Below are 115,343 nucleotides of genomic sequence, written 5' to 3'. Positions count from 1 at the left end.
TCGGCACCGATGAACTCCTCGACGAAGTCGTTGGCCGGGTCGTGGAGGATCTCCTGTGGCGTCCCGTACTGGACGAGTTCGCCCACGTCGAAGATGGCGATCTTGTCGCCCATCTTCAGCGCCTCGTTGATGTCGTGAGTGACGAAGAGGATCGTCGTGTCGATCCGGTCTTGGATCTCCAGGAACTCGTTCTGCAGCTCCTCGCGGGTGATGGGGTCCAACGCGCCGAACGGTTCGTCCATCAGGATGACGTCGGGGTCCGCGGCGAGTGCGCGAGCGACACCGACGCGCTGCTGTTGGCCGCCGGAGAGCTCGGTGGGGTACTGGTCGCGATACTGCGCCGGCGGGAGGTCCATCAGTTCGAGCAGTTCGTCGACGCGGTCGTCGATACGCGAGCGGTCCCACCCCTTCAGTTCGGGTACCGTCGCGATGTTCTCGCCGACGCTCATGTGATCGAACAGCCCGATCTCCTGGATGACGTAGCCGATGTCTCTCCGGAGGTCGACCTTGTCGAGCTCCTGGACGTCGGTGCCGTCGTAGTAGACGGTTCCTTCCGTGGGGTCTTGCATCCGGTTGACGAGCGTCATCGTCGTCGTCTTCCCGCAGCCGGAGGGGCCGACGAACACCGTCGTCGTCCCGCGTTCGACTGCGAAACTGATCTCCTCGACGGCGACAGTCTGATCCGAGTAGATCTTCGTGACGTCGTCGAACTCGATCATCGTCTCCGGTTCCGATGCGACTGCCGTATCTGCCGTGTCTGTGGGGTGGTGAGTCATGCTATCGACCTCTGGACGAGCTGCGTACCGAGCGTCGGTTCGACGTCCTCGCCGTTCTTGAGCCGGAACAGCTCTTCGAGGACGCGGAAGCTGTAGTCGAAGGCCAGTGCCAACAGCGAGACGACGACCGTCGAGACGATGATGGCCGCCGGGTAGGCCTCGCTGATGCCGTTGAAGATGGGGTCTCCGAGGTTGTTCGCGCCGATGAACGCGCCGATGGCGGCGATGCCGACGAGGATGACGACCGCGTTGCGCACGCCCGCCATGATGACCGGGATCGCCTGCGGGAGTTGGAGTCGCCACAGCCGTTGGGTCTTCGTCATCCCCATCCCGCGGCCGGCCTCGATGGTCGCCTCGTCGACCTGCGTGAGTCCGAGGTAGGTGTTCCTGACGATGGGTAACTGCGCGTAGAGCACGAGCGCGATGACGACGGGGATCTGACCGATGCCGACGAGCGGGATCAACAGCCCGAACAGCGCGATGCTCGGCACCGTCATCATCATGCTCGCCCCCCAGAGGATCCCCTTCCCGAGGCGGTCGTCGTAGGTGCAGAGCACGCCGAGCGGGACGCCGACGACTAACGCGAGCCACACCGAGTCCAGGACGACGATGATGTGGTTGACGAGCAGCTCCCACAGCAGCGACTGGTTCTTCAGGAAGTATTCGACGGAGGCGTCCACGAACAGGGGCAGCGAGTCGACGGGAGCCGTCATCAGAGCACCCCCGCCCGCTGCAGGTACTCTTTCGCGACCGTCTGTGGGTTCACTTTGTCGAGTGCGACCCGCTTGTTGAGCTTCCGCATCTGGTCGGTGGTGAGCCCTTTGCTGATCGCGTTCAACGGTTCTCGAATCGACGGGTTGGCTTCGAGCGTCGGCATCCGAACCATCGGAGCCGCGTTGTACACCGGGAAGAACTTCTTGTCGTCTTTGAGTACCTGCAGGTCGAACTGGATGATCCGGGGATCGGTGTTGAAGCCGACGCCGATGTCGGCCTCGCCGCCGCCGACGACCTGATAGAGGAGTCCGGAGCCGATGTTCTTGACCTGGATCTTCTGTGTGTGGTCGTCGAACCCGTAGTGTTCGATCAGCCCTGGCCATCCATCCGACCGACTCTGGAACTCCGCGTTCAGCGCGATCGTGACCGTCTCGTCGGTCTCCTTGAGATGGGTTGCGAGCCCCGACAGCGACTTCACGCCGGTCTCGTTCGCCCACTCGGGGTTCGCCATCAGCACGTAAGTGTTGTTGAGCGGTGCCCGTCGGAGGAACGTGAGCTCGTGTCTCTTCTCGAACTCCTGTTTCACTCGCTCGTAGAGCTTCGCGGGGTCGGTGATGACCTCGTCGTGCTTCGGCGGAAGGGTCTGCCAAGCCGTGCCCGTGTACTCCCAGTACAGCTGTATCTCCCCGGAGTCGACCGCCCGGAAGTTGGTCGTCGTGCCGCCGAGACCGACCTGGTCGCCGACGGTGAGGTCGGTGTTCGCCGAGAGCGCCTCGTAGGCGAGATAGCCGAGAATCTCCTGTTCGGTGAACCGCTTGGAGCCGACCTTGATCGAATCACTTCGCAGCTGCGTCGCGAGGGTGAGACAGCCGGAGGTTCCTCCGACAGCCGCCGTCGCGGCGAGCCCACCCCCCTTCCTGAGCAGCCCACGCCGTGTGTCTTGACTTGGCATACCATCTCTTTCTGGAATGAGCACCCTAAGAGTTGACCCACATTAGTTCATCATTTATATGCCGAGACGCTCGTAGGAGCGGTGACGACGACGCCGTCACGCAGGCAAACGTGTCAGATGTACCGGCAGAAGGTGTGAGACGGCTGTCACCGTCGGGAGGCGTCGGCCCCCTCGCGACGGGACTGTCGGACCGGGTTCCGCTCGCGGGCGACGTCGAGCGCTTCGGGGACGACCGCTGCCGACGCGGTCGGGACGCCGTCGGTGGTCTTCGCGACGACGTCGCCGCGTGGCCCCGCGATCAGGCTCTCGCCGGCGTGGTGACGCCCCGACTGCGACCCGAGGTGGTTCGACCCGACGACGTAACAGGTCTGGTCCAGCGCACGGGCGCGGCAGAGCAGTCGCCAGTCGCGGTCGAACGAGCGACGCCACGCCGCGCTGACCGCCAGCAGGTCGCAGTCGGCCTCGCCGTAGTCGACGGCGAGTTCGGGGAAGTTCAGGTCGTAACAGAGAAGCAGTCCGAGGCGACCGAGGGGCGTGTCGACGGTCGTCGCCTCCGACCCCGCCGTGAACTGCGTCGCCTCCTCGCCCCACAGCCGTTGCTTCCGGTAGGTCGCCTCGACGCCGTCGCCGGAGGCGTACACGAGCGAGTTGTAGACGTCGTCGCCGGCGGCCTCGGGGAGTCCGACGACGAGGTCGACGCCGGTGTCGCGAGCGACCGTCTGCACGCGTTCGGTCACGGGGCCGGGGACGGTCGTCTTCGTCGACGGGACGACGTCGAGGTCGTAGCCGGTCACACAGAGTTCAGGGAAGACGGCGACCGCCGTCGCCGCGGGCAGTCGCTCGGCGAGTCGCTCGATCCGGTCGAGGTTCGCGTCGACGTCGCCGACGGTCGGTTCGAACTGGCAGACTGCGATACGAGGCTGCGTCATGGTCGGTCGTCCGACCTCCGTCGATGGAACATACCCTCACGTTGGCGCGTCGCCGGGGTAACGCTTCACACCTACATCTCCACCAGTTAAACCTCGAGCGGCGACGGGATCGGGTGCGTATAAATAGCCGCTACAAGTTCGCCCCGAGGCTTAGGGAGATGTCCCTGTTTGGTGTTCACATACGATGTCAGGACGACACACCGAGCAGTCGACCGGGGCGGCGGAGGCCGCTCCGACGCTCATCGACTGCGACATCCACCAGAAGTGGCGCGACCCCGAGGAGGTCGTCGCGTACCTGCCCGACCAGTACAAGGACCGCGGCGTGCAGTCGCCGAGCATCCTCTACGACAACGTCGCGGAGTTCTCGCGTCGCGACGCCGTCCCGGACGACGGCGGGCCGGCAGGGTCCAGTATCGAGAAGATGAAGGAACACCACTTCGATGAGTTCGGCGTCGACTACGCGGTGCTGACGGGGAACTCCTATCTCAACCTCACCGCCCTGCCGAACCGCGACTACGCAGCCGAACTCGCGGTCGCGAACAACAAGTGGGCCATCGACAACTGGCTCGCGGAGGGCGGCCCGTTCGTCGGGTCGCTCTTGGCCGCCCCGCAGAAACCCGAGCGGATGGCCGAGATGATCCGCGAACTCGGCGACCACCCCCGCGTTGTGCAGGTCGTGATGCCGATGGCCTCCCAGCTGCCCTACGGCCACGAGTACTACTGGCCGATGTACGAAGCCGCCGAGGAGATGGGCCTGCCGATCGCGATGCACCCCTACACCGAGGGTCACGGCGTGACGCGGCCGCCGACGGGTGCGGGCCACCCGAACACCTACTTCGAGTGGCACACGCTCCTCGGGACGTACGCGATGGGTCAGCTCGTCAGTCTCGTCGCCGAGGGCGTGCTCGCGAAGTTCCCCGACCTGAGCTTCGTCGTCATCGAGGGGGGGCTCAGTTGGGTGCCGCACTTCATGTGGCGGATGGACAAAGACTGGAAGGCGCTGCGCGCGCAGGTGCCGTACCTCCAGAAGCCGCCGAGCGAGTACGTCCGCGATCAGGTGCGGTTCACCACCCAGCCCATCGAGGAACCCGACGACCCCGAGCATCTCCTGCAGATCCTGAAGATGATGCACGCCGAGGAGACGGTGATGTTCGCGAGCGACTACCCCCACTGGGACACCGACTCGCCGCTGTACGCGCTCCCGCCGATGCCCGAGGAGATGGAGCAGGCCGTGATGGCCGGCAACGCACAGGAGCTGTACGGACTGCCGAACGACCCGACGAGCCTCCCGACCAACTGAGAGACAATGCAGAAACGCTTCGAGATCTGTCCGACCGACGAACTGCCACCCGGTGAACGAACGATCGTCGATCTGAACGGCCACTCCGTCGGCGTGTTCAACGTCGACGGCGAGTACTACGCGCTGAAGAACGACTGTCCCCACCAGCGAGCGCCGCTCTGCATGGGGAAGGTGACGGGGACGACGTCGTCCGCCACGCCCGGCGAAGTGGAGTGGAAAGACGACGGGAAGATACTTCGCTGTCCGTGGCACGGCTGGGAGTTCGACATCGCGACCGGCGAGTCCGTCTTCAACCCGCACAAGGTCCGCGCGCGGTCGTTCGACACGGCCGTCGAGTCGACACAGAGCGGCGAGGAGGCCGACGCCAACGCCACCGACGGTGGCTGTGACTGCGGGGCGAACATAGAGGGCGAACAGCCACCCGTCGACACCTACGAGGTGGACGTCGAGGACGAACAGGTCGTCGTCTACCTCTGATGAACACCGAGCGAGCGGTCGCGTTCGCACGGTCGGCGACGGTTGCGGACGCGCCCGACGACGTCGACGCACACGTGCGAGCACGCGTGCTCGACACGCTCGCGGCCGTCACCGCCGGCTATCGACAGGAAGGTGTCGACGTCGTTCGCGAGTACGCGACGACGCGTCTCGACGGTGCAGAGACAGCGCAGGCGACGCTTCTCGACGGGTCGGGCGAGACGGTGAGCGTCGAAGGGGCGGCGCTCGCCAACGGCGTCGCCGCGAACGCACTCGACGTCGACGACGGCCACCGTGAGGTGAAGGGACACCCCGCCGCAGTGGTCGTCCCACCCGCGCTGGCGGCCGCCGAGGCGGTCGACGCGTCGGTCGGAGAGTTCCTCGACGCCGTCCTCGTCGGTTACGAACTCGCCGTCCGCGCGGGGCTGGCGATCCACGCGGTCGACGGCGTCTACACGGGGACGGGGTCGTGGGGCGCGGTCGGCGCGGCCGCGGCGACCGCCCGGCTGTTCGAGTTCTCTGCAGAACAGACGGCACACGCCCTCGGCGTCGCCGAGTACCACGCACCGCGGACGCCGATCATGCGCGGCGTCGAGCGACCCGGGATGACTAAAGACGGCATCGGCTGGGGGGCGTACGTCGGCGTCGTCGCCGCGCAACTCGCCGAGGCCGGCTTCACCGGATCCGGGACGGTCTTCGACGAGTCGTCGGTCGACGACTCGCTGGGCGAGGCGTACCACGTGACGGAGGGGTATCTGAAACCGTACCCGTGCTGTCGGTGGGCACAGCCGGGCGTCGAGGCCGTCTTGAACCTCCGTTCCCGAGACGGCGTCGACCCGGCGTCCGTCGAGTCGGTTCGCGTCGCGACGTTCGAGGAGGCGACGAAGCTGCAGACGCGACGGCCCGAGACGCCGGAGGAGGCCCAGTACTCCTACCCGTACCCGGTCGCCGCCGCGCTCGTCCGAGGGCAGTTCACGCAGGCCGAGCACGCGGCGTCCGCACGGACCGACGCGGCGACTCTGTCTCTCGCCGAACGCGTCGAGTTCGTCGTCGACGACGAGTTGGACGCCCGATTCCCCAGCGAGTGTCTCGCTCGCGTGACCGTGGAGACCGCCGAGGGGACGTATCGCTCGGACGTCACACGTGGACGGGGCGCACGCGACGCACCGCTGTCGGCCGGAGAGCGACTGCAGAAGGCCCGTCGACTCGTCACACCGACGTTGCCGACGAGCGCCGTCGGCCGAATCGACGACGCGCTCGGTCGCGAGTCGGCGTCGGTCGGGGAACTGCTCGAAGAGTGGTGAGTGCGGCGGGTCGGTCTCGTGGAGGGCGTCCGATTCGAGGTCGATAGATTGGTCGTCTCGGTGGCCTCCACGGTCGTCGCCGCTCGGGTAGCTGTCACTCCGACGTGACTACCGCTTTGCCCACCGCAGTCCTGCCGGTCCCGTCCGGGCGGTCTCTTTGAGATAGTCCGTCGAGACGCCGCCCATCTCGTCGACCCACCGAAGCAGCTTCTCGCGCAACTCTGCGACGACCTCCGGCCGAGCGTCCACGAGGTTCTGCTGTTCCCACGGGTCGTCTTCCAGGTCGTACAGCTCGAACGTCGCGAGTTCGTCCTCCCACAGCCCCGCGTGGTAGGTCCGGATAAGCTTCCACTTCGCGGTCCGAATCGCACGCTGGGCAGTGTATAGCCCGTGTTCGACGACGACGAACTCACGCGGATTCTCTGCGGTCGATTCGACCAGCGGCCGGAGCGACTCCCCCTGCCACCGCCCGGGGACGTCGAGGCCGGCGTAGTCTGCGATCGTCGGTGCGATGTCGACGTTCGTGACGGGCGTGTCGACTCGCGAGACGGCGGGCTCTGCGTCGGCCGGTGGCTTGACGATCAGCGGGATACGCTGTGTCCCCTCGTAGGTGCTCCAGTGTTCGCTGTAGAGGCCGTGTTCGCCGAACTCTTCGCCGTGGTCGGCGGTGACGACAAGCAGCGTGTCGTCGTAGATGCCCGCCGCTTCGAGAGCGTCGACGACACGCCCGATCTGCTCGTCGACGTACTCGATCTCGTTGTCGTACTTCGCGAGGACGTCCGCGAGGTCGGCACGGCTCTCGATCCCCTGTCGTGGCGCCGAGCGCCACCGATCCCACGTCTGGTGTTCCTCGATGGTCTCCGCAGTCGGGTGTGGCGGGAGGGGGTACTCTGCTGAACCCTCGGCGTCGTCGAGTCCGGGCTGCTTGTAGGGGGTGTGGGGGTCCCAGAACTGCGCGTAGACGAACGTGTCGTCGGTCGCGTGTTCGCGGAGCGCATCGATCGCCAGGTCGGCGACGTCCGCCGCACGCGGAGTTTGAAACGACTCCCGTTTGCCGGTCGGCTCCTGTGGGTTGTAGAACTCGTGCCAGAGGTGGTAGAACCACGGCGCTGGGTGACGAGGGAACGAGGAGACGGCGACCGTCCGGATGCGTTCGTTGAAGAACAGTTCCGGAAGCGTCCACCACTCGGGGGTGTATCGCTGGTCCTCCCACACGTGGGGTGACTGCAGAACGCGGCCACGGGGGCCGTGCGTCGTCACGCCGTTGCTCAGCCCGTACCGTCCCGAGATGAGTGCCGCCCGAGAGGGCATACAGGGCGAGTTGGTGGCGTAGGCGGTCGAGAACACCGTCCCGTCCGCAGCGATCCGGTCGATATTGGGCGTCGTCTCCAACTCGTAGCCGTAGGTGCTGGTGTGGTCCGGACGGAGCGAGTCGACGTCGAGAACGAGGACGTGCATCAGTTGCCCCTCCGGGAGACAGAAGGTAAATTCTAGGTGCGGGTTCCGGAGGGTTCACCAGGCAGAGACTCCACGTCTCGAGTAGTGACACTGCCACCGACCCGAGACGCGACAGCCGCCGGGGCCGAGAGCGGAGACGGAGGCGACGGGACCGACGCGGACCGTCGGACCGGTCGTCCACGTCGGCGCCACACGACAGCGGACGGTGGCCTGTCAGTCGCGATCTCCGGCGGGTCGATGGGTGGGCTGTTCACCGGTATCGCGCTCCGCGCGGCGGGTCACGACGTCGACGTCTTCGAGCGGGCGAGCGACGGACTCCAGAGTCGCGGGGCGGGGATCGTCGCGCAGTCGAACGTCCGCGAGTTCCTCGAGACGCACGGGATCGCACCGCCGAAGACGTTGACGACGACCACGTCCCGCCGACAGTATCTGAACCGCGACGGCTCCGTCGCACGGGACCTCACCGAGCGGATGGCGTTCACCGGGTGGGACGCGCTGTATCGCGAACTCCGCGACGCGTTCCCCGACGCCCGATACCACACGGGTCGTCGAACCGTCGACGTCGACCCCGGCGACGACCGGGCGGTCTTGACCTTCGAGGGCGGGTCGACCGTCCGAGCGGACCTCGCAGTCGTCGCGGAGGGCGGGCGCTCGACGACCCGCGATCGACTCGTCTCCGGTGTCGAACCAGACCCCGCCGGCTACGTCGCCTGGCGCGGCGTCGTCCCCGAAGGTGACCTCCCCGACGGCGTTCGCGAGACGTTCGACGACGTGTTCGTCTTCTACGAGGGCGAGGACGAACTGATACTCGGCTATCTCATCCCCGGCCCCGAGGGCGGAACCGACCCGGACGAGCGCCGACTCAACTGGGTCTGGTACGACGACGTCGGCGGCGAGTCCGACCGACGGCGACTGTTGACCGACGAGGGTGGCGAGTCCAACGAGTTCTCGGTGCCGCCGGGGAGGCTCCGTCCGGAAGTCAGCGCGGAGTTGCTCGCGGCCGCAGACGACCGGCTTCCGTCGGTGTTCGCCGACCTCGTCGCGGCGACCGACGACGCCTTCGTCCAGACCATCTACGACCTGACCGTCCCCGAGATGCGGTTCGGTCGCGTGTGTCTACTGGGCGATGCAGCGTTCGTCGCGCGACCCCACACCGCCGCTGGAACGGCGAAGGCGGCCGCAGACGGTGACGCACTCGCCGACGCACTCGATACTGGTGGCGACGAGCCCCGAATCGAAGATGCCCTTCGAAAGTGGAGTTCGGATCGGGTCGACGAAGGACGTCGGTTGGTCGAGCAAGGAATCCGGATGGGCGAAGGGTACATCGGCTGACCGAGCCAACCGCGGGAGTTCAGCTTATCATTCTCCTCCCCTAACCGTCACTCGTGCTTGGATTGCGATTCTTCGCCTGTGTCCGGTGTGACACCGTCTACGCCGTCGTCGCGGACCCGCCACGGTGCAGCGAATGCGATGGTGGCTCCCTCGAAGAGATCACTCACCGGATGCGCGGAGACACGTACTTTTCGCCGTCGACAGAACCGAACTGAGCGACCTGTGTCGTTGATCCTCGCCAGAGACGAGTCGAAGAGTTCTGTGGCCGAAAGCAGTGAAATCGTCTCGCGGTTCTGCTGGTAGTCGATGACTCCGAAGTCCGCCATCTTCGGGAGATGGCACTGCTATAGTAACGAGTGTAAGTCATCACCCACCCGACCACACGACGGCGTGCGGTCGGGTGAGTGACCAGTTGCACGAGCTACTATAGAGACCGGTGTACACCCGGTTCCGTCGGGTGCAGGTCGGCGCTTTCGCTATCGATCCGGTGGTTGATTGTTTGAACTTCGAATCTCTGTGAGCGTCGCCATCGGTTGTTCTGGGGGGTTCTTCCGAGACGGCCACAGCCGTTACCGGGCAGGCGACTCAATCGTCGAATCGATGAGCGACGCTGAACTTTCCGACCCCGAAGTCGATCAAAAGTACGACACGGGAACCGACGCGCTCGTCTCCCCAGAGTGGCTCTCCGAGCACCTCGATTCTTTCGAGTCCGACGACCCGGACTACCGCCTCGTCGAGGCAGACATCGAGTACGACGAATCCTACGCGGAAAGCCACATCCCGGGTGCTGTCGGGTTCCGCTGGGGGACTCATCTGCAGGACTCCATCGAACGCGACATCCTCAAGCGCGCGGAGTTCGAGGAGATCATGGAGGATGCGGGCATCACGGAGGACACTACAGTCGTCCTCTACGGTGACGAATCCAACCAGTGGGCTGCCTACACCTACTGGCAGTTCAAATACTACGGTCACGACGATGTCCGACTGCTAGACGGAGGGCGTGCCCACTGGTTCGACAACGACTATCCGACGACCGACGAAGAACCCGACTACACAACCCAAGAGTACGAGTCCGCAGGCCCGAACGAGGAACTGCGAGCCTACCTCGACCGCGTCGAAGAAGTGGCCGCTATCGAGAGCGAGTCCTCTGCGGAAGGCCGTGCCGAGGTCGGTGAGGACTCCGATATCCCGATGATCGACGTCCGTTCAGGTGAGGAGTACCGTGGTGAAATCGTCGCCCCTGAAGGGAGCAAGGAGACGGCCCGTCGGGCAGGCCACATCCCGGGTGCGACGAACATCACGTGGAAGGAGAACCTCGACGACGAGGGGCGGTTCAAAGACGGCGACGAACTGCGCTCGGTGTACGCCGAGCGAGGAATCGAGGGTGACACCGAAGTGATCACGTACTGCCGCATCGGTGAGCGCTCGTCGATTACCTGGTTCACGCTCCACGAACTCCTCGGCTGGGACACCACGAACTACGACGGGTCGTGGACCGAGTGGGGGAACCTCGTCCGTCAACCCGTCGCCGTCGAAGTCGACGAACCAGCATCGGCCGACGCCAAAGAGTAGCGAGTCGGCTGCAGTGACTCGCTGATCAGTCTGGCCCGCCCACCGGACTCCTTACGCTGGAGTGCTTTTCGACGAAGTCGAAGAGCTGAGCTGTCAGTTGTACTCTATTGCTGACGGACGTGTGGATTACGCTCGTCTTACTGACTCAACTTCGACGGGTCGCTACCTGCTGCATACACCCTCTGTATGTTGCACACTCCTTCTGACAGAATCTGGTGAGGTTTCTGCGAGCGTGCTGAATGTAGCGCGCAAGTCGGGTGCAGTACGACATATTTCAGTTCGTGACCCGAGCGAGGCTCACAGTAAGAACAGAAACACTGGGTACGAGGCGGACACCGCCAGCGAGGGCGTCAAGACCCACATCGTGGCGATGCGTTTGGCCGCCGCTGGGTCGAAGAGGCTCTTTTTATCGAGGTCGGCTGGCCCTTTCTCTCCAACCTCCGGCACATCCGGTAGCTCCGCCGGCTTTTCGCCCGGCTCCTCGTGACGAGCGATATCCCCAATCGTCGGGCCGGTGGGTACATCCTCGGCCCGTGAAGCGGCCAACGCCCCCGTGGCGACCTCCATGTCCACCGCCGCGGGCTCGGGTGTCGGCGTCGCCAGCTCTGCCAGTGTCGCCGCTCGACTCGCTCGGCCCCAGCCGAGTCCGATGATCGTCGAGGTCGTACTCACCGCGAGACTCGCGGGGATTCCAAGGTACGACAGGATCGTAATAACCGTCCCGCCGACGACGGAGACGATGAGTGATGCGAGGATTGGGAGTTCGGTGATGTCGTCGCCCACCGTCTCCAGGGTGCGGCGAGCGATGGTAAAGCTGCCTAACCCGAAGGCCGCCACCGCGAGCAGGACTCCCTGATTGACGGTCAGCGACCCGCCCGAGCCAACGAGCGGGGCGACGGCGTTCGCCGCATTCGAGGCTCCCGCGGAAAAGGCCATGTAACAGGCAATGATTATGACCGAAAGCGACCCGACGACGTCCTGCGGTGAGGCGTTCTGATTCAGGTGCGGGCGCGGAATCGTTCCCGACCGGTCGAGTTGAATAAAGTGAAGATCGAACTTCGTGAATGCGACGTAGCGATCAAGGTACGGGTAAATGTACCGTCCAATCACGATTCCAACAGCGAAACTCAGCAGCGGTGCGACGATCCACGCAGAGACGATGACGAACATCAGCGCTTGGTTGAGTGTCCCTGATGCAAGGCCCAGTCCGACAATAGCTCCGACAGCCGTCATCGAGGTTGAGGCTGGAACGCCGTACAGATTCGAGACCAACAGCGAGAGCCCAGTGAAAAACAGGACGGCGACACTCGCAGCAGGAGTGAATTGAGCCGCAGGGACGATACTGCTGCTCATCGTTGCGATGACATTCCGACCAACAGTCCACGCGCCGAGGAATGCGAATCCGACGAACAGCGCTGCAGCAGTCGTTTTCCGAGTGAGACGCGAGCCGACCGCCGGTCCGAACGCCACACCCGTTGATGAGCCGCCGATGTTGAATCCCACAAAAACCGCTACGAGGACCCCAGCGACCAGTAGCAATGAAACCATCTCGTTTCTGACCGGTCGGCCGCCGTTCGGATATAGTATTTGAAAATGTCTAAAACTCGCCCCGACTGAACCACGCCACGGAGAGTGGAACCTCTCCGCCTGCCGTTTCTCGGGGTGGGTTTCGCGATGCAGCGTTGGGTGTCCTGCTGACTACATTTTCTCTCTGTCGGACGCTGCTTCCGACAGAGTCTGAGTAGTTTTCTGCGGCCGTGCTGAATAGAGCGCGCGTGTTGCCAAATAGGCGGCCATCGGCCTCAGGGGGTGGGACCATACCGCCAGTCAGGCGTCGTCGTCAACTTCGGCGCTCACCTCCTTTTCGGATACGCCGTCGTTCTCCTGACAGGTTTCGTCCCCGGCGTTCGGTACTCAGTGTGACTCAGTCTTTGCCTTCGACCGGCCACTGCGGGAAGATGGGCTCTTCCAGTCGCGAGAGTTCGTCGTCGGTCAACTCGATGTCGAGTGCCTCGACGTTCTCCTCTAAGTGGTCGATGCGACGGGGACCGGTGATGGGCGCGTCGACGAGCTCTTTGTGGAGTAGCCACGCGAGGCTGACCTGCGCGGGAGTCGAATCTTTCGTCTCGGCGATCGCTCTGACTTCGTCCAACACCTGCCAGTTCTCCTCGGTGAACCGTCGCTGTGTGTACTCGTCTGTCTCCGCCCGGGAGTCTTCGGGGACGGTGCTGTCGCGGTTGTATTTGTCAGCGAGGAAACCACCAGCCAACGGTGACCACGGAATCACGCCGATGGACTCTTCACGGCAGATGGGCAGGAGGTTCGCCTCTTCGTGGCGGTCGACGAGGTTGTACTCCGGTTGGAGACAGGAGAACCGCTCGTACCCTTCGATGTCGGCGGTGTACAGCGCCTTCGAGAACTGCCAGCCAGCCATCGTGCTCGCGCCGATGTGCCGGACCTTCCCCTCGTCGATCAGGTGGTCGAGCGCCGAGAGGGTCTCCTCGATGGGTGTGTTCTCGTCCCAGCGGTGAATCTGATAGAGGTCGATGTAGTCGGTCCCGAGTCGGTCGAGACTGCCTTCGACCTGGTCGAGAATGTGCTTTCGAGAGAGTCCCTGTTTGTTCGGGCCGTCGCCCATCCCGAAGTAGACCTTCGTCGCGAGGACTAACTCCTCTCTGTCGTGGCCGTCGATCGCCTCGCCGAGAATTGACTCGCTCTCGCCCTGTGAGTACGCGTTCGCCGTATCGAAGAAGTTGATACCCAACTCCAGTGCACGCTCGATGACGTCGATGCTTCCATCGCGGTCGTTCATCATCCACTCCTGTCCGGAGCCGAAGTTCAGACAGCCGAGACACAGTCGCGAGACTTCGAGACCGGTATCGCCGAGTCGTGTGTACTCCATCTATCTCGCCTATCGCACCGATGGGCAAATAGTCACACGACTAGCTACCACGTGTCGACGAACCCTCACCGTCGGACCGTACCCTCGACCTGTCTATGGAGTGCCTGTCGGACGCCACCGCTGGGCTTGAGAACCCGCCATACGACGCTCGGACGAAGTAGTGTAGTCGGGGGCCGCTCCAGCATCAGCACTTGGACGAACGCATCGGTCAGCGCGCCGTCCGAGTGGGCCGTCCGGAGCAATCGGTTTAGATACCAGTTGAAGAAGGTAGTGCCGCGAGGCTTCTGACCTCTCGTCTCCGGGAATCCGAAATCCGCGCCGACTGCCATCGTCCACGCAATGTCGACGAGTTCCATCGTCCGGTCGAAGAACCGTAGTCCGGCGTCTACCCTTCCGCCCGTCGCGAGTACGTCATGAAGGAGGACGGCTTCGAGTGCGGCGACCGACATCCCTTGGCCGTAGATGGGGTTGAAACTGGCAACTGCGTCGCCCACGACGACGAGGCCTTCAGGGAACCGAGACAGCCGCTCGTAGTGGTACCGACGGTTAGCTGCGAACGGATAGTGGTGAATCTCGCCGTCGACCGGTGGATGTTCTTCGAGTAACTCCCGTATCTCTGTCGCCGGAACGCTCGCTGCGAAGTCGACGAAGTCGTCGTAATCCGTGGGAGGATGGTCCCCGTGAACGCCGTGGAGACTCACGAGCCACCGATTCTCTTCGACAGGAGCGACGACACCCCCACGAGTGCGAGGTGCCTCGGCGAGTGCGCCGAACGCTCGGTGGTCGTCGGCCGGTCGCTGGATGAACGTAGTACTGTAGGCGGCATCGATCTGTACCTCGTCTAAGGCCGGTGGTTGGTAGCCGTGGTACTCGAGGAGGGCCGGCGTTCTGCTCGTCCGACCGGTCGCGTCGACGACGAGGTCAGCGCGGACCTGTTCGCTGTCCGAGTCCTCAGTTCGAATCTCGATGCCTTCGACCGTGGTTTCCGTGTCGTCGAGCAGGTAGCCGGTGAACTGACATTCCGACCGGAGTCTGATACGTCCGAGTGCGACGACACGCTCGCGGACGATCTGCTCGTACACAGGTCGGGTCGCGGAGTAAATCGCGAAGGAACGGTCACCGTTGGCCAGAAAGTCACCATTGCTGTAGTTGTTGAACTCTGTCTGTCCGTCGACCTTCACGCCACCCGCTTCCAACACCGCCGCGCTGTATCCCGGGAAGAGATGCTCCAACGTTGCTCGTCCGGCCTCCCACAGAACGTGTGGTTGCTGCGCTTGCGGCACTCCTCGGCGGGGAGCGGGCACGTCGGGGAGCGAGTCGCGCTCGACGATGGTGACTTCTTCGAACCCATCGGTGAGCACACGAGCCGCACACAGTCCTGCCATACTCGCTCCGATTACCACGGCGTGTGAGCCGACTCTCTCGAGTCGAGTGCTGTCGTACTCTGGCATCGTGGCCAGCGTCATCCGCCCCACACCCTCCGTTCGTGCTCGCAGCTCCATTCTCGTCGGCTCCCGTCCGAGTAGTGCGTCACCGTCCGTCTGCCTCGTGCATGCATCGTCACGACACCCGAGTAGAGATCGGTCGTCGACGGAGAAAACCGTAATCAGCACGCGATTGCTGTAGATCAGACGTCAGAACCGGGACTGTATCGGTGGTGCTAGCTGACGTCGACGACGGTACCGGTCTCGTCGAGCACGAACGTGCGTTCGTTACCCTCGTACGAGACGGTGACGCCGAGTCGAGGGGGGTCCGTGGAGACGACCTCCTCGCGCCAGTCGAAGCTCCGCTTCATGGCCATCCAGTCGTCGAGGACGTGTTCGATTCCGTGGTCGTAGTAGAACGAGACGAGCGCGGGATGGTCGTGGACGGGCGCCCAGCCCGGACTGCGCCACGCAAACTTACAGGAGCGACAGACGAACGTGATGACGCCTGCGAAGTACGAACTGCAGCGGTCACAGATAGCGTCGCAAGGGTCGTGATCCTCACACACGGCGAGCGACCCGTCGACGCTCCCGCCGCACTCCGGACAGACGCCGTCGTTCATCGACTCGAAGCGGTGGATCGAGTAGCGTATCGTCGCCTCGAGGATCTCGTCGGGGTCACGGTCGCGAAGCCCCTCCGGCGGGAGGCTGAAGCCGAAAATCTCCCCACCACGCTGCGGCCAGTAGCCCTCGCAGTGGGGACACCGCGCCCACACGGTTCCGTCGGTGTAGACGATCTCGATCCGACGCTCACAGCGTGGACAGTTCGCGGCGACGACGGCCGGTTCGAGTATCGGGTTCTCCGTCGCCGTTCCGGCGACGAGCGCGTGGACGATCTCGAAGCCGGGGGCGGTGAGTTCGTACCCGGACTCCGTCCGTCGAACGAAGTGGCCAGTCAGGCGGCCCAGATGGTAGTTGAAGTTGCCGGTGTCGTCGACGCCGACGCGGTCGAAGAGCTCCGAGAACGGGACCGCAGTGTCCGAGTCGTACGGCTCGTGGGCTTCCCACAGCGCCCGCAGGATCGCCACCCGCGTTTCGTTGCCGAGGAGAGTGAACGCGTCGTCGGGCGAAAGCGACAGGGGTTCGCCGCCGTCGGGCGCGCACGGTGTGGACGTACCCTCGTCGAACGAGAACGACATTCGTGAACGTACCACGGGGAGTGAGATAAGCACCGTCCCCGACCGGCGTCGACCGCTCGGTCGCGGAGCGACTACCGTCGTTCCACCGCCCGGGCAACCCGCAACGCGGTCGCTTCGTCGTTCCACCGGGTGACAGCCTGGACGCCGACGGGTTTGTCGTCGGCAGCGCCGCTGGGGACCGAGACGGCGGGATGCCCGCTGCAGTTGAACGGTGCCGTGTTCTCGACCGTCCGGAGCAGTCCCTCGACACCCGTGATCTCCCCGAACGCCGGCGCAGCCATCGGCGTCGTCGGCGTCACGAGCGCGTCGTAGGTCTCGAGGGCGTCACAGACCGTCCGGGTGAACGTCCGCTGGACGCCCTTCGCGGCGACGTACTCGCTCCCGTCGCCGTCGACGAGCACTCCGTTCGTCAGCAGCATCTGGACGACGTTCTCGCCGAACTCGCCGCGTTCGTTCGCCGCGGCGACCGCCGCCCGGAGCGGTTCGGTCGTTCCCGTCCCGGTGGCGTAGGCCGCGCCGTTCGTCGAGACGAACGACGCGAACTCCAGTCCGGCGATCGCGCCGACGGCGGCCGACGCCAACTCGTACCCCTCGATCGACGTCTCCTCGACCGTGGCCCCGGCATCTCGGAGTCTATCGAGGTCGGATTCGACTGCCGGGGCCACCTCTGGTTCCGCGGAGTCCATCGCTTCGGTGACGACGCCGAGACGAAGGTCCTCGACGCCGTCGTCGAGCACTTCGGTGTACGCGCCGGCGTCGGGCGACCCACGCGTCGAGGGGTCGTTCGCGTCGGGGCCGGCGATCGCCTCCAGGACGCGTGCCGCCGTCTCGACGTCGCGGGCGAGTGGCCCGACGTGGTCGAGCGACTGCGAGAGGTCGACGACGCCGAACCGGGAGACGGTCTGGTGGGTCGGTTTGACACCGACGACGCCACAGAACGAGGCGGGGATACGGACAGAGCCACCGGTGTCGGTTCCGAGTGCGGCGTCGACGACGTCCGCAGCGACGGCGGCCCCGCTCCCGCTTGAGGAGCCGCCCGGGACGCAGCCCTCGACGACGGGGTTCTCGATCCGACCGTGAGCACACGTCTCTCCGGTGGTGAAGAAGGCGAACTCGTCCATGTTCGTCGTCCCGACGAGCGACGCGCCGGCGCCGAGGAGGCGGTCGACGACCGTCGCGTGAAAGTCGGGTTCGTACTCGAACCCCGGAGAGCCACACGTAGTCGGAACTCCCGCGACGACGACGTTCTCCTTGACGGCGACGTCGAGTCCGGAGAGCGGCCCGCTCTCTCCCTCGAGTTCGAACTCGTAGCGGAACGCGTTGTACGGGTCGGTACCCGGCGAGAGTGAGGTCGGAGGGTCCGCCGTCGACAGCGATGAGGGGAACGCTGCGTACTGTGCGGCCTGTTCGGCGGTCGCTTCGCGGAACGCTTCGACTGCCGCGTCGTCGAGCTCGATTCCGTGTCGCGCTGCGACCGCACGAACGTCGGTGTCTGTGACGTCTGGCATGGTGTGTGGTGTTGTACAACATCCAATATGAAGTTTCCCTGACCCGAACAGATGGGTCGACGCCGTCGAACGCCGTTCCCAGCGTCGGAGCGACCCAGAGCAATTATACACTCCCTTCACATCCATGCGAACAATGCTCACGGCGAAGGTGTGTGTCCAGTACGACGGCGACTGGACGGCAGAGCTCGCCCACCACGACGTCTTCGGCGAGTTCGTCGCGTCGACGTTCCGCAACAACCGCTACGTGGGGATGCTGGCGATCGAGTCCGAAGACTGCGACGCCGTCCGGGAGGTCATCGGCGCGCACGACACCGTCGAGACGATCGACGTCGTCGAACAGTACGAGACCAGCGAGGGGCGATGTGCCACGACGATGCTGCTCCGCGGGCGACTGACCGAGGTGACGCCGCTGCAGTCGCTGATGTACGATGGGTTCCTGCCGCTCGGCCCGACGCAGCTGGTCGACGGCTGTGAGTGTTTCGACCTGCTGTTGAACGACCGGGAGGAACTGTCGGAGGCCATCGAGTTGCTCTCGGCGTTCGGCGACGTGACGGTCGAACGCATCACGCAGGATTTCCGCCGCGAGATCATGCCGAGTCGCTCCGAGTGGCAGGAGTTGCTCGCCTCGATCCCACCGCGACAGCGGGAGTTCCTGAACACGGCAGTCGAGAGGGGCTACTTCGAGATCCCCCGACAGGTGACTCTCGAGGAGGTCGCAGCCGAGATGGATATCACGAAGACGACCGCCTCGAATCACCTCCGGAAAGTTGAGCGAAAGCTCGTCGAGTTCATGCTACCGTACATCAATCTGGCCGTCCAGGAGAAGTAACCGAGGGTTCCCGCCGGCGTCCGTGACGTCGCCAGGCGTGGGCGGCAACAGAGGCTTTGGTCCGTCGGAACGAAGTCGGTGTATGTCGCGTGCGACGTTCGAGATCTATCAGGACCGCGAAGAGCTCTGGCGCTGGCGGCTCGTCCACGTCAACGGGAACATCATCGCCGACAGCGGCGAGGGGTACGCGAGCCGACAGAAGTGCGAACAGGGTCTCCAGAGCGTGAAAGAGAACGCATTCGACGCGGAGGTCGTGCGAGTCGACGACCGAGAGACGGACGACTGAGAGACCCGCGTGGAGTCCGCGAGGTTCGTCTCCGTCGTCGCTAGCGTCGCGATCCGCCGCTCTCCTTCGCGACCGGCTGTCTCGTCGTTGCAACAAAGTGCGACGCCCCTCGGAAGCTCAAAATAGTACCAATTTTTTACACTATCTGATATATACCATATAATTTAAACTTAGGCTGCGTGACGGTATAGCAATCAGTGAACAGGTTCGATTTCTCTCAGTCATTCGAGGCGGTCGTCTCGATCAGTCGAAGACAGCAGTCAATAGCGTTGTGAAGACGCTTCCCGCTTCTCCCGAGTTTGTGGATCGAAGTCGAGAGCGAAACTGTTGTGTCTCTCTTTCGTTCAAACCTAAAGCATCTGATGCCCCTTTTCTCTGATAGTGCTCGATATTTGCGTAGAAACACGTGTAAGTAGACTCTTATTCAAACGCTCCGACGGTGATTCCTCTCAGATTGTAGAGTTACGGCATTTCTAGTTCCCGTGTCCGAAGATGTCCTCTGACATATCGAAATAAAATATATATCAGATAATTCAGTTAGCGAAGACGTCCGACCATAAGCGAGACGGCGCGTCCGATGCGGTCAACACTATCTGACGAGCAAGCGGACACGGACAGCGTCTACGAGACGATGTATGACGAACCGTCATTACATCACTACGTATGTAATATCACACTGGCAGTCGTCGACGAATTTCCGATCGAGACGTGTTTAGCGACTCGAAACGGCACCTCACCGGTACGAGAGATTGATACTGACGACGTTGGCCGCTCGCATGACGAGATCGGGAACGGTCGATTCGAGATACTCCCCTCGCATTCTGCTCACGGGACCGGCGACACTGACAGCGCCACGGACCACGTCGTCGTTCGTGATAACGGGTGCCGAGACGCAGCGGATCCCCTCTGCTCGCTCTTCCATGTCGAGTGCGTATCCACGCTCGCGGATCTCTGCCAGATTCTCGAACAGTTCCTCCCGGGTACTCAGCGTCTGGTCGGTACTGGGCGCCAACCCGTGCTCGTCGACGATCTCGTGGACCCGCTCCTCCGGGAGATGTGCCAGGATCGCCTTCCCCAGCCCCGTCTGATGGAGATACACCCGGGAGCCGATGCCCGTGTCGAGCGAGAGTGCGTTCTCGCCTTCTTTCCGGTAGAGGTAGAACCCTCTCCCGTGTTCTTCGACGAGGACGTTCCCCAGTTCGCCCGTCTCTTCGGCGAGTTTGTCGACTTCCGGCACTGCAACGTCGTAGATCTTGTATCGACTCTTGGTCTGTTCACCGAGCTCGAAGAACCGAAGGCCGAGCCGGAACTTGCCATCCTCTTTGACGACGAGCCCTACCTCCTCGAGCGTCGTGAGGTGGTTGTGGATCGTCCCTTTCGTTATCTCGAGGTGGTTCGAGAGCTCCGTCACCCCCGCCTCGTCTAACTCTGCTAACTTTTCGACGATACTCGACGTCGTTTTCACCGCCTTCACCGGGTTCTTCGCTCGTGCCATGTGCCTGTGTGAACATCCAGATACAAAAACTTTGTTTGGCTCCTCTAAACAGGTTCGGTGACGCGTCCGAACGCGCCATCCCACCGCGACAGTCCATCCGATGCCGTCTCTTCGGAGAACAGTCGAATCGCGAGTGAGGAATAAACCCTCAGCTCGAGCCAGCCGCGCCCGTCTCTGGAAGATTTCGTTTTGTATATCTAAACGGACTCCTCAACCCCAGATCGGCGAAAGACTTTACAAGGGGTACAGTAGACACTCTTGGTGTCCACTATGGATTACGAGATCGACGGAAACACGGCTATCGTCGCCGCATCGAGTAGCGGACTCGGCAAGGCGTCGGCCAAGGTGCTCGCGAGCGAGGGTGCCAACGTCGTCATCAACGGCCGCGACGAAGGACGACTCGACGAAGCGACGGAAGAGATACGAGCAGTCGCCGAGGGCGACGTGCTACCCGTTCAGGGAGATCTAACGGAGGCCGAGGATATCACTCGGCTCGTCGACCGAACGGTCGACGAGTTCGGTGGTCTCGACCACCTCGTGACGAACGCTGGCGGACCGCCGAGCGGTTCGTTTCTGGAGACCGACGACGAAGACTGGTACCAGGCGTTCGATCTGCTCGTGATGAGCGTCGTTCGTCTCGTCCGCGAGTCGGCACCACACCTCCGTGAGGGCGACGGCGGCACCATCGTCACTATCACCTCTCGGAGCGTGAAAGAGGCGATCCCGTCGCTCGTGCTCTCGAACTCCGTTCGGATGAGCGTCATCGGACTCGAGAAGACGCTGTCGAAGGAGCTCGCACCGGAGGTGCGGGCGAACGCGGTTCTCCCGGCCCCCCACGAGACCGCCCGACAACAGGAACTCATCCAGGCGGCCGTCGACCGCGGTGAGTACGAGAGCTACGAAGCGGGACTCGAGACCAAAGGCGAGATCAACCCACTCGGGCGCATCGGAGACCCGATGGAACTCGGCGACGTCGTCGCCTACCTCTCGTCGGAGCACTCGAGTTTCCTCAACGGCGTCGCGATCCCCGTCGACGGCGGACAAGGGGCGTCGAACCTCTAAGAGAACATGACACAATTAGCACGAACGATCGATGGTCGGCCGATGATCGGCGACGAGGACGGGTTCGTCCCACTGTCGTCCGTCGACCCGTCGCTCACGACGGTTCAGGACGCACTTCCACTAGCCGCAGCGGGTGAACTCCCGACGCCGGCCCTCGCCTCGAGCAGTCCCGTCTCCGCGGCACATCTCGCACTCGCCGCACCGCTCGAGCGACCGGGAAAACTCTGGGGGATCGGACTCAACTACGCCGATCACGCGTCGGATCTGAACGAGGATAGCCCGACGGAGCCCGCGAGTTTCATGAAACCCGCGACCGCCGCGACGGGTCCCGGTGGTCCGATCCGCCTCCCGTCACGGGAGATCAGCGACCGGGTGACAGCAGAGGCAGAACTCGCCGTCGTCATCGGTCGAACCTGTTCGGACGTCGCCGAAGCCGACGTCGACGACGTCGTCGCGGGGTACGTCCCGGTGATCGATATGACGGCCGAGGACATCCTCGAGCGGAACCCTCGGTTTCTGACCCGGTCGAAGAGTTTCGACTCGTTTCTCGTGTTCGGTTCGGAACTGGTCACCACCGACGAAGTCGGTGCACTGGACGACCTCTCGGTCCGCACCGTCGTCAACGAAGAGGTGGCCGCAGAGAACCGAATACGGAACATGATGACGCCGCCGCGGGAGCTCGTGTCGTTCCACTCGGAGGTCATGACACTCGAACCGGGCGACGTCATCTCAACGGGGACGCCCGGTGCGAAACATATCGTCCCGGGCGACAACGTCAGAGCAGAAGTAGAGCGCGTCGGCACAGCGACAGCGAACGTGGTTAGATGATCCCGTTTGCTCTCGACTCGCCGGAAGACATATAACCACCAATTGAGACACACTGACACACACCATGAAGATTGCAGAAGTAGAGAGCTTTGCCGTATCGATTCCGCTGAAAGAACCCGTCGCCTTCGCAACTCGCGTCGTCGAGGAACGGGACCACGCCATCGTCTACGTCCGAACCGAGGACGGAACTGAAGGCGTCGGATACACGCTCGGCTACGGCGGCGCAGACGTGGTCGCACAGGCCGTCGAGAGCGTCCTCGCACCGATGGTAGAGGGCGAGGACCCACGAGACACGTCGCGCCTCTGGCGCGAGATGTTCGACGGGACGGTGCAGATCGGCCGGAAGGGCGTGATGGTCCGAGCCATCTCCTGTATCGACATCGCGCTGTGGGATATCAAAGCGAAGGCGGCTGGGATGCCGCTGTACAAGCTACTCGGTGGGCACGCCGACGAGGTTCCGGCCTACGCGAGCGGTGGCTACTACCGCGAAGGGAAAGGTCTCGAAGGACTCCGCGAGGAGATGGAGACCTACGTCGAACGGGGCCACGACGTCGTGAAGATGAAGGTTGGTCGGAAGTCGGTCGAAGAGGAGGTCGAACGCGTTCGTGTTGCCCGTGAAGCGATCGGTCCGGAGCGAACGCTCCTGATGGACGCGAACGGGAAGTGGAAGAACAAACAGGAGGCCGTCCGCGCCTGCCGGAGGTTCGCGGAGTACGACCCCTACTTCATCGAGGAACCGGTGATGCCCGACAGCCTCGATCTGTACCGCGAAGTCAACGAGTCGCTCGACTACGCCGTCGCGGGTGGCGAACTGGAGTTCAACCGCTACGGCTTCGCCGACCTCCTCCGTGAGGACGCGGTCGAAGTCATCCAACCCGACGTGACGGTCGTCGGTGGTGTCACCGAGTGGATGCGCGTCGCACAGATGGCAGCGTGCCACGATATCCCGGTCGCCCCCCATTACAACTGGGACCTGCACATCCAACTCCTCGCGGCGATAGAGAACGGACTCTGGATCGAGTACTTCTACCGCGACTCGGACGTGAAGGCGTTCGACGACGTACTGACGTACCCCGTCGAAGCGAAAGACGGGATGATCGAACTCCCCCAACGTCCGGGACACGGCGTCGAACTCGAACGGGACGCGCTCGAAGAGTTCCGCATCTGACGGGGCGAGAGGAGACGCGTTTTATCTGAAAGAGTAGGTCGCTAAGGCCCTTTCCTCACCGAGCGCGGCAGCGCGAGGAAGGCGAGGTAGTTCACAGTTCGAGTCGGTCGCCGACAGCCAGTTCGGTGATGGTCGGCGCGGCTTCGTCCGAGCGGGCGGCCACCTCCGCCCGGAACTCGTCGACCTCGTCGCTCCCGGGAACGTAGTGAACGGGAACCACGGTACTCTCCTCGAACCATCCCGCTGCGACGGCGGCGTCGCGTGGCGGCAGCGGTGCCCGGTCACCCGGTGCGCTCCCGATGGGTAAGAACACGACGTCCGGGTCGTTCAGCTCTGCGAACAGTTTGAGGTCACTGAAGAGCGACGTGTCGCCGACGTAGTAGAGGCTCGCGTCCGGACAGTCGAACTGAAAGCCGAGCGGGATCCCCGAGAGCCGTTGGTCGCTCGACTCGAAGTACGAGAGGTGACGCGTCTCGAGAACCCTCACTCCGACCCCGTTCGTCTCGAACGCGTTTCCCCAGATGACGCGGTCGAGTTGGCTCTCGGGGAGGCCCTCGTCCGCGAGATGGTCGGCGACGGCCGGTTCGGTGTAAACCGTCGCACCGGACGCCTCTGCGATCGGAATCGTGTCGCCGAGATGGTCGTACGCGCCGTGAGTGACGAAGAGGGCGTCCACGTCCTCGAAGTCGGAGAGTTCCGCATCGACCCAGTCGGGTTCGACGACCCAAGGGTCGACGAGAAATCGAGTGTCGTCGACCGTCAGGTCGAACGACGACAGTCCGTAGTACGTGATGGTGGGTACCGACGATGGCATAGACGGTGTTCTCGTGGCCGGTTACAATACTGTTCCGGCGAGCAGGCGTCGATCCGACCTGAACACTTTTGTGAAGGGACGACAATCGGTCTCGTACACCTATGACCATGAACGTCCTATTGACGGGTGCGTTCGGCCGGGTCGGGACGGCGATCATCGACCATCTCGCCGACCGAGACGAGTACAACTTCACGTACCTCAACCGTTCAGACCGAGAGGAGTACGAGACGTTCGTCGCCGACGTCTCCAACTACGAGGAGATGCGGCCGGCGTTCGACGACCAAGACGCGGTCATCCACCTGGCGGGGTATCCGGAGACCGACGGCAGCTGGAAGCAGATCCTCGAGAACAACATCGTCGGGATGTACAACACGCTCGAGGCGGCGAAGGACGCCGGCGTCCCGAAGTTCGTGTTCGGCTCCACCAACCACGTCGTCGGGATGTACGAGGTCGAGTTCGCTCCCGAACTGTACGAGCTCGACTTCGACCTGACGGTCGATGAGGACTCGCCTCGGCGTCCCGACTCCTACTACGGTTCCTCGAAGTCGTTCGACGAGGACCTCGGTCGATACTACGTGGAGAACTACCAGTCACCCGAACAGTTCTACGCGCTGCGGATCTGTTCCGTTCGGCACGAGGAGTACGACCACCCGTACGGCGACGCCGAACACGGCGTCGACGAAGGGGAGTGGGAGCGTGACAGCCCCGAGTACGAGGAGAAAGTCGCGCGGATGAAGGGGATGTGGCAGTCTCGACGCGACCTCGCCCATCAAGTCGACTGCTGTCTGCAGGACGACGACGTCGAGTTCGACGTGTTCTACGGCGTCAGCGACAACGACCGTCGGTGGTTCGACATCGAGCACGCCCGGGAGGTACTCGGTTACGACCCACAGGACAACGGCGAGGAGTGGGACGCTCCACCGGAGGGGAGATAGATGTCGGAGAAACTCCTCCTCGACGTCGACCCCGGTATCGACGACGCCCTCGCCATCCTGATGGCGCTCGGAAACGACGACGTCGACGTTGTCGGACTCACGACGGTGATGGGGAACACGACCGTCGAGAACACGACGCGAAACGCGCTGGCCCTTTTGGAGTTCGTCGACCGGACTGACGTGCCAGTCGCACGCGGGGCGGGCCGACCGTTTGCCGACGAACTCGTCATGGCCGAGTACGTCCACGGCCCCGGCGGCGTTCCCGAGACCGTCCGCGAGGCGCTCCCGGAGCCGTCGACCGACCCCGTCGACCGGCACGCGGTGGACTTCATCCTCGACCAGGCGGACGAACACGGCGACGAGTTGACGATCGCGGCCGTGGGGCCACAGACCAACCTCGCGTTGGCTCTCGCGAAAGACCCCAGTCTCCCCGACCGAATCGGCGGGATCTACCAGATGGGGGGTGCGCTGAAGACCACCGGTAACGTGACGCCGCAGGCGTCGTTCAACTTCTACGTCGACGCCGCTGCCGCCGCCCGCGTCGTTCAAGACGGGTGGCCGACAGTCGTCGGCCTCGACGTGACCGAACCGGCGTATCTCCCGCCGGCGGCACAGGAGCGTTTCCGCGGCCACGGCGCGTACGGCGACGTCGTCGCGGACATCCTCGAGTACAAGGCACAGGGCCCTGACGGGACCGTCGCCGAAGGTGGCTCCATCACGAGCGACGCCGTCGTCTTGGCCGGTATCCTCGGCGACCCGATCACCTACGAGGAGGCGTACGTGGAGATCGACACGACCGGCGGGCCGTCGAACGGTGCGACCGTCTACGACGAACACGGTGTCTACGAGAAGCCACCGAACTGTACCGTCGCCCTCGACGTGGACGTCGAGCGCTGCCGTGAACTGATCCTCTCCAACTTGGAGACGTTGCTGCCCGGAGAACTATGAACCGGATACTCGTCGTCGTCGCGCCGACTGAGACAGACGTCGAACTGCTCGAAGAGGCGGGAGCCATCGCCGCAGCGGCCGACGTCGAAGTCGTCGTCGTCGCGCTCACGATGGAGGGAGACGAACACGCGTCGCTCGAGGCGATGCGTCGCTGGCCGGGGTTCGAAGACACCGGTAACGACGGGACGGACACCAGCCGTCGCTTCGCCAACTACCTCGGAGCCCAGGTTCTCGAACCGCTCGGAGTCGAGTACCTCAGCGTCGGGGAACCGGTCGAGAGCATGCGTCCTTCCACCATGATCATCGAGGTCGCGGAGAATCACGGCTGTGACCACGTCTTCGTCACCAACCGTGGTCGATCGCCGGCGGGCAAAGCGCTGTTCGGCGACACTGCACAGTCGGTGATCCTGAACTTCGACGGGTTCGTGACGGTGCGAAGCGCCTGAGGAACTTCGGGGCGTCGTGCGAACCGAGCGATGGGCAACGAGGGTCCCTCCGACACGAGCGGACGTTCGTCGAACGTGCTGCCTGAGGAGTCTGGTGGTACACGACCCGAGTCGATGGACTCACGTTCTGCAGGAGGAGAGAGACGTACCGGCTGGCAACCAGATTAATTTCTCGGCTACCTTGTGGGGATTCCCCAAAGATTTAATATGTGGTAGTGGCCACAGTAGGCTGTCATACAATGTCAAGCACAGAAGCTGCGACTAGTGGCGGCCGTATTGAACGACTACGAGAGAGCATCGGGGAGGACTTCTCGACGACGACGTGGGTACTCATCCCGTTGGGGATCGGTATCAACGCGATCGGTGGCTTCATCGCGAGTACGCTGAAGCTGCCGTTGTTCCTCGACAACATCGGAACGATGCTGATCGGCATCTTGGCGGGACCGTGGGCCGCAGCACTGACCGGCGGACTCGCGAACGTCGTTCAGGCGATGCTCGGCAACCCAGTACAGTTGGCGTTCTTCCCCGTCCCCGTCGCGATCGGACTCGTAACCGGGTTCCTCGCTCGGCGGGGATGGTTCGACAACGCGAAGAAGACGATCGTTCCGGCGCTCGTTCTCACGGTGGTCGCGACGCTCATCGCGACGCCCATCGTCGTCCTCGTGTTCGGCGGCGTCACGAGTTCGGGTACCAGTCTGGTCACCGCTACGCTCGTCGCGACGGGTCGCAGTCTCGTCGAGAGTGCGGCCACCGCCCAGCTCGGTGTCGAGTTCGTCGACAAGGGTGGGTCGGCGTTCGTCGCGTACTTCATCGGCAAGTCGGTGCCAACGCGATACCTCCCACCCCAGGGACAAGATATTTACTCGTAGTTGTGGCACCTAAGAACACAGAGAAGCAGTGTCGGCTCTCGTCGACCACCCCTACATAACAGATCACACAATGTCTGAATCCGACACCTCGATTTACCAGCCGGGGGAGAGTATCCTCCACAGAATGAACCCAGTCACCGGGATTGTCCTCGCGACCTGCCTCTCGCTGGTTGTCTTTATCGTCGAGAGCTACTACGTCCCGTTGACGTTGCTGCTCGTCTTGCTGGCGTTCGTGTTCGTCGCACGAGTCCACGGACTCGTGTTGAAACTGTACGCGGCCGTCGCCGTTCCCTTCGCGTTCTTCCTCCTGCTCATCCAGGGAATCCTCCTCACACCGACCGATGGGACGCCGCTCGTCACCCTCTGGTCGGTAACGGTGTGGGAGTCGGGGTTCGAGCAGGCACGGCTCATCTTCCTGCGCATCAGCGTCCTCATTGTGGCGTTCCTCCTGTTCGCCACGACGGCACAGCCACAACGGCTGCGCATCGCACTCATGGATAAGGGCGTCCCGAGTAAACTCGCGTACGTCTTCATCGCGTCACTACAGATCATCCCCGAGATTCGAGACCGGGCGGCGGCCATCTCGGACGCACAGCAGGCACGCGGCCTTAACACCGAGGCGGACGTGCGAACGCGGATCACCTCGATCGTCGCGCTGCTGGCACCGCTGCTCATCAGTACGCTCATCGTGGCAAACACGCGGGCGTTGGCACTCAACGCCCGTGGGTTTCAGGCGACTGGTCCGCGGACGTATCTCTACGACGTTCCCGACCCGACGGGCGAACGTGTACTTCGCTATCTCGGCGGTGTCGCCGTTCTCGGCGCAGTCGTCTGGAGGGTGCTGGTATGAGTCTGATCGAACTGAACGACGTCACGTTCCAGTACGGGACGCAACCGGACGACGAGTACGCCGTGAAAGACGTCGACCTCGACATCGAGTCGGGACAGTTCGTCGGTGTCACGGGGCAGAGCGAAGCGGGGAAAGCGACGCTCTGTCGGCTCATCTCCGGACAGATCCCCCACTTCTACCACGGGACGCGCTCGGGGACGGTCTCGGTGGAGGGGAGCTCGACCGACGAGTCGTCCGTCGGCGAACTCGCCCAGAAAATCGGCTACGTCTTCGAGAACCCGTACGATCAGCTCACGGGGGCGACGTCGACGGTGCTGGAGGAGGTCGCATTCGGACTGGAGACACACGGTCTCTCTCGCGACGAGATGCGCGATCGCGCTCGAGAGAGCCTCGCCGCGATCGGCGTCGAGGAACTGGCCGAACGCAACCCGATGCAGCTGTCCGGTGGACAGTGCCAGCGCGTCGCCATTGCCTCCGTGATCGCGATGCAGCCCGACGTGATGGTGCTTCAACAGCCGACGGCACAGCTCGACCCCGAGGGGACCGAAGAGGTGTTCGAGGTCGTCGGCAAGATGAACGACGAGGGGTACACCGTCGTGATGGTCAGCCAGGAGATGGAGCGACTCGTCCCCCACCTCGACCGACTCGTCGTGATGGACGACGGCCGCATCGAGTTCGACGGTCCGCCGGACGAGGCGCTCGTCCGGGCCGCCGAGGAGGGGCTACCGGTCTCGGTCCCCGACCCAGTCACTGTTGGTCACCGACTCCGAGACGACGGTCTCGTCTCGAGGGAGGAACCGCTCCCGGTGACGGAGGCGGAGTGTCTCGCAGAGCTTCGTCGCGTCGTCGACCGACCGTCCTCTCCGGAAGCACCGCCTCGGTCCCCCGCTGTGGACAGTCCCGATAACACGCTGTCTAATGGGGCGGCCGAACCGACGGGAGAGGTCGTCCTCGACGACCTCCACCACCGCTATCCGAGTGGCGTCGAGGCGTTGCAAGGCGTCTCGTTCTCGCTCACCGAAGGGTGTATCTGCCTCATCGGTCAAAACGGTGCCGGGAAGTCGACGCTCGTGAAACACCTCAACGGTCTCCTCGAGCCGACGGACGGGTCGGTGTCCGCTTGTGGGTTGGACACGACAGAACACACGACCGCCGAGTTAGCCCATCACGTCGGGTTGAGCTTTCAGAACCCAGACGACCAACTGTTCCACAGCACCGTCGAAGGAGAGATCGAGTACGGACCGCGGAATCTCGACTTCGACGGCGACGAACTCGACGAGACGACCGACAGGGCGCTGTCACTACTCGGTCTCGAAGAGCGGCGACAGCAGAACCCCTACGACTTCGGTCAACCGTGGCGAAAGCGAGTCGCCGTAGCGTCGGTCGTCGCGATGGACACGCCGGTCGTCGTCCTCGACGAACCGACGAGCGGACAGGACGTTCCCGGCTACGAGCGACTCGGGACGGCAGTCGAACGGCTCGTCGACAGCGGGAAGCTCGTCGTCGTCATCACCCACGACATGGACTTCGTGCGCGAACACGCCGACCGTACAGTCCTCCTCGCACAGGGCCGAGTGATCGCGGACGGCGAGACCCGCGACGTACTAGGGGACACCGAGACGCTCGCTCGCTCGAACGTCCACCCACCGACGATAACGCGAATCGGCCTCGAACTCGGGCTCGGACCGCTCCTGTCCGTCGACGAGCTGTTCGAGACGATCAGCAGCCGAATCGACGACACGTCCGTGTAGCGGCCCTTCCGGACCGCACCCCGAATCACACACCACACAACTCATGAATACGAAACTACTGCTCGATATCGACCCAGGTAACGACGACGCGATCGCACTGTTCATCGCCCTCGCCGCAGACGACATCGACGTCGTCGGCATCACGACCGTCGCGGGGAACACCACGGTGGAGAACGCGACGCGAAACGCACTCTCCCTGTTGGAACTCGTCGACAGGACCGACGTCCCCGTCGCCGCCGGAGCGGACCGGCCGTTCGCCGACGAACTCGAGACGGCCGAACACGTCCACGGTCCGGACGGACTCCCCGAAGTGGTTCGAGAAGACCTCTCCGAACCGACGGCGGAACCGATCGACACGCACGCGGTCGACTTCATCCTCGACCAGGCGGACGAACACGGCGACGAGCTGACGATCGCGGCGCTCGGCCCGCAGACCAACCTCGCGTTGGCCCTCGCACAGGACCCGAGTCTCTCTGAACGCGTCGGCGACATCTACCAGATGGGCGGCGCGCTGAAGACGACCGGCAACGTGACGCCGCAGGCGTCGTTCAACTTCTACGTCGACGCCGCCGCCGCCGCTCGCGTCGTCCAAGACGCCAACCCGAAGGTCGTCGGCCTCGACGTGACAGAACACGTCTACGTCGATACGGAGGACATCCGAGCGCTGGCCGAAGAGGAGAACCCGCTCCCGACGATGGCCGCCATCCTGGAGTTCAGCATCGAAGAGGTCCGGTCGAAGTTCGGACACGACGGAGGGCTGGCGAGCGACGCGGTGGTCCTGGCCGACATCGTCAACGACGCCCTCGAGTTCGATGAGGCGTACGTGGAGATCGACACGACCGGCGGGCCGTCGAACGGCGCGACCATCTACGACGAACACGGCGTCTACGAGAAGTCACCGAACTGTGAGGTAGCGCTGGGAGTCGACGGTGAGGCGTACCAGAAGACGGTGCTCGAGGCGCTCCGGACGTTCCGTCAGTGAGAGTCGGGCTCTCAGAGACTCACTCACGAGTGTAGGTCACAGTCCGGTCGTCGGTACCGCGGCTGACCGTCGTCTCTGCGGGCGTCGTCCGCGCGACCTCGACGCCACGACGGACGACACGCACGCGAGGCGCACGTCGACGGAGCGCGTCGAACGGATCCGCTGCGTCGAAGACGACGAGCGACCCCTCGTTTCCCGGTTCGAGTCCGTAGTCTTTCTCGCCGACGATGACAGCATTCGCACTCGTCAGCATCTCCCAGAGCGCCTCGACGTCGTTCCGGCCGTTCATGTGCGCATAGTGGAGCAACACGAAAGCTGCATCGAGGGGGTCGCCGACGCCGTAGTGATACCACGGATCCATCACCGAGTCGTGACCGATGCCGACCGTAACGCCGCTCTCACGGAGCTGGTCGATACGAGTGTGTCCACGTCGTCGTGGGTAGTCGTCGTATCGGCCCTGAAGGACGGCGTTGTCGGGGGGGTTGGTGACCACACCGACACCGCTCTCCGCGAGCAGTGAGACGAGTTTCGTCGCGTAGGCGTTCGAGTACGAGTGCATCGCAGTGGCGTGACTCGCCGTCGTCTTCGGACCGATACCTCGCTTGAGCGCCTCGCTGGCCAGCACTTCGGTGAACCGGGACTGTGGATCGTCGGTCTCGTCGATGTGAAGATCGAGCGGCAATCCGTGCTTCTCTGCGAGATCGACCGCAATCTGGACGTCTTTGACGCCGTCCTCTCGCGTGTACTCGTTGTGCGGAATGCCGCCGACGACGTCAGCACCCATCTCGATCGCGTCGACGAGAAGCTCTTCGTGGGAGTCCTCCGTCAGGATACCGTCCTGTGGGAAGGCAACGAGTTGGAGGTCGACGAGATCGGAGACCTCCTCTCGGAGCTCCACGAGCGCCTCGACCCCGGTCAGTGACTGCTCTGTCGTATCGACGTGCGTCCGTACGCGCGTGACACCGTGGCTGACGAGCCACTCGATCGTCTGCCGTGCACGTCGCTTGACGTCGTCCGTCGTAAGTGACTCCTTGCGGGCCGCCCAGATATCGATCCCCTCCGCCAGCGTCCCCGACTGGTTCCACGTCGGCTCTCCCGCCGTGAGAGTCGCATCGAGGTGGATGTGTGGTTCGGTAAGCGTCGGCGTCACCAACCGACCGTCCGCATCGAATCGATCCGCTGGCTCGAACGTCTCTCTATCGACGGTCTTCGGGTCCGTTACGCGCTCTATCGTTCCATCGGTGATGACGATGTCCGCTGCCGATCCATCGAGTAGCGTCGCATCACGTACGAGGTATCGTGACATGACTGTCTCTTCTTCCGACGGTTGCAAATCACTATTGCCAAATTATTGTCTATTCGACGGAGTCGAGTCGTTGCCTACGAGAGGAGACGGGCGACCAACCCAACGACTTAACCGTCGTGACGGCGTTACTACCCTCTCCTCGATCAGATCCGGGACCCGGACCGATCAGCCCGCCTCTGTTGTTGTGTTTGTACAATACTATCTTCCGGGCACACAACCAGAAATCCAATTTCGTGCGAATATTCCTCCCCAAATTATAGATAAGGGAGGATCTATAGAAATTCTCTATCAGTATTTCATATTACCTATTTCTTAGACTTGTTTATTAGCTCCGTACTATTTGCCAAATAGGAACCACTATTCCTAAATTATATCAGTATTGTGTACTTTCTGGAGCCTATAAAATCGCCATATTTTACATTCTAGTTAGACCCTTTTCTACCTATATTGTAGTCATTTCACAATATTGTCATAGATTTTGGATCGGCGTATCGTCGGCGGGAAACAGGCCTATTGTCCGCTCGACCCGCGTCTGGAGACCCGGGTATGCGCTCGCCACTCTAACACTCAGTTCGAGTCGTGTATCCACAAGCCAGGATAGCTACGAGCTACCATCACCTCGACAGAAACCAGTAGGTATACTTCTGTCTATCACGGTCTCCCAGTATGACAGTCATTGGACCAAAACTGTTCGTCGTACTCTCACTGTGGATGCTTTTCTTTGTAAGTGTTCTCAGTCAAGCATTATTGTAAGATACACGTCATGTGAATCACCTGAGAACCGTGCGGCGCTGTATTCCCTCCCTGCTCGCGCCTTCCCTTCGGTCGGCGCTCACTGAGGGGGGCTTAGCGCCTACTTTCAGCCAATTAACCACCAGCATAAAATATTATATTGTAGAGGATTGACTAGAAACTATGAAGACGAGATCTCGGGGAACAGACATGGACACAGCCGTGATATCACGTTCACTAATGCACTCAAACAGTACAAGACAAGCGGAAACAACACTCTCGTCGTTGGAACTTTCCCCCAAAGAATCGCGTATCAACTGAGTTGCACTCATTTCGGTGCGGTTGACGAACACCGCTATCGGCTCCTCGCAGTCACGAACTCGAATCCCGATGTTATTGAGCAGCGCTTCCCCACGGGACTCTCTTCAGTCGATCAATCTGAGCGAACGAGTGTGATCACCTACTCGTAGTGGGGCGACGACAGCACGGTCTCCAAGTGACTGGCAGGGACCACAGATTGACTCGGAGGATGGCGCGGACCTTGAGGTATTCACAACGAAACTCCTCGCTGAGATTGATTCCCTGCACACTAGACCCACAGGCGGGTTCAAACCTGCCCAATTGCGTGTCTCGCTTGACGGATTAGAGCCATTGTTCGGAATGTTCGGTGTAGACGCAGTTGACTCGTTCGTTGAGGAACTTACCACTGCAATTCGAGCGTACGATGGAATGGGACAGGTCTTTCTCTCGTATCCTCGCTCACATTCGGTTATTGATGCGCTTGAAGAACACTTCGAGATCATCATGACGATCGAACAGCAAACTGATGGCTCGTATGTTCAATCGTGGGAACTTCCTGAATACGGGATCCAGACACGGGTTCCGCTTCAGACAAGCTGAAGCGGCGGGAATACGCTCGAGCCTGTATCAAAACCACCACTTCTCAACTAGCAGAAACAGATGCGTTTTTGCTCTTGCTTGATACAGCCATCCAGATTCGCACTACTCGAACATGGAACTCGTTGCCGTCTGTCTCAAGCTGGGAGAGTTTCGATATTGTTCCCACAGATAGCACACGTGTCTGCCTGCCACGATACTGTCTTCACAATTTCTTGCTCCTCTCCACAGATTGTACAATACGCAGTCTCAGGCACGTCTATTACTCTCTTGGCGTGTTGGATAGGGCCTTCGTCCTCTAGCAGTTCTTGTTCCGGGAGTTGCTGAATTTCAGAAATCAGCCATCCGAAGAAACAGACACTGCTACCCAACTCGTCGAGTTGGCAGTACGGCTTGAGACCGGAGAAGTGACGAAAGTCGTCGCACCAAAGAACCACTTCTACAGAGTCCTGAATCACCAGGGATTCACTATCGACGATGTTCATGCGCTCGATGCGTCTTCGACGACGATCTCGCTCCCGTTGATCCGTACATCCTTAGGAACAGAACTCGCAACACAGACACACTCAACAACGAACTGGCTGGTGTACCTCACTGTTGGATTGATTGGCAGTGTGCTTTTGCTTTCGCTGTTCTGTAGCCCCTCTCTTTTCTCGCAACGGTGAAGTCTTGACGTTCACATTCGTTGTTGTTCTCACGAGAAAAGCAAGGTGGAGGTCCCTTCCTCAACGAAGTGGGTGAAACAAACGGCGCTCTTGTGTAGCACATTGGTGATGGAGAGCAGTCTTGTGATTCTGTGGTGCGGTCGATGCGACGAGAACCGGGTCGTTGGCAGGTCAGCTGGTCAACCTCTGTTCCGACTTGGCTGGAGAGACCGGTATCAACAATCTCCGACAGATGAGCGAACAACCAGAGTAAGGAAAGGAAGTCGGTAGTAGACGAGTGACTACTCGAAGATGACCTTCTAAGAACTGCGTCAGGTGGCGGCCTGACGCAAGCGGGGACAGCGGTGGTATGCCTGAGACCAGGAACGGGTCGAGTTGTTCCGTGACCGCTGTCATTAACGTCAAATTGTGGGTCTGATATATGCCTTGTGGGCAGAGCTGTCTGTGAGATTTCAACAACTTCGCCGTTCGAGAACCATCTGTGCTACACGACGGGTTTCTTCCCGAATTAACTACGGAAAAACAGTATCGCTCTCTCGGTCGGCAGGTTGTGGAAGGTCGTGTCGGGTTCCTCCCCGACCTACTCGCGCGCTTCGCTCGCTCCTTGAACTCGGGGCACCACCTTGCTCTCTTCTGATCCCCATGTCTCTCGAATCGAGTACGACTAGACAGATATAGAATAATTCAATCTACGATGAAATACCATAGCACAGTCACTACTAATCATGGAAAAACTGCTTAATAGCGTTCATATGAATCTACTAAACGCGTTCAAGTATCAACAACTGAGTGCAACGATACGAAGGTATATGCAATAATCGAGATAATATCTTCATCCGCGTATGCATGATTTGACTGGCTTCCAGCGCGACCTCCTCTACGTTGTCGCTGGCTTCGAGAATCCACACGGCCTCGCGATCAAAGAAGAGCTCGAACAGTACTACGAGAAAGAGGTCCACCACGGACGATTGTATCCGAACCTCGACACCCTCGTCGAGAAAGGTCTCGTCGACAAAACTGAGAAAGATAAGCGGACAAATGGCTACCACATCACGAAACGGGGACGCCGTGAACTCACCGCTCGCGAAGAGTGGGAACAGCAGTATCAGTAAGTTAAGTGAGACAAAGGAACGACATCGTTCTCCCGAAGGAAATCCGAAGAGACGTCTCACCGCCCTCACGACGTCGAGAATCGTCGGCTACCTAGGGCGGCGACGACCATGATGAGGATGAGCACGACCGACAGTGCGTTGATTGTCGGGGTCAGTCCAGTCCGAAGCATCGTGTATATCACGACAGGGACTGTACTCGTCTCCGGGGAGATGAGAAACTGAGTCGCGGTGAACTCTCCGAATGAGACGACGAACGCGATGAACCCACCAGCTAGTATCGCTGGTGAGATAATGGGACCTGTCACCTGTCGGAAAGTAGTAATTGGGTCAGCACCGAGGACGCGCGATGCTCGCTCGAGATCCTGATCGAACGTCACAAGTTCCGACCGGACGAGAAGGAAGACATACGGCAACGAGAGCACCGTATGACCAAGGATGAGTGCTGGATATCCCGATGGGAGGCTAATCGTTCCGAAATAACGAACCAGCGCGATGCCAGTGATGACAGGCGAAATAATCATCGGGAGGAGCATCACTGTTGAGATATGCTCTTTGTAGGGGAACTCACTACGGACGAACCCGAACGCAGCAATGGTTCCGACGATCGATGAGAGTATCGACGAAAAGGTCGCGACGATGAGACTCACAGTCAACGCATCGATGAGTTTCTGGTCGTTGAGCAGTTCTCCGTACCACTTAAGTGATATTCCCTCCTGTGGAATTGCTGGGAAATTCTGCGTAGTGAAGGACGTTAACACCACGATAAGAACGGGCAACAAAAGGAACGCAAAGACGAGCCCAACGGTACCGACCAATCCAGCCCGTCTGATCCTGCTTGAAGACTGAACGCTCATATGTTTCCGAGCACCTCCCGAAGATCGAAGGCGGTGTTGAACACAAGAAGTAACCCGACGAGCAACACCGTGTAGATAATCGCGAGCGCCGATGCGAACTGGATGTTGAAGTTGTCGAGGAACGCCTGTGCGATGACGTTCGCAATCATCGTCTGTTTCGGACCCCCGAGAACCGCCGGCCCAAGGAATGACCCGGCCGCGAGGATGAAGACGATGAGCCCAGCAGCGACAAGTCCCGGAAGACTGAGCGGGAAGATCACTGAGATAATCGTCCGCCAGTTGGTCGCCCCGAGAACGCGTGATGCACTGACGAGTTCACGGTCTATTGCGTTTAACGAGTTATAAATCGGGAGCACAGCGAACGGAAGGTAGACGTTTGCAAGTCCGATGACAACTGCTGGAGTCGTAAACAGAATACTTGGTTCGTAGCCAGTCGCATCCGCTAACGGTCCTGCCGGCGAGAAAAACAACAGAATACCGAAATAGCGCACGATGTAGGCGATCCAAAGTGGGACGATGACTAGCGTCATCGCCATTCGAATTCGGCGGGCCGCGAACGCAAGGTAATACGCGATAAGATACGCCAGCGAAAGCGTCGCCACTGTCGTCATGATGCCGTACAGGAACGAGCGGACAAACGCGTTCACGTAGATTCCCTGCATTGCCCGACTGTACGCTTGGAACGGTGCACTGGTTCCAAGTGCGAGACTCTCAGGAACCAGCAGAAGAATTGGCAAAACAAAAAAGACGCCGACAAAGCCGAGTCCAAGTGCTGCGAGGTGCCGATTTCCGACCCGGCCACCGAGTTGTTCGCCAACGGTTCTCGTCACAGTCCTCAGTCTGCTTTGCCGAGTACTCATAAAACAATCACCCGGCCAGTGTCGAATCGGAGATAGACCGTATCGCCGACCGTCATCTCCGGAAATCGGGATGTGTGTGCCAGAGCCGTCGTTCCGTCATCGAGGGTGACAGTTACTTCCGCACGATTTCCGAGGTTCGCAATGTCTGTGAGCGTCCCGGAAAACTCGTTGTCTGCACCAATCTGTTCTAGTCCAACCTCGATGTCTTCTGGTCGGATAAACACAGAAACTGTTTCTCCATCGGTCAGGTCACTCTCAGTCAACTCAATCGACTTCGTCCCGTTCTGGACGATTGTATGACCATTTTCTTGGGTGACTGTCCCCGTAAACTGGGTTGATTTCCCGACAAACTCGGCGACGAACTCGTTGGCCGGCGACTCGTAGATGCGTTCGGGGGAGTCAATCTGCTGATCGCGGCCGTCATCGAGGACGATGACGGTGTCCGACATCGAGAGTGCATCCTCTTGGTCGTGGGTGACGTACAGCGTCGTCACACCGACCTCTCGTTGGATACGATTGAGCCACCCACGCATTTCCTCACGGAGGACACGGTCAAGTCCCGTGAGTGGCTCATCAAGGAGGAGGATGTCTGGCTCATAGGCGAGTGCTCGGGCTAATGAGACACGCTGTTGTTGTCCACCGGAAAGTTCGCCGGGGACATGATCACCGTGGTCGGGCATATCGACGAGTTCGAGCGACTCTTCGACGCGCTCTTGCACGTCAGCTTTCTCGTATCCGTGCATCTTCAGTCCGTACGCGATATTCTCGCGGACGGTCATATGGGGAAACAGCGCCGTCGACTGGAAGGCCATCCCGATGTTTCGCTTCTCTGGCGGGAGGTCTGTTACGTCCGTGCCGCGTAGGTGGATACTTCCATCCGTCGGCTCTACGAGCCCCGCAATCGAGTGGAGCGTCGTCGACTTCCCACAGCCAGATGGCCCAAGCAGGGTGACGAACTCCCCTTCCTCAATCCGGAATGACAGATCCTTGACTGCACAGAGATCGTCGTAGTACTTGGTGAAGTTTTTGACCTCTAACATGTCAACTAATTCTGTTTGATTTTGTCGAGACGCTGTGTCCACGCGTCCTGTTTCTCCAAGAGCGCACCCCAATCCCGGAACGCCAGATCCTCCGCGGGTGCGTAGTCCGGTAACTGTTTCATCTTCTTCGGCGGGTTCTTCACCTGAACCGTGTAGTTCATTTTATCAGAGAGGGTTAGCAACTGCTCGCGTTGGTACGTGTGGTTCAAGAGCTCGTGAGCGGTCGCCGTGTTCTTCGACCCCTTCACGATCGCAAGGTTGTCCGACCACCCCATCGCTCCCTCGTTTGGAACAACGTATTTAATATGATCGTAGCCACCTTCCCCGTGAAGTGCGAGCACTCGCCCGCCCCATGCTTCACAAATCCACGCGTTTTCCTGGCGGAGATACCGAATCGAGGTCGCCCCATCTGACCAGTAGGCGAAGACATTCTTATTCTGCTCTTCGGCCTCTGTGAACATCTTCTCTTTTTTTGACTCACTACCCGGCACCTCGTTGATATTGACCCCGGCTGCAGCCGCACAGTTTGCCAACCGGTCCATGGTCCGGTCGATAAGCGAGACTTTCCCCTCGTACTCGGGGTTCTTGACCGCCTCCCAGGAGGTCAATTCCTTGTTGATTTTCTCACTGTTGTAGGCATATCCCGTCGCCCCGTTCTCGCGAATCAATCCCATTGTCTTGTCGCCGTCAACGTTGAACGAGAGCGTCCGGGCCGACTCCTTGATGTTCTTCTCGTAGTTGGGTATCTTCGAGAGATCGATAGGCTCGATAACGTCTTCCTGTTTGGCTCGTGCCATTCCGGTGTCGTTCAGTGCGACAACGTCGAACGAACCTGGGTTCTGCTTGATCAGCGAGATCATCTCGGTTGTCCCGCTGGCAGACGTCCCCTTCACCGCGGTCCCGGAGTTCTCGCTCCAACTTTCGAAGACGGACATCTGTGCCTTCTGCGTGTTCCCGCCGAATCCGAGGAAACGGAGGGGGCCGCTGCCCCCACTCCCGCCACTGCCACTACTACTTCCGTTCTCACTCCCGCCCGAATTTGAACCGCCACCACCGGTACAACCCGCTAATGCAGTCACAGCGCCAGCGCCTGTTGCGGTAAGGAACGCACGACGACCGTGTTGTGCTTCGTTTGGCATAACCGTGCGTGTGTTACACATACTCTTATAATAATCTATCCCAAAATTTCACCCGCCATTTGTAATCTCTCTAGATTCAGTGCCTAGTATTAGGAATTGGCCAAAGTTTATGTGGGTTCGTCGGGAGGAGATAGACACTGCACGACTATGACAACCACAGACACGCTAGGGGTCGATTCTGTGTGCTACAAAACGGAGGGGAAAGTCGCTCGTATCCGACTCAACCGACCGGATCGACTCAATGCCGTAACTGACGAGTTATACGAGGGAATTAAAAACGGCCTCAAGCGAGCCGAATCAGATGACACCCGCGTCGTTGTTCTCGAAGGAGAAGGACGGGCCTTCTGTGTTGGTGCTGACCTGAAGAACCACGACGAAGAAGAGCGGACAGCGAAAGAACGTCGCGAGTACGTCTGGAACGCACAGCGTGCGTGTAAGGCAGTTCAGACTCACCCGATGCCAATCGTCGCGAAAGTTCAGGGGTACGCTATCGGTGCGGGTGCAGAACTCGCGTTGAGTGCTGACTTCATCCTCATGGCGAGAGACGCCGAGATGCGATTTCCGGAGGTGAGCATCGGGACTTACATTGGTGGTGGCGTCACCTACACCCTTTCTGAGCGCGTCGGTCAGGCACGCGCAAAAGAGATAATTCTGGCTGCCGAGTCGCTAACGGGAGCGGAGGCAGCTGACGAAGGCGTCGTCACCGAGGCTGTTCCCGAATCAGAACTCAACGAGGCAGTCTCGGAACTTGTCGACGATGTGGCCAGCAATGCGCCGATTCCGCTCCGATTCGCCAAAGAGCAGTTCAGTCGTGTTACGCAAGGGACACGGCAGGACATGCTGACGGCCGAAGCCGAGGCCCTGCTTGCCTGTATGGGAACCGACGACTGGCAGGAGGGTATCGACGCCTTCACCGACGACCGTGAACCGCAGTTCGTGGGGGAGTGAGTATGTCGACTCCGACAACCGATATCGACCGGATTCTCTCTCCCGACTCGGTCGCAATCGTCGGTGCATCGACGGACAAGACAAAACGTGGCCACCAAGCAATCGTGACCCTCCAAGAGGGGGGATACGACGGCAATATCTATCCGGTCAACCCGAGTGCTGACGAGATCCGTGGACTCGAGGTCTATCCGACGGTGTCGGCGATCCCAGCACAGGTCGATCTGGCACTCATCGTTACGCCTGCGCAGATCGTCCCGCAAGTGCTCGAAGACTGTGGGGAGACCGATCTCGCAGGGGCGGTCGTAGTCGCGGTCGGATTCGGGGAGACCGGAACAGATGGTGAGAAACTCGAAGAAGAGATCGTCTCGACCGCACACGAACAGGGAATTCGACTCATCGGTCCCAACACGTCCGGAATGATCAATGTTCACGAGCGGTTGAACCTTGTAGGGACGGACACTGTCCCAGAAGGAGGACTTGCACTCCTCTGTCAGAGCGGGAATATGGCCATCTCGCTCTTCACCGAAGCCGCGACCCGTGACGAAGTCGGGTATAGCTACTATGTAGGCGTCGGTAACGAGGCCGACCTGAAGTTCCACGAGTATCTACCCTTCTTCGATGCGGACCCCGAAACCGATGCGGTCGTCTGTTACATCGAGGGGATGAGCGACGGTCGGTCGTTCCTGCAGGCCGCCAGAGAGGTGACGCCTGAGACGCCGATCATCGCCCTCAAAAGCGGCCGATCGGACGTCGGAAAACGGTCTGCTTCCTCACACACCGGATCGCTTGCAGGCGATAGTGCAGTTGCGGACGCGGTGTTCGAACAGGCCGGTATCGTCAGCGTCGACCGCTCGGACGAGTTGCTCGCAGTCTCGAACTCGCTTGCTTCCCTTCCAGCGGTCGACGGCCCGAACGTTGCCATCTTGGCGGATGGGGGTGGACACGCGACGCTCGCAGCGGATGCCCTCACTGAACGAGGGCTGTCGGTCCCACCACTTACGGATGCGACCAAAGACGCACTGCGAGAGATTCTCCCCGACGCAGCGAGTGTGGTCAACCCCGTCGATGTTGCGGGCGGTACCGACGAGGACCAGCAGGTTTTCGTCGAATGTGCAGAGGCGATTCTCGCGGACCAAAACGTCGACGTCCTCCTCTTGTCGGGGCTGTTCGGTGGCTACGGAATCCGATTCGCCGAGCAGTACACCGAAGTCGAAATTGACGCGGCTGCCCAACTCGGTGAACTCGTCACAGAACACGAGACGCCCATCGTGGTACAGAGTGCATACGAGGGATTCAACCCCGAACCACACGCCGTGCTTCGGGAGGCAGAGATTCCCGTTGTCGAATCACTCGACGTCGCGGCCGCATCCGTCTCGGCGCTCGTGACGTATGGGAAGCACCGTCGAACTGCCGACGCAAAGAGTGACTTCGAACTTCCGGAGCGTCCCGCCACCACAACCTCCGGACGAACCACACAGCTCTCGGAGTTCGCCGCAAAACGCGCACTCGAAGCAGAGTCGCTGCCAGTGACTCCCTTCGAACTGGCGACGACACCCGAGGAAGCGCATGATGCGGCGTCGGCGTTCGACGGTTCGGTTGCCATGAAGATTGTTTCGCCGGATATCGTCCACAAATCTGACGCGGGTGGTGTTGCACTCAACGTCGACGGAACTGCGGTCGAACAGACGTACAACGAACTCATCAAGGCCGCCAGTGCGTACGACCCGGATGCGAATATCGAAGGTGTCCTCGTTTCACCAATGCGGGAGGACGCCGTTGAGCTCATCGTCGGCGTCGTCGACGACGAGCAGTTCGGGCCAGTCGTCATGGTGGGCCTTGGTGGCGTCTTCGTCGAGGTTCTCGAAGACGTCGCGTTTCGGGCGCTCCCCCTGACGGAAGCCGACGCTCGCGCGATGCTCAACGATATCGACGCGCAGGAACTCCTCGACGGGGCACGTGGAAACCCGTCCGTCGACCGTGATGCCGTCGTCGACCTCCTGTGTTCCGTCTCGACGTTCGTCGAGGAGAATCAGAACATCGCCGAACTAGATTTGAATCCGGTGTTTGCCACCAGCGAGGGTGTTGAAATCGTCGACGCGTCGATCTCGATGGTCGGAGAGAGTACGCTAGCCCACGGTGAAGGTGCCGAGATACTTCAGGAGGAAAGCGATGATTAAACTCGACGCCCCGTTGACGGTCGAAGAAGCCGACGAGCACGTCGCAGTCGTTCGCTACGACCGTCCAAACTCGATGAACGCGTACAACGAGCCGTTACTCCGCGGCGCAGTGGATGCGCTCGAGCGGCTTGACGAACGGGACGACGTCTATGCGATCGTCCTCACTGGCAAGGGAGATGCGTTCTGTGCGGGCGTCGACCTGACAGACATGCCGTTGACTCCTGAAATGGACTTTGCAGAGTACGAGGACGGTCTCGGGCTCTTCCAGAACGTCGTGCGGACACTACGACACATCGAGACGCCAGTCATCGCAGCCGTGAACGGCTACGCACTGGGTGCAGGATGTGACACCGCACTCGCGTGTGACTTCCGAATCGTCAGCGACGAGGGGGTCATCGGCGAGACGTTCATTGACGTCGGATTCGTTCCCGGTGACGGTGGTGCTTTTCTTCTCCCCCGACTCATCGGAGAGGCACGAGCCAAGGAGCTCATCTTCACCGGGCGGAAACTCGCTGGGGAAGAAATCGTTGAGTGGGATCTCGCTCGCGAACAAGTGCCGGCAGACGAGTTGTTAGATGCGTCCGTCGACTTCGCTACACAACTTGCTGGCCGACCCCCGATTGCACTGGGCGAGAGCAAGCGCCTCGTCAACGAGAGCTTCGACGTCGATCTCGAGCGTGCGCTCACCGATGCAACGCGTGCACAACGCCGCTGTTCGCAAACGTACGACCACGAAGAAGCAGTCGAAGCGTTCACCGAGGACCGTAAACCGGAGTTCGAGGGTCGATGAACCGTTTCACCTGCCGACTGGTGCAGTTCGACTCACGACTTGGGTCGGCAAACGACGACACGCTCGGACGGATGCGTGAAGCGATCGAAACTGCAGACGCTGAATTAGTTGTCTTCCCGGAACTCGCTACGACAGGGTACAATACGTTCGACACCCTCGACTCAATTGTCGAGAGCGTTCCCGGTCGAACGACAGCGAAACTGGGCGACATCGCGCAGGCAAACGATGTCGAGGTCGTGTTCGGTATGCCGGTTGAAGATGACGGCGACATGTTCAACAGCGCAATCTGGCTCGATTCGGACGGTGAGGTCAAGGCTCGTTATAACAAGCGACATCTGTGGGGAGATGAACGTGACGCTTATACGCCGGGGTCAAAGTATCTCGTCGTTGATGCACCATTTGGACGTGTTGGCGTGCAAATCTGTTACGATCTAGCGTTTGCCGAAGCGAGTGCTGCGCTCGCACAAGCGAACTGTGACGTCTTCGTAAACATCTCTGCGTGGTCGTTCCGGATGGAGCGAGATTGGGACACCCTCCTGCCGGCGAGAGCAATCGAGCAAGGAGCGTACGTCCTCGGCTGTAACCGGGCAGGAACTGAACCGAGTGGGTCGTTTTGCGGCCGGAGCACTGTCATCGAACCGGATGGCACTCGTATCGTCGAGATGGGTGACTCACCAGGCTATGTCGACGTGACACTGGACCCCGGTGTCGTCGAGACTGAACGCGCACGGAATCCAATCCGTAAAGACCGACCAGAAACGACTGCCGAGTTCGAACTCGTCTGACAAGCCACCACCCAGGCGGTATTGGAATATTCTTGAAAACAAATAGCCAATCTCGGAAATTATGCCAGCAATTATCAACCGAACGACTGAACTACAAAGTATGACAGAAGTAACTCTCGACGAGGTTGACTTCAAGATTCTTCGCCGACTTGACGAACACGGGGACGTTGACGTCGACGAATTGAGTGACGAACTAGGCGTGAGTACGTCGACTATCTACTACCGGATGGAGAAATATCGCGACCAAGGAATTGTTACTGGAAATATCACACAACTCGATCCGCAAAAAGTCGGGCTCGGACTGACCGCGATTACCGAAATCAACGCGACGTACGCCGGGCCAGGATACGAAGAAGTCGCAGAGAAGTTGATGGATCTCTCAGGAGTTCAACGAGTGTTTTTCATGCTTGGTGAGATGTCGTTTTACGTTCTCTCGCGCGTCAAAGACCACGAGCATCTCCAGCGACTGATGGAAGCGATTATCCAGACTGAGGGTATCGAAAACTCGACGACGAATATCGTTCTTCGGACATTCAAAGACGAGAACCGACTGCTCGTCAACTACAACGACGAAGATCTCGAGCGGATTTTCAGTGGGGAGTGAACGTTCTCTAATTCACCCTGTGGAAATAGAGTCCCCTCGGAGGTCATGTTTGAAATCAGCCGTTGCAATCGTGCCTGCATGTCGTGATCACAATCGCGGTCTCACTTTTGCTGTGAATCGTACGTTGAGGCGCCGAAATACCGATCGAGTGATGTTGGAGTCTCAGTCTGCGCGAGAACTAATTGTAGCTTCAACCGTGCCTTATGTGTCGAGAGATCATCACCGTGGCGAGCGCCGTGAGAAGCAAGCGTCTGTCCACCACCAGCAGTCCCATACACTGGCGCTGTCGAGCCAGCATAGCAGCGAGATGTGACAACAACTGGAATCCCCGCATCAATCGCTTGCTCGACGACATTCCCGAGCGACGTGGTCGCATTTCCTAACCCTGTTCCCTCGAGTACGATTCCATCGACGTCTGCTGCGATCGCATCCTCGAGTTGTGCACTGTCGACACCAAGCCCAGATTTGACTGTCCGGACGGTCGCAGGTGCGTCAACATCCTCAAGCTCAAGCGAATCCGAATAGCTCCCCGGTGACCGATACATCCGAATTGTCTCACGAGTGAGGACTGCAATTGGGCCTTTGTCGGGTGAAGAGAACGTATCAAGGGCGTGAGTGTGTCGTTTCGTGACGTCACGGGCCGCATGAAGCTTTTCGTCGAAGGCGATATACACACCACCCGCTGCGAGAAGTCGCTCGTCAGTAAGCAATCGCACTGCCGTCATGAGATTCGACGGTCCGTCGGCGCTCAGTTCATCAGCCGATCGCTGTGCACCCGTGAAAACCACCGGCACGTCACTCTCGAGCGTCAAATCGAGCAGATACGCAGACTCTTCCATCGTATCAGTCCCGTGCGTGACAATGACTCCGTTTACCCCGTTCTCGATTTCCTGACGAATTGCCTCTCGGAGTTCGTCAACTGCTTCGAAATCCATCGTGAAGCTTGGTCGCTGCACAACCTCACGGACCGTCAAATCCGCATACTCATTCAGTTGAGGGATTGCAGACACGAGTTCCTCGCTTCGTTTGCTCGGTGTTGCTCCACTCGCGGTTTGGGTACTTGCGATCGTTCCACCAGTCCCTAAAATCGAGATACTCGGTCGCATCGTTCGATGATCACATTACACTGACAATAGTCTGTGGGAGATGGCAGCGACAGAGAGAGCGAACCACCAATATCTGTCAATACGAGCAAGGATTTCTGGCTCAACTATCGTTATGATTCTGTCGAGAGAAGAACCGTGCACACATCATGAGCAAAATTGACGTGGCAATCGGTGTCGATGCAGACTGTGTCGCTGGATGGCTTGGGTCGTATGGTGGGGCGGACTCTCCTGCAGATCTCTCACGTGGGCTCTCTGCTGGGAAAGAAGGCATCCCTCGATTAGTGCAACTATTCGAGGACCAAGGAATCGACACGTCTTGGTTTATTCCCGGTCATACAATCGAGACGTTCCGCGACGAAGTAGATGCAGTCGCTGCCGGGGGTCACGAAATCGGTGTGCACGGATACTCGCACGAAAACCCGACCGACCTCGCTCGTGAGCAAGAAGACGAAATCATCGAAGCCTCGATCGACCTCATCAAAGACGTCACGGGAGAGAAACCAGTCGGGCACCGCGCCAGCTGGTGGGAATTCAGCGAAAACACACCCGACCTCGTCGAGAAACACGACTTCCTCTATGACAGCAGTCTCATGGAGACCGAATTCGAGCCGACGTGGATGCGAAAGGGGGACTCCTGGAAGAAGATTGAGTACGAACAGGACGCCGAGACCTGGATGGAACCCTACGAGTACGGCGACGAAACCGATATCGTCGAAATTCCGATCAGCTGGTATCGCGACGATATTCCTCCGATGCTGTTCATCAAACAGCCGTTGTACCACGCTGGCTACAAGGATCCTGCAATGATGTACGAGCAGTATTACAAGCGTCAGTTCGACTTCCTGTATAACCGCCGCGGCGCTGGCGTCTACACCTTCACGATTCATCCCGACCTCCATGGACTCCCTCACATGATCTCTCATCTCGAGGAGTTTATCCAATACGTCAAAGGCCACGAGAACGCTGCGTTCAAAACGTTAGAAGAGATTGCTCACAGATTCAAAGACGATCCCTCAGTGTACGAATCAGAAGGCGACTACGTGTAGTCTCACCCAGAGTGACGACCGAAATTTGATTTGCGCTGCGAGGAGCGAGGGCCGGGTTGTTGGCTTCCACTATTTTCGACACTGAGATTCAGTACGAGTGGAACACAGCTGGCCTGTTGTTCGTTTTACTTCTAGACGAGCATGCAGACCGCACTTCTAGAAAAAGCAGGCCGAACAGCTGAGTCGCAGTCTCCACAGGCGTTGCAGGCTTCCGCGACACTCCTCGAGGGCTGGCACTACTGGAAACGATGGTGTGTCTCCCAGTACAACAGTAGAGATGGTCTTCTGTTGTGTTCAGGTCGGACTGTCTTTTGGTGGAAAAACAACATTCGTAGAGACGCTCTTAGCCCGCCGAAATCGAGCGATTTTCACTTAGAATGAGGGGTGTGGCTCCCCCGACAGAGAAGTACGTGTTCTCTGTGGGAGTTCTCTCATCCGAACAAGCCAAGCTCCTCGATCCGCTCGGTCACGACGTCGACAGCCGCCTCCGCATCTGCAACTGCCTTTGCACCAGTGATGACGATCTTCCCAGAGCCAAACAGCAACACGACGACTTTCGGGTCATCAATCCGATAGACGAGCCCGGGGAACTGCTCGGGTTCGTATTCGATGTTTTCGAGGCCAAGGCCAATGGCCAGCGCATTCAGATTGAGCGATGTCCCTAAATCTGCACTCGAGACAATGTTCTGAATCGTCGCCTCCTCTCGGTTTTCAATAGGAATCCCGAGCTCCTCAAGTTCGTCAAAAAGGCTATCGAGTGCACGGGTGACATCGGCAACGCTACTGGCGCCCGTACAGACGATTTTCCCAGAGCGGAAGATCAGATTCGCAGCCTTAGGGGATTGTGTTCGATAAACCAATCCTGGGAAGTTATCGGGATTGTAGTCAGAACCGGCCAAATCGAGCGATAGTGACTCTAAATCCAATTCTTGACCGAGTGCAGTGGAGGCAACGACATTCTGGACCTCAAGAGAATCACGTCCATGTGACATAGAACGTGGTTACGGACACGCGCACTTAGTGATGTTGTGGACATCACCGTTCGAGAACGTATTCTGATTGACATCTTCCCCGCGCTAAAGCACGGGGCTTTCTCCTTGAACTTCCGTAATCGACTTTCCACCCGCCCTTCGAATCCGCCTCCAGAGAGGGGTGGGATGGGATAGGAAGTATCTGACTCACCCCGCCGTCAGCGACATGAGTCTCTTGCTTTCGAGAGCCAGAACAGTCAAGATCTCATCTCAAGCGATTCTAGTCAGGAAAGATGCCAGCGGATTGCCGCTTACCTGCCTTGTGCACTTTGTCCTGACTTGGGCCCCCTCTCAACTGGGGTAGGAGTGTCGCTTCCGACGATGCATCACGGCAAGTGTGAGTGTGACGGTTGTTGCCCACTGATCCCGGCGATGATCGAGCGCATGCCACGTTGTGCGGTCATTAGGCTAGTAATCCGATAACGCGAAGCAAACTTATATGTAAAATCGAGTTGACACTATTACCATGACAAACGAAATTCACATCGCATCGGATACAATCACCGTTGGATCGACACTTCAACATGCAACCTTACGATCCGTTCAGACGGTTACCGAGATCACCGATACGGCAGTTCGGATGACGACTGACGAACACGAGTTCGTCTACCCGCGTGAACAACTCGCACTCGAACTGTCTACCGGGCGATTCGAACTCATCTCTCAGTAACGTCTCACTAAGTCAAGCCGATCCGAATACGGTGCAGGACTATTACCGAAGTAGCTTGCGAATAGTGCGCTCATCGACAAATCGCGGTGTGCACTCACGATACTCGCGATAGTCTTCTCCATATTCGGCACGGAGATGTGGCTCTTCAGCGCGCGGTAAGAGTAGTACCCAGCCGATATGCACGATGGCTAAGAGTGCGACGAAAAGCGAATTCACAAGGACCGCAAATCCAGCAATGCCGACGATCATCCCGAGATACTGTGGGTTCCGACTATAGGCATAGGGCCCCTCAGTGTGCAATGCACCCGTCACTCCCATCGTCTCTGCCGATTGCATCGCGCTCGTTCCCCGAACGAAGATACCAATCCCAATCGCGGTCCAGATGGCTCCGATGATCAACGTCACGGGACGAGGAAGGACCCACGAATTCCAGTCGGTGACAGTAACGACGATCAATGAGAGATTGAACACACCCACGAGCGACCAATGGAGATAGTACGCCCACGATTTCTCACCAGGTGGCCACAGTTGCTTCTCAGTCAAAAGTGTCACAAGTAACATCGCATAGATGCCGGCGGCTGCGAGTAGACCGGCGACAAAGGCTGCACCAGCTAGACTCGGTGAAATCATGACAGCTCTGTCTAGCGTTGTCTGCAGAAAGAGTATTCTCCCTCACTGATGCGGTTGCTTTTCCCCTCGGATCAGCCGTCGCTGTGTGAGGATCTGATACAGTGCCGACCCAGCGATGAGAAGCAACAGCGCCGTTGTGACACTCCCTGCTGAGAGAAAAGTCACAGCGGGACCGCTGACCCACCCCACAAGTTGGACTGTTAGTGCAAGGATCGCCAGCCCCAGGTAGTACTCTCCCCACGAAAACTCTTCATCGGGGACGACTTCGAGGTAGGCGGTTACGTCGTCAGTATATAATGGGCGAACCACCCCAGCGTCTTGGTCGTACTCAAGGAGACCTAGCTGATCCAACTTTGGGAGATGCGTCTGGTGAAGCGCAATATGGACGCTTCGCTGATCATCCTTCGGTGGGGGTGACTCACCCGTCTCGACGCTTGCGACATACGCAGCGAGGTCCTGGACTGAGAGTGGGCCAATATGCGAGTGCAGATGTTCAAGGGCAATCTGCCGTCGCTCACTCGAAAGAGCGTCATAGAGATCTGTGCGCTCAAGTGAGTCAGGAGCAGCTCCAGAGAGAGACTGAAACGGAGATGGCATCTATTCACAGTGTTTTATCACAGAATATGAATGTATTGTCTCTGGAAAAATATGATATTCTTGGATCTTGATCGCGAGCTGATCGCTCAGCGAGCGAGAAGACGTAAGTTACCTCACTCACGAAGCGGGTCTCTCGTGAAACCTGAAACAACGCAAACTAAGCGTTGGTTTGTCACTCTCGTGTTCTTCTCTGTCTCCGAACGCGATGAATACAGTCGGATCTCGCCCGAACCAATACACTTTCATATACAAGGTGGTATATTAAGAGCGCAATCTGTCGATTCGTCCTTTGCCCGGTCGGTATCAGACAGGTTGCGGTGTAACAGTCGATCAGGCGTCTCTCCGAGAGATGGCTGTTCGATATACACCTCTTCGCGGATCAGTTCGTACGCGTGATGGACGTCAATTCAGACACTCGACCGACTCATCAAACGGCAAACTATGTTACTAGTTTCTTCTTGATAGAATATTTATGTGATAGCTGTGTATTGAAAATATGACTCCGAAACGGACGGCGATCGCGGCGGTTTCGCTCGCATTTCTCCTGACCGTTTCGTTGTTCGCTCATTTTGAGGCCTCCGCCACACAGGTCGCCGCAGTGCTCGGTGTCCTCGTGTCGGTGATTGCAGCAACTGCAGTTCTGGTTGTGTATTTCCGACGACAGAATCACCTTTTCCGCCCCAATGCTCGCTGACGCTCACGTTGGAGGAAGGGGCTTGAGCGTGGCACTGCCCTTCTGGCGTCATGGCAGAGGCTCATTCTGGGTCACCGTCCCGCTCTTCAGAGCCGATTGTCCGTGACTCAACCCCGTGGGACGTTTGCTTATCGTCGCCTCCGAGGATCCGCTGTCCCGCGAGAAGTTGTTATCGGGACGTGATGGATCACTTCAGTCTCAACTTCTCGAGTTGAATTTCCGTGGGGTCAGCGCATCTGTGAGGCTTCGCCTTCCCACACCCGCTCGAAGACCGTACCGGCCGTCTCGGAGAACAGCGACGACGCGCGCTGCGGCTGCACGCCCTCGTCAGTCGGGATCGGGTAGAACGCCGCACGGAGCACGGCGACGGGGGCTCCCTGTGACTCGTGTTTCAAAGTACGACATGGGAGGCAGAACATGTCGCCCGTATCGGGTCGAGAGTAAGTCGACCCTCGGAATCGGGGCACTCGAGCCACCGATACTGAAAGTGGACGACACGCTCGCCTCAGCGAATCAGAAAACGCAGCGTGAGACAAAACGTGTGTTATTCGCAGCGGAGGGTGGGTGTCCCTCTCTCCACCCACGAGTCATCGAGTCGGGGTTGGAAATCGCGTCGTGCGGGGGACAGGCCACGATTTCAGTCGTGGGTAGCTTCCCATTCGGCGAACGGGTCGTTCACACAACATCGCTCGATGTACGCACGTTGCATCGCTTCGATGGCCGTCGAGAGAGCAGTCCCATCGTCAAGTCGGTCGCGAACCTGCTCACGCTTCCAGACACTTGGGGATGTTTGGGTCGCCCACCGTTCCTCGAGCGGTCCCACCAACTCGTTGATTCGTTCCGTCTCAAATCCCCGATCTCGCAGTCCAACACGTGCAATGTCGAACAGTTCTGGATAGATGACTCGGGGATCGTTAGTTCGCTCACCTGCCTGGGTCACCCACGCGAGGGTGGCATCGAATCCATCGCGAGCGGCCGCATAAAACGAGTCGTGAGTCACTTCCCACGGCAGTTCAGCAAGCGGGTGGTCGGTGACAACGAGCCCGTGGAGAACCCCTGCCAGAAGCGCTTGGAACGCGATGACGCCCTCAGTACTTGGCTGGGCGGCCAACACCCGATATTCGAGACGCGGCCCCGTTGGTCCGAATACAGGCCGAACCCACCGCCAGAAGGTCCCTTGCTTGTGGAGGAACTCCCAGTGGTCGTCGATGAAGCCCTCTCGAGGACCGTCCTCGACCCACTCTCGGAGATACGGCGCACACCGTCGGTCTGCAACGATGCAGTCGACCGCATCGACAGGGTGCTCAATATCAGCCGGGAGACGCACTTTCCCCGGCTCGCGAACGTTCATCGACTCGAAGACCGCCACACGGAGTTCAACGCCTGCATCCAGTACTGTCTCAGGTGCAGGATCGGTGTACAGACTCGGTGGCAGAAACGGTGCGTTCGCCGCCAGCGCGAGCATCGGTCCGAGCGTCCGCACTGCGAGAGTGAAGTACTGCGCAAACTCTCCCATGGGTGGCTGAATGTGGACCTGCATCGACGTCGCCAGCGACTCGACGAGAATCGACGAAAACGTCCGCTGACACCCAGGGAGCGACAGTTCGACCGGGCCCCCAGCAGTGATGTCGGCGTCAAGTGCGTAGTACCGAGCCGCAGATGAGAGATTGCTCGGGATTTGCTGTCCTGCAACCTCGTGGGCGGCCGTCAGGTACGCAAGTGCGCCCTGTGGTGGTCCGAGCGTCCACATGCCGTCAGTGACGAACCTGTAGTCGTAGTCTGCGAGTTCATCTCGGAGGATCCCAACGCGCTCGTTGAGACTCCGCGCCTGTTCTGTGATGCCTGCCGGATCAAAGGTCGTCGCTGGTGTATTCACCTCGGCGTTATGCTGGCCGAGTTCGCGCTGACAGCCAGTCTCGAAGACCGCGTCCGGAATCGTGACAAGCCGACCGTCGGTGTCGACGGCGTATCCCTCGAGTTCCAGTCCAAGCGTGAATTCGCCGTCAAAGTTCCCGGCCGCAAGCGCCTCGCGAAGTGACGCCGCTTGCGACGACACTCGCCGATCGAACTCATCGTGGATCGCAGCCTTCCGGGTTCGTCGGACCGTATCCACCCAGTCCATACCACCAGTTTCTCCTCCATCTCTATGAGAGTTGTTAACACATGTGGGTATCGGTACGTTGCTCGGCACGCACAACACCGACACGAGCACACTGAACCCCCCTCAAAGAGGACGAACGCGGCCTGCCAGAGATGCCGCTACAAGAAGTTCTCCACGACTGCAGTTGGAGGCGTTCCCCCCAACGGGTTTCGGCTGATCACTGTCGTCAAATGCAGATACGCGTGTGAGACTGTCAGGTTGTCGAAGCGGGGTCAGCCCATCCCCTATCAGACCATCTCTACCTCAACCACGAATGAGAAAGAACACGAGGCGGACCACCGACGGCGACGACGTAGACGGAATCGCTCGCCGTAAGAACGCTACACAGTTGTCTCAGACACGTCTCTGATCTGCTCACGGCTAAAGACGGCCCCGTAAATAAACGGGATCACTCCGGCGACAAACCCAAGCCCAACTGTGAGGGGGCCAAGCACGACCCCGACTGGTCCAAGTCCCAGCACCAGCGCGCCGATCGTGAGCCCACTCAGCAGAACGGTGAACCCACCGAGTCGAAGCCACCGACGCTGTGACGCCAAGACGCCAGCAACGACGCCTGCAGAGGTGAGTTTCTGGGCGACGGTTCCGAAACGGCATACGTACATGGCGGCGCTTGTCATCGCCGTCGTCTATGCGTTTTATCGGAGTCGCGCCACTCCTGACTCGACGACAGCACTGCGTTTTCGCGCGCTTGCCTACGCATTCGTTGGGGTGGCGACGTGGCTCCAACCTGCTGAAGCATTCGTGTGTTCGTCGCACTCGGTGGCGTCGACATCTTAACTGCCGATTCAAATTCGCCCCGTGAGTTGGCGGTTCTCGTCGGGGTGTTCGTTACCTCGTTGCTGCCGTTCATGATTACGAATCTGCTCATTGCAGGGAACCCGTTCAAACCGCCACATGTGTTGCCCCGATATACGGGGGAACTGCTCGGGCCTGTTGGCAACCCAGTATCCGATGGTGGGACGTCGACCGGCGACACACAAACGCCACGTAACCCCACGCAAACGCCCTCTGGTGACACTGCATCGCCACGGAGTAACCCATTTCTCCAAGAAAACCTCAAAGCCGTGGGCAAACGGTCGGCTGCGGCAGCACTCGCCGCCGTCGCTCGCTTCTGGCGAATGCTTTCGGCAGGATTCACTGCCGTGCTCGAACCCACACGTCTCTATCACGTGTTCATCCGCGGGGGCTACATCGAGGCAGTCGCCCGCAAGGACCTGGGCCACGCGATTACTCTCTCACTGCTCGAGTCGGCACCCATTTTCGCGGCGCTCATCGCACTTCCTGGGGCACTCAGTCGGCGACTCCGCGGCACCGACGTGTCTGTCCTTCTTGCTCGTCGCCGCTCACTTTCCGCTCGCCACGCCACTGACCTTCTGGTCGCCGCTATCGCCGTCCTCTTCGTACTCTTCTATCTCCCGCGACTCCCCCTGCATGTAATGATCACGGTGCGGTATCTCCTACCCGTGATGCCGCTACTCCTATATGCTGTGTTCCGCCTGCAGCAGGTCCACGATCTCCTTGGGTATCCACGTACCTTGGTGCCGTCTTCGCCGTCACCGTCTGCATCGGCGTCCAACTGCTCGTCGTTGCTCTCATCCTCTTAGATACGAACCTGGGCGAAGCAGCGCAGGTCCACGCGTGGGTGAACCTCGTGGCGGCGACACTTCTCGCTGGGTGGGTCCTCGCACAGCGTCGCCTTTCCGAGCACACGGGGTGGCGCCGCCATCCTGGGCCTGACTGCAGGCGTCACAACCAACTTCCTGCTGTTGGCGGGGATCGTCTATTTCGCGCTCGAGCCAGGATTCGTCTTGCCTCACATCGAACTCCTCAGCGAGCGTGTGAGTTGGTTCTGAGGCGGTAGATCGGTCTCGTGTTGGCTGGCCACGGTGACAACGGCCCTGTCTCGAGAACATCCACAGGTGACGACGGACACGCAGTGCAACAGAGAAGTAGCGTCTCTGAGGACGTCACTCGTTCCGTGGGTGATATGCTTCGAGGTCGGCGTCGTGTTCTGCGATGAGGTAATCACGGATCGCGATAGTCGCATTCCACACCGTATCGATGCGTTCTTCGAGTTCCTCATGATCGGACGTGGCCGGGGCTGTTCCTTCCTCGTTTTCGAGTTGTGCTTCGAGATGTGCGACCTGTTGGTGGAGTCGCGAGACCTCGTCGACGAGTGCTGCGGCACCCTCTGGCGTTTGTGCGTCGAGTTTTGCTGCCAGTGTCTCACCCTTCTCGGTGATGGTCGCAATCTTCGGTTGGAGACGGCCGTTCTTCATCGGGGGTTGCTCGGTTGTGACGAGTCCGTATTCGTCGGGTCCGAGTTTCCCGTTTAGACGGTAGGTGATAAGTCGATGTCGAGAGAGGTGGGTGATAGGTGAGAGAGGGACTAAGATCCTGGCCGAGGCGTGACACAGGTGTGAGACGTTTCTCGTGCAATCTGGTGTGTGAGCGGCCGAACTCAAGGGTACTCACGACAGCTGCTCGCTGGCTCTGAGACATACCCCTCGTCATGAGTGAAAGAGCGGTGGTTTCGAGTGGTTGACGCACTCTCTGGTCGGCGTCGACTTACTGTACGTTCTAAGACGGGCCTGCTCAATGGCGCTTCTACTGGTCTAGTTCACGAAGACACACCACCGTTTCCAGTATTTCTAGTACTCGGCGAGTGGAGAACACCCCTCGTTTCCGTTGTTCAAAGAAGCAATTGGAGAATTTCGAATCAAACACCGTTCTCAACTCCTTTGGGGTCGCTGCTGAAAACGGGGCGATTGAGATTCAATTCCGTCGAGAAGCCGAGAAGTCGACTGTCTAGAGAATCGAGATCGGCGATACGGGCCCTTGAGAAAGAATCAACAACTGAAACCAGCTGCGGTCCCATTCTTTCCAATCATCCTCTCACGATGTGTTTTGACACGTTCGTCGGCAGCTGATCACTGGACTCCGGAGCGAGGATGAAAATCCCCATTATGCTGGTATAAAGCACGAATAATTTCTGGAAACCCAATAGCTGGCCTTTAAGCTTATATGATTCACTCTGCTATCGGTTGGTAATAAAGTGAGCACGAGATGAGCACTCATGCCAACCATCCACAAGTCGGTCTCCACAGAACCTGCTGCCAAGCGGTTCTGAATCGTGTTTCCGGACGGCCCGCCTCCCACAGTAAGTGGGACACACCCCACACCGATCGGCTGGCGAGCACCACCAGTCCGCTGGGGAGGCGTCGCTCATGAACGACCACATTGCCGACGCACAACAGTGTGTGGACGACGAATACCAGGCGACTGATGACCGACTATCGGCCATCGAGCGGTTTCTCTCGCGGGTGTCATCGCTGCAGACAGTACAACACACAGCGACACAGCCCCGCGCAACGGCGTCTGGTCACACCGCGAGTCACACAGCATCCGCTGAAGACGATGCCTGTCGGACCGTTCGGACCATCTTCGACGAGACGATTGGCGCCGAAAGTACACAGGACCTGGAGCGCTCAGAGTCGGTGGTGACGACGATGAGCGAAGAGCTGTCTGAGCCGGTCGCGTTTGCACTTGCACCCGGCTCGAACGGATCGTTCACCGACGAGGTGAAACAGGCGGTCCTCTCGCGAGCAACGAGTCGAAAAACAGAAACGAAGGTGCTGAAACAGGTTCTTGAGCAGGAGCGCTCGCTGTTGGCGGAGACGAGATCCCTGGTTGAGGAACTCTCTGCAACCCGCTCTGAGATCGACAGTGAATCGTTCGAGACGCTCAGCTTCCCTGAACTCCAAGCTCATCACGAAATACTGGACACGTACCGCACACGGTGTGATGAGTTCCTCACACGACGCCAATCGTTCCTCCAAGACTCCACAGCGCGACTTCCACACTCCGAGATCACTCACAGGACATTCGTGCTGTATCTGTATCAGGATCTCGAACTCAACCATCCGATATTGGCCACCATCGCCGATTGTGATGACTCGTGTGCAGCGACCCAATGGGAGATTCGAAACCAACTGGTTCGAACGGTGTGATTACAGGTCGAGGAACTGGCTGCTGATGCGCTTCGGACTTTTTGCTGGACGTCACGGAGGATAACCGTGACCTCCAACACCGATTCGTCGCGTTTGTGGGCGAAGACACGGGAACAACAGTCAGATACGCTACTCGACTTGCATTGTTCATTGGGGAGAGGGTCTTGTCCGCCTGCATTTCAGAGACCATAACTCCGACCCAGTCATAGTAGTCCTACGCATGAGTGGTGGGGAGTGGCCCACCTTGACCGAAGCGACTATTAGAGAACTATCCAGATCTAAATCCTACGAGCGGGGACAGTCCTACTACGAGCGGGGAGCGGTCAGTGATGTGATTCGGCGCGGCGAGACAGTCCGGGCCGACGTCAACGGGAGTCAGTACCAACCCTACACGGTTACCATCGAATTCGACGACGTTGGGGTCGCTGGCACGGACTGCTCTTGTCCCTACGACCACGGCGGTATCTGCAAGCACCGGGTTGCTGTGCTGTTGACGTGCATCCGTGATTCCGAGAGCGTGCGCGATCGACCACCGATTTCGGAACTGGTCGCCAACGCGGATCGAGAGACACTTCAGGATCTGCTCATCGAACTGGCCAACAACCGTCCGGAGGTGACCGATTGGCTCGAGACTCGCCTCACCTCTACTGCGTGGCCGTCTCTTTGACTGTGTACACTCCGAGGAGTGCGTCGTCAGTGAACTCTGTACCGACCGCTCGATACGCAAGACGAGGATACAGTGCCGCTGCGAAGCGAATCACTGACTGACGCTGGTACCCATCACCGTCTCCGTAGAGCGTTCTGCACACCTCGAAGCACTCATCGAACAGTGCGGCTCGGTCCTCGAGTTCCATGTTTTTGACCTCGTCTACTGCACGGTTCACCTGATTAGCTGCTCCCGAAGACAGAGCGTCGGCGAATGCTGCTGGTGTCCGCTCCATGAGCCACCGTTCTCTGGATAGTCGTGTAATTCCTCGGACCGAAACATGCGAAGAGCGAGCGCCCAGGTTCGGACACATCAGTATCGCTTCCCGGTCGGGTCCATGGCCTCGATCGAATGTGGGTCAAATCGACGATAGGATGTTCCTGCTCTGTGATGCATCAGACGAAGTGCCCGCTGTGATCGAGGGAAGACTCCCATCAGCGTCGATGAAGTGCGGAAAATTCGTCAAGGATGATGACCGCACCTTGCTCTGCGAGGTAACCAAGAAGCGACTCCCACTCCTGTTTGATCCGGTCGACCCCGGGAAACGACTCCGACGCGACATCAACGGACTCGGTGAGTTGTACCTTCGATGTTGTCTCGGTCACTTGGTACAGCACGGTACCGTCACGGCCTGAGAGGGATTGTCGAACGAGTTCGGTCTTACCGAGGCGACGACGACCGAAGATGACGCCCATGTCAGCCTCAGCTGCGTCGTAGCAGTCTCAAAGCCGCGAGAATTCTGGTTCCCGATTCACGAATTGGTCCATACTGCCCGATGTCCGGACACCGGCACAATACTGTCGAGTAGCTAAATTCAAAAGAGGCTATTCTGAACTTGCCTATCTGAGAATAGTTCATTGTCCGCTGTTTCTGCACGACGTCACTCGCTGGATGCTTATCGAAAGAGTCGACCAACCCGAGCAAACACGCTCCTCGTATCTGTCTGGTGGGCGTCCGTCGTCGCAGGCTGACGCGCTTCTGTGAGTTCGTCTCGAAGCATCTTACACTCTTCTTCGAGTATACTCACACGCTCTTCGAGGTATTCAAGTGTCTCTTCAGTCGTCGTGAGCCGGTGCAGTGTCTTCTCAGTAACTGGGTGTAGCGTCTCTGTGGATAGCGCGCGAGGTGTCGATGCGGACTGTGTTGAACTCACAGTCGCTGACGCTGCCGATGACGATGGCGACGGCGTATAATGCTCCGTCGTTCGGTCACACGCCCGCTGGATCGTCCGCTCGCCGTAGGTACTGCCGTCCACGAAGTGTTGCTCGTCCCATTTGTCCCGATACAGCCCTGATCGACTAAACAGCCGATTCATCCGGTGTGTGTCCCCGCCACTCCAGAACGCAAGCAAGCAACACAGCGCCATGTCGGCCTCAGAGTGACTGTCATACTGACTCGTATCGCCACCCCACAGTCGCGTGAACTTCGCACCGTTGGCAGCCGTCTTCGCTCGCTCAAGGAGTTCCTCATCACTGAGCGTGGGAGTCGCCGTCGATGATGGCTCGTCCGCCGCTTCGGTTGTCGACGCCGCTGTTGACGCCGTGTCCGACGCCGCGAGATATTCTGTGGCGATCGCACCGAGGACAGCCGTTCGGTGGTTGACCGTTGCGGGAGTTCCATCGACGTGGTCGCCAGTGACGGTGAAGAATCGCGATTCCATGTACATCTCCACATCGCCGCTTCGATTCCGGCTCGTGGGCATCGTCCCCCGACACAGCACGTGACAGCCCGTTCCCGAGGGGCTCACTTCGGTGTAGGAGTCGAGTTGCCCGATGAGCTCCGCTACCCAGGGTTCGAAGGTGCCGCTCTCGGGGTCGCGACAGTCATCGAGGTCGACGCCGACGAACGCATCATCGGCGGTGAACACAAATCCGAGGCCGGCCTCCCCACGCTGTTGTGCGGCTGTGTAGGCCGTCTCGTAGGACGCCCACGTGTCGGCGTCTGTGGTCGACGCAAACGACCCCGTCGCTGGGTCGATTGGGACTTTGGTGGGCTTTCCAGCACCTCGATCGCGGGTGCGCCAGCAGACCCACTGGTCGACATCGCGGAGTGCGGTAGGAACGGTGGCTGTATCAGGAAGCGTTGGTTGCATCGTGATCAGTGTATTTGTTACCAACACACATACTCTCGTAACTATTTCTATTGATTATATTTTATTGTCATTCACGCCATGAATTGACGTGCACTCCTCGGAGTGAATTCACAACCGCAACGGGGTGAGCAGGGGTGCGGAGAGGGTACCTCGGCGAGCTTCAGACCTCGACGGGGGTTTCACAAGCGTCGTCTCTGTCCGGAAGAACAGTCGTGTGAACACCACCAGTGGGGGTGAACGGTGAGTCAGAGAGTCGGTTCCAGCCACGGCTCATCGCAGAGAGTGGTTTCGACACACTGAGTATGGACGCGTAAACGGACAACTGAACGCACGTGTGAGAATCACGATGCAGAGAAAGAGCCAGCCAGGCACGCACAACCGCCCGATATCGGCGAGATGGCTCTGATGACGTGATGCTGTGGACGCGTCGTCGCACACTCGAGATGCACCCCTCAGTGCAACTCAGAGGCGCAGTCACACTCACAGCGAGGACATGATAGTAGCCGGCGACACACAGTCGGGTCGATTCATACCCCTCGAAAATTTTCACAACCCCATGCAGTCTGCGGGTTTTGCGCGGTTGTGAACCGTCCAAAACGGGGTGGTGGGACCGCTCACACATCCCGGTCGGCGCCAGTCGGAGAGAACTCGAAATCCCACTCGAAGACGCCGCTCGCTACCACGAGCGTGGCATACGCACATCGCGAAGACGCGTCGCCGGCCAACGCGAATCCAGCGTCACCACTCGACAACGCATCTCGAACGGCGGCTTTTCACAACCCCGTTCCGTCTCTCGGTTTTGCCGTTGTGGCGACGAACCAGCCACCAACTTCGATCACTCGCCGTCCCGCCGAATCGCCCATACACAGGCGTCTCACTCCACTATGGCCTGCTCGGGATGTCCTAGCCGACCTGCCCCCATCGTACTGATGCAGTGACCACGCACCGCTTTTCGCCTCATCTCTTTCCGGAGCTGTGCAGTCGTTGTGTCACCACCAGCACGGACTGAGAACGCCCTAGACCGCGCTAACACCACGCTTACCCGCTCAAAAGGGGTTGTGAATCTCGGACGCCGGCTGACCCATTTCGAAGTCGCAGCACCCGTCGTTACCAAGTAAACTCCAGTCGTTTCAGCGGTAACCCGAGATGAGTCGAGTTGGTGCTGCTAGTCCTCAAGGAGCATATCGCGAACGTACAGGAGTGTATAGATGGCCGTACAGCCCGGTGTGTCGATCGAGAACCGCCGCGGCTGTGAACTCTCGCTGTAGGTCTTCTCGACACGAGGCGGCCCCTCGGCGGGCGTGTTGAGCGCCTGCAGCACAGTATGGGCCTCTGCTCGGTTCATCGTGAGCCAGATGGCTTCCTCGGGCTCGCAGGCAGCCATCTTGTCGTAGTCGTCCGGAACCCCCGTTTTGGCGTCGTTGTTCACTCGTTCGGCTTCGAGTGCGACGACGATGTCGCCTTGTGCATCCAGCCCGGCCGCATCTAAGCGACCACCATCGGGAGTCGGATGGTACGTCACAGCCTCGATGACGCTCGAGTCCTCGGCGTCGACAAACGCGTGTTCGAGATACTGTCGGCCGATCTCAACCATCAGGATGTGCTGGCTCGACTCGCTCAAATCGCCCTTTCCATCGCCGTGTGAAATCCCCTGACGATATCCCTCACGGATGAGTTCGCGGCCCGCCGCCGACACCGTGTACAATCGATGGGGATGGTTCCCATCGTGTCGGAGCACGCCGTCCTCGACGAGTGTCTGCACATCCGCTGGCTCGATGCCGACGTACTCGCGGAGCCGAACCATACTGTCGGTGATGAGATTGTACTCACGCTCGTCGTACCGACCCTGATGTGCGTTGTAGACTGCCTGCAAGAAAGCGAGCTGGCGATCCGAATAGCCACTCTCGGTGCGCTCTTCTGCAGAGAGAGTCAGATTGAGCGCGTGAATCGGGATGTCGTCGCGGTCGACACGGTCGAAACTGAAACAACATTCGATGGCATCGCACATCCCCTCAAACGTCGGCGCATAGCGGTTCCGACACCCAGTGCAGATGAGGGCGTGTTTCGCCTCGTCGTAGTCGACAACCAGTGGGAGACGCTTCGTCAGGGGGAGTGCGCTCTGGATGGGCGACGTGTGGGTAGTGGTGGTCGTCTCTGACTGGTCGGTAGCGGACTGTGTGGATTCATGCGGGGGCTGAGAACCGGTCTCTTGTGGGACGGGCTCTGGCTCGTGGCTGTGGGTGAGTGGCAGTCCACACTGACTCTGCGTCCGTGACTGAACACGCTCGATAGCGGCGGCCACGCGTTGCTCCTCACGCATCGAAAACGGCATTGGTCCTTCAGGATGCCCCGGTGGCAACGGCTGTGAGGAAAGGACGAACGGCCGGGGTTCAGGCTGGGCGAACGGTGCGGGGAGGCTCACCAACCACTGCCCGCGCTGCAGCGCTCGAAGCCGATTACCCACCTCTGGGGGGTCCATATCGGCCGTCGCGAATCGCCGCTCGAAGCGCTCGTCGACGGCGACGTTCCCCGAGACGATCGTCGAGACGTTGTTCAACAGCTCTGCATACGCCCCGACGTCGGCCGCCTGCAACTGCGCAGGAAACTGCATGGCGAGCGTCACCGCAAGTGAAAATTCCCGCCCCCGCGCCAACAGATCAGACAGGAGACTCGAGACAGCAACGCTGGAGGCTTCCTCGACGAAGAGATTGACGAGTGGATACGCCTCATCGTCGCCGACTCGGTGACGCCGCTTCAACGCCGTCCACAACTGTGAGAGCAACACGAGCGTGATGACGCGCTGGGCCTCCGGGCGCAACGCTCCCAGATCGAAGATGACGACGGCATCTTCGTCGATGATCGTTCGGAAGTCGAACTGGGGGTGGGTGGAGTCGTCAGTCTCGGCATCGACAGTGACGTGATTGAAGAGGTGACCCAGACGTTCATCGGCCGGTATCTTCTCGATCCGATTGGCGACACCTTGCATCAGTTCGTCGAACGAGCGCTTGCTGTTGGTCGTGATGCCACCGAGCATCCGATCGAGCCCATCGTCGCTCACGGGCGGTGCATCACGCGAGTCGTGCATCTGTGCGGCTGCTTCTTCGAGGTCGTCGTGCCCGAACGCATCGTGACCGTTGACCGGGTCGAACAGCGCCTTCACGAGATAGCGAATGATATCGGGCGAGCGAACCGCGCGGTCGAAGCGCTCGCGTCCCATCACCTGTCGCAGGATGTCGAGATAGTGGTCGACGACGTCCTCGACGGCGGCTGTCCGGTCGATGCCGTCGGCGAGCTGCTCGCGAATGTCGAAAAACGAGATCGCGGGCAGTGTCTTCGCACAGTCGAAGTAGTAGACGTTCCGCAACGACCCATACCGTGCGTAGTGGGCTCGCAAATAATCGATCGGCAGATCCCCGCCCTTCGGGTCGATGAGGATGTCTACGCCATCAGTGGCCGCGTGGTTATCGAGCATCGCGTTCAACAGCGACGTTGATTTACCCGACCCCGTCTTCCCGAACCAGGCGATGTGCAGTGGCTGCAACGACGGCGGGAGTGCGACGGGCGCTGTCTCCGACGCTCGGTCTGCAGTCTGTGGTCGCCCGAGGGTAAGCCCTGGCGTGCGGTACGTCGCCAGTCTCTCGAGGGGTGGTCGCGGCACCGACGATTCCTCGCCGTGTGTGATATCGAGTGCGCGCGTGCCTGCAGTGGTGAGTCGCGCCCCATCAACGAGACAGAACGACGGCAGTGAGGCGGGGTCGACAACGAGACAGGGGCTGTGGTTGGCCGTGATGGGCAAGCAGTGGGTGAGCCGGCGGCTCCCCCGTGGCCCAGAGCGGAACGTTTGTGCTGTGATGTGCTCAGAGAGCGTGTGAGCTGGGTCGCCGGTCACGACGTGGGGACGAACCGTGTAGTAGGTGGTGCCGACGTCGCTGAAGGCTGCCTCGAGGGTGGCGATTGCGTCGTGTGGCGGCTGCTCATCGTCGTCGCTGCCGATCGCCACAGCGCGAACGTTCACGTCGAACGACCGGCGTGTGTCTTTCGCATCGAGTTGTGCGATGCGCTCGGCGTGGCTGTGGTCCAGCTCGTCGACGGAACGCTCGCGAATCGGGCGGTCGTCGACACTGCCGAACCAGCGTTGGATGAACGTATCTTCGTACGCGAGCAAGTCATCGCGACGCAGGGCTGCCTCGGCTGTCCAGTCGGGCTTCGGGCGGACGAGCACTTGATACACCATCGGGACCGGAGCGGCGGCCATCGCATCGACGACGGTCGCAAGTGGATTGCGGGTTCGACGGTGGTCGCTCTCGAAGTCGGCATAGTCGGTGAGTTTCAACTGCCAGTCGTGGCGGCGTTCGGCGTGGCCGTGAAACTCGATGCCGGCAACAGAGAGTGTCGGCGTGTCGGCGTCGCCTATGCGGTCGTCTGCGTCAGTCGGCTGGGACTGGGGTGTCGTCGTCGGAAGCGCGAGTGTCGTTGCTGTGAGTTCGTAAGCGTCGGGAAAGAGCGTCCGTGCGAATTGTCGAAGCCGGTCGAGTACGGCTTCGTCTGTTATCGAGAGGTAATACTCGAGGTCGGCTGTCGCATCCGGTTTGACGAGCAGCCACTCGACACATGTTGTTTCCGTCTGTTGGGCAAGCCGATGTAACGTCGTGAACTGTGTGTGAACGGTCTCGAGTGTGAGCGTCTCGTCCGTGGGGGTGATTTTGAGTGCCGGTCGCTCCGCTGGCGTAGCCTGTGGTACCTGTGGCGTCTGTGCTGGGTCATCGTCGACGGGCGTGTGACTCATATCGTGTGTATTGGTCTCATACAACACGCACGACGAGATAAATTCGTCGGAGACTATTTGCATCAAAACACTGTCTTGTTGACGAAAACCGCTGGCAGAACCAGCAGTGAGATTGTACGCGAGTGGGAGTGCCTGTAGCGTCGCATTCAAATCGTCGGCTTCGCCATCCGCGAGTAGGGCTCCCTGCACCTACGACAGCGCAGGCCAGAAATTAATCGGCGTGAGTCCCCACCAAACGTTGCCTCCCCCGCATCCCGGAATGCGTCGTCGCCCCACTCTTGATCCCGACTCAATGTTTGTAGCTCTGGAAGCTATCGAACAAGACGAATGTCGCTGCCTTCGCGGACGATGTTGAATATGGTTCCTCCCTCGAGTTTGAGTTCGTCGCGAAGGTTCTTCGGAATCGTCAACCGCCCCCGTTCGTTCAGCGTCGCTGTCCCGTACGTTTCCTCATCTGTCGGTCCTTCATCGTTCGTATTCATCGGTCCCCCTGTGTTGTTTGAGTGGCGGAATCACCATCTCTCTGGGGGACTGCTCGGAATGGCCTCTCAGAGTGGTTCTGAAGAACGAACGCCCTCGGTTCGGGGTCGGAGGCATATCTCGTTCCTGATGGCTGCAATTCAATGTCTCTCTTCGGGACATTCACTCGAGCGACTCAAGCTTCTGGACGAGTTTCGCATAAAGGTTCGGCGCACAGAACCATCCCTCCTCAACCATTGTATCCAGTGTCTCCCGTGCTGTTTCCGTGGTAATCGTACCGTGTTTGACGCAGTGTAAGATGAGATATGCTGCCCCCCGCGTCTGAATGTCCTCTGTCTCAGCAACGTCTCGTCCATAGTGTTCGTCCATCACTGCAGTTGCCTCTCGTTGCTTGGCAAGTGCCAAGACGGCTACGTCGGCTGCACTCAGATTGGGGTTCTGTTGGATTCGACGTGCGAATGGTGTTTCATCGGCTGCTGCCACCTCAAACAGGTGGTTTTCGACACCCTGTTCGATTCGTCGAGCGTCCGGATAACCGTGTTCGATGCCAGTTGTGACGACCTCTGTGTACACGTGTTCCGGGATGAGGCGCGATCCATCTAGATGGGAGACAATGTCCAATTGGTCGGCTTTTGCGAGATAGATGAGCGGGGTCGCATCGAACACCCACATCGAATCAGAGATCCTCAAGGTCAGCAGCTGTGTGGTCGCTTCCGACCCACGTGATTTCGTGTTCTTTTGCGAGTTGGGCGAACTCCCACACGTTCAACCCAGCAAGCTCGGCTGCCTTCGAGAAGGTGACTTCTCCCGCCTTGAGCTTCTCAAGTGCGCGCTCTTGTCGCCACTCTTCGAGCCCTTCTGCGAGGAGCTTTCGAATTCCGGTACTTCGGTCGAGTTTCTCTGATTCGAGATATTCCTCAAGTTCTTCTTCGAACTCGTCCGGAACGCGCGCGGAAATCGTGCCCATAGAGTATACAATGTATTCTTTGTATACAAAGGCTCTGGTGGGTTAACTTCCGATACTCGGGGAGTTGTTCTCGTCGACGGTGAGTACTATGAACCGAGCGACTCCCTGAAAGCCCCCGACCGCTCAACTCCCGCGACCACGCGAGACTGCGTCTCGCTGGCTTCCGTTCGCTTCGCGTACGGAATCCCCGCTGCGCGCCTCGCTTCGCTGCGGTGCTTGCGGGGTCGGGGTTCGCCGAGCGTCCGGCCCCTTTCGACTCCACCCGTAGTGAGGACAAGTCGTCGTCGTCTCGTGTGTGGTCGATGTGTCCGCGACGGCACGCCCCGCTCGCCTCCTGCCGCCCACGGACGGCACGCCTCACTTCGTTCGCCGTGCCCCGTCCCGGTGCGACGGTAGTCGCACCGGGTGTCGCTCGGACCCTCCCGGTCCGCCAGCAGGATAGTCAGGCGGTTTCTGCGCGCCTGCGGTGCTCGAAACGCGCACAGACTATCTCTGCTGGCCGCTCGCTGTGGGCGGCCCGGCGCGCGGTGCTGGTTCTGTGGCCTCAAAGGCGCGTCTCGCTCGCTCCCGATGGTCGCTCACGAAGGCGCGAGCGAGACGCGCGGACGTCGGTGACGAAGCGTTGGGCGGAGATGAGACTCATGTAGGAGTGAGTGTCGGAGAAGACGCGGTAGGAGGCGCGCCTTCGGGTAGAAACCCATGAAGGACTACAGCAACATCGGTGAAGAAGATTTGGAGCGACAAACGACTGACCGGACGAACGAGTGTCCCGAGTGTGCGGGGCGACTCGGTGTGTCTGGGATCGAAACGATCTGCGGTGAGTGTGGGTTAGTGGTGCGGACGGACGCGGTCGACTGCGGGGTGTCACCAAGCGCGCACAAGCAGCTGGATGGGTCGGGACGACAAGAGTGGGCCATCGAGCCGACGACGGCGTTCAGAGTCGACAAGGGGCTGCACACGACGTTCTTCCTGCGAAGTGATGGGTACGGCAATCAACTCTCGGGGACGCAGCTGAGCCGCTGGCGCTGGCTGCGACGGCTCGACCGGCGCATGGCCAAGCGGGATGCGCGGCTGAACGAGGCGCTCCGAGATGTGCAGACGATCGGCGGGAATCTCGGACTCCCGGGATACGTCCGTGAGGAAGCGTGTGCGCTCATGCGTGTGGCGAGTGAGAAGCGACTGCCGGGCGGCTGGATGGCCTGGGAGTCGCTGGCGGGTGGGGCAGTGTTGTTGGCGGCACGGCGAGTAGGGCTTCCCATCGGGTCAGAAAATGTGGCCATGTTCGCGAAGACAGACCACGAGCGACTCTGTGCGGCGGCGCGGAAGATCCGTATCGAGGGTGGGTTGGTCGAGCAGTATCCACCAGTTCGGACGGGAGCAGTCGACGCTGTGTTGGCAGGCTTAGGCGATGTCGTGGATGTGCGGACGCTTCTTGAGTTCGCCCAGATCGGGCGGTATCTCCTCTGGATGGCGGATGACGAGCCGGTCGGTGGCGGGACGGCACGCCTGACGGTCGCGGCGGCGGCCGTGTATGCGGCAGATCGGTTGACCCCCGGAAAGAGTCTGACCCAAGCGCAGGTGGTCGCGGCGGCACGGCCGGTGTGTGCGACATCGAAATCGAAGGTCGCACAGTACTCGCAGGCACTCTACAACACCTACGAGACACGGCATGGACGGGTAGCGCCGACGACGGTGCTCGAAGCGAAGCGTGACACCGTGGCTGTGCGGTAGTCGACGTCCTCGGCTGCTCCTTTTTCGTCGCCAGCCACCCACAACCCACCTCCCCACCCACCGCTCCCGGCCTCTAGCGAGGCCGGCAGCCACGACCGAGGTCTGTGGGAAGCTGTCCCTTGGAGTGTTGTTTGTGAGACGATGAACAAGAGATGAGCGAGAAGTGCCCTGGTGAGTTCTTCTCCTCAATTGACTGGTGATCAAGCGTCTCCGACGATGTCGTCGCGGTCAACAGCGGCCTCGCGGTCGATTGCGTGAACCCGTTTCGGGCGAAGAGCGCATATTCATGCGTTACTGACTCACCGCTTGGTGACCATCGAATCTCGTCGGTGTGGGCTTCGAGCGACGCAAGCGCGCTGTAGTCGAGCGAGGAGTTCGTGAACTTGCACTCGCCTGTGACCATCGTGCCATCGTTCGTCAGACCGACAATATCGACTTTGTGCTCCTTGTACCACCACCGGCCGATATCGATGAACGTGTCCGCAGGGTACAGGTCCGGAAGGGCCTCTTGACAGAGTATTTCGAGCTCCTGGCTCGCGAAATCGGCCAGCTCCGGTTCGATAACGGCCTCGTAGGCAGCGCTGCCCAGTCGGTCATACCGGTCTTCGTTCCCATAGACGAACCGGAACCAAAACCGAAACAACGGGTCGAGAATCCGATAGCGACCCCGACGTGACTCCGAGGAGCGACTCCCACTCTTGTTTGATCCGGTCGACACCAGGAAACGACTCTGAGGCGACGTCGACGAACTCGTCGAGTTGCACCTGCGGCGTCGTCTCGGTCGCTTGGTACAGTACAGCGTCGTCGCCGTCTGACAGCGACTGTCGAACGAGTCCGGTTTTGCCGAGGCGACGACGACCGAAGATGACGACCATCTCAGCCTCATCCAAGTCATAGCACTCCCGAAGCCGCGAGAGTTCAGTCTCCCGGTCCACGAATCGGTCCATACTGTTCAACGTCCGGACACCAGGATACTACTTCCGAGTAGCCAATTCTGAAATAGGCTATTTTGAAATAGGCTATGTGAAAGTAGACACCGTCAAAACCATCCTCGAGACGTATCAGAACACGAGAATTCTAATTGACGAACGAGGTCGGGGAAACCCCACCGTCACGAAAATCCTAAAGAAGTGCGCGTAGACCGGAGTATCCACGAAGAGGAGACGGTCGCTCGCGTCGAGGATGGCACTACTGTCCGACCTCGAGTGCGGGGGATGCTCGCGCCTGTAGGCGCGTGGAGGATGCCCAGCTGCAACCGAGTCTCTGTCAATGACCGAAGGGGATCACGCCTACAAAATCCCTGACCGACCGTTCCAAACGTTCACGACTCCCGGTACAGTGTATGTAGCTAATGGCCTTGGAGGGAACTGCAACGCAGATCAACGAAAGCGTCATAGAGAGCATTGAGGCGCTCGCCAATCAACAACGGTTGGAAATTCTCATTGCATTGGCCGAGAAGAAATACGAGGATGGGGCGAAGTCCGCGATGTCTTTCACGCAACTGTACGACGCCGTGGATTGTCAGAGTACGTCGCAGTTCTCCTATCATCTCAAGCAGCTTGTCGGCAGATTCGTCGTCGACACCGAGGATGGATATCAGCTCACGTACGCCGGTGACAAAGTTCGCCGCGCGCTCTTTTCGGGACTGTACGAGTCGTCTCAGACATTCGATCCTGTGGCTGTCGAAGGAGCGTGTCCAAACTGTGCTGCCCAGTCGCTTGAGGCATACGCGGCCGATGGTCAGTTCATTGTTGAGTGTCGCGCGTGCGTCACGCCGGTTGTCTCGGATCTCTTCCCGCAGAGCATCGCTCAGGGGCGTTCTACCCAAGAGATTGTCGACAGTTTCGGATACGGTATCTGGGCGAAATACATGTTTATACGCGGTGGCGTCTGTCCCGAGTGCTACGGACGACTCGACACCACCGTCGAGCAGCGAGAGCGTGGTGACCGTTCGATGAGTGTCTCAATTAATGAGTGTCGCCGATGTTGGTTCACTGTCTATTTTCCCATCGACGTCCTTGTCGCGTTCCACCCGGTCGTTATCGAGGCCTTCTGGCAACACGGTGTTTCCCTTCTTGATATCCCTCTCTGGGAGCTGTTCGAGTACACGACGACAGAAAACTGGAACACCACCGTGAGGGCAGCGGAGCCGTTCTCGGCGTCTGTGGAGATCATCCTCGACGACACGGAGATTCGGTTGTCAGTCGATGATCAACCGTCTGTTACGCTTGTGGAAAAGATCGAGCGAGAGAGTGCAGATGGAGGTCGGAAGTGAAATTCCTCATCGACGAATCCGTGTACGATTCCCGCAGAAAGCAGTGTTTCACGGTGAGCGACGAGCATGCCAGTGATGAGAATACAAACGAGACGTCAGGTAAGACTTGCACTCCGCTGCGGCCCCTATCGTGAACTGAATCAGAGGTAATCTCGCAATCCTATCAGCAAATGAGAACAACGACCGGATAGAGCAGAAAGGAGCTCTGGCGTTGGTCCAACACTCAACTCAAACAGATTTGAGTAATCAGTCTGCCAATTTGTAATCTATATGACAATATTTATTGGGTCTCCGGAGAAGGGTCGGATATGCCGTCGCTTCACCACTCGTTGATTGACAACCATCCCGTCGCAGCGTTCTTTATCGGAGCGTACGCGTACACCTGGATCATCTCTGCCCCAGCAGTGTTTATGGAGCCGAGTTGGACCGCGGCAATTCTCATTTACGTCGGGAGTTTTGGTCCCCCAGTAAGTGCGGCAATAGTGACGTGGCTGCGGGGCGACGACGTCAGAGCGTGGGCGAGCCAAATCACGACGTGGCGTGTGGGCTGGAAATGGTGGCTCATTGCCCTGAGCCTTCCACTCGTCGCGGCGGCCCTGATCTCGGGTGGCATCTTCGCCGTTCGCGGTCCCGTCGACTTTGGACAAGCGCTCCCCTCTCCGTTGGTAGTCACGGGACTGTTCCTCTTCACGCTCGTCCTCAGCGGCGGCCTGAACGAGGAGCCGGGATGGCGTGGGTTCGCTCAAGCGAGACTCAACGAACGATACGGCGCGTTCAACGCGAGTCTCATCATCGGCGTCGTCTGGGCTGGCTGGCATCTCCCGTATTTTTTCGCCCCCGTCACTCCCCATTCGAGTTTCCCCCTCGTGAATCAGGTCGGCTGGATCGGCGGCATTCTCACTCTGTCAGTCATCCTCGCGTGGGCGTACAATAGCACCGGCAGCGTCCTCATCGTAATGGTGCTCCACGCAATGGCGAATACGGCGGACGTGCTCATTCCGCTCGTTCCCGACGAGATTCTCATCGATGGAGTGATCAACGAACGCGCGGTCGGTATCGTGACTGCCGTCCACTTGGTCGTGTACATTGCTCTCGCTGTCGCTATCGTCGCGTACTACGGCCGGAAGTCCCTCGCTCGTGGCGCGATTCCCAGCGCTGCTGACATCGGAGGGACACATTCATGAGTACGAACACGACGACCGAACAGCGTCGCTTTGGATGGACGACGGAGGGACGATAGAGATGGCTGCAATCGACATCGATGGCTTGACGAAACGATTCGGAGACGTCGTTGCTGTTGACGGTCTCGAGTTACGTGTCGAGGAAGGCGAGATCTTTGGGTTCCTCGGCCCGAACGGTGCAGGAAAGTCCACGACGATCGACATCCTGCTCGATTTCATTCGTCCGACCTCAGGGACGGTGACCGTTCTCGGACACGATGCCCAGCGAGAGGGCGAAGCGGTACGGCAGCAAACCGGCGTTCTCCCGGACGCCTATCACGTCTACGACCGGCTGAGTGGTCGGCAGCATCTGGAGTTCGTCGTGGAGATGAAAGACGCGGACGAGGACGTGAACGCGCTCCTCGAACGGGTCCGTATCGCCGATGCCGCCGACCGGAAGGCGGGCGGCTACTCGAAGGGGATGCGCCAGCGGCTGGTCCTCGCCATGGCGCTCGTCGGTGATCCAGACCTGCTCGTTCTCGACGAGCCGTCTACCGGATTGGATCCGAATGGGGCCCGCGAGATGCGAGAAATCATCAAAGAAGAGAACGAACGCGGGACGACAGTGTTCTTCTCCAGTCATGTGATGGAGCAGGTCGAGGCGGTCTGTGACCGCGTGGCGATCATCAATCGCGGCCAGCTCGTCACCGTCGATACCATCGATGGCCTCCGCGACGCGACCGAAACGGGTGAAGTTCTATACGTGTACGTCTCCACACTCGACGAGTCTACCGTCGAGCGAGTTGCCGAACTCGACGGTGTCGGGAGTGCATCGATCGATGATGGTCGGCTTCGAGTCGTCGTCGACGAGGCCTCAAAGTTTGCCGTTCTCCAAACTATCGACGCCGACGTGACGTCGGTTCAGGACTTCTCGGTCGTCGAGTCCTCGCTCGAAGACCTATTCGTACGCTACACTGAAGACAAACAGGAGGTTCGAGTATGACGTGGCTGGCGATTGCAAAGAAGGACTTCCGAGACGCTGTTCAGTCACGGGCACTCTGGGCGCTCGTGGCAGGGTTCGTCCTGTTATCACTCGTTTCGACGTACGCGTACGTGCAGGTTCCCGAGCTGTTCGGTGAGCCGACAGGGGCAACGTTCGCTGGGCTCGTCTTCTTCACAGTCGGTCTCACCGGTCTATTCGTTCCCCTCGCGGCGATCGTGGTCTGTTACAAGTCTCTCGCAGGCGAGCGCGAACTCGGGAGTATCAAGCTATTACTCTCGTTGCCAACCAACCGGCTGAACGTCTTCACTGGAAAGGTCGTCGGTCGAGCAGCCGTCCTTGTGTTTGGTCTCGGTGTCGGGCTCCTCGTTGGACTCGGATTCGGCTCCGTGTTACTCGGCACAGTCGCTCTTGGCGCGATGCTCGTATTCCTTCTCGTGACACTCGGATTTGCAGCGATTTATGCGGGGATCATGGTGGGGCTCTCGGCGACGACCGGGTCAACCTCACGTGCGACCACGTTTGCACTCGGATTCTTCGTCATCTTTGAGCTGTTCTGGGATGTCGTCCCGATGGCAATCGTCTACATCGTTACCGGGTTCAGCCTCCCGTCGACGATGCCCGAGTGGGTGTTCCTTATCGGGCAAGTGTCGCCATCTTCGGCCTATCTCTCGACCATCGTTGCTCTCCTACCCGGGCTCGCAGAGACTGCCGGTGCAGCGCCCGCCCAGACGGGCGTCGGAGTCGACGTGGCTGCAGCTGAGCCGACCCCGTTCTACGTGAGCCCGAACGTGGGCGTTGTCGTTCTCGCACTCTGGTTCGTCGTTCCGTTCCTCGTTGGGTATTACCAGTTCAACGTCGCAGATCTGTAACGCCACCAATCTACACACCATGGACCAACAATGATGACGACAACCGAAACACGGTACTCGTCTCACTCCCGACGGAAGCAGGTTCTCTCGACGGAGGCATGTGAGGAGTCATGATATCGCTAATTACCAAACGAATCCAGCAGTACCGAATTACATCCTTTTTCGTACTGGCATACGCACTTTCGTGGACGCTTGATGCCATCCCGAAACTCCTTGAAATGGATCCATCGTGGGGTCGATGGGTCATCGAAGGCTTCCTGAGCCCGCTTTCACCGGGAGTTGCTGCTGCGATTGTCCTGTGGGCGAGTGGCGAGAGTGTCAGGAAGTGGCTCGGCGACGTCTTTAGTTGGCGCGTCCATCCCAAATGGTATGCCGCTGCAATCTTGATCCCGTTCGCCATCACGTACGCGGCAGGAGTCGCCTCGTGGGCGCTCGGCGGTCCGATCGACTGGGCGGCATTCGATTTCGACCCGATCACGGTCGTCATCGGGATTATTCTCGGGACGTTCATCGGGGGTGGCCAGGAGGAATTCGGCTGGCGCGGATTCGCCCAGCCCGAACTGCAAGAACGCTATGGCGGATTGTCTGCGGCCCTCATCATCGGCGTCTTCTGGGGACTCTGGCATCTTCCCCAGTTCGTTCCCGGAGGATTCCGAGCTGACTGGCCACTCGAACTAATCGTCGCCTACTTCGTCGGAATTATCGCGTTCTCCGTGCTCCTCGGGTGGGTGTTTAACGGGTCTCACGGGAGTGTGCTGTTGGCAATGCTGATGCACGGAACCGACAACGCGACGACGGGGCAAGTCCCGCTCGATCTAGACGTCGTCCTCGTTGGTGATGCGATCGACTGGCGCACGCTCGTCACGTTGAATGGGTCGCACGCGGCTATCACGTGGGCGGTCGTACTGTTCGTTGTCGTCGTGACTGGCGCCCACCTCTACGATTACCGAGTGAGTCCGGACTGGAACACCAAGACGGACCCCGATCACCAGTCAGGAGAACATCAATGAACGAAAACACTACTCGTCTCCTCGGAAATGGCTTGCTCGTCGTGGGACTCCTCTGTTTCGTCGGTGGGGCCGCGATGCTTGCACTAGGGTCGCCGGTCGATACTCCGATAGATGCGCTGGGCGCGCTCGGCTTGATCTTCGTCGGTGCTGGTGCATCGGTAAAGAATCGAACTCGTCCGCCAGTCTCGTGATGATTCATCGAAAATTCAAGGCGGATACCCCGAGGCTTGACCTCGGGGAGGAAGCCGACACTACCCTTCCAAAACCACGCTCGATAGCAAGGTCAACTCCCCCAATATGTAGTCTTAACTAGTTCAATCTATACTAATGAAGTATGGAGGTTGTTCGGAACATCCAACTCAAACTCGACGTTCCCGAGGACAACCACGAAGTCCTCGATGAGACGTTCGAGCAGTTCCGACAAGCAGCGCAGCACGTCGCTGACCACGGATGGAACGACAACCCCTACAACATCACGGACACCAAGAACACGCTCCACAAAGAGACGTATTCTGACGTTCGTGAGAACCTCTCCCTCCAATCCAGCCTCGTTCAATCCGCGAGGAATCTCGCTGCAACGGCGCTCGGGAACTGCAAAGACAGAATCCTCGAAGACGGTAAAAAAGCCAGCAAACCCGACGCCTCGAATCCGTTGTTCCGGATGGGACGATTCTCTGGGAGGACTACGACGAATTTCTCGCTCAAACGGAAACGGAAATCGACGTCGAGCACTTCCATGAGACCGGGCTTGCGCGTTTTGCGGCGTTCGACCTCCAGTTTCTGCTGACTCGTCACCGCTACTACCGCTACTCCACGGAACTCGATTCGGTGTCACCGGCGGAGCTGTGTTGTCACACGCTGTTGATCGACGACGGCCCCCGCTACCGGTCGTACTGTCTCCTTCTTCTCAGCCACGTTGACGTCGACGAAGACGAACTCCGAGACCAAGCGGCAAAATACGGACTGGAAGGGACGATCAACGCCTTGCTTCGATACCTCGAAACGCACGGTAACGGTGAGGGAACCGGTCTCCCGGAGTGGTCTGTGTTTCAGGAGTTGGCAGCTGACTACGAGGTGTCTCTTCCCCGATGAGGCCGACATTCGGACGCAACTACATTGAAGATGAGTTCCAGCGCATCGCAGATGGATTGTCGAATCCGCTGACAGTCTTCCTGATACATATGTGGGCTACACAGAGTGGCCGAGTTCCAAAGAAAACAGCAAGACTTCTCTGGACCATCTGACTCGTGGTCGTTTCTAGTGGTCAGGGAGCTTCCACGCCTGTGCGACGTCAACAAGGTCCGTCGACTCGGGGAGGGTTGACGCAGGACGTTCCACGATATCCATTATTTCTTCGGCTCTGAATACACGGTTTTGTTTGTTCCCCGTAATCTCGGTGATGACACCGTCAGCTTCGAGACGGTCAACCGCGTTGTTGGCAGTCTGGTACACGACGCCAATCCGTTCGCTTGCCTCCCTGACGGTGAAGTATGGCTCTTCAAAAAGCGAAAGGGCAAGATTTCGGACGGACTTCGGTTCGTCCTCATATCTCGTTTCGTACTTCTGCCGTGTGTCTACGAGTAGTTTCGCACGGACGAACGCCTCTTCGGCTTGTTCGCGGATCCCACGAAGGAAAAACTGCAGCCACTCGTTCCATGCGCCTTCCTCACTCACAGCCAGTAACAAGTCAGCGTACTCGGTACGGTGACGTTCAATATACGAACTCAGATAGAGCAGTGGATAATGAAGTAATCCATCAGCGATGAGCATCAAGATAGCAAGGATGCGGCCGACGCGACCGTTGCCGTCTTTGAATGGGTGAATCGTTTCGAACTGGTAGTGTGCGACGGCGACATCGATCAGTGACGGCCACGAACTACCCTGTTGGATGAAACGCTCGAGATCATCCATCAACCGCGCAACGTTGTCTGGCTTGGGCGGGATGAATCGGATTCGTGTCCCGAATCCGTGAGGGTGGGTTTCCTCAATAACGGCGAAGCCAGGGCGAAACTGTCCTGGAAGCGGATCGTCGTTACTCCGTCCGTGTTCGAGTAACTCTTGGTGGAGTGATTTCACCAGTTCACTCGTGATGCTTGTGCGTTCGAAGCCTGCCGTACGAAGATACGATACTGCATCGTTGAGGGCACGAATATAGTTACGCGCCTCTCTCACATCGGCTTCGTGGTCGCTCTCGGTCGTGTCTCGGAAGGTGAGCTGGTCGACATCGTAGCGGTAGATATCTGAGACTGTGACTGTGGTGCCTTCGACACGAGAGGATTGCTCCGCCTCCTTGTAGACAAACGAACTGAAGACCGCACCAGGGTTGTCGATCTCACTTCCCAGTCCCTCCAAACGGCCGAGTGCCCACATTGCTCGTCCGTGTTCCACAATGACCTCCTCAGAAAGGTCGAACCTCGGCGGAAGTTTGTCAGGAAAGTACGCCTTCGGGAGTTGCCGATCTTCTCGGAGCGGCAAGTACTGTCCAGGCGCATCCGCAGGGAGATCGTACCCATCGATCATTGCAGCAGTGTAGTAGCTACTCAATTAAAAATACTACGAGGAAATTGGAAATGGATAGTTTATTTCGCGTCCCAATTGTTGTGAATTGGGTATTGACAGAATTAGGGGTGACTGTTCCACCTGGGGATTCATCGAAATGGTGCTCATCATAGCGATGACTTGGCCAGTGGCGGACAGTGCTGCACCTTCGGAGGACCCGTCGGATGGGAGGCGACAGAGCCAGACGACGAAGGCTGTGACTGTGACGGTCTCACAGAGGCGTTTCCGTGTTGGGAATGTGTTCGGACTGGTCAACGTTGTTGGTGAGCGGTGTCGGCGGGAGGCCGCTCACCGGCGGAACCCTCTTGAAGGTGGGTCGCAGGGAGTCTGTATGCGTCGGAACTTCCTGTCGGTCTTGTTCGCACTCGACGCGACACTGCTCGTGCTTCTCGTCATCGCGTTCCAGTTCGTCGAGGCAGGCACGAGTGAATACGCCATCCTGCAGGTCTCACTTGGGGTCATCCTCCTCACGGTCGTCGGTCTCGCTATCGCTGCCCGACGTGGCCAGCGACTGTTCGAACCGTAACATCCGTTCTCTCTCGTCACCAGACTGCTCGATCGTGGACTCGCGGGCATGCGCGACTACATCCTATCCTAGCTTGCTGAAACATATCAGCTAAAGTATTTATTAGACTCCTACACCAAAACTATCATGAAAAATACATATGTACTACGAGGGGAATTGAATGTCCATGTCCAAGACTCACACAGGACAGAGAGACCGACGAAAAACACGTCGCCGATTCCTCCAGTCTGTTGGAGTGGCTGGAGCCATCGGCGTCGCCGGTTGTGCTGGCTCGAATACGGAAGCCGCCGGCGACGGCGCAGGCACGTCGGCCGCTGGCGACGACGCGACACAGAGCTCAGACAGTGTTTCGATGACCGACCGGACGTTCGTCACGGCGACGACGAACGTCCCGAAGGACATGCAGTTCAACCCGTACGGCCAGAAGTACCCCGACCGGGCGGCATTCGCGTTGTTCGAGAATCTCCTCTACGTCAACGAGGCGACGAGCACGTTCATGCCTGGCGTCCTCAGCGAGTGGGAGATCGGCGACGAGTCGGTAACGCTCTCAGTGCGTGAAGGCTACCACTGGCACAGCGGCGAGGCGGTGACAGCCGACGACGTCGCGTTCAAACTCAAACTCGACATTCACGATGGGGCCGCCCTCAGCAACATCGTCGCCCCTGAGGACGTCAGCGTCGTCGACGATACGACGCTCGAACTCGGGCTCAAACGCCCGGTCGCCAAAGAAGTGTTCCTCTACTCGCTGAAACCGATCGCGCTCGACACCCCACGCGAAGAGTTCCAAGAGTTCCTCGACGCCTACGAGGCCGACGGTGAGGCGCCGGGACTCACCGAGAAGACGCTCGAGAAACCCAACGGGACGGGACCGTTCGCGTTCGTCCACGCCCGCAATCAGGAACTGCTTGCCGAGCGCTTCGCGGATCACCCGGATGCCGACCAGATCAACTTCGCGCAGATGCGGTGGGACTACCTCCAGTCGAACCAAAAGCAGTGGCAGGCACTGCGAACCGACAGTATCGACGGCATCGACAACGTGTTCACGCCCGACAACATCGCGCAGTCCTACGGTGACCACGTCCGTGAGATCCAGATGCCCGCCAACTGGGGGATGGGAATCATGTTCAACCACAAACATGAACACTACAGCCAACAGAAGGTCAAACAGGCGATCCAGTACGTCATCGACCGCGAGAAACTCGCCCAGACCGCGGGCAGTAAGATGCACGTCCCCGTCGAAGTTCCGTGTGGACTGCCCGGCAACTTCGATGGCAGTTACAAAGAGTGGCTCGGAAACTCGCTGTCCGACTTCGACAAGTACGAGCCGAACACTGAGAAGGCGGCGCAACTGCTCGAATCAGCTGGCTTCTCGAAAGCCGAGGGCACGTGGGTCGACGCCGATGGGAAGACCCTCGAGTTCCCGTATAAGATTCCGGCTGGCTGGAACGACTGGACCGCTGGTGGCCAATCTATCGTCCAGGACCTCAACGAGTTTGGCATTGAGGCATCGCTCAATCCGAGTCAGTCATACTGGGGCGACATCTACGGCAACCAAGAGTACGTCGTTGCCGGGCTCGGATGGCCCGACGGAAAGCTGTACCCGTACTTCTCGCTCAACAAGCTCCTCAACGGCTTCCGTTCGCGGGATGTCCTGAACTTCCCGCGCTCGGTGGAGGTGCCGCCACTCGGCAACCCGAACGGCGAGACTCGAACGGTCGAGCTGGAGCCTGAACTAGAGGAGCTCGCCGGCCTCTCCGGTGACAAAGCCAAACAGAAGACGCAGGAACTCGCGTGGATCGTCAACCAGCATCTCCCGATGGCGCCCCTGATGGAGAAGGTCGACCAGTCGTGGCTGACGACCGACGACTGGAACACCGTTACCGACGAGGACGTCGCCGCTATCGTCGACTGGCCACAGTACTACCTCCCCCGTGAGGGCAAACTAACCGCCACGCCGGAGTGAGTCACAGATGTACGACTACTTCGTCAAGCGAACGCTCCAGGCGCTCTTCACGACGTTCGTCGTGGTGTCGCTCTCGTTCGGGCTGGTCCGGCTCATGCCCGGCAACCCCGCCGACCAACTCCGCGGCCAGCTCATCCGCAACAACCCCAGCCTCTCCCAACAGGAGATCAACCGACGAGTCGCGAACTACATCAACGTCGACTTTTCGGCGCCGCTCCACGAGCAGTATCTCGACTATGTGCTCGGCGTCCTGCAGGGAGATCTCGGACAGTCGATCAGCCAGAACGCACCCGTTGCTGAAGTGCTCGGCGGGGCGCTCCCGTGGACGATCTTTGCGTTCTCGGTCGCGATCTTGCTCATGTTCGTCGTCGGCATCTCGCTCGGCTCGATCATGGCCTACTGGGAAGGCAGTCGCTTCGACATGGGCACGACGGGTCTCGGCATCGTGCTCAACTCGACGCCGAACTACGTGACGGGCCTGTTGTTCCTCTACATCTTCGGGTTCACGCTCGGGTGGTTCCCGACGAGTGGGCACATCTCCTCGGCGGTCGTGCCCATCGTTGATCCACTCAAACCCGTCGCGACGTTCCAGTTCGTCGCCGACGCGATTTACCACGCGAGTCTCCTCATCGGGGCCGTCGTCATCACCGGGTTCGGTGGCGTCGCTCTCGCCATGCGCGGCAACAGCATCCAGGTGCTCGGTGAGGACTACCTCCGGGTCGCTCGGCTTCGTGGCCTCTCGGATACGCGTATCGCCCTGCGGTATGTCGCCCGTAACGCGATCCTCCCGATGTACACGGGCTTGCTGCTCGCGTTTGGCGGCGTCATCGGTGGCTCTGCGATCCTCGAACAGGTGTTCACCTACCCAGGGCTCGGCTACTACATCGTCGCCGCCGTCGAGGCGCGCGACTACCCACTGATGATGGGCGGGTTCATCCTCATCACGCTTGCCGTCGTCGTCGGTGCGTTCATCGCCGACCTGACGTACGGCCTCGTCGACCCACGTGTCTCCACGGGCGGTGACTCCGCATGAGCCGGGAGAACCACCCCAATACGTTCGCGACTGGCGGTTCCGGTGGGTTCGGGACCGTCGCCGATTCCTCGTTGACCCGCTCCGAGCAGGTCCGTCGCGTGCTCGACCTCTGGCTCGCCGCCCCGCTTCGCGTCATCTGGAACGACGTTCGCGCGCGGATCGGCGTGACGCTCCTCGTCGGCTTCGGCTTCATGGGACTGATCGGCCCACATCTGATCGCTGAACCCAGCGTCGGGCAGGCTCCACTGCTTGTCGGCCCTTTCGAGGGCGGGCTCGTCGGTGGGAGTTGGTATGCGCTGACGACGACAGAGCTGTTCGGTGTCTCTCTCCCGTGGCTGGCGCTGCAGTGGCCACTCGGCACCGACAACGTCGGTCGCGGTATCCTTGAACAGGTGGTCCACGCCACCCCACGGATGCTCACGATGATTACGACCGCCGGGCTGTTCGTCACGGTGCTCGGCACGAGCGTCGGTGCACTCGCCGGCTACAGCGGTGGCCGCGTCGACCAGACGCTCTCGACAGTCATCGACATCGTGATGACCCTGCCGGGGCTTCCGCTCCTCTTGATCCTCGTTGCGCTGCTCGAACCGAAGAGTCCGGTCGTGCTCGGCATCGTTCTCTCACTGCAGGCGTGGGCGGGGATGGCTCGGGCCATCCGCTCACAGGTGCTCACCATCCGCTCGACCTCCTACGTTGAGGCCGCACAGGCGATGGGGCTGTCGACGCCCACGATTGTCGCAAAAGAGGTCGTCCCCAACATTATGCCGTTCGTGATGATCAACATGGTCAACGCCATGCGCGGGGTCATCTTCGCCTCGGTCGGCCTCTACTTCCTCGGTCTCTTGCCGTTCTCGGAGATTGCCAACTGGGGCGTCATGCTCCAACTGGCCTACTCGAACGGCGGGATGCTCACGCTTGATGCCGCCCACTGGCTCCTCGTGCCGATGGTCGCCATCATCCTGCTGTCGATGGCACTCATCTTGTTCGCCCAGGGGATGGACCGTGTGTTCAACCCCCGCGTCCGCGCTCGACACGCGAACACGACGTCGACGGTCGACGACACCTCGTCATCGGACCCAGCGTCGCCCGATCCCGCGTCACCGGCCCCGTCTATCGGAGGTGACCAATGAGCAACTCGCCAACCACGGAGGTCGCGACAGCCGTCGATGCCGCCACGAATCCGAGCGCCGATGACGTCATCCTCGAGTGTCGGAATCTATCGGTCTCCTTCGAGATGGACCGTGGGACCTCCCGTGTTCTCCACGATGTTGACATCGACATCCGTCGAGGCGAGATTCTCGGCATCGTCGGCGAGAGCGGGAGTGGGAAGTCGATGTTCGCCTCGGCGTTATTGAACGCCGTCGTCGAACCGGGTCGTACCGACGGTACCGTTACCTACCACTCACCTGACGACGAGTCAGTCGATGTACTCGAACTTGAGAAGGGGCCGCTTCGGACCCTCCGTTGGGAAGAGATCTCGATGGTGTTCCAGGGAGCGATGAGCTCGTTCAACCCGACGATGGACTTCCGCGAGCACTTCGTTGAGACGCTAGAGGCGCACGACTACGACGTCGCTGCGGGCCTCGAACGTGCGAAGGAACTTCTCGCGGATCTCTATCTCGACTCCGACCGCGTGCTCGATTCGTATCCCCACGAACTCTCCGGCGGGATGAAACAGCGAGTGCTCATCGCACTCTCGTTGGTTCTAGAGCCGGAGGTGCTCGTGATGGACGAGCCGACGGCCGCGCTGGACCTGCTCATGCAGCGTTCGATCATCAGCCTGCTGTCGGAACTGCGTGACAAGTACGACCTCACGATGGTCTTCATCACGCACGACCTACCGCTGGTCACGAAGCTGGCTGACCGTATCGGTGTCCTCTACGCATTCGAGTTCGCTGAAGTCGGCGATACGACGGAGATGGTCCGCGACCCGAAACATCCCTACACCCGTGCGTTGCTCAATGCGACGCCGAACCTCGACGCGCCACTCTCGGAGATGCGACCGATTGCAGGCGCTGCGCCCGACCCAGTTGCCGTCCCTGCGGGCTGTCCGTACCACGAACGCTGTCCGATGGCGACACCGGAGTGTGAGGACGTGAAGCCACCGATGGAGTCGGTAACGAAGACCCACGAGGTCGCCTGTCACCACTGGCTCGACATTGATGACGAGATTCCCCTCTCGACGGGGGTGGAGCGATGAGTGCCGACGAGCCGGTTCTCTCGCTTTCGAATGTCGATGTCCACTTCGAGAAGGCTGGTGGCGGAGTGAACCCCTTCGCAACTCGCGATACGGTCCGCGCGGTCGACGGGGTCGACCTCGACATCGACAGTAACGACGTCGTCGCCATCGTCGGCGAGTCCGGCAGCGGCAAGACGACGCTCGGCAAGACGGCCGTCGGTCTCCAGAAACCGACCGGCGGCTCGATCAGCTATCGCGGGCAGGATATCTGGCAGGCCAAAGGCTGGGGCTCCAGCCCCGAGATTCCCTTCGAGGAGATTCGTCGGTCGCTGCAGATCATTCATCAGGACCCCGGCGCGGCACTGAACCCGAACCGGACCGTCCTCTCGTCGCTCGCCGCCCCGCTGAAACGGTGGCAACCCGACCTCGGCCCGGAGGACCGCGAGGCGCGTATCCTCCACTTCATCGAGCGTGTGGGAATGTCGCCGCCGGAGGACTACGCCCACCGCTACCCCCACCAACTCTCGGGTGGCGAGAAACAACGCATCGCGCTCGTCCGGGCACTCCTGATGAACCCGGACGTGATTCTCGCCGACGAGGCTGTGTCGGCGCTGGACGTGAGCCTTCGCGTCGAGATGATGGACCTGATGCTCGAACTCCAGGCGGAGTTCGATACGTCCTTCCTGTTCATCAGCCACGACCTCTCGAACGCACGATACATCGCCGAACATGCGGGTGGCCGCCTCGGCGTGATGTATCTCGGTGAACTGGTCGAACTCGGTCCGGCCGAGGAAGTGCTCCAGAACCCCCAGCACCCCTACACGAAGGTACTGAAGTGGGCAACGCCGGAGCTCGGCGTCGAGGAGGGAGCAACCGGACCGCCCGTCCGAGAGATCGACATTCCCGACCCGGTGAACCCGCCGACAGGCTGTCGATTCCACACCCGCTGTCCGAACGCCACTGAGCAGTGTCGCGAAGCGACACCGGACGTGGCCGCCGTCAGTGACGATGGCCGACACCGCGTCGCCTGCTATCGCTCGACCGACGACGATGCCTACTGGAACAGCGCCCCGCTCGACGGAGCGGAGAAGTAACTCACACCGCACACATGACAGACGAACACACGACAGACGACGCGAACGCATCGAAGGAGTCGATCACGACTCACTCACTCAGTCGCCGCCACTACCTCGGTGGTGTCGGCGCACTCGGATTGGCCAGCATTGCTGGCTACTCTTCGGAGGGCCGCGCAGCAGATTCGAGTGTGGTCAGCGTCGGCGCTGGCAGTTACACTACGACGCTTCCCAGCGGGGAGGGGTCGCCGCCGGCGACAGTCTACGCCACGGGCGATATCTCCGCACCGTATCCGACGAACGACTGGTGGAGTAGCATCCTCTTCGAACAATACGGGGCTCCGCTGTGGGCCCACCCACTCGCTGCGATGCCGACGAGTGAGGGGTTGGATCTCTCACACCCGACGGAGTGGACGTTCACGAACGACTCGGGGGACAGTAATCGTGACAACATCGCTGCGATGGACGATAGCACCGACGTCACCCTCTCGACGACGGGCGGCTCCTTCGCTGACACGCAGTGTGCTGGTTACGGTGACTGGCACACCGACATTTGCTGGGGGGCGAATGACTCGACGACGCCGACGCTCGACATCACTCTCACGCAGGGCTCACCGTTCGCGTTCGCGGAAATCTCGGGTGCGGACGCAGAACTCACGTTTGCTGTGACGCCCACCGTCTGGGCAGACCAGGGCAACGTCCTCGGTCTCTCGGTCAACGGCCACCACTACGGTCTCTTCGCCCCCAGCGGGTCGACGTGGAGTGGTCTCGGATCCGCGACGCTGACCAGCGCGCTTGACGGGGCAGGCTACCTCACGATTGCCGTCCTTCCCGAGGCGACGACGACGGCGCTCTCGCGCTACGAATCGTACGCCTACAACCAGATTACTGGAACTACTGTCTCGTGGACCTACGACGAGGCGGCCGGTGAGGTGCGGACGACCCACACGTTCGAGACGACCGATCGCGCCGAGTCGTCGGCAACCGGCACTATCGCCGCTCTCTACCCACATCAGCACAAGAATACCAGTACCACACTGGATGGCGATACGTTCGTCTCCCCACGCGGGACGATGCAGACGACGACCGGCACCTCCTTCGAGATGGCCCTCGATCTCCCGCCGGTCCTGCCGTACATGCCCGACATCGGTAGTGTCGACCAGACTCGGCTCGCTGGCTACGTCGACGACGTCGAGGCGGAGTCGCCGCTCGTTCGTGTTGGTTCGGACACGCCCGGTGACGGAACCTATTGGACGGGAAAAAACTACGAGCGGCTCGCTCAGTTACGTCCCATCGCCGAACAGGTCGGCGACATGACCGCCGCCGACACGTTCATTACAGCCCTCCGAACCGATCTGGAGACGTGGCTTGATGCGTCTGTCTCGGGGTCGACCGACTCGGAGGATGTCTTCTACTACGACGACACGTGGGGGACGCTCATCGGCTACAACGATTCTTTCGGCTCTGGGGCAGACCTCAACGACCACCACTTCCACTACGGCTACTACGTCAAGGGTGCCGCCGAGATTGCACGGCGGAACCCAACGTGGGCCGACGCGTCCAACTGGGGCGAGATGATCGACCACATTATCCGCGACTACGCAAACCCCTCGCGGACGGACTCGATGTACCCGTTCCTGCGGAACTTCGCTCCGTATGCCGGCCACTCGTGGGCCTCTGGCAACGCCGGCTACGAACTCGGCAACAACCAAGAATCTTCGTCGGAAGCTGTCAACGCGTACGCAGCGATTCTCCAGTATGGCGAGTACACCGGGGACACCGAACTCCGTGACCTCGGTGCGTATCTCGTCGCTCACGAGACGGCCGCCGTCGACGAGTACTGGTACGACGTAGACGAGGAGAACCACCCCTCGTCGTGGAACTACAGCTACGCCGCGATCGTGTGGGGTGGCGGCTACAAGTACGACACCTGGTGGACCGACGACGTCGAAGCCATCCACGGTATCAACGCACTGCCCGTCGGCGGACACTCGCTGTCGCTCGGTCGGAATCGGGCAGCTGCAGCGTCGACGTACACCGAACTCGTCGACGCCAACGGTGGCGATTACTTCGATTACTGGCCCGACATCCTCTGGGAGTACCGGGCGTTCAGCGACCCGGCCGACGCCCTGAACCTGTTCGAGGGGCGGGCGTCCAGTTACGCCGTCGAATTCGGCGAGTCGAAGGCTCACACCTACCGCTGGCTGACGGCGATGGACGGTCTCGGTGCGGTCGACGCCAGTGTTTCGGCTGATACACCGCTCGCCGCCGTCTTCGACGACGGCACCGCGAAGACCTACGTCGCTTACAACGCAGCCGACACTGAGACGACCGTGACCTTCTCCGATGGGACGTCGCTGTCGGTCCCAGCGAACTCGCTGGCGACGACGGGCGGTAGTTCCGACTCGGGCGGCTCCGAGGGGTCGAGTGTACCCACCATCGACTCGGTATCGACAACGACCAGCACGAAGGGACCGTGGACGAACGCGATCGTTGACTGGACCGTCTCGGACGCCGACGGCGACCTCCAGTCGGTCACGGTCGACCTCCGTAACGATGCGGGGACGGTGCTGGACGAGATGACGACGTCTGTCTCCGGGCGCAGCGCCTCGGGGACGGCGGACCTCCGGACGAAGAACACGCCGACGACGGTTGCCGTGATGGTGACCGACGCCGCGAACAATACGACTTCCAACACCACAACTCTATGACGACACACGACACGCAGATGACGCAGACAGACGAGATGGACGACCGCATTGAGACGCTCCTCGAGGAGATGACGCTTCGCGAGAAGGCTGCCCAACTTGCGGGTACCTACGTCGGTACGATGGGCGAGACCCGAACCGTCGACGACACGAAAGAGATGATTCGCGAGCACGGAATCGGGTTCGTCACACCGTTCGGCTACGGCGCGTCGCCGCATCGCGACTCCGAGGAAGTCGTCGACATCGCCAACGAACTCCAGCGCATCGCCCGCGAGGAGACCCGACTCGGGATTCCAATTCTCATCCCCGTCGACGCAATTCACGGGCATGCGTACGTCGAAGACACGACGGTCTTTCCGCACAACATGGCCGTCGCAGCCGCCCGCGATCGAACGCTTACCGAACACATCGGCACTGTCACGGCGACCGAAGTCGCCGCGACGGGGTCGAGTCTCACCTACGGGCCGACCTGTGACGTCGCCCGCGACCCGCGCTGGGGACGTACCTTCGAGACGTTCGGCGAGTCGCCGTATCTCGTCGGGGAACTCGCCGCGGCGAAAGCCCGCGGCATTCGTGGTGCACCCGTCGACGTCGCAGCGATGGCGAAACACTTCCCGGCGTACGGCGAACCCGAACGCGGTGAAGACGCCTCACCAGTCGACAAGTCGCTCTCGTCGCTCTACCGTGATTTCCTGCCGCCGTTCGAGAAGGTACTCGCCGAAGATGTCGAAGGCGTCATGCCGAGCTACAACTCCATCAACGGCGAACCCTCTCATGGCTCGCAGTACTGGCTGACCGATGTCCTTCGCGAGGACCTCGGCTTCGAGGGCTACGTCGCGTCCGACTGGAACGGCATCAACATGCTTCACGAGAACCACCGGGTCGCTACGAGTCCGAAGGACTCTATCTACCAATCGTTCACCGCTGGTGTCGATGTCCACTCGCTGGGCGAAGCTGCACACGTTGACCACGTGGTTTCGCTCGTCGAGTCCGGCGCAGTCGACGAAGCGGCTGTCGATGCGTCCGTCCGTCGTGTCCTCCAACTCAAGTCTGACCTCGGACTGTTCGAGGACCCGTTCGTCGACACCGACGAGTCCGCAGACACACTCAGCACCGACGCCCACCGAGATGTCGCTCTCGAGGCAGCACGCAAGTCGATGACGCTGGTGAAAAATGACGACTGTCTGCCGTTCGAGTCTGACGTCGGTGAACTACTCGTCACTGGGCCGAACGCCGATGACCTGACGAACCAGGTTGGTGGCTGGAGCCTCAAAGAAGCGCACGAACTCGATGGAACGACTATCAAGGAGGGCATCGAATCCGTCGTCGCCGCCGACACGACAGTTCGCTTCGAGCGTGGGTCGGGCATCGACGAACCTGCTGACCTCGATGCGGCAGTCGCAGCCGCTAAAAACGCCGACGCTGCCGTTGTCGTACTCGGAGAGAACTGGTATCTCCACGAGTTCGGGCCGCAAGATGTGAACGGGCCGACCGAAGCGTTCCCGAACCGGTCGGAGCTGACGCTCCCTGATGCACAGCGCACGCTCCTCGAAGCGGTTGTCGAGACGGGAACGCCGACGGCGCTCGTCCTCGTCTCTGGACGACCGCTCGCTGTCCCATGGGCTGCTGACCACGTCGACGCAATCGTCCAGGCGTACTACCCAGGCGCAGACGGTGGACAGGCAGTCGCCGAGACGCTGTTCGGGCACAACAACCCGAGCGGCAAACTCCCGATCTCGGTGCCGCGCTCGGAGGGACAGCTCCCAGTCCGACACAACTATCTCCCGCATCCCTACCCGATCGGTGACGACGAACATCTGCCGTCGTACGACCCACTGTGGGCGTTCGGACACGGCCTCTCGTACACCGACTTCGAGTATCGCGGGCTGTCGGTGTCGGATGCGTCGCTCGCCGAGGGTAAATCGATCACAGCTTCGGTCACACTCGCGAACACGGGTGAGCGGGCCGGCGACGAGGTCGTTCACCTGTTCGGCGGTCGTGAGCACGCATCGGTCGTCACGCCGGTCAAAGAACTCGTCGGCTTCCAACGAGTCTCACTCGACCCGGGTCAGGAGACGACCGTCGAGTTCGAGATTGCAGCCGAGACGTTCGACGTCGTTCGTCCCGACGGGAGCAGTCGGTTCGAGTCGGGCGAACTCTCGCTTCGATGTGAGTCACTGGACGCGTCGCTCACGGCAGTCGTCGACGACTGACAGCGACTGCACGCTCTGGATCTGGTTTCCAGATCAATCGTCGGGGAACAGTTGCTTCCCTGGACTGATGCCGACGAGCGAGATCGTTCGCATCTCGACGTCTTCGAAGACGGCACCCCAGCCACCGACGACGACGCTGCCGGTTTCGGTCTCGAGTCGGACGGTCTTGTAGGACCCGAGGTCCGAGAGACTCAGCTTTTCCCGCGGGTGTCCATCACCGAGAAATGAGAGGTCCCGGACCGTTCCCTCCAATGTCGTTGCCGACTCTGTCTTCAGGTCGATGCCGTTGACGACGACTTCCAACTCGTAGTCGTCTTCGAAGAGGGGGTAGTAGTCGCGGATGAACTCCTCGAGGGCAACGTAAGTCAGCCTGTCGGCATCGTCGACATAGAGCTGCGGATACAGGTCCCACAGGCAGGTGAGGTAGTACCAGTGGAACACGAATGGAAGGATGCGATCGTTGATTAGGACGCCGTAGTCCTCATCGGAGCGAGTGTTCGGTGCAAAACAGGTCCGATGCCGGTCGATGATGACGAGAAATGGACCCGGGATGGTACACGCCCGCAACTCTGAGAATCCATAAGTCGGATCGAACTCCGCTGGCGGTGTCTGGTCGTCGTTAACATAGACAGCGGCGCGAACGACGACGCCCCGCTCGCGGGCGTCCTGAAGCATGGGTGCCAGTCGCTGTAACTGCTCGAACGTTCCTGCAACTTCGACGACGGTTCCGGCCTCGCCGATGAGGTTCTGTGCGTTCTCGACGGCCGTCTCAACGCGTTTCGTGACCCCAACACGTGTGTCAACGCGACTCGGCTGTCGATACCGCTCGCGTACCTCTTCGACCGCATCGTGGAGGAGATCGCCTCTGGATTCTAAGTCGGCCATCGACTCCTCGGGCTCGCACGGGCGGACGTGGAGTTTCTCCCGCTCGATAGTCTCGACGTATCCTTTCGCTTCTAAATCTCGAAGGACGTCGTAAACCTGTGAGACTGGGACCGAGCTTTTACGGCCTACCTCGATCGCTGGCGATACACCCATCCCAAGGAGAGTGAGGTATGCATCCGCCTGATAGGATGTCAAGTCCGCATACTCCAACGCCTGTGCGAGTGTCTCACGGTCCATAGCCAGACTCAGTGGATACCGGCATATCAAGGTTCACTGTTTTTCTCTCATCGCAGCGGCGTGGGTCGGCTCGTGTACCTATTGATTGATGACCTAACAAGGATGATTGTCGGCCCGGTCTCGTCCAGCTCCGAGTTGTACGATAGATTCTGGCGATACCGTCAGCGATGCCTCGCAGAGCTCCTGAGACAGCATGGCAAATACGAACGTGTGAGCGAACTCTCTGGAGAGACAACCAGAACAGGAAGATAACTCCCCCCCTACAGGAATGTCAGAGGCACCAAGGACCGCAAATGTGACTTGGTAGTGTATTAATTCTTTCGTCTGTTTCACCAAAGCAGACAATAATTATAGGCTAATTTGTATATGTGGATTTTAATACATCCATAATAAAGTGTAAGTCAATCTATCGATACAGTGCGCTATGGCAGAAAATAACGATTACAGAGAGAAGCTTGGTCGAAGAGGGTATCTCAAAGGAATCGCGGCAGCTGGGATGGGTGCTGGCGTTCTTTCGAGTACCTCCGGTCGCGCAGATGCAGCCTCGCATGATGACACGCACGTGGACGGGGACGATATCTACCTCGTCTTCGGTGCAGAGACGTCGGAAGCAGACCTTGACTCGTGGGTCAAGCAGCACGCGGATGAGATCAAATCGAACTCACAGCAATCCTCGTCGGAAGTCATCCAGTTTCAGGACGTTTCCCAGCTGAATGTCACACAGCAGGGTGCCGCCGTTGCGATCTCCATCGATGGCGGTGAAGCAGACGCGATCCAGCGCACCGAACAGAATAATGAAAATACGCAAGCTGGGAGCGCCCAGTCAATAAACGAAGCGCAGCAAAAAGAGAAGCGGACATTCAAAGATGTCGGGAACGCATACGTTGTCTTCGCTGAAGAGACCGGCTGCCGAGAGTTTTCCGGCTGGGTCGTCAGCGACAGTACGTATGAGAGCGAGCAGTCCGCTGAGGCAGCAATCGATCAAATGCAGGAGGTCGAGCAAGCGAACTTCAATACCCAAAGTGCTGCCGTCGCTGTCGCAGTAAACGGTAGCTCTTCGCAGGCATACCAAGAAAGTTACCAGGAAAACAACAACCTCCAAGCTGCTGACGCGGTCGCAGCCAATATTGGCGAAGGGACTTCCCAGAGTGCCGATTCATCGGTTGGCCAGTCCCAGGAAGTTGATCAACTCAACGCCAGTGAGCAGGGTGTCGCAATCGCGATTGCTGTTGGCGAGGAAAGTGTCGCGGAAGCATGTCAGGTTAGCTGTCAGTATAACGTGAACAAGCAACTTGCCGATGCCACGGCGATTAACTTCGATTCGAAATCACTCAAAGAAGTCACTGCGCACGCGGACATGAAGGGTGATATCTCGGAGAAAGAACTGACACACTCACAGAACGGGTCTGATCAGTCCAACGTTCAGGCTGCGGCGGCCACTGTCGAACAGCTCCAAGCGGTTAGCCAGCTGAACGCTAATGAGCAGAACTTAGCTGTTGCCGTCGCAGTCGATGACAGTACGGCGACAGCGACGCAGACCAGCTACCAGGGGAACTTCAATGCGCAGATTGCCGAAGCAACGGCACTCAACGTCGATGCTGGGCAGTCGAAGATGTCGAAGGTAGTGACTGGGAAGGACGTCAAGGGTGACGACACCTGGGCGGTCGCATACGACAAAGGCAACAGCCAGACTACCCAGCAGACGGCTGCAGCTGACATCACGCAAATGCAGTTCGTTGAGCAGCTGAATGTCAATGAACAAATCGCTGCAATCGCTGTCGCGATAGGCGAAGGCGATGCAACGGCAGAACAGGTCAACTACCAAGTGAACCAAAACGTGCAGCAAGCCCAAGCAACCGCTGGAAACCCGAAAAACGGTTGCTGAAACAGTTTAGCCAGTGACATTCCCCGTCGTAGACGGGGGTTCCTACGCCCATCAACGGGCGGTTCGGGTTCCAACACGATGGGGCCACAAGCGAGGCACTGCTCCGACGTGTGTGCCGAATTGTCCTCCGAACTGGAATTAATTCCGATCGACAGTGACGACCAACATCGTGGTCGACGACTTGTTCGGGTACGCCAAGAACACGCTGAAGACGTACGTCTCACTCTGTACCGACAATACACAAGTGAGTTTCACTTGTCTGATCGCGACGGCAGATGATGATATCCTCCTCGGCATAAACGGCGAGGTTTCCTCACGCTGGGGGTATCGCTTACCGACCCACGGAGGCAACTTGCGGGTTCGTGCGCTCCTCGTTGGGAACTGAGCGTGGTGACCTCTGATCATGAATGGTTGTCCCACTTGAGGCGCACGGGCCGTGCCATCGGCCGTGTTACCGTCGTCTGCCGTTGACGAGACACGGAGTGTCTCGTTCGCCAATCAGAACTCAGAGAGTTCTGATGACGTCTCAGGAACGTCTCCGACGCTGTGAGGTCTGCATGTCCCTCGAAGCCGCACGGACACGTCAGCGTGTCGCGGTGGCGCGTCGTCCGGTCAGTCGAACCACAGTTCGGACACTCTTGGGAGGTCCACGCTTCCGACGGCACTTCCACCAAGATGCCGTACTCCTCGGCGGTACACGCGAGTCGGTCGATGAACTGCCGGAACGCCCAGAAGTTGTGTGTTTTCTGGTTCGCTTCGACCGACCAATGCGTATCGAGTACGTCCGTTGACGCGCCGACGTACACCGTGGAGACGCCTTCGCCGCGCAACCGTTCGATGAGGTCGCGGGCGAGCGCATCTTGGGCGTGGTCGCGTCGTCTCGTCCGGCGTCGGTACAGCGACCGTATCCGGTGACTGCTGTACCGTCCGCCGTCCAAGAGCGACTGCAACCGCGCGATTTCTCGCGTCGTCTCGCGGAACCGCTCGAACAAGTCGCGCCCTTCGTACAGCAGTTGCGTGCCGGTCGTGGTCGTACAGGCGACGAGGGTGTTCGCACCAATATCCAGAGCGGCGGTTTCGTCCGCCAGTGAGTGTGCCAGTCGAGAATTGTCTTCGCTGATTGTGACTGGCTGAAAGGCCCTGAATGTCTGTGCGTTCTCGTCCCAGAACAACTCTAACCGGCCCTGCTTGTCGTGCTCTTTCCAGTTGGGGTTGCCCCGAACTTCGAGCCGGAGGCGTTCGCGGTGTCCAAGCCCGTACTCGTCTTTCAGGTCTTGGCCGACGAGAATTTCGAGTCGGGAGTATTCGCCCCACTCGACGGAGTACATCCATATCGAAGTGCCGGACGAGGAACAGTACGAGCGGTTGAGAGACGTGAAGAACAAGTACGGACTGACGTGGCGCGGGATGCTTGTCCACGCGGCCGACGACTTGGATACCCCGGACTGAGCGGCGTCGGCGGTTGTTCCGCAGTTGTCGGATTCACGCCCGCCCTGAAGGGCGGGACTCTCTCCTTGAGTCGGGTAGCGACACGTTACACGTTAGAAGGCAGATATTCATTCTAAAGAGCCCCGTTAAATTCTGATAAAGCTAGGATTATAGAAAACGTCATATACGTTGATGCATGGGGTTCCACATCATTAGTTACACTATGTAAATTGGATGGTCGTTTGTAGTGCCTTCTAAAATTCTCATAATCCAGTAGTTATACAAGAACAATAATCGGCACTTATGTGTTACCCGGGTATCACTTATTCGCGTGAGCAACGTGCTCACAGAGAACCAAATCATGAAGCGCACTACGCAGTTACTGTTTGTCGTTGCTGCAGTTGGCAGTCTCCTCATCATGGGTGCTGGCTCTGTAGCCGCCCAGCCGGACAGCTCAACGACCGTCGAACAGAGTAGCACAGCAACCGTTGAACAAGGCCAAGAGGCTTCACAGGGTAACGCCAACGAACAAGGTTACGCTGTGGCAGTCACCTACGATAGTGACGAGAGTGAGGCTACTGCCGTCCAAGCGAGCGGACAGTCGAACTCTAATTCGCAGACCGGTGTCGCCATTGCCGGAAATTTCGCCGAGCTAACTGAGGAAGGCGAAGACGACGATAATGGCAATGATGAGTAAGTAGGGTTCCGACTTCAGATCGGGTTCGTTGAATCGCATGGATGGTCTCCTCACGGAGAACCACGTGTGTCCTAGAGATTGGCGGATCGCTGGAATCGACAGATTCCGCGATCCGTACCGAGGACACTTCGCTACTTCGCTACTTCGCGACTAATTACCTAAAGTGAATTCTCAAATTTATATAACATATGGTCAAGCACCTATATCAGTACCTAATTGAATAGATTAAAGTATACGTTATATTAATTTTATTTTGATGTCAGAGAGATTGGATTCTCGTCGGACGTTCCTTGGTATTGCCTCCTCCGCACTTGCAGTTGGTCTTGCTGGATGTACCAGTACAGATAGCCAAACAGCTGAACCTGCAGGTAATAGTACGAACACCAATAGTCGTACTGGCACTGAGACAGAAGGAAATACTGAGACCAATACTGATTCCGGAACGGAGTTTACTTCTGCGTCGAATGATGCAAAGGTATCGTTCGGTACTCCAATGGACAGTCAGACCGTTTCCGGTGGTGTTAGCGTTATAATGAACTCAGAGAACTTCACAATTGAGAAATCCGGAGAGGTGAACGACAACGCAGGTCACTTCCATGTTCTCGTGGACACTGATCCCGTTGAAACAGGGAAACCAATTCCGAGTGATGACCAACATATTCACTTTGGGGACGCATCAACGGAAACGGTTCTCGATCTCGAGCCGGGTGATCACACACTCACACTTCAGGTTGCTGATGGAGCACATCGCGCATATGATGTGACGGATACAGTTGAGATCACCGTTGAGAAGGCATCTGCTCAATTCACGAACGTCGCTGATGGCGACACTGTCTCCACACCAGTGACGCTCGAATGGGAGGCAGAAAACTACACGCTCGAGCAAGCCGGTGAGGTCACCCAGAGTGCAGGGCATGCACACTTGATTCTCGATGCCGATTCGGTTCCCGTTGGCGATGTAATTCCAAACGATGAACAACACATTCATTTCGGTGATGGCTCTTCAACTACGGAGCTTGAACTCGAATCTGGTGAACATACCCTTATCCTTCAGATGGGGAATGGTCACCATCTCGCGACACCTCTTACCCAGACAGTCAATCTAACCGTTGATTGACATCCACCCCGCCCTCAAGGGCGAGGATTCCCGAACTTTGGGATATTAAAGTTCGCAACCCACCTGTTCCCTCGGGTGGAACGACCCAGAAGTTTGGTTGAACAGGTAGGTTACTGGCCGTGCCAAACGACCGTTACTCATATCTTCCGTAGGAGGATTCTGAGTTATTTTTCTGCGAATGTTCACCGCGCCGTTCACGTCAGCGTTCATCGTCCCCCCACACGATGCGCAGACGTACAACCCACGCTCCACACGATTCGCATCACGCTTTTGTTCACAGCATGAACAGGTTTTGCTCGTGTCCCGCTCACTCTTGCGCTCAACGAGAATGCCATGTTCCTCCGCCTTGTATTCGAGCAACGTGGCGAATCGGTCAAACGCCCATCCGTGAAGTTTCTTGTTCCCACGCTTACCCCAGTTTCTAGCCTCACCGTTCTCGGCCTCTCGAATTTTGCTCAAGTTACCGATAGCGATGCGACCAACCTCGTGATCGATGCACCGCTCAACGATGTGCTTGGCGAGCGCGTGCAGGAAGTGGTCTTTGCGTCGGGACAACTTCTGACAGGCACGAAGCGCACGCCGGGATGGGCCGTTCTCACCCTCGGACTTGTGGTTGAAACCTTTGAAGAGGCGGAGGTGGTTGTGCTTGGGATCGTGCTTGATACCCTTCTGCTTCCACGTCACGGTGGAGCGAGGGTGGTTGTCGCCGTGTTTTCGGTAGCCGGGTGGATTGGCGTCTTCGTCTCCGCGTTGGCGTGCTTTGTACCAACTGGTGAACGACTCAGCAAGTTCTTCGAGAACTCGCTGACTGGATTGAGAATGTAAGTCCCTGTATCGTTCGTGTTCCTTGAGTTCGGATTTGAGTTCGCCATCATCGGGGATTTCCCCGTCTTCATCCCACCGACCTTGCGTGTAGTATCGGGCAACGTTCCACAGTTTCGACGCGGAGAACCCACACTGGTTGAGGTCGCCACTCACTTGGGAGTGGTTGAGATTTTCGCTCGATAGGTGCGGGTTGTCTCCAGCATCGGACTGTGTTCATAAAACCTCTCGGAGAGGGAATTCGTGTCGTCTCACTTATTGGGCTGGCTCGGGAAGTTGATCAGCGTCGAGGACGTTTAGTTCGGCGTTTACACGAACAATACCTGCCTGAATCTGGCTGAAGTGGGGTTGATCGAAATTTCGCATTACTCTCACATTTGCTCCCGGGTGAATAAATCATACTATTAACATAATGTGTTGATAGCAATGGGAGGGTTCTCAATTCAAGGAAATGTCCCTATAGTCAGGCAACCTGACTCCGAGGAGATGCCCCGAGGGGGGCATAGCGGAATGCTTAGTAATTCAACTCACCGGGCAAGGGAGTTGAATTACTAAATCAATATCAGGTTTCTGTCTAAATATAGTTTTTGGAATAGTGTTTCGGAGATAATTATAGTAGTGTCTGGGAGTCTTTGCATGGTTCGCTACATTCGTGTTCGGTTGAGGACATGTCCTCGTAGAAAACCCTTTTGATTTAGTGGCACATGCCGACGTCATCTAGTGGTTCAACAAAGTTCCATGAACCGACTATTCTCTTGTCTGCTGAGACACTGCAGTCCCGGCAGCAGCACGTTCGACTGACACCCCTTCGGGAAGGGCACTTCGAGAGATCGGCTCAAGAACTAGGAGCTCCCCATCTTCTGTTTCCATCCACTCGATTCCGGTCTCCGTATCCCAGCAATGGGGTGTCCACGTCCCCGATTCAAGCTGTTCCCATATGTCTACGTCGCCGTAATAGCCTCCCTCACTACACCTATAAATCGAACCGAAATTCATATTTCCAATTACTAGCTAATGGTAAAAATATATTGTGGCTATTCTCACAGGTAGTAAGCGACCACGGGTCGGGTGACCCGTGGAACTCTCGCTGTCTTCTTTAGAACAGGTCTAGTTGCACGACTATCAAAGACCATATATAATAAAAGTGTCAACTACGCTAGACGAGGTACACAGTTCGGTTATAGAGATTAGGCGAGAAAACCCACGACTTCAGTCGTGGGATGAATCGCCGCACGGTTCGCAACCACTGAAACCAAAAAGTACGAGTGCCCACACTGTGTATCTGTAACTGTCGTTGCGATGGTTCCCCATCGTGAGTGACTGTCCGAAAACTGGCAGTTGAGTTGGTGTTTGCCTCATCAAAAAGTAAGCCTTCGGACGACCAACCCGACGTAAAATAATCAGGTACCTCCGAGTCCTTCACGGGATAGGAGTAACGGGGGCGTGGCACTCCCTTCGGCGTGTCGGGTCGTAAACGGAAGTTCCCAAACCAGCGCAAACGGGCGTGGGAAGCCCACGACTTTAGTCGTGGGAGGATGTCACCTGTCTCTAGTTAAGCGAAGAACCGCACGACAGCAGTCGCTTGTCGTTGCTTCTTTTCGGAAGAAATGAGGAAGCCGGGTCTGTAGACGACAACAGCTCCCCATCTCGAATTGTACGGCGACTCCTCCACTGTTTCTCTCGACTGCCGTGTTGAATAGCGATCTAAAGAGCACAGCGAGAGTTCCTCGCGTCACCGGACGCGGGGGTAAATCTATCACGAGTTCCGTGAAATCATCCTGATGTTCGCCATCATCAACATCAAACAACTCTGTGACCCCGCTCTGATCCGTACGTCGTCGCCCTATTCAACACAGCACTCTCGACAATACTCCAAGAGCACACCGGGGAACTCGGCGTGGCATCCGTCTTTAGTTAGGTGACGAACCGCTGTACGGCGGTCGCTTATTGAGGCTCTTTTCAGGAGCAATGGATGTGTCGACGAGAAAAAAGCGTTTCAGCCTGACAATAGTATTCTTCTACGTCATCGACTCACGAGTTGTATCGTCAACTTGGCCACCATGGGGCGTGGTCTGCTCGGTCTCACTCACAGAACGCTCGGCTGGCGGCGCGAATGTTCGACTCGACCCGCTCCGTGGGTCGAAGTCGATCACTGCTTTCTCCCGTGACATCGCTTGGACGCGAATGCCACGCCACTCGCCGTCGACGCCGACAAGTGCCTCTGAGTAGCCGGTGTCCTCATTACCAGGAATCGCATCTTGGACAAAGCGCATCTGGGCATAGTTCAACCCGAACTCGTCGGCCCAGTGGTTGTCCATGCCATCGAGTCGGTGGAACTGCTTGACTGCACACTGATCGAGAATCGCCTCGGATTCGCGATGCTGGAAGAACTCATCGACCGTCTGTGTGATGAGCCGAATCGACAGATCGTGATGGCGGTGATGTCGAAACACCGTCTCTAAGAACGACAAGCTCGCGGTATCCTTCATCAGATAGCGCGCCTCATCGAGGTAAAAGACGATCTCCGCATCACTCGACTTAGCCCGTTCGTAGACGAGTGAAATGAGTAATTGCATCGTCAAAGCGGTGGAACTGTCGACGCTACCTTCGCGTTGTGCGAGATCCAGATACACAACCTTTTCGTCACGAATATCGAACTCCGAGGGTTTGCCGAGGTTCTCGTATCGCCCACCTGCCTCGAAGGGACGGAACTGGCCGAGTAACCACGTGGCATCCGCTTTGAGTTTCTCTACTTCTGCCTCTGAGCGAACGACGAACGGCTCGGGTGTCTCGATCATCTCCTCGAAGACGTCCATCATGCCGCGAATCGTCGGGCTCTCATTGCCGTGCGTGGCGATGTCGTCTGTGATGTCCTTCCGATAGTACGCTTCTCGCAGCGCCCGTTCGACAGTAGTTCGGCGGTCGTCAAGGGAGACGTCTCTGAGCGCGAAGAAGTTCGTCAGGAAGCTCATCGCGTCGTCAAGCTTCTCGTTGAACGGGCTTGCGTCCTCACCCATCGCTTGCTGGACGTGCGCCGGCGTTGGTCGAATCTCCAGGGGATTCAGACCGAGGGTTCCACCCACGGTGATGCGCGTCGCACCGAGTGCGTCGGCGACGCCTGCCCAGTTGTTGAGCGGCTCGAGGATGATGCCGATTCGGTCGGGATTCTGTTCGATCGAGCGGATGAAGTTCTGTTTCGAGGCGAAGGACTTCCCCGAGCCAGTGTCGCCAACGACGAACATCGCATAGCCGTTCTCACGCGCGAAGGGGTCGATGACGACCGGGTTGCCAGTGCGTCTGTGGATCCCGAACTCGACTCCACCGGGTTCGAGAATCGTCGCGTTGTGCGGTGAAGCCACGAGTGCACCGACGGCGCCACCGAGCGCAATTGATTCGCGTTCGAAGACGTTTGGTCCGATGGGTGCTGCTGACTGGAGTGCGAGATCTTGCCGACAGAGAGCCGTCTTCGGCGTGAGATTCGCTGGGTCTTCACGAAGCGTACTGCGGATCTTCCGCGCCGCTTCCCGGAGTTTCGGCCGTGTCTCCGCACGCACGGTGATGAGAATACTCTGGCCGAAAACGTGCTGGCCGCTTTCGACAGCGTTGTACGTCGCCGCTGCCGTGTTGGCTCGTTCTTGGAGATAGCGACTCCGGACACTTCGTTCGAGGTCGGCATCGACCTGCAGGTCGTCGGCAATCTCTTGGAGTTCGTTTCGCGCACGTTCCTGATTCTTCGGCCTGATCCGGGCGGTGACGTCGAATTCGACATCTGTGAGCGTGAAGAGGTCGCTCAGGTAGCCATCGCTCGGGTAGTCGGGATACTCGGCGACGTACAGCGTCGTCGTCCATTGTTCCCCCACGCGGGCTGCGCGTGTCTCCCACTCGATTGCTGCCGGAGCGACGGCACTCTGGTGGTGTTCTTCGAGCGTTTCGAAGAAGACAGTCTCGAGATCGGCTTCGGTGTTGGCGTCAGTTGCGTGGTCGTCTGGCGCATCGCGCTCTGTGGATGCAGCGTCAGCCTCAGCTACTGTGTCTGTCTCGTCGAACGCTGCCGCAAATTCACCGCCTTCAATGTGCGGTGACGACCCATCACTCGCTCGGGCAAACCTGAGCACAAGGAGAGAGCCGACACCGATGACGGTCGTGACCACAACGAACTGCAACTGGAGTGCTTCGAGACGCGGGTCGACCTGCAGGAGCAGTTCATGCATGGTGGGACTCCTGCCGGTGGCTGTGTCCCATCACTGGCTCGGTCCGAAGCACGGAGTCGGCGTCGCCGTAGGTGTGTTCTTCGCCGTTCCAGAAGTCCATCGTGAGGACAAATAACTCGACGGTGCTCAATCGACGGGCAGACCATCCGGAGGCAGGCTCGACGAGCTCCGAGCGAACGGTCGCAACTCGTTCGTCGAGTTTCTCGACCATCTTCGCACGTCGCTCGTCGTCGGTGAGGCGTTCACGACGTGTGACGAACGGTGTGAACAGCACGCCGATGAGGGGAAACTCCGTCAACCGCTCTGCGGGCGTTTGTTCGTCCGCGTATCGATTGTACACTTCAAGTGGCGTCACCTCGACACCGAGGAAGTAGCGGATCTCCTGCAGTCCGCGAGCGTGCATCTCTGCGGGCCGTGTCTCGCGGTACTCTTCGAGCAGCTCACGGAAGACGGGGTTCGTCGTGACGTCCTCGTCGGTGAGTCGTGTGTCGATCTGTTCGATTAACTGTTCCACCGGAAACGAACGGGTTGTGGTGTGAATTCGCAAGGGGAAGGTCAACTCGTTGTTCGCAAAGTCCTCGGCGATCGATTGGAGACTCGCCCAGTCGGTGGACATCGCGAAGTCCATATTGCCCGGCGTGAGTTCGAGGTACGCTTCCATCGCGCCGTCTGTGCGCTCGATCGTCCCCGTACCAGGCCACGCACGCTCGATGTTGGTGAGATCCTGGGTTCGTTCGTCGGGGGCGAAGAGCGTGTAGTTGGCAAGGCCACCTTCGTTTCGTGGGTGGGGTGTATTGGTGGGTGTGCTGTAGGTCGTCCGTGGTCGCTTCGCGAAGCGCCACACATCGGTGAGCCACGCCCATGCCGTCAGATGACTCGGGGCGACGTAGACGATGGCAACGCCGATACCCAAGCCCGCGGCCACGAACGGGAGGGCCAATGTATCGATGCCGGTGAGCGCGGCCGTAAAGAGGCCGACGATGGGACAGGCAACAAGCACGCCGATGTCGCCTTCCTCGACGTTGAGAAAGGGGATGCGGCTTGCGTCACCGAACTGGTTCATGATGCGTCTTGATGCGGCGTCAGTATCTGCGGGCATTACTGGTAGGTTGGGTCAGGGTCGTTCTCGGTTCGTCTGTATGAGGGCTGCGCTTGTGTCGTGGTGTCGTTTTGGGCGTATGCAGTCGCACGCTGAGCGAACGCTTGCCCTGCTGCTGCCCGTGGCCCCCAGCGAGCGGCAGTCGTCGCGACACTCCCACCGGCGACGTACGCCCCCGTGGCGACAGTGCCGACGGTGACGGCCGTCTGTGTTGCTGTCCCGATGACGCGTGCGGTCAGCGGCGAGGCGTATTTGAACGTCTTCCACGTGACGTAGAGGGCGATGAGCGGCAGGCTCGTCGCGACGAGATGCTTGAAGAACACTGTCGGCGGGCTGAGGGCGCCTGTCTCGTAGAGGAGATCATAGCCCTTCAGGACGATTGCCGCCGGGAGTGGGAGGATGGCGAGCGGAACGAAGCGTCTCGAAAAGCCCGTGGCAATGTCTGCAAGGATGGGGACATTGCCGTAGGAGAGGGCAAAGGCGATCGGCATCGCATAGAGGTAGACGTACAGCAAGAGTTCGCGCAAGTAGAGCAGTGCCTGGAGCGTCCACATTGAGAGCCCGCCGATGGTGGCGAAGATCAGGCCGAAGATGGGACTGGTGAGAGAGATTTTGAGAAGGTCAACCATGAATTCCTTGACACTGTCTAATTGAGGGAGCAACGCAATTGTGAATCCATCAATCAAGTACAGCGCAAGCACTCCCAGCCAGTACCATGTAATGATGAGAATGGCGCCGTTCCACGCTGTTTTCTTTGCTTTCTGAGCCTCGTACGCACTGCTCATGCTGAAGATTCTGAGCAAGTGTCTTGCCTGAACAGAAACCACGAGCAACAGCAAGGCGATGAAGGTAATATCTCCGCCTATGAGCGAAGCATGAATCGCCTCCCACGGTGAATTTGTTGGAGCACCGAATACGAAATGTCCGGAAGTATCCGGAGTAGGTGTGCCGAACATTGACTCCGAGAGAGTTTCGTAGCCTGTTTTCATTCCCTGATTGAGTCGCCCAGTAGTCCAACTGAGTACTCGCTTGAACCCCTCTAGCACAACATCGATCAAATCTACCATCTTCAGATCTCTCCAACCGCGATGTCGCACTCGCGCATCTCGTTAGCTCCTGAGTATGCAACAGAGAATGTCTTCTCAATAGGTTGCTTCGCAACTTGTGTTTCGATTGAGACGGTGAATTCCCCTTCCGTGCCTTCTATTGAACATCGGATCTCATCGTCCTCATACGGAAGCCCGAAAGGAAGCATATCAGAGAAGACATCAATAGTCTCCTTAGCCCCTACCTGAGTTGGGCTTTTACGAGAGAGACCACTCTCATGATGTGCCTCTGTCTTGTTTGGTATGTCGCCCGTGAAATGTAACTTAGTCAGCTTGTCTGGTCCACTCCCAGTGTTAGTGATGGTAACGAAAGCTTGGCTGTTAATTTCTATTTTGCTCGGACCCTCTCCATATACTTCCTCCCACGGCTTCTCTGGGTGATTCCGGTAGAGTCCAACATCCAGTATCTCCAGTTGTGGGCGAATATCGAGCGCGACTTCAGCAATCGACTCGTTGTCTTTCACCGCAAGCACGCGGTGCTCACCGGGTGTATAGGATGTCCCGATTGCAAAGGAAACCCGCTCTGCGCCAGTGGCGACGTCGCGTGATTTCCACAGCTCGCCGGTCGGTTCGATGAGGTTGATGACGTCAGGATCGTCATTCGCAAGCTCGACGACGAGCGTTGTCTTCTCGATCGCGACGTGTTCGAGGACGCCATCGCGTTGGACGGCTGTCTCGCCGTTCGTCTCATCCGATTGGGCAGCCTTCCCAGTACACCCAGCGATGAGTGCGAGAGAGCTCCCTGCAAGTGTTTTGAGGACGGTTCGTCTGTGTCGATGTGTTGGTTGTGTCATAAGTGAATTCTACTAGTCATCTGTCGATACGGCTGCCGGGAAGGAACGTCAACACTCGCTGTCCGGCGTACAGCGCTACGAGGAATGGGGTGGCCCACCAGACGACCTCGACAACGAATACAAGCCAGCTATCGATCGAACTGAGCGGATGCCATCGCGCCGATGCTGACGCCGGGGTGTATGCTGGGTCACTGCTCAACCACGACCCGGAATGATACGTTGCTGTATAGATGCCGGGCTGGTCGACGGTGATGAACGCCACACCCGTGGAGTTCGTCTCCACACGCTCGCCTGCGATAGTGATGTACCCAGTTCGACTCTCTTCACTGAGTGGATCGAGTCGCGGGTGCTCTGCGAGTGCGATTGGTGTGCTCGTCTCGTTGTCTCGGAGTTCGATACGAAGCGTCGCCTCGGACGTCGTCTGTGAAACGACCGTGACCGTGAGATTGCTCTCTCTGAAGGTGCGGTGGCTGTCTGCAGCGTCGACGATGGTCGCGTTAACACCGCGAACGATACCACTCACGGTCAACTCATCGCGGTCGACAGTCTCAGTTCGCACAGCAACGCCGTAGGACGCCGCATATGGCTGCTCAACGACCTCGACGGCGACGTTCGAACCGAGTGTCTCGTTCGGTGACGCATGTTCGACACCCCAGACGTCGATGAGTTCCGGGCCGTTCCGAAGCGGTTCGGCTCGTGGGCCGATACGTGAGGGGTACGCGTGGACGTACACCGGCAGCGCTGGTGAGTCGACTGTCTGGTTGGTTGTCTCCGTTGACACCGACAGTGTATCCCAGCGCCGATCGCGTGCGGTGTAGAATCGCCACACCCCACGGACGCTGGCATTTGCACCCAGCGAGTACCCCTGCCAAGGCTGGTTCTGGAACATCGCAACCCCAGTGTCCCCATCCGGATAGGTGGTGTAGTGGGGGTACGCCGTGAGGTCGTAGACGACCACCTCGAGTGTCTCCGAGACAGTGAGCGTCTCCGTTTCCGAGATGAGGCCGTTGTCGATTGTGACCGCAATGTCAGCCTCGATAGTGAGGGTGGTCGGGCCACCATCTGTGAGGGTGTACTCAAGGACAGGTGTGTGTCCTGTCGTCTGTGCGATCGTCGTCTCTTCCTGGGAGAGCCGAACCGCCTCGATTTCGTGCGAGGTGATGGTCCAGTTGCGAGCACTGCTGTTGTTCGTAGATGGAAGCCGAACGCGGTAGTCGACCAGTGCTCGCAACGACCCCGTCGGCGCGATGTACAGCGGCGTCTCACTCGGGGTGAGATGTCCGCGTGTCGAAGGGTGGATAGCGAAGGTGCTTACGTGGGCGTCCCTGATGAGGACACCATCGGTCAGGTTGGCGTGAGCCGGCGCGATACTTTTGGTTTCGTCACCAGCCGCTAGGTCCTCAAAATCGTGGTCTGTCCACGTCGCGGCCGTCTTCGGTGGTCGTGTGAACGAGATGTCCGTCCCGTTGGCCAACTGCTGTATCGGCACGCGAGTGCGGTTGTACTGGGTCTGATAGGTGGATTCGTTGATGTACGAATCACGGTCGTGTGACCACAGCGTCGCCGATTCGTTCTCCGTGAGCCCATTGTCGTCACTCGGTGCTGGTGGCGTCGCCGAAACCGCACCGACGAGGAGGCTCGCGATGCAGAATGCGACACTCAGGTGTGCGCACCATCGTGTCGCCCGCCTATCTCTGGGAGTCACTGGTCGCTCAGTGACTCACCACGGTGCGAGATTGATACACGACGCGAGTGGGAGACCCATAATCGAGCCCGCGACCGTGTAGAGCGGTCCGAGAACGAGGAGGATTACTGCCGATTTGAGTGCCGTTCGCTTGTGCCGCTTCAGCGTGCGCTTTTCGTCGACGCCGATGGTGAACATTTCCACCAACGAGTCGCCCTGCCAGATGAGTGCAACGCCCAAGACGCCGAACGCCGTCGTGATCTCGAAAAAGCCCTCGAGCATGGTTGGGATCTTCGAAGCAGTACAAACGGGATCCGTCTGTGCAAGGACCGGGGTCACGGCGACGAGCAAGACGCCGATCGTCACGGTCAGTCCCTGTCGGAGGAACCGAGAGGTCTCGAGTTGTCGCAGCCACGTCGTCGATGGTGGGTTTTCTGTCTTCATGGGGGAAATGAGACAGCTGGTGTGTGTTTGGTTGTTGTGTCATGTTGACAATACACATGCTGTCTCGAGTTTCATGCGTTGTGTTCGGTTAAAAATATGATTGATAACAAAACTACATCTTTTAGAACAGTAAAAAATAGGCTAGTGTCTGATTGAGAATATTCTGGGCCATCGCAACTCGTCGACTGTTGGTTTCTGGCGTCGCCCTCGCGGGCGCTCGCATGAGGGAGACAACCCACCCGTCTTCACCATCGTTAGCTGTGGAACGGGACAGCGATACGTTGTCCCAGCGAAATCCGTCGACGAATCGAGGGTGCGACTCTGCCTCGCAGATCACGAGGAGGAGTCGATAACCAACTACACCGACAGATTTCGGGTATACGATCCACTGGTGGAGGACGACGAGTTCGACTGCGAGTACGTCGTCCACGGTGACGGAGAATACGTGGATGAAGACGTTCACGTGAACACCTGCGAGAGGCGTCTCGAAGGCCAAGTTGACACAGTACTTTCGCGCCTTTCAGCTACGCAGCGAATTCTTCGAAAGATCTGGTCGAGAAGCACTCAAACACGCTGTCAAAGCGACTCTCTGAAATCAACAATGTGCTATCCAGGAGCGATGGTGGTTCAATTGATTCGAAAAAGAAGCCCGAGTTCGCTAACAGCCGTCTTCTTCAACCGTCGACGTCGACTCAGAGGACTCAGTCGCTTCTGGAGTCTCAGTTCCAGTCGCTTCCGGAGTCTCAGTTTCAGTCGCTTCTGGAGTCTCAGTTTCAGTCGCTTCTGGAGTCTCAGTTTCAGTCGCTTCTGGAGTCTCAGTTTCAGTCTCTTCCGGGGCTTCAGACGGTACCTCGCCGACACTCGCCGAAGCAACAACGTTTCCGTCGGGAGTGAGGACTGCGACCTGGTCTGACTCGTTGTTGATTACTTCACCTTCGTAGTCAAATGTGACGTCCGCGTTATCGACGTCGACTGCGCCTGATGCAACAAGGATTGACTGGCCAGCTTCGATTGTCGTTCCACTGGGGAACGTCTTGTCTTGACTGACGTTCTGTTTGTACTCGAACTCCATGATATAACCCGAGAGATCAACCGCCGAACTACCCTCGTTCTTGATGACGACGTATTCTTCCTCGGGATTCACCGCTGTGATAGTGAGTGAGATGTCTTCCTGTGCGAGCACAGTTTGTGCGCTTGCGCCACCTGCGACAATGATACCAAGTCCTGCAATGAACTTCCGTCGACTAGATGCCATTCCAGATAATCGCGTATTCCTCTATGTCCTAATGGATTGTGCAATAGAATAGAATTTCGGTAAAAAATAAAATAACATCCAAGTGAATAGAACAGCGTCGCAATTATTCCAGAATGCAAGACATTATTTCAATTCGTGTTTGCAAGAATCAGCTGTCAAGGGTCTTGTGTGGTAGTGTCGTAGTCTCTCTTAATCGATGCCGTCAAACCAGAATTAGCTACCACAAAACACTCATAAAACTCCTTTCAGCCGAGAGATGACAGCGGTCACGGTAGAAGTGGCTTGAACAGTGGTCTCAGGCATCGTGCTCGACTGTTCACTACCAGAGCGCCATCTGGTATCTTATCTATTTCTTCGACTTCTCCTGGGTTCTAGTATATGAGAACTGCCTCATGTGGTACTCAGATTGGGGTTTCAACAGGTTGGAGTCCATACAGACGTGGACTGGTCCGAGAGTCCTCACTATGGGCAATTTCTTCATAATCACCAACAAAAGATTTAACTACATCTTACTGTGGCAAGTACTGAGCATATCCTTAGCTTCATATTATTTGATCGTGTATACAAGGATGCCCGCGTGCATAGTCACCCTATCACGTAGCAAGACTAATCAACCACAGCGCGGGCACTCTCATCGCGGAGACGTGGAATCGTTGGTCCATGTCACTATTTGTACCATAGTAGTTGCCATGCTGCTCAACTTCTTGACGAAGCAGTACTAATTAGTTGTCGAGTGCTTGGACGGCATACCTATCTTGAAATAACATCCATACACATATGTTGTATACTAGATTTTTATCAGTGTAAGTGATTGAACCCCGTGAGATTAATATGCTTATAGATGTTTTTCTCATTAAACTATCTACTATATGTACAACCCAACTAATCGATCGCTGGGACCGCTTTCTGGCGATGCCTATGAGATCCTGCTGACTGCAATCGAGCCATCAGAGGGGATTGCCCCTGAAAAAGCTCTTGGCAATCTGCGGGAGGAGGGATTCTCTGACGGTGATGCCGAGTTTGCGATCGAACGTCTCCTGTTACGAGGGTATCTCTACGAGGTCGACGGCGAGTTGTTCATTACTGAGCGTGCGGGCTCCTCAAGCGAATGACTGTGAAGAAGGTGAGACGGACGGTATCGGGCCTGTGTGAAGAGGCCGACTCTCACGGACTCACTTTGAGTTCGGGTATTACCGACGCGAAGTTGGCGCGACCGGGAACGGGAGCGCGAGAGGAATTAAAGACTGGTGCGTCCACGGCGGACTAAACCCAGATGCCACGGGTCACCCGACCCGTGGTACTTCACCTGCTTCTTCGGGTGTGACTCAAAGCAATTCGAGGGCTTCAACTGAAGCGGTAGCGCGAAGTCCCCTTCCTCAAGGAATGAGCAAAACGAATGAGTAGAAAGGGGAGGAGAGCGTTCGTATCGGCTACAAACATCATTTTGTAAGTAGATTCCCGGTCACATTGAAATTGTGGCAGACGACTACGTGCGTCGGACGGCAATCACTCGTCTCGAAGTTACAGACGAGCAACGTGACCTTCTCGAAGAGACTATCTCCGAGTGGAAGCGTGGTTGCCAAATCGCCACCGACATGGCGTGGGGGCAAGTGCAACGCCAAGAGCGACGTACAGCCTCTCGCCTACGACGAGTGTGCGAACACACCGGCCTCGGCAGTCAGCACGCGATTCTCGCCACCCACCAAGCCGCCCAAGCCATCACCAGCTGTATCGAACGCCGCGCCAAAGGCAAAAAGGTCAGCAAACCCACGTTCACTGCACCCACGATGAAGGACGACACCCGAACCATATCACTGTTCGATGACGATACGGTGTCGCTTTCCACAACGCAGAGTCGTATTCGGTGTGAACTTGTACTGCCTGACACCGACGATGGCTACCAACAGCAGTATCCCGACTCGGACACATGGAGCGTCACGGAAAGTACGCTCACCGCCCGTGACGGTGACTACTTCTTGCATATCGGCTTCCGCCGACACAAGAACGACACCGAACGGAACACTGGCTCCGTCGTCGAATCGGTCGATGCGTGTAAGCGTGCGTTCGGCAGTCTCGGTTTACCCCACCGATTACAGACAGTCATGATGGTCATAGAACTGCCGGATTCGTGGATCTCGAAGGAGGGGGGTATGTATCTGGATGCTCCGTGTTCCGGCACGTGGATTGAGTTCAATGAGCTTGAACGTCCCATCGCCAGTGGGTAAAATGTCCCATCCGACTTTCGGGAAATACGGGTACAGCGATGCTAACTCAAGAATCTGCTCACGCATCGTCGACCAGTTCGGAATCGACGTCCCGGCGATCTGGCTCCCGGTATCTGGATGCGTATCGAACCAGCGGACGTCGCCCGCAGAGGACAACCACTGTGCACCGCGGCTCAACGTCCCATCCTCGGTTACTTCTGCCGAGATGCCACCATTACTCCAGTTGTCCGTGGGAGCGGACTCGAATGACCCAATTCGTTGGACAGCGGCACCGATGAAGGGCTCGTCTGTCTCATAATCCCAAAACGTCATCACTCTGAGCGTGTTGCTCGCGTCCGGAAACAGCTGCTCTGTGTAGTCGGCTTGCTCGATAAACTCTGTTGCGAGGTACTCGTCGAGGCCTTCGAGAAACGTGATAAACTCGCGTTGGGTCTTCTGCTCTCCGTTCACCTCGTATCGATTCGAATCAGCGTCTTTTCGACAGACGAAAATACCGTTCCCAGCACGCCCATAGACGGGTTTTAGAACGAGCGCATTTTGCTCATCAAGATACGTATCAATCCACTCGAATGTACCGAACTGCTGGACCTGTCCCCCGTCAGTCGCAGTCAGGGCCGATTCTTGCTGCTGCCATGCCGGCGCGTCCAGTATTGGCGACATTCGCTTTAACATCCCGTTCTCGATGAGGCCATAGAGGTCTGGGAGATATTCGGGGACCGAACTATACAGGAGGTGGCTGGTGAGCTTGTTGCTGGCGGTCGGAGTCCAATTGTTCGCGATGTCCATCGAGCGCTCTTGTTGGACCGTCGAGAGGAACTCGTAGGCGTTCGTCTCATCAATGTCGAACAGCAGATCAGATTCGCTGGTGAATCCGCGGCGCCACAGCCAGAGCCGCCGTTTCAAAGAGACATCAATGGCCCGACCCCACTTCAGTTCGTATTTCAGCAACCTAGCAAAAAGCGAGAGTTGGTCATCAGCCCCGTGATATAACTTGGCCAGAAGTGGATGCTCAGCCATAATGTCTGGTTATCCTAACTTATTAAAAAAGTTGAGGTTCGCTAAAGGAGACACCAATCGTCTCTTGCAGACGTTATGTCTGATCGTCATTTATAGCTCAGTAATGTTAATTGACCACATATGACACTATGCCAACTCTGAGTATTTTCACCTGTATTGGACAATTTTATGACTAAGCACAAAGTTCTCTCAGTAAGACACACTGCCGATCGATAGACAGATGATAACTGATACGTCTGGTGTCCTACGCCAAATAGTGAATTTGTCCTCCCTGATACTGCTCCATGTTTGACAAGCTACGTCGCGTTCTCCGAACCATCTACCAGCGGGCGCTCCCCGATGGCACCTTGACGAACCAGACAGTCAAATCTGGGGTGTGGTCTGCGGGCATGAAGATTGGAATGCGAGGACTTCAGGTACTGTCGCTCGTCGTTCTTGCCCGCATTCTTGGTCCGCGTGAGTTCGGATTGATGGGTATTGCGTTGATCACCTACACGTCACTCCGGAGATTCTCCGAACTCGGTATCAAGAGTGCGCTTATCCAGCGTTCCGAAGCAAACGTCGACACTTTTCTCGATACTGCATGGACGCTCCAACTCGTTCGTGGTCTCGTCCTCGCACTCCTTCTCGTCACCAGTGCGCCCGCAGTCGCATGGTTCTTCGACGAACCACGCGTTACGCTCATTCTCCGGGTGATCGCAGTGTCACCGATCGTGGCCGGGGTCATCAACCCGAGTATCGTGTATTTCCAGAAGGATCTGGATATGCACAAACAGTTCCTCTTCGGAATGAGCGCCTCTGTGGCGAAATTCGTCGCATCAGTGGCCATCGCAATTATCTACGAAAGCGTCTGGGCGCTCGTTGCGGGATTTATCATCGCTGACTTCGCGCGGCTCGTCGCTTCATACGCACTGCACGACTATCGGCCAGGTTTGAATATCGATCGCGCACAGGTGCGTGAACTCATCGGCTACGGAAAGTGGATTACGGCGTCGAAAGCCATTAGTTTCATTCTGACAAGTGGCGACGACGCTCTTGTCGGACGACTCGTCTCGACGACCGGGCTCGGATACTATCAACTCGGGTATCAGCTTGCGAAGATGCCGACGATGGAAATGTCGCGGTCGGTTTCGACCGTCGTCTTCCCCCTGTATTCGAAGCTTCAGGACGATACGGAAATGCTCGGTAATGCCGTCCTCAGAAGCGTTCGCCTGCTCTCGTTTTTGGCGTTTCCCGCAACGGTTGGAATCATTCTGACAGCTCGCTCATTCATCCCCGCTGTGCTCGGCTCACAATGGAACCCCATCGTTCCAGTGATGCAGATCGTCGCCGTCTACGGTGGGTTCGCTGCACTCACGTCGGTTTTCGCTGACGTCTGGAACGCAGTCGGCCGCCCGGACCTCAACCCGAAAATCAACGGCATCAGACTCCTTTTCTCGGGGATACTCATTATTCCGGCAACGATTAGATACGACCTCGTAGGGGCTGCCGGAGCAATCGTCGGCGTATATCTCCTTACTGTCCCCCTCCAGATTCATGTTGTGGTGCGCTGTCTCGATATCCGCCATCGGGCGCTGCTCAAAGAACTGGCCTATCCGGCACTCGCCAGCGGGATCATGGGACTCGTACTTCTTGGCGTCCGTCAGACGGTTTCAATCGAACTGGTTGTTGTCAAATTCGCACTCCTCGTCGTTGTTGGGGCAGCGGTCTATGTGTCAGCAGCTCTTCTGTTGGATAGCCATTCGCAGTGGGACATCCGCACCGAATTTGACTCGATTATACGCTCGCTGTGAATCGCCTCAGGATTCGGAGACGAGCACGACGACAGCTGGCACCCACGACCCGCGGGGACCGCATGCCACGCTGTGTGTATTGGTCGTCCGGTCAGGTCCCAATCGCGTCCCAGTTGCGGTACAGCGCGACCCCAAATGCAAGGATGAACCCGCCGACGGCGACCTGCCTGGCGAAGATTCCGACGTCACCGTCGAGGATGGCGACAACACCGCGTATGCCCATCACCGTAGTCACCACGAGCACCAGCCCCAATACGGCGTGGCGTGTCTGCATGGCAGTCGCTTAGGGATGAGTGGACATAAGGAGGAGATTGTCGCACGACAGGTCGCTCCGAAAACGGCGTCGGTGGCGCCGACCCCACGTTGCTCGCCCGAAGCACTTCTCAGGTGCCGACGCCCGTGACACTCGGTTGATCGACGACTGCAACGACTCGATTCCATCGCTGTCGGTTGAGCGTACGTCTTTCAGCTATTGTCCGACGCTGGGAGCACCCCGATTCCGAAGCGGACACCTTTGGTCTCCCGCTGCGAACAGTCCGCGTCTGTTCGTACGTCGTAGGGCCTGTCGGCGACGATCACCGGACGGCCGACTACAGCGACTCGGTGGCCTCAGCGTCGCGACGTCCAGTGCCGCCGGTGAGTCCGATTCCCGCCAGGAGGATGGCCGTCGGGACGAACAGCAATCCGCCCAGCGCCGTCACGATATCGCTGTGTGTGAGTCCGTAAACGACCGAGACAACCGCAACCGAGAGAGCGAGGAGGGCTCCGAGACAGTACCGACAGTCCCAGTCAGCCCCTCCCACTCGGTCCAACAGAGATCCGGTCATAGTTGTATCGAACGACAGGATCGACATAGCTGTTCAGTTGCCGCTCGACAACTATCACGAAAAATCGACGCTCTCCCTCCGATTGGGGATTGTTAGTTTTCTGGTAGCACCCCCCGAAGAGTCTCTCGCGATACATTCTTCTGAGAGTGAAATTCTTAACGAAGAGAATGATCAACACATGTTGAGTTTATATAATGTGTTTTTACCAACATAGAACCTGTAGGCACATTGTAATCTAATGGTTGCAATCGAACTCGGCAAGCTGAACGCCAATATGGACGCAGCACGCAGCCCAGACACGAGGATCGCGTCTCCACGGGGAGTCAGAACACTCGATGGAGCAGAAACGAGTCAAGCGCCACGTCCGTTCTGGTCTTCAAATCGAACACCTCCCACCTGCGATTCGCGGCGGTTCCCGACTCCCGCTGTTCTGGTAGGCTGTCTCATTCCCATTTCTCGACCGGGGGTACGCACCAATGGTCACGAGTAGCTATTCAATTCGGACCGATACCCCCCATGAAACCGACGTCTATGTGTACGACTCTGGACAGTCGGGGCCGACAACCATGGTCGTTGGTGGGATCCATGGAAACGAGCCCTCAGGATACCGCGCAGCAACGCAAATTGCGTCATGGGGGGTCGACCGTGGAAAGTTGGTTGTATTGCCTCGCGCCAATGAGGTCGCCATCAGTCGTAACAGCCGCTACGATGACGATGGCGACCTGAATCGGAAGTTTCCGCCACTCAGTGGAGACCCTGAGACACCACTGGCGCAGGCGATTTGGAAGCAAGTAGTGAAACACGACCCCGATTGGATGTTCGACTTACACTCTGCACGCGGCATCTACAAATCCGGCGACGGGAGTGTCGGCCAAGCACTGTTTCCAACGTGGACGTCGCCAGCCCGTGAATACGGCGAGAACACCGTCGCCGATCTCAATACCGAGTTTGGATTCACGGGAGATATGCGCTATCTGATGGGTAATACCCTCGATGCTGACCGGCCGATGCTCATGCATCGCGTTGCCGGGATGCTTGACATCCCAGGCTACATCTGTGAGACTACTCGAAAGGATACGACGACGAGCGAGCAGATCAACTGGCATCTTTTCTGTGTCGAACATGTGATGAACCAATATGGGCAGGAACGGGTACCGCAACAGTCTTCAGTCGACTATAGTGCTGGGATGGTTACACTCGACGACTACTGGCAGGAGTTCGATGTTAGCGACTACTACTCGCATCCAGCTATCGTCGCCCCCGCACTATCGTACAACGGACGAAACCCGGCACACGTTCGCATTAGTGGGTTGACTGGATCGTCGTTCGAGGCCCGGATCGAGGAGTGGCCGTATCTCGACGGCTCACACACTAAGGCGCAAGCGGGCTATCTCATGTTGAATCCGGGCACCTATTCGACTACGAATGGACGACGGATCGAGGTTGGCCGAGCGCAGGTCAATCACGAGTGGGAGTCCGTCTCGTTCGAGAATTCGTTTTCGACGACTCCCGTCTTGTTTGCGATGCCGCAGACGACAGCTGGCAGTGATCCAATCGTCGCTCGAATCCAAAACGCCTCTCCGAGTGGGTTCCAGTATCGCGTCCAAGAGCAGGACGCCGAACGTGCTACCGAGTACCACTATGAGGAGGTTGTCAGTTGGATGGCGTTCGAACCTGGCCGTGGATCACTTGGCAGTCGTGACTACGAAGCAAACACGACTATCGCGGACGATTCATGGCAGAACATCCAGTTCTCACGCTCGTACCAGAATCCGACGTTCATCGCGGATGTCATGTCATACAATGGGTGGAACTCCACCACAATTCGGTGGAGGAACCTGACCTCCTCGGGTGTCGACCTCTTCATTGAAGAGGAGCAAAGTGCTGACAAAGAAACACGACATCGCGACGAGACGGTGTCGTATTTTGTTACTGAGGGATAACCAGATGCACTACCCAGTCTCGTCGACCGAGTGGCGAATCGAACGGACCACCAGCACGCATAATCACACCACCGTAAGAATACACACTGATGACCAACACTAACAACACATCGCAATCTGACCGGATCGTAAGTCGTAGAAATGTCCTTCGGACCACAGGCCTGATAACACTGCTGTCAGCCACTGGAACAAACGTCAGTGCCGAAACCACGGACTCCAATAGGCCATCAACACCAAATTCAGACGATGAAACGTCTCAAATATCCAAGTACCACGATGAGGTTCTCTGGTACCGTACCAGCGACAAGGATAGCTGTGAGGAGTTTCGACATGTAATTCCGACCGTTGGTGGCGGGGTGATGACGCTCGGTATGGCCACAGTTGACGGCGAATGGTCAGACGGCTGGCAACACGATTGGACCGCTAATGGCACCAAACGCTGGACGGTTTTGCATCGACAGACTGGACATGACGCTCTCTTCGGAGGAATACGAACCGCTACCAACAGATTTGCCCTCTGTGGTCACTCTCACTCCGAAAGTGAGGACACTGCTCGAGCGTACGTCGTCGAGACGAATCGGCGAGGGCGAACGCGGTGGACCACTCACTTCCATTTCGACCAGCGAGTGGATGACCAGGCGACTGATATCATTCAAACAGCCGATGGGAAGTTTGTGGTTGCAGGGTCCTCCGGTAATCGGGCCGCAATGGCGACACTTGATGCCACGGGTGAAGTGCAGTGGACTCGCACTTACTCCGGGGACAAATCGCTTGATGCAGTGTCCATACTCGAAGCCGATAATGGGTTCGTACTTGGCGGGACAGTCACCAAACAAGACGATACGACTGCGTGTCTCCTACTCAAAACGAATTCACGTGGACGAGAACAGTGGCGACGCCGCTACATAACAGGCACATCCGCTCATCTCGCAGAATGTATCTCGACTGAGACGGGATATCTAATGGCGGGAACAGCGCAACAGGAGCATGCGTTCACGGCGGATGCACTGGTCATGAAGACGACGAACCAGGGTGACGTCGTTTGGAAAGAAACCTATGGCGATCCTGGAGAACATGCTACCGCCGACAGCGTTACTACAATCGGCGATAGCTATGTCATCGCTGGGTCACGAAGTGAGGACATTATCGGGGAGCAGGTATGGCTCAACCAACTCAACAAGAACGGAGATCGAACGTGGAGTACAGCATTCGGAACTGAGCGAGACGAAACACCGTCCGAAGTCGTGACGACAGATGATGGAAATCTTGTAATCGGTGGCACTCGGAAGCTGTCCGAACACGATAATTGCTCTGAGGGCTTCGTGGCGAAAGTTACGCTTACCCCCTCGTATTGAGTTGACATCCTCTGCGTAAGATCGGCACCCAGTTGACATATACCATTGTCAAGATGGCGGCAAAGAGCGAATTCACAAGGCGAACCCAACAATGCCGACGATCGTCCCGAGATACTGTGGGTTCCGACTATCAGTACCTCACAAAGCATCCTCGGCTAGCTGTTTCTGAAGCCTGAGTGCTGTGTCGGAGCGGTTGCACTGACGGTCTCGACGAGAGATCCATGG

Annotated in this window: 92 protein-coding genes and 9 pseudogenes (1 of these 101 running past the window's edge); 53 read left to right on the top strand and 48 right to left on the bottom strand. The window is 58.8% G+C overall.

The window, feature by feature from the left end:
• The 4 genes from BSG17_RS00510 to BSG17_RS00495 form a co-directional block, all read right to left on the bottom strand.
• Positions 1-719: the 5' portion of an ABC transporter ATP-binding protein gene (locus BSG17_RS00510; RefSeq protein ID WP_089820991.1), read on the bottom strand. The gene continues 313 nt to the left of window position 1, outside the view; only the first 719 of its 1,032 coding nucleotides appear in the window; its start codon is at positions 717-719; its stop codon lies off the left edge, out of view.
• A gap of 53 nt (positions 720-772) precedes the next feature.
• Positions 773-1,489 carry an ABC transporter permease gene (locus BSG17_RS00505; RefSeq protein WP_089820518.1) on the bottom strand — a complete coding sequence of 239 codons (717 nt, stop codon included), beginning with the start codon at positions 1,487-1,489 and terminating at the stop codon, positions 773-775.
• Entirely contained in the window at positions 1,489-2,442 is a 954-nt protein-coding gene (locus BSG17_RS00500) for a glycine betaine ABC transporter substrate-binding protein (protein WP_089820517.1), read from the bottom strand. The genes BSG17_RS00505 and BSG17_RS00500 overlap by 1 nt, the downstream gene beginning before the upstream one ends.
• Before the next feature lie 146 nt (positions 2,443-2,588).
• Positions 2,589-3,371: a carbon-nitrogen hydrolase family protein gene (locus BSG17_RS00495; protein WP_089820516.1), complete on the bottom strand. Its 783-nt coding sequence runs from the start codon at positions 3,369-3,371 to the stop codon at positions 2,589-2,591.
• Between the two features lie 184 nt (positions 3,372-3,555).
• Between BSG17_RS00495 and BSG17_RS00490 the strand changes: the two genes are divergently transcribed.
• The 3 genes from BSG17_RS00490 to BSG17_RS00480 are packed head-to-tail and all read left to right on the top strand — an operon-like array spanning position 3,556 to position 6,449.
• On the top strand, positions 3,556-4,671 hold the full coding sequence (locus BSG17_RS00490) for an amidohydrolase family protein (protein ID WP_089820515.1): 1,116 nt from the start codon (positions 3,556-3,558) through the stop codon (positions 4,669-4,671).
• 6 nt (positions 4,672-4,677) lie between these two features.
• Entirely contained in the window at positions 4,678-5,148 is a 471-nt protein-coding gene (locus BSG17_RS00485) for a Rieske (2Fe-2S) protein (RefSeq protein WP_089820514.1), read from the top strand.
• Positions 5,148-6,449, top strand: a complete 1,302-nt coding sequence (locus BSG17_RS00480) for an MmgE/PrpD family protein (protein WP_089820513.1) — start codon at positions 5,148-5,150, stop codon at positions 6,447-6,449. The genes BSG17_RS00485 and BSG17_RS00480 overlap by 1 nt, the downstream gene beginning before the upstream one ends.
• Positions 6,450-6,557: 108 nt before the next feature.
• Here the strand turns inward: BSG17_RS00480 and BSG17_RS00475 are convergent, their stop codons facing one another.
• Positions 6,558-7,907 carry a sulfatase family protein gene (locus BSG17_RS00475; RefSeq protein WP_089820512.1) on the bottom strand — a complete coding sequence of 450 codons (1,350 nt, stop codon included), beginning with the start codon at positions 7,905-7,907 and terminating at the stop codon, positions 6,558-6,560.
• 84 nt (positions 7,908-7,991) lie between these two features.
• Here BSG17_RS00475 and BSG17_RS00470 point away from each other — a divergent pair, with 84 nt between their 5' ends.
• A complete protein-coding gene (locus BSG17_RS00470; protein ID WP_244531453.1) occupies positions 7,992-9,239 on the top strand; it encodes an FAD binding domain-containing protein in 1,248 nt (415 codons plus the stop codon).
• Positions 9,240-9,839: 600 nt separating this feature from the next.
• A complete protein-coding gene (locus BSG17_RS00465; RefSeq protein ID WP_089820511.1) occupies positions 9,840-10,811 on the top strand; it encodes a sulfurtransferase in 972 nt (323 codons plus the stop codon).
• Positions 10,812-11,108: 297 nt separating this feature from the next.
• On the opposite strand, the gene BSG17_RS00460 is transcribed toward BSG17_RS00465, so the two are convergent.
• The 5 genes from BSG17_RS00460 to BSG17_RS00440 all read right to left on the bottom strand — a co-directional run bounded on the left by BSG17_RS00460 (position 11,109) and on the right by BSG17_RS00440 (position 17,844).
• Entirely contained in the window at positions 11,109-12,359 is a 1,251-nt protein-coding gene (locus BSG17_RS00460) for an inorganic phosphate transporter (protein ID WP_089820510.1), read from the bottom strand.
• Positions 12,360-12,735: 376 nt separating this feature from the next.
• Entirely contained in the window at positions 12,736-13,713 is a 978-nt protein-coding gene (locus tag BSG17_RS00455) for an aldo/keto reductase (protein ID WP_089820509.1), read from the bottom strand.
• Between the two features lie 65 nt (positions 13,714-13,778).
• Positions 13,779-15,164 carry an FAD-dependent oxidoreductase gene (locus BSG17_RS00450; protein WP_280141153.1) on the bottom strand — a complete coding sequence of 462 codons (1,386 nt, stop codon included), beginning with the start codon at positions 15,162-15,164 and terminating at the stop codon, positions 13,779-13,781.
• Positions 15,165-15,373: 209 nt separating this feature from the next.
• Positions 15,374-16,336 (bottom strand): winged helix-turn-helix domain-containing protein, encoded by a 963-nt coding sequence (locus tag BSG17_RS00445; RefSeq protein ID WP_089820508.1) that lies wholly within the window; start codon positions 16,334-16,336, stop codon positions 15,374-15,376.
• 71 nt (positions 16,337-16,407) lie between these two features.
• Positions 16,408-17,844 (bottom strand): amidase, encoded by a 1,437-nt coding sequence (locus BSG17_RS00440; protein WP_170864672.1) that lies wholly within the window; start codon positions 17,842-17,844, stop codon positions 16,408-16,410.
• A 133-nt stretch (positions 17,845-17,977) separates the two neighbouring features.
• On the opposite strand from BSG17_RS00440, the gene BSG17_RS00435 reads away from it, so the two are divergent.
• Positions 17,978-18,673, top strand: coding sequence for a helix-turn-helix domain-containing protein (locus BSG17_RS00435; protein WP_089820506.1), 696 nt, complete (start codon positions 17,978-17,980; stop codon positions 18,671-18,673).
• An 82-nt stretch (positions 18,674-18,755) separates the two neighbouring features.
• Entirely contained in the window at positions 18,756-18,959 is a 204-nt protein-coding gene (locus BSG17_RS00430) for an HVO_2922 family protein (protein WP_089820505.1), read from the top strand.
• A gap of 733 nt (positions 18,960-19,692) precedes the next feature.
• On the opposite strand, the gene BSG17_RS00425 is transcribed toward BSG17_RS00430, so the two are convergent.
• Entirely contained in the window at positions 19,693-20,454 is a 762-nt protein-coding gene (locus BSG17_RS00425) for an IclR family transcriptional regulator (protein WP_089820504.1), read from the bottom strand.
• 270 nt (positions 20,455-20,724) lie between these two features.
• On the opposite strand from BSG17_RS00425, the gene BSG17_RS00420 reads away from it, so the two are divergent.
• From BSG17_RS00420 to BSG17_RS00410, 3 genes are all read left to right on the top strand, one after another.
• Positions 20,725-21,516 (top strand): SDR family oxidoreductase, encoded by a 792-nt coding sequence (locus BSG17_RS00420; protein ID WP_089820503.1) that lies wholly within the window; start codon positions 20,725-20,727, stop codon positions 21,514-21,516.
• A gap of 6 nt (positions 21,517-21,522) precedes the next feature.
• Positions 21,523-22,344 (top strand): fumarylacetoacetate hydrolase family protein, encoded by an 822-nt coding sequence (locus BSG17_RS00415; RefSeq protein ID WP_089820502.1) that lies wholly within the window; start codon positions 21,523-21,525, stop codon positions 22,342-22,344.
• Between the two features lie 64 nt (positions 22,345-22,408).
• Positions 22,409-23,512 carry a mandelate racemase/muconate lactonizing enzyme family protein gene (locus tag BSG17_RS00410; RefSeq protein WP_089820501.1) on the top strand — a complete coding sequence of 368 codons (1,104 nt, stop codon included), beginning with the start codon at positions 22,409-22,411 and terminating at the stop codon, positions 23,510-23,512.
• 91 nt (positions 23,513-23,603) lie between these two features.
• Here BSG17_RS00410 and BSG17_RS00405 read toward each other — a convergent pair whose 3' ends face one another.
• Complete coding sequence (locus tag BSG17_RS00405) at positions 23,604-24,326, bottom strand: MBL fold metallo-hydrolase (protein WP_089820500.1); 723 nt, start codon at positions 24,324-24,326, stop codon at positions 23,604-23,606.
• Positions 24,327-24,433: 107 nt separating this feature from the next.
• Between BSG17_RS00405 and BSG17_RS00400 the strand changes: the two genes are divergently transcribed.
• The 7 genes from BSG17_RS00400 to BSG17_RS00370 all read left to right on the top strand — a co-directional run bounded on the left by BSG17_RS00400 (position 24,434) and on the right by BSG17_RS00370 (position 31,107).
• Positions 24,434-25,261: an NAD-dependent epimerase/dehydratase family protein gene (locus BSG17_RS00400; RefSeq protein WP_089820988.1), complete on the top strand. Its 828-nt coding sequence runs from the start codon at positions 24,434-24,436 to the stop codon at positions 25,259-25,261.
• Positions 25,262-26,209, top strand: coding sequence for a nucleoside hydrolase (locus tag BSG17_RS00395; protein ID WP_089820499.1), 948 nt, complete (start codon positions 25,262-25,264; stop codon positions 26,207-26,209).
• Positions 26,206-26,655: a universal stress protein gene (locus tag BSG17_RS00390; RefSeq protein ID WP_089820498.1), complete on the top strand. Its 450-nt coding sequence runs from the start codon at positions 26,206-26,208 to the stop codon at positions 26,653-26,655. The genes BSG17_RS00395 and BSG17_RS00390 overlap by 4 nt, the downstream gene beginning before the upstream one ends.
• Positions 26,656-26,894: 239 nt before the next feature.
• Positions 26,895-27,524 carry an ECF transporter S component gene (locus BSG17_RS00385; RefSeq protein WP_089820497.1) on the top strand — a complete coding sequence of 210 codons (630 nt, stop codon included), beginning with the start codon at positions 26,895-26,897 and terminating at the stop codon, positions 27,522-27,524.
• A gap of 70 nt (positions 27,525-27,594) precedes the next feature.
• Entirely contained in the window at positions 27,595-28,374 is a 780-nt protein-coding gene (locus tag BSG17_RS00380) for an energy-coupling factor transporter transmembrane component T family protein (protein WP_089820496.1), read from the top strand.
• Positions 28,371-30,125, top strand: a complete 1,755-nt coding sequence (locus BSG17_RS00375; protein ID WP_089820495.1) for an ABC transporter ATP-binding protein — start codon at positions 28,371-28,373, stop codon at positions 30,123-30,125. The genes BSG17_RS00380 and BSG17_RS00375 overlap by 4 nt, the downstream gene beginning before the upstream one ends.
• Before the next feature lie 43 nt (positions 30,126-30,168).
• Positions 30,169-31,107: a nucleoside hydrolase gene (locus BSG17_RS00370; RefSeq protein ID WP_089820494.1), complete on the top strand. Its 939-nt coding sequence runs from the start codon at positions 30,169-30,171 to the stop codon at positions 31,105-31,107.
• Positions 31,108-31,126: 19 nt separating this feature from the next.
• Here BSG17_RS00370 and BSG17_RS00365 read toward each other — a convergent pair whose 3' ends face one another.
• A complete protein-coding gene (locus BSG17_RS00365; RefSeq protein WP_089820493.1) occupies positions 31,127-32,413 on the bottom strand; it encodes a cytosine deaminase in 1,287 nt (428 codons plus the stop codon).
• A 902-nt stretch (positions 32,414-33,315) separates the two neighbouring features.
• Here BSG17_RS00365 and BSG17_RS28885 point away from each other — a divergent pair.
• A pseudogene (locus BSG17_RS28885) lies at positions 33,316-34,045 on the top strand (DUF7504 family protein).
• Positions 34,046-34,179: 134 nt separating this feature from the next.
• Here the strand turns inward: BSG17_RS28885 and BSG17_RS00355 are convergent.
• Entirely contained in the window at positions 34,180-34,527 is a 348-nt protein-coding gene (locus BSG17_RS00355; protein ID WP_089820491.1) for a hypothetical protein, read from the bottom strand.
• Between the two features lie 1,022 nt (positions 34,528-35,549).
• Between BSG17_RS00355 and BSG17_RS00350 the strand changes: the two genes are divergently transcribed.
• Positions 35,550-35,819, top strand: coding sequence for a helix-turn-helix transcriptional regulator (locus tag BSG17_RS00350; RefSeq protein ID WP_089820490.1), 270 nt, complete (start codon positions 35,550-35,552; stop codon positions 35,817-35,819).
• Positions 35,820-35,884: 65 nt separating this feature from the next.
• On the opposite strand, the gene BSG17_RS00345 is transcribed toward BSG17_RS00350, so the two are convergent.
• The 4 genes from BSG17_RS00345 to BSG17_RS00330 are packed head-to-tail and all read right to left on the bottom strand — an operon-like array spanning position 35,885 to position 39,712.
• Positions 35,885-36,673: an ABC transporter permease gene (locus BSG17_RS00345; protein ID WP_089820489.1), complete on the bottom strand. Its 789-nt coding sequence runs from the start codon at positions 36,671-36,673 to the stop codon at positions 35,885-35,887.
• Positions 36,670-37,503, bottom strand: coding sequence for an ABC transporter permease (locus BSG17_RS00340; RefSeq protein ID WP_244531452.1), 834 nt, complete (start codon positions 37,501-37,503; stop codon positions 36,670-36,672). Before BSG17_RS00340 ends, BSG17_RS00345 begins: the two co-directional genes overlap by 4 nt.
• A gap of 26 nt (positions 37,504-37,529) precedes the next feature.
• Positions 37,530-38,645 carry an ABC transporter ATP-binding protein gene (locus BSG17_RS00335; RefSeq protein ID WP_244531451.1) on the bottom strand — a complete coding sequence of 372 codons (1,116 nt, stop codon included), beginning with the start codon at positions 38,643-38,645 and terminating at the stop codon, positions 37,530-37,532.
• Positions 38,579-39,712 (bottom strand): ABC transporter substrate-binding protein, encoded by a 1,134-nt coding sequence (locus tag BSG17_RS00330; RefSeq protein ID WP_089820486.1) that lies wholly within the window; start codon positions 39,710-39,712, stop codon positions 38,579-38,581. Before BSG17_RS00330 ends, BSG17_RS00335 begins: the two co-directional genes overlap by 67 nt.
• Before the next feature lie 180 nt (positions 39,713-39,892).
• On the opposite strand from BSG17_RS00330, the gene BSG17_RS00325 reads away from it, so the two are divergent.
• The 5 genes from BSG17_RS00325 to BSG17_RS00305 all read left to right on the top strand — a co-directional run bounded on the left by BSG17_RS00325 (position 39,893) and on the right by BSG17_RS00305 (position 45,016).
• A complete protein-coding gene (locus tag BSG17_RS00325) occupies positions 39,893-40,660 on the top strand; it encodes an enoyl-CoA hydratase/isomerase family protein (RefSeq protein ID WP_211609038.1) in 768 nt (255 codons plus the stop codon).
• Positions 40,661-40,662: 2 nt separating this feature from the next.
• Positions 40,663-42,837 carry an acetate--CoA ligase family protein gene (locus BSG17_RS00320; protein ID WP_089820484.1) on the top strand — a complete coding sequence of 725 codons (2,175 nt, stop codon included), beginning with the start codon at positions 40,663-40,665 and terminating at the stop codon, positions 42,835-42,837.
• Entirely contained in the window at positions 42,830-43,627 is a 798-nt protein-coding gene (locus tag BSG17_RS00315) for an enoyl-CoA hydratase/isomerase family protein (protein ID WP_089820483.1), read from the top strand. Before BSG17_RS00320 ends, BSG17_RS00315 begins: the two co-directional genes overlap by 8 nt.
• Positions 43,624-44,412 (top strand): carbon-nitrogen hydrolase family protein, encoded by a 789-nt coding sequence (locus tag BSG17_RS00310; protein WP_089820482.1) that lies wholly within the window; start codon positions 43,624-43,626, stop codon positions 44,410-44,412. The genes BSG17_RS00315 and BSG17_RS00310 overlap by 4 nt, the downstream gene beginning before the upstream one ends.
• Before the next feature lie 100 nt (positions 44,413-44,512).
• Positions 44,513-45,016, top strand: coding sequence for an Lrp/AsnC family transcriptional regulator (locus BSG17_RS00305; protein WP_089820481.1), 504 nt, complete (start codon positions 44,513-44,515; stop codon positions 45,014-45,016).
• A 101-nt stretch (positions 45,017-45,117) separates the two neighbouring features.
• Here BSG17_RS00305 and BSG17_RS00300 read toward each other — a convergent pair whose 3' ends face one another.
• On the bottom strand, positions 45,118-46,122 hold the full coding sequence (locus BSG17_RS00300; protein WP_089820480.1) for an asparaginase: 1,005 nt from the start codon (positions 46,120-46,122) through the stop codon (positions 45,118-45,120).
• Between the two features lie 146 nt (positions 46,123-46,268).
• Here BSG17_RS00300 and BSG17_RS00295 point away from each other — a divergent pair, with 146 nt between their 5' ends.
• On the top strand, positions 46,269-47,168 hold the full coding sequence (locus BSG17_RS00295; protein ID WP_089820479.1) for a polysaccharide deacetylase family protein: 900 nt from the start codon (positions 46,269-46,271) through the stop codon (positions 47,166-47,168).
• 431 nt (positions 47,169-47,599) lie between these two features.
• On the opposite strand, the gene BSG17_RS00290 is transcribed toward BSG17_RS00295, so the two are convergent.
• Entirely contained in the window at positions 47,600-48,160 is a 561-nt protein-coding gene (locus BSG17_RS00290; RefSeq protein WP_089820478.1) for a TATA-box-binding protein, read from the bottom strand.
• A gap of 505 nt (positions 48,161-48,665) precedes the next feature.
• Here BSG17_RS00290 and BSG17_RS00285 point away from each other — a divergent pair.
• Complete coding sequence (locus tag BSG17_RS00285) at positions 48,666-48,869, top strand: hypothetical protein (protein ID WP_089820477.1); 204 nt, start codon at positions 48,666-48,668, stop codon at positions 48,867-48,869.
• Between the two features lie 42 nt (positions 48,870-48,911).
• On the opposite strand, the gene BSG17_RS00280 is transcribed toward BSG17_RS00285, so the two are convergent.
• The 5 genes from BSG17_RS00280 to BSG17_RS00265 form a co-directional block, all read right to left on the bottom strand.
• On the bottom strand, positions 48,912-49,499 hold the full coding sequence (locus tag BSG17_RS00280) for a methyltransferase family protein (protein ID WP_089820476.1): 588 nt from the start codon (positions 49,497-49,499) through the stop codon (positions 48,912-48,914).
• A 42-nt stretch (positions 49,500-49,541) separates the two neighbouring features.
• Positions 49,542-50,096 carry a DUF7344 domain-containing protein gene (locus BSG17_RS25835; protein ID WP_139246532.1) on the bottom strand — a complete coding sequence of 185 codons (555 nt, stop codon included), beginning with the start codon at positions 50,094-50,096 and terminating at the stop codon, positions 49,542-49,544.
• 921 nt (positions 50,097-51,017) lie between these two features.
• The gene (locus BSG17_RS26670; RefSeq protein WP_170864670.1) at positions 51,018-51,185 is read right to left on the bottom strand and encodes a hypothetical protein; all 168 of its coding nucleotides are present in this window, start codon (positions 51,183-51,185) and stop codon (positions 51,018-51,020) included.
• 242 nt (positions 51,186-51,427) lie between these two features.
• Positions 51,428-52,912, bottom strand: a complete 1,485-nt coding sequence (locus BSG17_RS00270; RefSeq protein WP_089820474.1) for a glutamate-cysteine ligase family protein — start codon at positions 52,910-52,912, stop codon at positions 51,428-51,430.
• A 359-nt stretch (positions 52,913-53,271) separates the two neighbouring features.
• The gene (locus tag BSG17_RS00265; protein ID WP_089820473.1) at positions 53,272-53,568 is read right to left on the bottom strand and encodes a DUF8127 domain-containing protein; all 297 of its coding nucleotides are present in this window, start codon (positions 53,566-53,568) and stop codon (positions 53,272-53,274) included.
• A gap of 447 nt (positions 53,569-54,015) precedes the next feature.
• On the opposite strand from BSG17_RS00265, the gene BSG17_RS27435 reads away from it, so the two are divergent.
• The gene (locus BSG17_RS27435; RefSeq protein ID WP_211609037.1) at positions 54,016-54,555 is read left to right on the top strand and encodes a hypothetical protein; all 540 of its coding nucleotides are present in this window, start codon (positions 54,016-54,018) and stop codon (positions 54,553-54,555) included.
• 363 nt (positions 54,556-54,918) lie between these two features.
• Here BSG17_RS27435 and BSG17_RS00255 read toward each other — a convergent pair whose 3' ends face one another.
• The gene (locus BSG17_RS00255; RefSeq protein ID WP_089820471.1) at positions 54,919-55,230 is read right to left on the bottom strand and encodes a hypothetical protein; all 312 of its coding nucleotides are present in this window, start codon (positions 55,228-55,230) and stop codon (positions 54,919-54,921) included.
• 948 nt (positions 55,231-56,178) lie between these two features.
• Between BSG17_RS00255 and BSG17_RS28880 the strand changes: the two genes are divergently transcribed.
• Complete coding sequence (locus BSG17_RS28880; RefSeq protein ID WP_089820470.1) at positions 56,179-56,961, top strand: DUF7260 family protein; 783 nt, start codon at positions 56,179-56,181, stop codon at positions 56,959-56,961.
• A gap of 220 nt (positions 56,962-57,181) precedes the next feature.
• Positions 57,182-57,607, top strand: a pseudogene (locus BSG17_RS00245) (SWIM zinc finger family protein); the annotation flags it as partial.
• On the opposite strand, the gene BSG17_RS00240 reads toward BSG17_RS00245, so the two are convergent.
• The 7 genes and pseudogenes from BSG17_RS00240 to BSG17_RS00210 form a co-directional block, all read right to left on the bottom strand.
• A complete protein-coding gene (locus tag BSG17_RS00240; RefSeq protein ID WP_211609034.1) occupies positions 57,606-57,902 on the bottom strand; it encodes a hypothetical protein in 297 nt (98 codons plus the stop codon). The pseudogene BSG17_RS00245 and the gene BSG17_RS00240 sit on opposite strands and share 2 nt — an antisense overlap.
• Before the next feature lie 180 nt (positions 57,903-58,082).
• Positions 58,083-58,434 (bottom strand): annotated as a pseudogene (locus tag BSG17_RS28540) (AAA family ATPase); the annotation flags it as partial.
• A gap of 128 nt (positions 58,435-58,562) precedes the next feature.
• Positions 58,563-59,759: a phage NrS-1 polymerase family protein gene (locus tag BSG17_RS00230; RefSeq protein WP_089820469.1), complete on the bottom strand. Its 1,197-nt coding sequence runs from the start codon at positions 59,757-59,759 to the stop codon at positions 58,563-58,565.
• A gap of 1,165 nt (positions 59,760-60,924) precedes the next feature.
• Positions 60,925-64,545 carry an ATP-binding protein gene (locus BSG17_RS00225; protein ID WP_089820468.1) on the bottom strand — a complete coding sequence of 1,207 codons (3,621 nt, stop codon included), beginning with the start codon at positions 64,543-64,545 and terminating at the stop codon, positions 60,925-60,927.
• A 311-nt stretch (positions 64,546-64,856) separates the two neighbouring features.
• Positions 64,857-65,027 (bottom strand): AbrB/MazE/SpoVT family DNA-binding domain-containing protein, encoded by a 171-nt coding sequence (locus tag BSG17_RS27430; RefSeq protein ID WP_211609033.1) that lies wholly within the window; start codon positions 65,025-65,027, stop codon positions 64,857-64,859.
• A gap of 160 nt (positions 65,028-65,187) precedes the next feature.
• Positions 65,188-65,697 carry a PIN domain-containing protein gene (locus BSG17_RS00215; protein ID WP_089820467.1) on the bottom strand — a complete coding sequence of 170 codons (510 nt, stop codon included), beginning with the start codon at positions 65,695-65,697 and terminating at the stop codon, positions 65,188-65,190.
• A 4-nt stretch (positions 65,698-65,701) separates the two neighbouring features.
• Positions 65,702-65,992: a UPF0175 family protein gene (locus tag BSG17_RS00210; protein ID WP_089820466.1), complete on the bottom strand. Its 291-nt coding sequence runs from the start codon at positions 65,990-65,992 to the stop codon at positions 65,702-65,704.
• A gap of 699 nt (positions 65,993-66,691) precedes the next feature.
• Here BSG17_RS00210 and BSG17_RS00205 point away from each other — a divergent pair.
• Positions 66,692-67,723 carry a transcription initiation factor IIB family protein gene (locus BSG17_RS00205; RefSeq protein WP_089820465.1) on the top strand — a complete coding sequence of 344 codons (1,032 nt, stop codon included), beginning with the start codon at positions 66,692-66,694 and terminating at the stop codon, positions 67,721-67,723.
• A 200-nt stretch (positions 67,724-67,923) separates the two neighbouring features.
• Here the strand turns inward: BSG17_RS00205 and BSG17_RS00200 are convergent.
• A pseudogene (locus BSG17_RS00200) lies at positions 67,924-68,670 on the bottom strand (ATP-binding protein).
• A gap of 404 nt (positions 68,671-69,074) precedes the next feature.
• Between BSG17_RS00200 and BSG17_RS00195 the strand changes: the two are divergent.
• The 6 genes and pseudogenes from BSG17_RS00195 to BSG17_RS00165 all read left to right on the top strand — a co-directional run.
• A complete protein-coding gene (locus tag BSG17_RS00195) occupies positions 69,075-69,998 on the top strand; it encodes an ArsR/SmtB family transcription factor (protein WP_244531449.1) in 924 nt (307 codons plus the stop codon).
• A gap of 482 nt (positions 69,999-70,480) precedes the next feature.
• Positions 70,481-71,182 carry a CPBP family intramembrane glutamic endopeptidase gene (locus BSG17_RS00190; RefSeq protein WP_244531448.1) on the top strand — a complete coding sequence of 234 codons (702 nt, stop codon included), beginning with the start codon at positions 70,481-70,483 and terminating at the stop codon, positions 71,180-71,182.
• A gap of 58 nt (positions 71,183-71,240) precedes the next feature.
• Positions 71,241-72,161: an ABC transporter ATP-binding protein gene (locus BSG17_RS00185; protein WP_089820987.1), complete on the top strand. Its 921-nt coding sequence runs from the start codon at positions 71,241-71,243 to the stop codon at positions 72,159-72,161.
• On the top strand, positions 72,158-73,030 hold the full coding sequence (locus BSG17_RS00180; RefSeq protein WP_089820463.1) for an ABC transporter permease: 873 nt from the start codon (positions 72,158-72,160) through the stop codon (positions 73,028-73,030). Before BSG17_RS00185 ends, BSG17_RS00180 begins: the two co-directional genes overlap by 4 nt.
• A 218-nt stretch (positions 73,031-73,248) precedes the next feature.
• Positions 73,249-74,040: a CPBP family intramembrane glutamic endopeptidase gene (locus BSG17_RS00175; protein ID WP_244531447.1), complete on the top strand. Its 792-nt coding sequence runs from the start codon at positions 73,249-73,251 to the stop codon at positions 74,038-74,040.
• 636 nt (positions 74,041-74,676) lie between these two features.
• Positions 74,677-75,132, top strand: a pseudogene (locus BSG17_RS00165) (transcriptional regulator TrmB); the annotation flags it as partial.
• A 165-nt stretch (positions 75,133-75,297) separates the two neighbouring features.
• Here the strand turns inward: BSG17_RS00165 and BSG17_RS00160 are convergent.
• On the bottom strand, positions 75,298-76,560 hold the full coding sequence (locus tag BSG17_RS00160; RefSeq protein ID WP_170864669.1) for a Fic family protein: 1,263 nt from the start codon (positions 76,558-76,560) through the stop codon (positions 75,298-75,300).
• A gap of 370 nt (positions 76,561-76,930) precedes the next feature.
• On the opposite strand from BSG17_RS00160, the gene BSG17_RS00155 reads away from it, so the two are divergent.
• The 8 genes from BSG17_RS00155 to BSG17_RS00125 all read left to right on the top strand — a co-directional run bounded on the left by BSG17_RS00155 (position 76,931) and on the right by BSG17_RS00125 (position 88,294).
• Positions 76,931-77,125, top strand: a complete 195-nt coding sequence (locus BSG17_RS00155) for a hypothetical protein (RefSeq protein WP_089820461.1) — start codon at positions 76,931-76,933, stop codon at positions 77,123-77,125.
• A gap of 166 nt (positions 77,126-77,291) precedes the next feature.
• A complete protein-coding gene (locus BSG17_RS00150) occupies positions 77,292-79,088 on the top strand; it encodes an ABC transporter substrate-binding protein (RefSeq protein WP_170864668.1) in 1,797 nt (598 codons plus the stop codon).
• Between the two features lie 7 nt (positions 79,089-79,095).
• Complete coding sequence (locus tag BSG17_RS00145; RefSeq protein ID WP_089820459.1) at positions 79,096-80,121, top strand: ABC transporter permease; 1,026 nt, start codon at positions 79,096-79,098, stop codon at positions 80,119-80,121.
• The gene (locus BSG17_RS00140; protein WP_089820458.1) at positions 80,118-81,251 is read left to right on the top strand and encodes an ABC transporter permease; all 1,134 of its coding nucleotides are present in this window, start codon (positions 80,118-80,120) and stop codon (positions 81,249-81,251) included. Before BSG17_RS00145 ends, BSG17_RS00140 begins: the two co-directional genes overlap by 4 nt.
• Positions 81,248-82,321 carry an ABC transporter ATP-binding protein gene (locus tag BSG17_RS26660; RefSeq protein ID WP_170864667.1) on the top strand — a complete coding sequence of 358 codons (1,074 nt, stop codon included), beginning with the start codon at positions 81,248-81,250 and terminating at the stop codon, positions 82,319-82,321. Before BSG17_RS00140 ends, BSG17_RS26660 begins: the two co-directional genes overlap by 4 nt.
• Positions 82,318-83,394, top strand: coding sequence for an ABC transporter ATP-binding protein (locus tag BSG17_RS26655; RefSeq protein ID WP_170864666.1), 1,077 nt, complete (start codon positions 82,318-82,320; stop codon positions 83,392-83,394). Before BSG17_RS26660 ends, BSG17_RS26655 begins: the two co-directional genes overlap by 4 nt.
• Before the next feature lie 14 nt (positions 83,395-83,408).
• Complete coding sequence (locus BSG17_RS00130; protein WP_089820457.1) at positions 83,409-86,084, top strand: glycosyl hydrolase; 2,676 nt, start codon at positions 83,409-83,411, stop codon at positions 86,082-86,084.
• Positions 86,081-88,294, top strand: coding sequence for a glycoside hydrolase family 3 N-terminal domain-containing protein (locus BSG17_RS00125; protein ID WP_244531446.1), 2,214 nt, complete (start codon positions 86,081-86,083; stop codon positions 88,292-88,294). The genes BSG17_RS00130 and BSG17_RS00125 overlap by 4 nt, the downstream gene beginning before the upstream one ends.
• A 33-nt stretch (positions 88,295-88,327) precedes the next feature.
• Here the strand turns inward: BSG17_RS00125 and BSG17_RS00120 are convergent, their stop codons facing one another.
• Positions 88,328-89,416 carry a TrmB family transcriptional regulator gene (locus BSG17_RS00120; RefSeq protein WP_089820456.1) on the bottom strand — a complete coding sequence of 363 codons (1,089 nt, stop codon included), beginning with the start codon at positions 89,414-89,416 and terminating at the stop codon, positions 88,328-88,330.
• 424 nt (positions 89,417-89,840) lie between these two features.
• Between BSG17_RS00120 and BSG17_RS00115 the strand changes: the two genes are divergently transcribed.
• Positions 89,841-91,301: a hypothetical protein gene (locus tag BSG17_RS00115; protein WP_211609031.1), complete on the top strand. Its 1,461-nt coding sequence runs from the start codon at positions 89,841-89,843 to the stop codon at positions 91,299-91,301.
• Positions 91,302-91,632: 331 nt separating this feature from the next.
• Here BSG17_RS00115 and BSG17_RS00110 read toward each other — a convergent pair.
• Positions 91,633-92,626 (bottom strand): annotated as a pseudogene (locus BSG17_RS00110) (RNA-guided endonuclease TnpB family protein); the annotation flags it as partial.
• Positions 92,627-93,060: 434 nt separating this feature from the next.
• Between BSG17_RS00110 and BSG17_RS00105 the strand changes: the two are divergent.
• Together BSG17_RS00105 and BSG17_RS00100 are read left to right on the top strand one after the other, a co-directional pair.
• A complete protein-coding gene (locus tag BSG17_RS00105; RefSeq protein WP_139246529.1) occupies positions 93,061-93,426 on the top strand; it encodes a hypothetical protein in 366 nt (121 codons plus the stop codon).
• 532 nt (positions 93,427-93,958) lie between these two features.
• Positions 93,959-94,543 carry a DUF4399 domain-containing protein gene (locus BSG17_RS00100; RefSeq protein WP_244531445.1) on the top strand — a complete coding sequence of 195 codons (585 nt, stop codon included), beginning with the start codon at positions 93,959-93,961 and terminating at the stop codon, positions 94,541-94,543.
• 45 nt (positions 94,544-94,588) lie between these two features.
• Here the strand turns inward: BSG17_RS00100 and BSG17_RS00095 are convergent.
• The 7 genes and pseudogenes from BSG17_RS00095 to BSG17_RS00060 all read right to left on the bottom strand — a co-directional run bounded on the left by BSG17_RS00095 (position 94,589) and on the right by BSG17_RS00060 (position 104,703).
• Positions 94,589-95,571: pseudogene (locus tag BSG17_RS00095) on the bottom strand (RNA-guided endonuclease InsQ/TnpB family protein).
• 1,812 nt (positions 95,572-97,383) lie between these two features.
• Positions 97,384-99,576 (bottom strand): VirB4 family type IV secretion system protein, encoded by a 2,193-nt coding sequence (locus BSG17_RS00085; protein WP_244531444.1) that lies wholly within the window; start codon positions 99,574-99,576, stop codon positions 97,384-97,386.
• Positions 99,569-100,675, bottom strand: a complete 1,107-nt coding sequence (locus BSG17_RS00080; protein ID WP_089820451.1) for a TraC-like domain-containing protein — start codon at positions 100,673-100,675, stop codon at positions 99,569-99,571. The genes BSG17_RS00085 and BSG17_RS00080 overlap by 8 nt, the downstream gene beginning before the upstream one ends.
• Positions 100,675-101,742 (bottom strand): TrbL/VirB6 family protein, encoded by a 1,068-nt coding sequence (locus BSG17_RS00075; RefSeq protein ID WP_089820450.1) that lies wholly within the window; start codon positions 101,740-101,742, stop codon positions 100,675-100,677. Before BSG17_RS00075 ends, BSG17_RS00080 begins: the two co-directional genes overlap by 1 nt.
• Positions 101,743-101,744: 2 nt before the next feature.
• Complete coding sequence (locus tag BSG17_RS00070; protein WP_089820449.1) at positions 101,745-102,575, bottom strand: hypothetical protein; 831 nt, start codon at positions 102,573-102,575, stop codon at positions 101,745-101,747.
• Positions 102,576-102,591: 16 nt separating this feature from the next.
• Positions 102,592-104,280, bottom strand: a complete 1,689-nt coding sequence (locus tag BSG17_RS00065; RefSeq protein WP_244531443.1) for a DUF8186 domain-containing protein — start codon at positions 104,278-104,280, stop codon at positions 102,592-102,594.
• A 15-nt stretch (positions 104,281-104,295) separates the two neighbouring features.
• Complete coding sequence (locus BSG17_RS00060; protein WP_394327937.1) at positions 104,296-104,703, bottom strand: DUF7985 family protein; 408 nt, start codon at positions 104,701-104,703, stop codon at positions 104,296-104,298.
• 178 nt (positions 104,704-104,881) lie between these two features.
• On the opposite strand from BSG17_RS00060, the pseudogene BSG17_RS00055 reads away from it, so the two are divergent.
• A pseudogene (locus BSG17_RS00055) lies at positions 104,882-105,296 on the top strand (transposase); the annotation flags it as partial.
• A gap of 65 nt (positions 105,297-105,361) precedes the next feature.
• On the opposite strand, the gene BSG17_RS00050 reads toward BSG17_RS00055, so the two are convergent.
• The gene (locus BSG17_RS00050) at positions 105,362-105,886 is read right to left on the bottom strand and encodes a lamin tail domain-containing protein (protein WP_170864665.1); all 525 of its coding nucleotides are present in this window, start codon (positions 105,884-105,886) and stop codon (positions 105,362-105,364) included.
• Between the two features lie 941 nt (positions 105,887-106,827).
• On the opposite strand from BSG17_RS00050, the gene BSG17_RS00040 reads away from it, so the two are divergent.
• Both BSG17_RS00040 and BSG17_RS27710 read left to right on the top strand, forming a co-directional pair.
• Positions 106,828-107,070, top strand: coding sequence for a hypothetical protein (locus tag BSG17_RS00040; RefSeq protein ID WP_211609030.1), 243 nt, complete (start codon positions 106,828-106,830; stop codon positions 107,068-107,070).
• A gap of 363 nt (positions 107,071-107,433) precedes the next feature.
• A pseudogene (locus tag BSG17_RS27710) lies at positions 107,434-107,982 on the top strand (RNA-guided endonuclease InsQ/TnpB family protein); the annotation flags it as partial.
• A gap of 66 nt (positions 107,983-108,048) precedes the next feature.
• Here BSG17_RS27710 and BSG17_RS00030 read toward each other — a convergent pair.
• A complete protein-coding gene (locus BSG17_RS00030) occupies positions 108,049-109,200 on the bottom strand; it encodes a sugar-transfer associated ATP-grasp domain-containing protein (RefSeq protein WP_089820445.1) in 1,152 nt (383 codons plus the stop codon).
• A gap of 347 nt (positions 109,201-109,547) precedes the next feature.
• Between BSG17_RS00030 and BSG17_RS00025 the strand changes: the two genes are divergently transcribed.
• On the top strand, positions 109,548-110,993 hold the full coding sequence (locus BSG17_RS00025; RefSeq protein WP_170864664.1) for a lipopolysaccharide biosynthesis protein: 1,446 nt from the start codon (positions 109,548-109,550) through the stop codon (positions 110,991-110,993).
• 91 nt (positions 110,994-111,084) lie between these two features.
• Here BSG17_RS00025 and BSG17_RS00020 read toward each other — a convergent pair whose 3' ends face one another.
• Entirely contained in the window at positions 111,085-111,267 is a 183-nt protein-coding gene (locus tag BSG17_RS00020; protein WP_089820443.1) for a DUF8073 family membrane protein, read from the bottom strand.
• Positions 111,268-111,583: 316 nt separating this feature from the next.
• A complete protein-coding gene (locus tag BSG17_RS00015; protein WP_139246528.1) occupies positions 111,584-111,820 on the bottom strand; it encodes a hypothetical protein in 237 nt (78 codons plus the stop codon).
• A 476-nt stretch (positions 111,821-112,296) separates the two neighbouring features.
• Here BSG17_RS00015 and BSG17_RS00010 point away from each other — a divergent pair, with 476 nt between their 5' ends.
• Together BSG17_RS00010 and BSG17_RS25820 are read left to right on the top strand one after the other, a co-directional pair.
• The gene (locus BSG17_RS00010; protein ID WP_089820441.1) at positions 112,297-113,763 is read left to right on the top strand and encodes a M99 family carboxypeptidase catalytic domain-containing protein; all 1,467 of its coding nucleotides are present in this window, start codon (positions 112,297-112,299) and stop codon (positions 113,761-113,763) included.
• A gap of 626 nt (positions 113,764-114,389) precedes the next feature.
• Positions 114,390-115,118, top strand: coding sequence for a hypothetical protein (locus tag BSG17_RS25820; RefSeq protein WP_139246527.1), 729 nt, complete (start codon positions 114,390-114,392; stop codon positions 115,116-115,118).
• Positions 115,119-115,343 lie beyond the last annotated feature (225 nt).

Origin of the sequence: Halogranum amylolyticum (genome assembly GCF_900110465.1) — an archaeon.
Lineage (GTDB): Archaea > Halobacteriota > Halobacteria > Halobacteriales > Haloferacaceae > Halogranum > Halogranum amylolyticum.
The sequence above is the reverse complement of the archived record's forward strand: the minus strand, read 5'-3'. Positions and strand labels throughout refer to the sequence as shown.

Bases quoted from the DNA above. Each gene is read 5' to 3' on its own strand.
- BSG17_RS00505 (WP_089820518.1), bottom strand. From the start codon at position 1,489: ATGACGGCTCCCGTCGACTCGCTGCCCCTGTTCGTGGACGCCTCCGTC.
- BSG17_RS00500 (WP_089820517.1), bottom strand. From the start codon at position 2,442: ATGCCAAGTCAAGACACACGGCGTGGGCTGCTCAGGAAGGGGGGTGGG.
- BSG17_RS00495 (WP_089820516.1), bottom strand. From the start codon at position 3,371: ATGACGCAGCCTCGTATCGCAGTCTGCCAGTTCGAACCGACCGTCGGC.
- BSG17_RS00490 (WP_089820515.1), top strand. From the start codon at position 3,556: ATGTCAGGACGACACACCGAGCAGTCGACCGGGGCGGCGGAGGCCGCT.
- BSG17_RS00485 (WP_089820514.1), top strand. From the start codon at position 4,678: ATGCAGAAACGCTTCGAGATCTGTCCGACCGACGAACTGCCACCCGGT.
- BSG17_RS00480 (WP_089820513.1), top strand. From the start codon at position 5,148: ATGAACACCGAGCGAGCGGTCGCGTTCGCACGGTCGGCGACGGTTGCG.
- BSG17_RS00475 (WP_089820512.1), bottom strand. From the start codon at position 7,907: ATGCACGTCCTCGTTCTCGACGTCGACTCGCTCCGTCCGGACCACACC.
- BSG17_RS00465 (WP_089820511.1), top strand. From the start codon at position 9,840: ATGAGCGACGCTGAACTTTCCGACCCCGAAGTCGATCAAAAGTACGAC.
- BSG17_RS00460 (WP_089820510.1), bottom strand. From the start codon at position 12,359: ATGGTTTCATTGCTACTGGTCGCTGGGGTCCTCGTAGCGGTTTTTGTG.
- BSG17_RS00455 (WP_089820509.1), bottom strand. From the start codon at position 13,713: ATGGAGTACACACGACTCGGCGATACCGGTCTCGAAGTCTCGCGACTG.
- BSG17_RS00450 (WP_280141153.1), bottom strand. From the start codon at position 15,164: ATGCCAGAGTACGACAGCACTCGACTCGAGAGAGTCGGCTCACACGCC.
- BSG17_RS00445 (WP_089820508.1), bottom strand. From the start codon at position 16,336: ATGTCGTTCTCGTTCGACGAGGGTACGTCCACACCGTGCGCGCCCGAC.
- BSG17_RS00440 (WP_170864672.1), bottom strand. From the start codon at position 17,844: ATGCCAGACGTCACAGACACCGACGTTCGTGCGGTCGCAGCGCGACAC.
- BSG17_RS00435 (WP_089820506.1), top strand. From the start codon at position 17,978: ATGCTCACGGCGAAGGTGTGTGTCCAGTACGACGGCGACTGGACGGCA.
- BSG17_RS00430 (WP_089820505.1), top strand. From the start codon at position 18,756: ATGTCGCGTGCGACGTTCGAGATCTATCAGGACCGCGAAGAGCTCTGG.
- BSG17_RS00425 (WP_089820504.1), bottom strand. From the start codon at position 20,454: ATGGCACGAGCGAAGAACCCGGTGAAGGCGGTGAAAACGACGTCGAGT.
- BSG17_RS00420 (WP_089820503.1), top strand. From the start codon at position 20,725: ATGGATTACGAGATCGACGGAAACACGGCTATCGTCGCCGCATCGAGT.
- BSG17_RS00415 (WP_089820502.1), top strand. From the start codon at position 21,523: ATGACACAATTAGCACGAACGATCGATGGTCGGCCGATGATCGGCGAC.
- BSG17_RS00410 (WP_089820501.1), top strand. From the start codon at position 22,409: ATGAAGATTGCAGAAGTAGAGAGCTTTGCCGTATCGATTCCGCTGAAA.
- BSG17_RS00405 (WP_089820500.1), bottom strand. From the start codon at position 24,326: ATGCCATCGTCGGTACCCACCATCACGTACTACGGACTGTCGTCGTTC.
- BSG17_RS00400 (WP_089820988.1), top strand. From the start codon at position 24,434: ATGAACGTCCTATTGACGGGTGCGTTCGGCCGGGTCGGGACGGCGATC.
- BSG17_RS00395 (WP_089820499.1), top strand. From the start codon at position 25,262: ATGTCGGAGAAACTCCTCCTCGACGTCGACCCCGGTATCGACGACGCC.
- BSG17_RS00390 (WP_089820498.1), top strand. From the start codon at position 26,206: ATGAACCGGATACTCGTCGTCGTCGCGCCGACTGAGACAGACGTCGAA.
- BSG17_RS00385 (WP_089820497.1), top strand. From the start codon at position 26,895: ATGTCAAGCACAGAAGCTGCGACTAGTGGCGGCCGTATTGAACGACTA.
- BSG17_RS00380 (WP_089820496.1), top strand. From the start codon at position 27,595: ATGTCTGAATCCGACACCTCGATTTACCAGCCGGGGGAGAGTATCCTC.
- BSG17_RS00375 (WP_089820495.1), top strand. From the start codon at position 28,371: ATGAGTCTGATCGAACTGAACGACGTCACGTTCCAGTACGGGACGCAA.
- BSG17_RS00370 (WP_089820494.1), top strand. From the start codon at position 30,169: ATGAATACGAAACTACTGCTCGATATCGACCCAGGTAACGACGACGCG.
- BSG17_RS00365 (WP_089820493.1), bottom strand. From the start codon at position 32,413: ATGTCACGATACCTCGTACGTGATGCGACGCTACTCGATGGATCGGCA.
- BSG17_RS00355 (WP_089820491.1), bottom strand. From the start codon at position 34,527: ATGAACATCGTCGATAGTGAATCCCTGGTGATTCAGGACTCTGTAGAA.
- BSG17_RS00350 (WP_089820490.1), top strand. From the start codon at position 35,550: ATGCATGATTTGACTGGCTTCCAGCGCGACCTCCTCTACGTTGTCGCT.
- BSG17_RS00345 (WP_089820489.1), bottom strand. From the start codon at position 36,673: ATGAGCGTTCAGTCTTCAAGCAGGATCAGACGGGCTGGATTGGTCGGT.
- BSG17_RS00330 (WP_089820486.1), bottom strand. From the start codon at position 39,712: ATGCCAAACGAAGCACAACACGGTCGTCGTGCGTTCCTTACCGCAACA.
- BSG17_RS00320 (WP_089820484.1), top strand. From the start codon at position 40,663: ATGTCGACTCCGACAACCGATATCGACCGGATTCTCTCTCCCGACTCG.
- BSG17_RS00315 (WP_089820483.1), top strand. From the start codon at position 42,830: ATGATTAAACTCGACGCCCCGTTGACGGTCGAAGAAGCCGACGAGCAC.
- BSG17_RS00310 (WP_089820482.1), top strand. From the start codon at position 43,624: ATGAACCGTTTCACCTGCCGACTGGTGCAGTTCGACTCACGACTTGGG.
- BSG17_RS00305 (WP_089820481.1), top strand. From the start codon at position 44,513: ATGACAGAAGTAACTCTCGACGAGGTTGACTTCAAGATTCTTCGCCGA.
- BSG17_RS00300 (WP_089820480.1), bottom strand. From the start codon at position 46,122: ATGCGACCGAGTATCTCGATTTTAGGGACTGGTGGAACGATCGCAAGT.
- BSG17_RS00295 (WP_089820479.1), top strand. From the start codon at position 46,269: ATGAGCAAAATTGACGTGGCAATCGGTGTCGATGCAGACTGTGTCGCT.
- BSG17_RS00290 (WP_089820478.1), bottom strand. From the start codon at position 48,160: ATGTCACATGGACGTGATTCTCTTGAGGTCCAGAATGTCGTTGCCTCC.
- BSG17_RS00285 (WP_089820477.1), top strand. From the start codon at position 48,666: ATGACAAACGAAATTCACATCGCATCGGATACAATCACCGTTGGATCG.
- BSG17_RS00280 (WP_089820476.1), bottom strand. From the start codon at position 49,499: ATGATTTCACCGAGTCTAGCTGGTGCAGCCTTTGTCGCCGGTCTACTC.
- BSG17_RS25835 (WP_139246532.1), bottom strand. From the start codon at position 50,096: ATGCCATCTCCGTTTCAGTCTCTCTCTGGAGCTGCTCCTGACTCACTT.
- BSG17_RS00270 (WP_089820474.1), bottom strand. From the start codon at position 52,912: ATGGACTGGGTGGATACGGTCCGACGAACCCGGAAGGCTGCGATCCAC.
- BSG17_RS00265 (WP_089820473.1), bottom strand. From the start codon at position 53,568: ATGACAAGCGCCGCCATGTACGTATGCCGTTTCGGAACCGTCGCCCAG.
- BSG17_RS00255 (WP_089820471.1), bottom strand. From the start codon at position 55,230: ATGAAGAACGGCCGTCTCCAACCGAAGATTGCGACCATCACCGAGAAG.
- BSG17_RS28880 (WP_089820470.1), top strand. From the start codon at position 56,179: ATGAACGACCACATTGCCGACGCACAACAGTGTGTGGACGACGAATAC.
- BSG17_RS00240 (WP_211609034.1), bottom strand. From the start codon at position 57,902: ATGGAGCGGACACCAGCAGCATTCGCCGACGCTCTGTCTTCGGGAGCA.
- BSG17_RS00230 (WP_089820469.1), bottom strand. From the start codon at position 59,759: ATGCAACCAACGCTTCCTGATACAGCCACCGTTCCTACCGCACTCCGC.
- BSG17_RS00225 (WP_089820468.1), bottom strand. From the start codon at position 64,545: ATGAGTCACACGCCCGTCGACGATGACCCAGCACAGACGCCACAGGTA.
- BSG17_RS27430 (WP_211609033.1), bottom strand. From the start codon at position 65,027: ATGAATACGAACGATGAAGGACCGACAGATGAGGAAACGTACGGGACA.
- BSG17_RS00215 (WP_089820467.1), bottom strand. From the start codon at position 65,697: ATGTGGGTGTTCGATGCGACCCCGCTCATCTATCTCGCAAAAGCCGAC.
- BSG17_RS00210 (WP_089820466.1), bottom strand. From the start codon at position 65,992: ATGGGCACGATTTCCGCGCGCGTTCCGGACGAGTTCGAAGAAGAACTT.
- BSG17_RS00205 (WP_089820465.1), top strand. From the start codon at position 66,692: ATGAAGGACTACAGCAACATCGGTGAAGAAGATTTGGAGCGACAAACG.
- BSG17_RS00195 (WP_244531449.1), top strand. From the start codon at position 69,075: ATGGCCTTGGAGGGAACTGCAACGCAGATCAACGAAAGCGTCATAGAG.
- BSG17_RS00185 (WP_089820987.1), top strand. From the start codon at position 71,241: ATGGCTGCAATCGACATCGATGGCTTGACGAAACGATTCGGAGACGTC.
- BSG17_RS00180 (WP_089820463.1), top strand. From the start codon at position 72,158: ATGACGTGGCTGGCGATTGCAAAGAAGGACTTCCGAGACGCTGTTCAG.
- BSG17_RS00175 (WP_244531447.1), top strand. From the start codon at position 73,249: ATGGATCCATCGTGGGGTCGATGGGTCATCGAAGGCTTCCTGAGCCCG.
- BSG17_RS00160 (WP_170864669.1), bottom strand. From the start codon at position 76,560: ATGATCGATGGGTACGATCTCCCTGCGGATGCGCCTGGACAGTACTTG.
- BSG17_RS00155 (WP_089820461.1), top strand. From the start codon at position 76,931: ATGCGTCGGAACTTCCTGTCGGTCTTGTTCGCACTCGACGCGACACTG.
- BSG17_RS00150 (WP_170864668.1), top strand. From the start codon at position 77,292: ATGTCCAAGACTCACACAGGACAGAGAGACCGACGAAAAACACGTCGC.
- BSG17_RS00145 (WP_089820459.1), top strand. From the start codon at position 79,096: ATGTACGACTACTTCGTCAAGCGAACGCTCCAGGCGCTCTTCACGACG.
- BSG17_RS00140 (WP_089820458.1), top strand. From the start codon at position 80,118: ATGAGCCGGGAGAACCACCCCAATACGTTCGCGACTGGCGGTTCCGGT.
- BSG17_RS26660 (WP_170864667.1), top strand. From the start codon at position 81,248: ATGAGCAACTCGCCAACCACGGAGGTCGCGACAGCCGTCGATGCCGCC.
- BSG17_RS26655 (WP_170864666.1), top strand. From the start codon at position 82,318: ATGAGTGCCGACGAGCCGGTTCTCTCGCTTTCGAATGTCGATGTCCAC.
- BSG17_RS00130 (WP_089820457.1), top strand. From the start codon at position 83,409: ATGACAGACGAACACACGACAGACGACGCGAACGCATCGAAGGAGTCG.
- BSG17_RS00125 (WP_244531446.1), top strand. From the start codon at position 86,081: ATGACGACACACGACACGCAGATGACGCAGACAGACGAGATGGACGAC.
- BSG17_RS00120 (WP_089820456.1), bottom strand. From the start codon at position 89,416: ATGGACCGTGAGACACTCGCACAGGCGTTGGAGTATGCGGACTTGACA.
- BSG17_RS00115 (WP_211609031.1), top strand. From the start codon at position 89,841: ATGGCAGAAAATAACGATTACAGAGAGAAGCTTGGTCGAAGAGGGTAT.
- BSG17_RS00100 (WP_244531445.1), top strand. From the start codon at position 93,959: ATGAACTCAGAGAACTTCACAATTGAGAAATCCGGAGAGGTGAACGAC.
- BSG17_RS00085 (WP_244531444.1), bottom strand. From the start codon at position 99,576: ATGCATGAACTGCTCCTGCAGGTCGACCCGCGTCTCGAAGCACTCCAG.
- BSG17_RS00080 (WP_089820451.1), bottom strand. From the start codon at position 100,675: ATGCCCGCAGATACTGACGCCGCATCAAGACGCATCATGAACCAGTTC.
- BSG17_RS00075 (WP_089820450.1), bottom strand. From the start codon at position 101,742: ATGGTAGATTTGATCGATGTTGTGCTAGAGGGGTTCAAGCGAGTACTC.
- BSG17_RS00070 (WP_089820449.1), bottom strand. From the start codon at position 102,575: ATGACACAACCAACACATCGACACAGACGAACCGTCCTCAAAACACTT.
- BSG17_RS00060 (WP_394327937.1), bottom strand. From the start codon at position 104,703: ATGAAGACAGAAAACCCACCATCGACGACGTGGCTGCGACAACTCGAG.
- BSG17_RS00040 (WP_211609030.1), top strand. From the start codon at position 106,828: ATGTACAACCCAACTAATCGATCGCTGGGACCGCTTTCTGGCGATGCC.
- BSG17_RS00030 (WP_089820445.1), bottom strand. From the start codon at position 109,200: ATGGCTGAGCATCCACTTCTGGCCAAGTTATATCACGGGGCTGATGAC.
- BSG17_RS00020 (WP_089820443.1), bottom strand. From the start codon at position 111,267: ATGCAGACACGCCACGCCGTATTGGGGCTGGTGCTCGTGGTGACTACG.
- BSG17_RS00015 (WP_139246528.1), bottom strand. From the start codon at position 111,820: ATGACCGGATCTCTGTTGGACCGAGTGGGAGGGGCTGACTGGGACTGT.
- BSG17_RS00010 (WP_089820441.1), top strand. From the start codon at position 112,297: ATGGTCACGAGTAGCTATTCAATTCGGACCGATACCCCCCATGAAACC.